Origin of the sequence: Microbacterium proteolyticum (assembly GCF_014192415.1) — a bacterium.
In the GTDB taxonomy this organism is placed as follows: Bacteria; Actinomycetota; Actinomycetes; order Actinomycetales; family Microbacteriaceae; genus Microbacterium; species Microbacterium proteolyticum.
On record NZ_JACHXY010000003.1, the window covers coordinates 577,307 to 690,682 of the forward strand.

Here is a 113,376-nt window from a genome sequence, read left to right on the forward strand (position 1 = left end):
GCCGCCTTCTCTCGCCCCGAGAAACGCTGCCCGCACGGAGAAACGCCTCGACGAGGCGTTCCTGGCTGCAGCAGGCGTTTCTCGCGAGAGGACCCGCTTCAGGCATCGATGTCGAGCACGACCTCGACCTCGTCGTCGACTGCGAGACCCTCGGCATCTTGCAGCGCCTTCTTGACCGGCACGATGTATCCGCCGTCTTTCGGCCAGAGCGCGGTCGTCACGGTCGTCGCACCGATGGTGACGGATGCCGGGACCATGCCCCAGCCGTACGTCACCACGGGCGCGATCTCGGCGATCATCGCCGCCTCGACCGGGGGCACGGTGACGAAGTGGAACGGCGCGGGACCGCGCCAGAACCAGATCTGGCCCGAGAACCGCAGTCGCATGGCTCAGCCCCCGGCGGCCAATTCCTTGGCACGGGTGAGGGCGGCCTCTGCGGCGACGGTGAACGTGTCGTCGAGGCACGCATCTTGCAGGACGGCGATCGCCCGCTCGGTCGTGCCCTTCGGGCTCGTGACGCGACGGCGGAGTTCGGCGGGGTCGACATCGGAGGCGGCCAGCAGGCTCGTCGCGCCGATGAAGGTCTGCTCGGCGAGCAGTCGCGCCTGGTCGTGGTCGAAGCCCATGCGCACGGCGGCCTTGGTGAATTCCTCGACCAGGAGGAAGACGTAGGCCGGGCCGGAACCGGAGATCGTGGAGAGCGCGTCGATCTGCGCCTCGGGCACCTCGACGACCGCCCCCACCGTCTCGAACAGGGCGCGCACGACCGCGACATCGTCGTCGGATGCCGCGGGACCCGCCGCGAGACCCGTGACGCCCTTGCCGACGAGCGACGGGGTGTTGGGCATCGACCGCAGCGTCGCGACGTCGTCGCCGAGATGGCGGGCGAAGGTCTCGAGCGTGACACCGGCAGCGAGGCTCACCACCACCGCGCCGGGTCGGAGGTGCGGGGCGATCTCGGTCAGCAGGTCGGGCACCATCGCGGGCTTGACGCCGACGAGCACGATGTCGGCGGATGCCACGGCGTGGGCGTTCCCGGCCGCCTGCGCTTCGAGGGCGACGCTCGTGACGCCCTCGAGGTCGGCGAGCTCCGCGGCCTTCGCGATCGAGCGGTTGGTCGCGATGACGCCACCACCGGTGAGCCCCGCGGCGACGAGACCGCGGAGGATGGCTCCCCCCATCGAGCCCGCGCCGATGATCGCGATCGGGGGCAGCGAGGTCGTGGTATCCGTCATGCCCTCAGTCTACGAACGACCCCCGACATCCGCCCGGCGGCGTCGTCCGGCGAAAGGCAGTCCGCGGGCACGAACGGGAGCGGCGGCGAGACGTGTTCCGGGCGCGCGTGGGGCGGTGGGGCGGCGCAAGGCTGAGTGCGGCCGCCAGGGGCGCGCGTTAGAGTCGGAACCGGTGTACGGGAGCACCGTTGAGCGACACGGAGGATCTGCCATGACACTCTTCGACGGCATCACCGCACGTCTGGTCGAGACGGACCGGCTCGGTGTCAACGTTCTCGAACGCGCCGGCGACGACCCCGACACGACCGCCGACCACACGGTCGTCTTCGTGCACGGCAACGTCTCCTCGTCGCTGTTCTGGCAGGAGATCATGCAAGACCTGCCGAGCGAGCTGCGTGTGCTCGCGGTGGATCTGCGCGGCTTCGGCCGCACCGAGCACACGCCGATCGACGCCACCCGCGGTGTCCGCGACTTCAGCGACGACCTCCACGCGACGTTGCAGGCCCTCGGAGTCTCCGAGGCGCATCTCGTCGGCTGGTCGATGGGCGGCGGTGTCGTGCTGCAGTACGCACTCGACCACCCGGTGCTCTCGCTCACGTTGCAGTCGCCGGTATCGCCGTACGGCTTCGGCGGCACCCGCCGCGACGGATCACGACTCTCCGACGAAGACGCCGGCACGGGCGCCGGCGCCGCCAATGTCGACTTCGTGCAGCGGCTCATCGATCACGACACCACGGCCGACGCCCCGACGTCTCCGCGCTCGGTCTTCCGTTCCGCGTACGTCGCACCGGGGTACACCGGCGAGCACGAGGACGTCTGGGTCGAGTCGATGCTGTCGACCTCGACGGCGGGCGGCAACTACCCCGGCGATGCCGTCGCCACGGCGACCTGGCCCGGGTTCGCCCCCGGCACGACGGGCGTGCTCAACACCCTGTCCCCGAAGTACTTCGACGTGTCCGGGATCGTCGACCTCGAGGCGAAGCCCCCGATCCTCTGGATCTACGGCACGGCGGATGCCATCGTCTCCGACGCGTCGTTCTCCGACCTGAACCACCTGGGCTCGCTCGGTATCGTGCCGGGCTGGCCCGGAGCCGATGTCGCCCCGGCCCAGCCCATGGTGACGCAGACGCGCGACGTGCTGGCGGCATACGCGGCCGCGGGCGGCGAGGTGACGGAGGTGCCCGTCGACGGCGCCGGACACTCCGTGCACCTCGAGCGGCCCGCGCAGTTCCGCCGGGCACTGCTCACCCACATCGGCTATGTCGGACGCCCCGCCGACCCCGCCCCGCCCACCGAGGCGATCATCCTGCGCTCCGCCGACTGACGCGGCGCCGACCCCCTCCCCCGGAGATCACCGTGGAGTACTGCCTGTTCACCGAGCCCCAGCAGGGGTTCTCGTACGACGACCAGCTCGCCTTCGCGCAGTCCGCCGAGCGGCACGGCCTCGACGGGTTCTTCCGTTCCGACCACTACCTCCGGATGGGCGAGGGCGACCCACGGCCCGGCCCGACCGACGCCTGGACGACGCTGGCCGGTCTCGCCCGGGAGACGTCACGCATCCGCCTCGGCACGCTGGTGTCGTCGGTGACCTACCGCCTGCCCGCGATCCTCGCGATCCAGGTCGCCCAGGTCGACGCGATGTCGGGCGGCCGCGTCGAGCTCGGACTCGGCACCGGCTGGTTCGAACGCGAGCACCTCGCGTACGGCATCCCGTTTCCTGCCAAGAGGTTCGATCTGCTCGAGGAGCAGCTCCAGGTCGTGACGGGGCTCTGGTCCACTCCGGATGCCGAGACCTACTCGTTCCACGGTCAGCACTATCGGTTGGATGAGGCGCCGGCGCTGCCGAATCCGGTGCAGTCTCCCCTGCCTGTGATCGTGGGTGGCGGCGGCCCGAAGCGCACCCCCGCGCTCGCCGCGCGCTACGCGACCGAGTTCAACATCGGCTTCGTCTCCGAAGACGTGGTGGCGGAGAAGTTCGCCGTCGTGCGAGCCGCGTGCGAGGCGATCGGCCGCGACCCGCAGACGCTGAAGCTCTCGGTCGCACTGCCCACGATCGTCGGCCGCGACGACGACGAGATCTCGCGTCGGGCCGAAGCGGTCGGGCAGTCCCGCGGGCAGTTCGACAACGGCGCGAACATCATCGGCACGCCCGAGCAGGTCGCCGAGAAGGTGCACCGGTTGCAGGCGCTCGGCGCCGAGCGTGTGTACTTCCAGCTGCTCGACCTGCGCGACATCGAGCACGCCGATCAGGTCGGCGCGGAGGTGCTGCCACTGCTCCCCCGCTGAGCACGGCTGGTCGAGGCCGCACCCGAACGCTGTCGGTCGGTGCGCGCGTCCTATCGACGCCCCGCGCGGACGACTCCGCGCTTCCCGTCGCTCCTTCTCACCGGCGGTCTTCGAAGAACGCGTGCAGCTGAGCGGCGGCCGTCCGCTCCTCGACTCCGCCGACGACCTCGACCCGGTGCGGCAGACGACGGTCGCGCAGGACGTCGTACATCGATCCGGCCGCCCCCGCCTTGGCATCCCAGGATCCGAACACCACGCGCGGCACTCGCGCTTGCAGGATCGCCCCGGCGCACATCACGCACGGCTCGAGCGTCACGACGAGCGTGCAGTCGGCGAGGTGCCACGACCCGGTCCGGGATGCCGCCTCACGCAACGCCACGATCTCGGCGTGCGCGGTGGGGTCGTTCGTGAGCTCGCGGAGATTTCGTCCCTCCCCCACGATCGACCCGTCGGCATCCAGGACGACGGCGCCCACGGGCACGTCACCGTCCACCGCCGCAGCCGCGGCGAGCGCGAACGCTCGGTGCATCGCGGCGAGGTCACGGGCAGTCGGGGTCACGGGGCTCCGGAAAAAGGGGACGAGGTCGCACGGGGGAAGCCGTTAGCCTTGAGCCTATGCGTGTCCACGTCGCCGACCACCCTCTCATCACCCACAAGCTGACGGTGCTGCGCGACGTGCAGACGTCGTCGCCGGTGTTCCGTCAGCTCACCGAGGAGCTCGTGACGCTGCTCGCGTACGAAGCGACTCGCAACGTGCGCGTCGAGCCGATCGAGATCCAAACCCCGGTGACCACCACCGAGGGGGTGAAGATCAGCGAGCCCCGCCCGATCGTCGTTCCGATCCTGCGCGCCGGTCTCGGCATGCTCGAGGGCATGGTGAAGCTCCTCCCCACCGCCGAGGTCGGATTCCTCGGCATGGTGCGCGACGAGCAGACGTTCGAGCCCACGACCTACGCCGAGCGTCTTCCCGACGACCTCAGCGACCGCCAGTGCTTCGTGCTCGACCCGATGCTGGCCACCGGAGGCTCGCTCGGCGCGGCCATCAACTTCCTCTTCGCCCGCGGGGCGCAGGACGTCACGGCGATCTGCCTGCTGGGTGCCCCTGAGGGCGTCGCCGCGATCGAGAAGCAGGTCGAGGGCCACGACGTCACGCTCGTGCTCGGTGCCGTCGACGAGCGTCTGAACGAGAAGGGCTACATCGTGCCCGGTCTCGGCGACGCCGGCGACCGCCTGTACGGCACCGCCTGATCCCCCGGCGACGTCCGGCCGGCGCGGGTGGCGCGCAGACGGGCCGGTCAGTCCGCTCCCGCGACCAGACGCGCGAACGCGCTCAGCCGCGCGACGCCCTCGGGTGTGCGCGGCAGGTCGTCGAGCAATGCCGGGGAGTAGACGACGTATGCGGCCTGCATCGCGCGTGAGATCGCGACGTTGATGCGGTTGCGCAGCAGGAGGAACTCCAGTCCGCGCGGCGCTTCGCGTCCTGATGACGCGGCCAGCGTGAGGATGGCCACCACGGCCTCCTTGCCCTGGAATCGATCGACCGTGCCGACGGGCACGTCGGCGAACCCCTGGGCGGCGAGCGCCTCTTCCACGGCCGACTGCTGAGCGTTGTACGGCGTGATGACGATGATGTCCTCGGCGCGAAGGGCACGGGGCCGCTGAACGGTGGCGCTGTCGCCCGCGCCACCCTCGGCGCCGATCCATTCACGCCCCACCAGCTGGGTGACGAGGCGCGCGACCTCGGCGGCCTCCTCGACCGAGCACGTGGAATTGCCCGTGTGACGCACCGGAACGACGTGGACGCCGGGTTCGACCCCCTCGAGCCGACGGAGAGCGGTGGACGGATGTGCGGCGAGACGGCCCTCGTACGACAGCTGCGACACCGGCCCGGCGACGGCGGGGTGCATGCGGCGGGTGCGCGCGAGGAAGTATCCGAGTTCAGGCGGGACCACCTCTGCGCCGTCGATGATCCACCCCAACGCCGAGGTGTCGACCGGCTCGGGGTGCGTGCCCTGGCTCACTTGCGGGAGCTGCTGAGGGTCGCCGAGCAGCAGCAGGCGCTGAGCCGCGAGCGAGACGGCGATGGTGGACGCCAGCGAGAACTGCCCCGCCTCGTCGATGACGAGAAGGTCGAGGCTGCCCCGAGGGATGCGCGCCTCGTGGCTGAAGTCCCACGCGGTGCCGCCCACGACGAATCCACCCGCGGCGTTCTCGGCGGTGAAGGCGGCCACACCGTTCTTGGGCAGCACCGTGAACGCGTGCGCGATGCTCGGGTCTTTGGGGGCCTTGCCGACGCGGGATGCCGGGACCCCCGCCGCGATGACCTGGTCGAGCATGTGCTCGATCGTCGCGTGCGACTGGGCGACGACGCCGATGCGGTACCCGCGCTCGGCCACGAGCCGGGCGATGACGTGCGAGCCGACGTACGTCTTACCGGTTCCGGGGGGACCCTGAACGGCCAGATAGCTGTGGTCGAGATCGGCCACACTGCGGGCGATCGCGGTGATCTCGTCGTCGCCCGAGGGGTCGCTCACGGCTGTGTCGGCCACGCGGCCGACCGCGAGGGCGGACACCGGTGCGAGGGCGCCGGAGAGGGTGCGCGGGGGGATGCGTCGGAGGATGTCGGCGGCAGGTCCGTGGGGGATGGTCGGCGCGGCGGTCAGCACGGAGTCGGCCCACGCGTCGATGGCTTTCTGTTGATTACCCGCGCGCGGAGGCGCCGCGGGCGTGAGCGCCAGTGGCAGCTCGTGCCACGTGACACCGTCGGCCGCGATCTCTTCGACGATCGCGCCATCGTCGAGCACCTCACGGACGGTCACGCGACGCGCTCCGTGAATCCATCGCGGACGGGTCTCGATCGGGAACGGGGCGGGCAGGTCGTAGACCGCGAACGGATCGGAATCCACGCTCAGGCGCGTGCCGGGGGCGGGCTCTCCCCGCAGCTCGACGAGTCGACGCTCGGAGCCGCGGCCCGACTCGGCGATGTGCCAGTCGGTCACGACCCGCGAGCGGGCGGGATCCACGACCACCACGTCGCGCGTCTCTTCCCAGACCGACACGGGCTCCCGCAGCCGGAGGAAGTGGGTCGCCCAATAGGTCTTCTCTTCGCGCGGGTAGTAGTCGATCGCCGCGGCGGCGAGGCGCAACGCCGTGGCATCGGGGGTGTCGAGACCGGGTGGCGTCGCGTCGGCGGCCCACCGCTGCAGAGCGGTCGCGCGGGGAGAGGGCTCGTAGGCCTGCTCGTCGGGCTCGGCGCCTCGTGCGGGAACGGCGCCGGACTCTCGCGCGCGGTCGACGAGCCAGTCACGCAGGCGGCGGGTGGAGACGCAGTCGTATCGGTTGTAGTCGGCGAGGTCGTCGAGCACCCTCTGAGCGGCCCCGGCGTCGCCGTCGGCGGCGAGCGCGCGCGCTTCGACGTACTTCACGATCGAGTCGTCGCCGCGCTGGACATCGCTCGTGCGGACCTCGTCGCCCATGTACAGCGGCTCGAGCTTCTTGATCGAATACGAGCGCGATCCCACGCGGAGCGCCCGCCTCACGACCGGGTAGAGGTCGACGAAGACGCCGTCGCGCAGGAGCCGGTCGACGTCGGCCTCGCGTACGCCGTACCGTGCGGCCATCGTCAGAAGGTGCGTCGGCTCGTAGGGGGCGTAGTGGTAGATGTGCATGTCGGGGTACTGCCGACGCCGCAGCGCCACGATGTCGAGGAACCTCTCGAGCGCGGCGCGCTCCTCGTCGAAGGTGTGGGCCCACAGGGCGCCGTAGGTCTCGCGCGTGTCGACCCAGCCGAACAGGTAGTCGATCCCCCAGTGCTCACCGACGCCCTCGGTATAGAGGGGGTCGCCCTCGAAATCGAAGAACAGGTCGCCGTGATCGGGGCGCGGCAGCACCCCGAGCGATTTCGGCGCGACGACCTCGAAGGTCGGGATCGCGTGCGCCGGGTCGTCCTCTGACGGCACGCCCGCAGGACTGTCGAGCTGCAGCCGCGCCTGCGTGCGAAGCGACGCGAACGTGTCGGCGCTCATGGCGGCGGGGGGCTCGGTGGCGACGGCGAGGGCGTCGATCGTGAGGATGCCACCCGCCCGCAGGCGATCGCGCTGCACGGGCCGCATACCCGCGACGAGCAGGAGGTCGCGGTGCCCGACGACCTCGATCTCGCAGGTCGCGCATCGTCCGCAGGCGACGACCCCGAGATCGCCGCGCGCATCACCCCACGCGATGACGGGTCCCGCGGTGCCGAGGCCCACCGCGCGATCGGCGATGAGGGCGCGGAGACGCTCGCGCCGCAGGCCGAACACGGGGAGCAGGTCGTCGACGCGGTGCGTGCTCGTGGAGCCGTCGCCGAGCAGCAGCTGCACCTCGGCGGACCGCGGTACTCCGAGCCGGTCGAGCTGGTCGACGTAGGCGGCGAGCTGCATCAGGGCCGTGACGCGGGCGCGACGGGCGAGTTTGGTGTCTTGCACGATCCACGGCCGTGTGCCGTCGGCGCGGGGCTCGGGCTCGCGCACGAGGAAGTCGGCGAAGCCGACGAACTCGTGGGTCGCGAAGGCCGCCTGATAGACGACCTCGGCCGCGGGGTCCGCGAGGGCAGCGTCGGTGAGCCGCACGGACTCGGCGAGGGCGTCGGCATCGGACGACCGGGCGGCGGGGATCTCGTGCACCGCTGCACCGAGGCGCGCGCGGTACTCGTCGAGGACGCGCAGTTCGTGCGCGGTTCCCAGACGCGCAGCACGTTCGAGCGTGGCGTCCGCCGGGTCGTCGACGGCGGCGATGCGCCCGAGCTTGGCGTCGATGGCGCGCAGCCACGCGAACTCGCACTCGGCCGCGGCCTTGAGGTCGCTGGCGCTCCAGACGATGCGCGCGTCGCGCTCGATGTACCGCATGACCTCAACGCTAACCGCGACCCCCGACATCGCCCGCCGGGCATCCACACCCCCTCCCGGCCGATCCGGCTGCCGCGGTGTCGGAGCGGCCTGCCAGACTGGAGCGGTGATCACCGATCTGCCGTTCGAGAGCGTCTACCGGCACGGGTTCGCGCGCGTGGCCGCGTGCACGATACCCGTCGCGGTCGCCGACCCCGCCACCAACGCCGACGCCGTGCTCGATTCCGCCCGCGCGTGCGATGCCGAGGGCGTCGCGGTCGCGGTGTTCCCCGAGCTCTGCCTCACCGGCTATGCGATCGACGACCTCGTCATGCAGGACCCCCTGCTCGACGCCGTCGAGGCGGCCCTGTCGCGCCTGGTCGCAGCGTCCGCGGATCTGCTTCCGGTGCTGCTGGTGGGCGCGCCGCTCCGGCACGGCAACAGGCTGTTTAACTGCGCCGTGGTCGTTCATCGCGGCCGCATCCTGGGCGTCGTACCCAAGGCCTACCTCCCGACCTACCGCGAGTTCTACGAACAGCGCTGGTACGCCCGCGGCGACGATCAGGCGGGGCAGCACATCCTCGTCGCCGGCCATACGGTGCCGTTCGGACCCGATCTGCTCTTCGACGCCGTCGACGTCCCCGGGCTCGCCCTGCACGCCGAGGTGTGCGAAGACGTCTGGGTGCCGATCCCGCCCTCTTCCGGCGCCGCCCTGGCGGGCGCGACCGTGCTCGCGAACCTGTCGGGCAGTCCCATCACGATCGGTCGCGCCGACGATCGCACCCTGCTCTCGCAGTCGCAGTCCCTGCGCTGCCTCGCGGCGTACGTGTACGCCGCCGCTGGACAGGGCGAGTCGACCAACGACGTCTCGTGGGACGGCCAGACCATGATCTACGAGGGCGGGCAGCTGCTCGCCACGACCGAGCGGTTCCCCGACGGTCCACGCCGCAGCGTGGCCGATGTCGACCTCGATCGCCTCCGGCAGGACCGTATCCGCCAGGGAACCTTCGACGACAACCGCCGTACCACGGCACCCGCGTTCCGCACGGTGCCGTTCGAGCTCGCGCCCCCCGTCGGCGATATCGGCCTGCGCCGAACGCTCGACCGCTTCCCCTTCGTCCCCGACGACCCCGCCCGGCTCGCGCAGGACTGCTACGAGGCGTTCAACATCCAGGTGTCGGGCCTCGTGCAGCGGCTCCGGGCCATCGGCGATCCGAAGCCCGTCCTCGGCGTCAGCGGCGGCCTCGACTCCACCCATGCGCTCCTGGTGATCGCCCGAGCGATGGACCGCATGGGGCGCCCCCGCAGCGACATCCTCACCTACACGCTCCCCGGCTTCGCCACCAGCGAGAAGACCAAGCGCAACGCGATCGCCCTCGCCGAGGCCGTCGGGGCCTCCATCGAAGAGATCGACATCCGTCCGGCGGCATCCGAGATGCTCGCCCGCATGGGGCACCCCTTCGCCTCGGGCGAGCCGGTGCATGACGTCACGTTCGAGAACGTGCAGGCGGGGCTGCGCACCGATTACCTCTTCCGGCTCGCCAACAAGAACGGCGGCATCGTCGTCGGCACGGGCGACCTGTCCGAGATCGCCCTGGGCTGGTCGACCTACGGCGTCGGCGACCAGATGAGCCACTACTCGGTGAACCCGGGCGTACCCAAGACCCTCATCCAGCACGTCATCCGGTGGGTCATCTCCGCGGGCGAGCTGAGTGCGGCCACCATCGAGGTGCTGCAGGCCGTGCTCGACACCGAGATCAGCCCCGAGCTGGTGCCCGCCGGTCAAGACGGACGCATGCAGTCGACCGAAGACCGCATCGGTCCCTACAACCTGCACGACTTCACGCTCTACCACGTGCTGCGCTTCGGCTTCCGTCCCTCGAAGATCGCCTTCCTCGCCGCCCACGCCTGGTCGGATCCGGATGCCGGGACCTGGCCCCCGGGTTACCCCAAGGGTGAACGACCGTCCTACGACCTCGTCACGGTGGCGAAGTGGCTCGAGGTGTTCCTGCAGCGGTTCTTCGGCTTCGCACAGTTCAAACGCACGGCGATCCCCAACGGACCGAAGGTCTCGCCGGCGGGTTCGCTGTCGCCACGCGGCGATTGGCGCGCGCCGTCCGACGGGAACGCCCGCGTGTGGCTCGCCGACCTGCGCGCAGCGGTACCGGAGGCGTTCGTGGAGTGAGCCGGCGCGACGGGGCCCTCAGCCGCCGTCTTACCAGCCCATCGAGCCCGGGACGCCCTTGAAGGGCCCCGCGAGGTCGCTCGTCACCCATCCGCCGTAGAAGCCGCCGGGCTGCGCCTCGACCGTCTCTCCCCCGAGGATGACGGCATCCATGGGGCCGGCATACACGGCGACACGGTCGTGCAGCACCTCGTACCCGGGCATCGGGCGGGGGTAGTTCCACGCAGCCCGCTCGGCGACCACTCCACCGCCGCCGTGCACGTCGAAGTACCGGGCCGCCCCCTTGAACTCGCAGAACGACGCGCCCTGTCCGAGCGTCAGTGCGACGGCGAAGGCGGCGATGGGCACGTAATACACCGGCGGGTGGCTCGTCTCGAGCACGCGGACGACGTCGTCGGTATCGACGATGCGCGTGCCGCCGAAGTCGATCTGCACCCGCCGTCTCTCGCGCTCCACGCGCGGCGGGCGGGGGTAGCCCCACACAGATTCCTGGCCGGGACGAACGGGGTCGGGAACGGGGCGCGCCATGCACCTACGCTACGCCGGGTCGGCGCCGCGGGGGTCGCCCGCTTCGTCATGAAAGGCGGATCACCTGGGGATGACCGCACGGGGGCCTCATGCGTATTCGATAACCTGGGGCGGAAGGGGGCACCGTGAACGAGCAGAGGATGACGACGGACAGTCGTCGATACCGCGTCTACCAGATCATCGGCATCGTGGTGGCCGTGTTGTTCCTGTCCCTCGGTGTCGCTGCTTTCCTAACGGGCGGCGGCCCCATCATCGCCGCCATCGCCGTCATTGGAGGTCTCGCCGTGCTGATCGTCTCAATCGTGATGATGGTGCGCACGTGAGCGCCCCGGGTGAAGACGGCGGCAAGAAGAAGTACCCGGCCGGAACGGTCGTCATCTGGATCGCCGGGGCCGGCATCGGGTTGTGGCTGCTGATCAGCGGACTCGTCGGCATCCTCTCCGGCGGGAGCTGACCCGGCGCCTCCGGGAATGCCATCGGGCGAGGGTCGTTGACACCAAGGTCACTGACCCCCTTCCGAAAGGACATCATGACGCGCATCGGACGCAGCGACCTCGACATCTTCCCCCTCTCGCTCGGCGGCAACGTCTTCGGCTGGACGGCCGATCGCGACACATCGTTCGCGGTCCTCGACGCCTTCCGCGACGGGGGCGGCAACTTCATCGACACCGCAGACGGCTACAGCGCCTGGGTCCCCGGCAACTCAGGCGGCGAGAGCGAGACCCTGATCGGTGAGTGGCTGTCTGCACGTAAGCCCTCCGACGTCGTCGTCGCGACGAAGGTGAGCACGCACCCCGACTTCCGTGGACTGTCCGCAGCGAACGTGCGAGCCGCCGCCGAGGCGTCGCTGAAGCGTCTGGGGGTTGAGACGATCGACCTGTACTACGCCCACTTCGATGACGCCGAGACTCCCCTGGAAGAGACCGTCACCGCCTTCGCCGATCTCGTCCGCGACGGGCTCGTGCGATACGTGGCCGTCTCGAACTACACCGCCGACCGCATCCGCGAATGGGTGTCGCTGGCCGAGGCCGCGGGCGCAGATCTTCCCGTCGCTGTGCAGCCGCATTACAACCTCGTGCACCGCACCGAGATCGAGCGGGAGATCGTGCCCGTCGCCCAGCAGTACAACATGTCGCTCGTGCCGTACTACGCGTTGGCGAGCGGATTCCTCACCGGCAAATACCGTTCGACGGATGCCGCGGGCGACTCGCCCCGAGCCGGGGGCGCCGCGAAGCTCGCCACCCCCGCGGGCCTCGCCCTGATCGACGAGCTCGAGGACGTCGGCGCCGCTCACGGCGCATCCATCGCCGCGACCGCACTGGCGTGGTTGCGTGCCCAGCCGACCGTGGCCGCGCCCATCGCGAGCGCATCCAAGGTCGAGCAGGTCGCGGATCTGCTGGCCAGCGCGTCCCTGCAGCTGTCGTCGGACGAGATCGACCGACTGTCGAAGGCGTCGGATCCGGCCCAGGCATGACGGTGCGGATCGGGCGCCGCTCCGGTGCCCGATCCGCCGGTCCGGCCCGAGACGGTGCGGGTTATCGTTGCCGGCAGGCGAGAATAGAGGGGTGAAGCTCCTCGTCGCCGCCCACGCGTCCGAACTCACCGCCTTCGAGGCGGACATCCCCGGTTTCGACGTCCTGCTCACCGGGGTGGGCAAGATCCCGGCCGCCTTCGCCCTCACCCGCGCACTGTGCCAAGGCGAGTACGACGAGATCGTCGTCGTCGGTACCGCCGGCGCGATCGACGACGCGGTCGAAGGCGGCATCTACGACATCGCCGCCGCCATCCAGCATGATGTGAAGGGGCTGGACGGCACCTTCGGCGAACACGTCTCCCTGCCGCCGCGCGTCGACACCGGTCACGACGGCCTCATCATCGCCACCGGCGACCACTTCGTCGACGATGCCGAGACCGTCGCCCTCATCCGCGGGCTCGGGGCCCGCCTCGTCGACATGGAGTCGTACGCGCTCATTTGGGTCGCGCAGCAGTTCGGCGTGCCCATCCGCGTTCTTCGTGCCGTCTCGGACCGCGCGCAGGACGGCGCCACCGAAGTATGGGATGTCGTGGTCGAGCGCTGCAGTCACCAGTTGCGCGCCGAACTGCGCACCCGCTACGGCGTCTGACCACGGGTTCACCACCTCGTCCGACCCCGCTCGACCGCAGCCCCGAGCAGCTCGCGCCGAGTACCGCTGCGCCGCCCGCGGTCAGGGGGTCTGCGACCCCGACTTCGCGCGCTTCGCCAGGTCGGCCACGCTCACGATGAGCGCGAGACCCAGGAAGACGCCGACGGTGATCATGCCGGACGCGTAGGCGTCGTGATAGAGCACGACCGTGTCATCCACCGTGTCCTGTTCGCGGTAGACGGTGGCGTAGAACAGCGCCAGGGCGATCGCCGTGCCGACGGCGGTGCCGATGCGTTGGCCGAGCTGACCGACGGAGCCGGCGACGCCGCCGCTGCGCACCGGGATGTCGGCGAGCGTGAGGGTCTGATTCGGCGAGATCACCAGCCCTCCCGCGAAGCCGCCGAACGTCATCACGGCAGCCATGGCCCACGGTGTCCATTCGGGAGCCGTGAACAACGCCACGAGCACGAGGCCCCCGGCGGTGGCGACCATGCCCAGGATCCCCCACAGCACGAGCGGGCGGCCGAGGCGGGTGACGAGGTTGCCGCCGATCCACGAGCTCCACGCCGAGGCGACCGCGAACCCGATCGTCACCATGCCGGCGAAGACCGGTTCGAGACCGAGACCGCCCTGAAGGAACAGCGTCCCCAGCAGGAACATCGCCGGTATCGCGGAGAAGTACGCCGTCGAGATGAGGACGCCGTTGCGGTACGACGCCAGCGAGAAGATCGAGAACGGCATGAGCGGCATCCGGCCCCGCTCCGCGTAGCGGCGCTCCCAGAACACGAAGACCGCAGCGAAGACCGCGGACGCCACCAGCAACCACCAGCGGTTCGGATTGTCACCAGGGCTGCCGGTCGTAAACAGGAACGGCCACATCAGCGCGAGGATCGTCGCCGCGAAGAGCACGATGCCCACCGGATCGAGATCGAGACGGCGATGCGACTTCGTTCGGGTGTCGGGGAGGAGCCAGGCGGCCAGAACGATGACGATGGCGACGAGGGGGATATTGATCCAGAAGATCAGACGCCATCCGTCGGTCTCTCCTCCCAGGGCGATGAGGAGACCGCCCAGGGTCGGTCCGAACGCCGTGGCGATGCCGATCGTCGCACCGAACAGACCGAAGGCGCGCCCGCGTTCTTTGCCCTGGAACAGCTGCTGCACCAAACCCAGCACCTGCGGCATCTGGATGCCCGCCGCCACGCCCTGCAGGAGGCGGGCGACCAGCAGCACGGTGGTGTTCGGTGCGAGGGCGCACGCCAGGCTCGTCACCAGGAACAGCGAGAGGCCGACGAGGAACAGCACGCGGCGCGATCGCAGGTCTCCCAGCCGCCCGGCCGGCACGAGCACCAAGCCGAACGTCAGGATGTATCCCGAGACGACGAGCTGCAGCTCGGTGGGCCCCGCGTTCAGCGCCGCCTCGATCGAGGGCAGCGCGACGTTGACCTTCGTCAAGTCGAGGATGGTCAGCGCCGCCACCGCGACGGCCACCCAGTATGCCCGCCACCGGTGCCGCGGCGACAGGTCGATGTCGCGTGTGATGGGCGCGGATTGTTTCGAGGAGGTGGGGGAATGATCAGACATCGTGAGGGAGGCTACTCCGGGCTTCCGACATCGCCTCCGGGCTTGCGCGTTCCGCGTCGCACCCCGTGGGCTGCCGCCCCGGGTCAGTCCACCTCGCGGCGGGCGAACACCGCACGCAGCACGAAGAAGACGATCAGCGCCACGATGGCCACCGCGATCAGCCGGAAGGCGAAGGCGATGAGTGAGAACAGGATGTTGACCAGCACCCACGCGATGATCACAGCGACGACGACCCCGACGATGGTCCACAGTGTGCTCTTTCGCATGCGACGAGCCTAGACGCGATGCCCCGGCCGGGCGTCAGGCGCGGGCGAGTACGACGTCTTGATGGATCACGCTCGGACCCCGCGGGGTCGCGGTGACGTGCAACTGCGCCGGCAGCTGGTCTCTCATCGAGGCCACGTGACTGATGACCCCCACCGTGCGGCCACCCTGTCGCAACTCGTCGAGTGTGCGCATGGCGAGGTCGAGGGTGTCGTCGTCGAGCGAACCGAAACCTTCGTCGATGAACAGCGTGTCGAGACGGAGTCCTCCGGCGCGGGCGGTGACGACCTCGGCCAGCCCGAGGGCGAGGGCGAGAGATGTGAGGAAGGTCTCACCGCCGGACAGCGACTGCGGCGGACGGCACTGACCGGTGAAGGCGTCCATGATCTCGAGGCCGAGGCCGCTGGAGGCGCCCCGGGCGGCGAGTGCGTCGGTGTGCTGCAGGCGATAGCGTCCGGCTGACATGTGCTCGAGGCGCAGATTGGCCGCGGTCACGATCTCTTCGAGCTCGGCTGCGAGAACGAACGTCTCGAGCGTCATTCGGCGCGTGTTGGGCGCCCGCCCGGCGACAGTGTCGGCCAGGCGGGCGACGACGGCGTGCTCGTCTGCCAGGCTCGCCACCGCGGCGTGGCCGGCGTCGGCGCGCTGAGCGAGGGATCGCAGCCGGTCGGCGCGCGCGCGAGCGCCTGCGTGGGAGGCGGCGATCATCTGTACGGCTTCGCGAGCCGACGCCACCTCGGCGATGGAGGGCGCCAGGTCGATCGGTTCGTCTCCGGCGTCGACGAGCAGGAGCTCGAGATCGAACAGTCGCTGCCGCGTCGCGGTGAGCGCGGCGTCGTACTCGGCCGCGGCGGTGTCGAGGCGCCGACGGTGCGCGGCCGACCGCAGAGCCGCGGTGACCGCGGCGACGTCGTCGAAGGGACTCTCGGCGACCAGAGCGGCGACGGCACTGTCGGCGTCGCGTCGAGTGTCACGCGCGGCGGCGGCTGCGGCCCGCGCCGCGATGAGTTCGCGTACCGCGTCTCGCCGCTTGTGAAGATCGTCCTGCCGGGCGGCGACCGTGTCGAAACCGCCGCGCGCGGCGTCGACCTCGCCACCGAGCGCTTCGGCACGCTGTTGCGCGAGGGCGAGGTCTTGCCGTGCGATGGCGAGCTCCGCCCCCAGGGTGTCGAGTCGACGGGTGATGGCCGCGTCGAGGTCGGCCGCGCGGGTGCGGTCGCCCCGGACCCGCTCGTACTCGTCGACGTCGGCCGTCGCGGTGACCAGGGCGTCGTCGGCCGTGGCGAGGCGCGCCCTCAGGACCTCGATGCTCTCACCGCCGGCGAGGGCCGCGGCGAGGGCGTGCGCATCACGGGCGACGCGCGCGGCGTCGGAGGCGAGCCGGTCGCCCTCGACGGCGGCGTTCTTGCGATCCTCCGCGGCGGCGAGGTCGGCATCGCTCACGGGGTCCTCGGAGCCGCGAGCGGGCTGCGGGTGCTCGCGCGCCCCGCACACCGCGCAGGGCTCGCCGTCGACCAGCTCGTGCGCCAGTTCGACTGCGGCCCCGGACAGTCGGCGGCGCAGGAGCGTCGTCCACGCGTCGATCGCCCGCTGCAGGTCGTCGGCCCGCACCAGCGAGGCGAGGTCGGCTTGGTCGCGCTGATCGAGCAGGCGGGCCGCCTCGCGAGCGGCGTCGAGACGACGGGACGTCTCGTCGCGAAGCGCGAGGGCGGCGTCACGTCGTGCATCGGCACCGGCCAGCTCGGCGAGGCGGTCGTCGAGGGCGCGAAGCAGGTCGGGAACCTCGAGGCGTTCGACGGCGAGCTTCTGCCGCTCGACGTCGACGGCATCGACGCGCGCCTGGAGGCGGTTCACGTCGCGGTCGAGATCGGTGAGTTCTCGCTCGACCTTCAGGGCGGCCTCGCCGCGCGACAGGAATGCGGTGAGCACGTCGTCGCGGGAACGCGGGTCGGCGTCGTCGGCGAGCACCTCGTCGACGGCGCGAACCCCGGCGTCGGCGTCGATGAGTCTCTCATCGGCGAGGCCGTACGCACGGCGGGCGGCCTCGGCGGTCTCGATTGCAGGGCGTAGCTCGTCGGCGTCGGCAGCGGCCGCGGCTTCACGGCGGATGGCGGCGATCGCGTCGGCGTCGGCCTCGAGGACCGCGAGCCTCTCGCGCTCGCCGAGCCGGTCGCGCTGCCGCTCGGCCAGCGAACGGGCCTCGCGCTCAGCGAGCAGAGCGGCGTCGAGTCGGGCGTCGACGACCTGGTTCTCACGCGCGAGGGTGTCGACTCGATAGTCGGCGCGCTCGACCGCGCGGACGACCAGCGCGAGCCGCTCGGAAACGGAGCGCCCAGCTTCCTCATCGTCGCCCGGGATCGAACTGTCGGGCTCTCGCTCGTCGAGCTCGTGGACCAGGCGCTCGGCCTCGTCGAGAAGGGTCGCCACCTCGACGCCCTCGGCGGCGAGACGCTCGCTCGCGCGCTTACGACGTTCGTCGAGGTCGGCGGCGTACTGCTCGAAGGACCGTGTGCCGAACAGGGTGCGCAGCAGGGTCAGCCGCTCGTCGTTCTTGGCGAGGAGGAAGCGTGCGAAGCGGTTCTGCGCCAGCAGGATGACCTGCAGGAACTGCTGCTGGGTGAGCCCGAGGATCTCGTCGAGGCGAGCCGCCACGTCGACCGGCCGCGCGGCGACCCCCGTCCAGCCCTCGGGTGCGAGTACTTCGAGCAGGGCGCGGTGCGGCTCTCTGGTCGTGCCGCCGCCCCGGCGCTTGGGCCGTTCGAACTCCGGCGATCGCGTGACGCGCCAGCGTTCGCCCTCGGCGCTGAACTCCAGCGTGACGCGCGTGGTGTCGTCGGGGTCGCAGTGATCGCTCCGCAGGCGCCGCTCCGCTCCGTCGTAGCGGGGAACGCCGCCGTAGAGGGCATAGCAGACACCGTCGAGCACGCTGGACTTGCCCGCCCCGGTGCGGCCGGTGATGAGGAAGATGCCGTCGTCTGCGAAGGCGTCGAAATCGACCTCTTGCGCCTCGAGGAACGGGCCGAACCCCTCGAGTTCGAGCCGGTGCAGCTTCATGCGCGCACCTCGGCCACCGTGCGGGCGGCGAGCACATCGCGGATGAGTTCGCGCTCGACCGCCGAAGCACCCTCGCCCTCGCGCACGTGCGCGAGGAACGCGTCGATCACCTCGGCGTCGTCTCGGGCCGCGCGCACGCGCCGCGCGTAGCCCGCGCCGTCATCGGCCGACGACGCGGACGGCAGGTGCACGACGGTCGCACACCACGGGAAGCGCGCCTGCAGACGACGCATCGGGTCGGGCTGGGGGGTGGGGTCGGTGTACTCCGCGCGCACCCACTGCCGGCTGTGATCGGCGAAGCGCTCATCGGTGAGCAGGTCGTCGAGCGGGCCCCGCAGGGTGACGAGCGGACGCGGCACCGGAAGGTCGAGCCACCGCACCGACGACAAGCCGGCCGCATCGAGCTCGACGAGCCACGACCCGCGCGGCTTGCCCGCTTCGCCGAAGCTGTAGTGCAGCGGCGCCCCCGCGTACCGCACGCGCTGGGACAGCTGCTGACGGCCATGGATGTGACCGAGGGCGACGTAATCGGGGCCATCGAACGCCGACAGCGGAACGACGTCGAGTCCGCCCTGCCGGATCTCGCGCTCGACGCCGGGCGTCGACTCGACACCGGCGGCGAAGCAGTGCGCCGCGACGATCGAGCGGCCCCCGCGCGCGGCCGCGTCGGCGCGCACGAGATCGAGGGCGTGGGTCATGGTCTGCGCCTGGCTTCGCAACTCGACTCCCGACCACAGGTGCCGCACGATGGCCGGCTCCAGGTAGGGGATGCCGTAGACGTGCACGGGACCGTGGTCATCGGCGAAGGTCACCGGCGTGCCGACCGCTGAGGGGTCTGTCAGGACCGTGATGTCGTCGCGGAGCAGGGCGGATTGGAAACCCAGACGGGCCGCGGAGTCGTGGTTGCCGCTGGTCACCACCACCCGGGCACCGGCGTCTGCGAGGGCGGCGAGGGTGCGCGAGAGCAGGGGGTAGCAGGCTGCCGACGGCGCGGCGGAATCGAAGACGTCGCCCGCCACGATGACCAGGTCGACCGCGTTCTCGCGCACCTGCTCGACCAACACGTCGAGCACGCCGGTCAGCGCGTCGAGGGTGGAGTGCCCGTGGAACGAGCGCCCGATGTGCCAGTCGGAGGTGTGCAGGATGCGCATGGATCCACGGTACGTCGCACCTCCGACATCGGCTCGCAGCAAACGCGCGGGCTCCCGCGCACCGGGCGCCGCACCCGCGTCGATCCCGGCACCGAGCGAGCGTACGGGCCCCGCGCGACCGCCGGACGCCCCGCCCCGCCTCACTGGCGGCGCGGGGCGTCTGCGGGGGTGATCAGCCGCCGGCGACCTCGGCCGCGAGGGCGCGGATGCGGTCGTCGCCGAGGTCGAGCCCGACCTCGGCGAATCGCTGGCGAAGCACGTCGGCGATGCGTTCCTCGCTCTTGTCGCCGACGTCGGCGCGGGTCTGGACGATCACTCCGCGGATGCGCGCCTCGTCGTCGGTGGGGTGCATGTCCATCGCCGGTTCGGACTGCTCACCCGGCTGCGGGGTCTTGCGGTCGCGGTGGACGGCGCCGCCGACCGAGTCGGCCGCGTCAGCACCTCCGTCGGGACCGGAGCTGGGCTCGGGGGCTCGGGTTGCATCCGACATGTCAGTCCTCCGTCGTCAGGTCGGGGTCGATGCCCTGGCTTGCGGCATCGCCCTCGATGGGGTCCGAGGGTGCGGCGTCGTTCAGGCGCGGAGATCCCTTGGCTTGGTCGTTTCGCTCGGCGGTTTCCCCGTCGGCTACAGCGCTGCTCTCCCACCCCCCGGGCGGGTCGGCGTCGATGACACCCTCGGGCAGATCGCGGTCGTCGTTCATGACTTCCCCTTTCGAGGTCTTCAGCTTCGTCGCGTCGGACGAACGACGGGCAGGGGTTGACGTCCGCGCACGCGCGCGTAAGCGATCAGACGTTCACGACGCCGGGCGCTGGTGCAGGATGCCGGCGCGTTCGGGGTGGGCGTCGAACCACTCCCCCACGTACCAGCACACCGGGATGACCTCGCGGTCACCGGCCCTGTCGATCGCGTCGACGGCGCGCTCGGTGACGATGGCGGCGTAGCCGTGTCCTCGAAACGTGGGAATCGTGAAGGCGCGGGTGAGGGCGATCGTGCGCCCGTCGTCGCGATAGTCGAGGACGGAGACGAGGTCGTCGCCGCGATGGAGGGTGAATCGGGACGCCGTCTTGTCGTCGGCGAAATGCAGATCGGACATGCGGAGAGGGTACGCCGGTCCTCGCCGCTGACGACGGGATGACACAGAATGCACGGCGGCACCGCAGGTTCACGGGCGGTGACTGAGCAGAATGCGCCAGACCTGGACCGTGGTCATGATTTGACCTGATCGGACGCCGTGGGTAATAATGCCGCCATGACTGACTTCGCGCGTCCTCTGTCCGCCCGGGAGGCGAACAGGACTGCCGGCATGATGATGCCCGGCCGCGCTGTCATGTGCTGTCGAATGTGCCGCTGACCGCGACCCTCGCCCGGACGACCTCTTGCTTCTGAACGCCGACGTCGTCCCCCGGTCGCCTGAGTTGCGCGTCGATCACGCGTACCCCGGCACCGCGCTCCGGCCCCTCGGCCCTCACCTCCCGACGAACCCCGCTCACGATGACGCCCGGGTTCACGCACCCAAGGATTCTTCCCCATGTCGCTCTCCGCAGTCCTCGACCGTCCCGTGACCGCCTCTGCCCACCCCGCCGCCGGTACGGCGTCCACCCCTCCGCCCGCCGCTCCCGAGGCCGCCGCCCCCGCGCCCGCACGCGCCGCCGCCTCCACCGCGCCCCGCGGGTTCGCGCTGTACGTCGGCATCGATGAAGAGAAGGCCGCCGCGGCCGGTGTGAGCCTGGGAACACTCGTCGAGGCGCTCCGCCGCACGCTCGGCGAGCTCGCCCCCGCCGCCGAGACCTACGCCACCGTCGCCCTGGCGCCGGTGGGATCGGGCGGTCGCGACGTGGACGTCGTGCGCCTCGCTCTGCACGAGCCGTCTGCCGTCGCCCGCACCAAAGACGAGCCCGCCGAGGAGGACCGCGCCGCCGGCGGTGTCGTCGTCGACATCTCGCGCAAGCGCGTGCTCATCGACGGGGAATCCGCCGCCTTCACGTTCAAAGAGTTCGAGTTGCTGCAGTACCTCGTGCTGCGCGAGGGGCGCACGATCGAGCGCACGGAGCTCGTGTCGTCGTTGTGGGAGGGCTCCACCGACGACGACGCCCCCGGAGAGCGCACCATCGACGTGCACGTTCGACGCCTCCGCGCGAAGCTCGGCGCCTACGAGGACATCGTCCGCACCGTGCGCGGCGTCGGCTACCGCTTCGACCGTCACGCAGACGTCTCGATCCGCTACGGTCACGGCACCCCTTCGCCCGACCGTTTCTGATCGCATCGCGCAGGCCTTCCTCTGCACACCGCGCAGGCGACCGGGGGGCGGCGACGCGGATTTCGGCCACGCAGAACCCGGATGCCGCGATGTCGGCGGTCCGACGTAAGGTGTCGCCATGAGATCGACCGGGGTCCGCACGCGCCAGGCGTCGCACGATCTCGTTGCGCCGGTCGAACGCCCTCTCGAGTCGGACTACCGACCCGCCCGACCCGTCGACATCGGGCGCGCCGTGTCGGCGCAACGCCACGGCACCAACGACCCCACCTTTCTCGCGACGGCTCCCCTCGGGGCGGGCGGTGTCGTCTGGCGTGTGAGCCGCACACCGCTGGGCGTCGCCACCCTCGCGCTCCGCCAACGGGTCGGCGGGAGCGTTCGCGCAGCCGCCTGGGGCCCCGGTGCACCCTGGGCTCTCGACCAGCTACCCGCACTGTGCGGCGCGCACGACGATCCCGACGGGTTCGACGCGTCGCGGCATCCGTCGGTCGCCGAGTGGCACCGTCGTCACCCCGACCTGCGCATCGGTCGCACCGACCTCGTCTTCGACGCCCTCGTCAGCGCCATCATGGAGCAGAAGGTCACGAGCATGCAGGCGTTCTCGGCCTGGCGCAGCATCGTCACCTGGTACGGCGAGCGCGCGCCGGGGCCTACGCCCCGTCCGATGTTCGCCCCGCCCGACATCGACGGGTGGCGCCATGTGCCGTCGTGGGCGTGGCATCGTGCCGGACTCGAGCCTCCGCAGTCGCGCACCATCGTCGAGAGTGCGCGTCGCGGCACAGCGATCGTCCGTGCCGCGACCGCGGCCGCCGACGGCGAGAGTCGCGATCGCGTCTTCATCAGCCTTCGCGGCGTGGGCATCTGGACGAGCGCCGAGACCCGCATCCGCGCTTTCGGTGATCCGGATGCCGTGAGCACGGGCGACTACCACCTCGCCCACCAGGTCGGTTTCGCTCTGACGGGCCACCGCACCGACGACGACGGCATGCTCGAGCTGCTCGAACCGTTCGCCGGCCACCGTCAGCGGGTGATCCGACTCATCTACGTCGGGTCGTCGCTCGAGCCGCGCCGCGGACCGCGACTCAGTCCCGAAGACCACCGCGACCGCTGACCCGTCGCTGCATGGGTGCGCCGCGACACGTGACGTGGACGGGACGCGGCGCACGCCGGACCGGTGGGGGGTCGCGCCGTAGGCTGGGGCGCATGACGCAGACGGGAACCGGTTGGCCGCGCGGACGCCCCTACTGGGTGCTGGGCAGCGTGCTCCTGTTCGGGCTGGGCATCCTGTTCGGCCTGGTGTGGCAGAACGTGTGGCTGGGCGTCGTCATCGCCGCGGCGGTGTCGGTCGGGTGGCTCATCGCCTACGAATCCAGCCGCGGCCGCAACGTCGGTGTGAACGACGAAGACAACGGCATCCAGCTCTGAGATCTCACCGGTAGTAGACCGCCAGCGGGTACGGCCCGTCGCGGCGCACCTGGACAGGCGTGCCGAACACCTCCTCGAGGGTCGACGACGTCATGAGGTCGTCCGGCGTCCCGACGTGCACGATCCGCCCCTCGGAGAGGGCGACGATGCGATCGGCGTAGGCAGCCGCGAAGTTGATGTCGTGCACCACGACGACGATCGTCTTGCCGAGTTCGTCGGCTGCGCGACGGAGCTGGCCCATCATCGCCACCGCGTGCTTCATGTCGAGGTTGTTCAGCGGCTCGTCGAGCAGGATGTAGTCGGTGTCCTGCGCGAGCACCATGGCCACGTACGCGCGCTGGCGCTGCCCGCCCGAGAGCTGGTCGAGGTAGCGCCCCGACAGCTCGGTCATGTCGAGGAAAGCGATGGCCTCGTCGATCTTCGAGTGATCGTCGGCGGTCAGACGCCCCTGCGAGTGGGGGAAGCGCCCGAAGCCGACGAGCTCGCGCACGGTCAGGCGCGTGACGAAGTGATTCTCTTGCCGCAGGATCGACACGATCTTGGCGAGCGCCTTTCCGGGCGTGGCCGTCACGTCATGGCCTGCGACGGTGACGCGGCCGCCGGTGGCCGTCGTCAGGCGCCCGACGATCGTCAGCAGGGTCGATTTGCCCGCGCCGTTCGGACCCACCAGGGCGGTGACTCCCCCCGCGGGGATGTCGAGGGTCACGGGACCGAGCACGGTCATGTCGCCATAGGTCATGGTGACGTCGGTGAGCGAGATCACGGGACGCGCCGTCCCGGTGAGCGGGTGAGCATCAGAGACTCCCCTTCCGGAGGAGATAGACGAGGAAGAACACGCCGCCGACGAACTCGATGATGATCGAGAGCATGCCGGCCGCGTAGAAAACGTGCCGCAGGACGAAGTACCCGCCCAGCAGCGTGGCCATGCCCAGCAACACGGCGAAGGGCAACACCACGCGATGCTGCGACGACCCCGAGAGCTGGTAAGCGAGGGTGGCGACGATGAAGCCGAAGAACGTCATCGGCCCGACCATGGTGGTCGACACCGAGATCAGCACGGCCACGAGCACGAGCATCCCGATCACCTCGCGCCGATAGGACAGCCCCAGATTGACGGAGGCCTCACGGCCGAGCGCGAGCACGTCCAGGCGGTGCCGCGTGCGCCAGACGAGAGCGAGCACCGCGGCGACCACCAGCGCCGCCCACGGGAGGTACTCGGCATCCGAGTTCGAGAGGTTGCCGAACAGGCGGGCCGAGAGGATGTCGAAGTCGCTCGGGGTGAGCAGCCGCTGCATGACGGTCGACAGCGAGCCGAACCCCACGCCCAGCACGACCCCCACCAACAGCATGATGTGGAGGTTCCCGCGGCGGCCGGCGAAGAGCCAGCCGTACAGCAGCGTCGCGAAGCCCACCATCAGCACGCTCTGTACGGCGACCTTCAGCAGCCCGTCGGTCGCCGACAGGGCGGCGCTGCCGAAGAAGAACACCATCGCGGTCTGCATCACGACGTACAGCGCGTCGAAGCCCATGATCGACGGGGTCAGGATGCGATTCGCCGTCGCCGTATGGAACAGCACCGTCGCGACCGCCTGGCAGCAGGCGACGAGGGCGATCGTCGCGACGCTCACCACGCGCAGGTTCACCGCCAGCCAGAAGGCCCGCGAGCCGGGCTCCCCCGGGACGTTCCACGTCAGCACGCCGGTTGCGGCGACCGCCACGATCAGGATCAGGACGCCGAAGCGCAGGGCGATCCGCGGACGGCGGGCCGCGAGAGCCGGGGCCGACCGGGTCAGGGTGTCAGCCACGGGCGCGCATCCTCAGCAGAAGGGTGATGAACACCGCGGAGCCGACGACCCCGAGGATCATCGAGACGGGGACCTCGAACGGCATCCGGATGACGCGTCCGACGATGTCGCAGACGACGACGATCGCCACGCCCCCGACGCACACCCAGGGCAGGTTCGCGCGGGCGTTGTCGCCGCGCCACATCGATACGAGGTTCGGCACCACCAGACCCAGGAACGGCAGGAAGCCGACGACGACGGTGGTGACGCCGGTGGCGACCGCGACGAGCCCCGTACCGATGAGCAGGACGCGGGTGTGGTCGAGGCCGACCGAGGTGGCGATGTCGCGACCCAGACCGGCGACGGTGATGCGGTCGGCGTAGAGGAACACCAGCAGCACCACGATCGCGACGACCCAGAGCACTTCGTAGCGTCCGCGGACGATGGAGGTGAAGCTGCCCATGAACCACGTGCCGAGCATCTGCAGCGAGTTCGTCGACACCGCCAGATAGGTCGTGAAGGCCGAGACCACCGCCCCGAGCATGATGCCGATGAGCGGCACGACGAGCGAGGAGCGCAGGGAGATGCGCTGCAGGATGCCGATGAAGATCATGGTCCCGACGAAGGCGGCGAGGGATGCCACGATCATCCGGACGGGGAGGGGCGAGGCCGGTGCGATCAGCACCGTGACGAGCAGGCCGAGCGCCGCCCACTCGGACGTTCCCGTGGTGGAGGGCTCGACGAAACGGTTCTGCGTGAGCAGCTGCATGATGAGGCCCGAGACGGCCATCGCACAGCCGGCGAGGACGAGCGCGAGAGTGCGGGGCACGCGCGAGATCCAGAACATCTCGCCCCCGAAGTCGTCGGCGGTCAGATCGTAGGCGCCGACGAACAGCGACACGACGACGAGCGCGGCGACCCCGGCGATCGCCGCGGGCAGTGCGAGAGGTCGAAGGGTGGTCGAGGTCATGGCATCCCTCCCTCCTCACCGCGCGTGAGGGGTCGTTCCTCGTCGCCTAGGAGCGGCCCGGGCGACGAAACCCGACCCCTCACGCGAGCGGGCCGGGGGCGGGTCAGGAGGCGAATGCCTCGGCGGCGGAGCGGTAGAGCGTCGTGTACGCCTGGATGCCCTCATCGAGGTAGAAGCTGCCGTCGAGGTAGACGATCTGCCCCTTCTGCACGGCGGGGACGTTCTTCAGCGCTTCGGCGTTCTCGACGAGCTCCTTGGCTGAGACGTAGCCGTCCTCGCCGAACATCGCGTCGCGGTCGAGGACGAAGAGCCACTCGGGGTTCGCCGCGGCGATCGCCTCGACGCTGATGTCGTCGCCGTGCGAGGCGTCTTCGGCGGACCGCTCCAGGGCGGGGGTGAGCCCCAGGGTGGGGAAGAGCACACCGACACCACGACCCTCACCGGGAGCGGCGTACGCGATCTTGCCGCCCGAGGTGATGAGACCCATGACGCTCTGGGACGGGTCGTAGGCCGCCTTGGCCTCGGCGATCGCGTCATCGAGGTCGGCCGAGAGCTGCGCCGCCTCGTCGTTCTTGTCGAAGACCTGACCCAGGATCGTGGTCTGGCGTTTCAGCTCCGAGGCGTGGTCCTCACCGTCGCGGGGGCTGGTTTCGATGGTCGCCGGCTGGATCTCCTTCAGCTGGTCGTAGATGTCGCGGAACCGGTAACCGCCGACGATGAGATCGGGCTCCGCGGCGAGGATGTTCTCGATGTCGGGCTCGCGGTGCAGGCCCGCGTCGAGCACCTCGTCGCCACCCGAGAGCGAGGGCCAGAGGTCGTACATGAGGGGCTTCGGGGCGGCGACCAGGGTCACACCCCATTCGCTGAGCGTCTCGAAGGTCGTGTTGTCGAGGGCGACGACGCGCTCGGGCGCCACCGGGACCTCGATCGAGCCGTGGTTGTCTTCGACCGTCACGGTGGTCGCGGCGGCGGCGTCATCTGCGGGCGCAGCGGCTCCCGAGGAGCAGCCGACGAGGGCGAGAGCGGCCACCAGGGATGCGGCGGCGAGGGGACGGAACAGGCGGGGCGTCATGCGAATCTCTCCAGTGCTGTGTGTGGGTCGAACCGCTACCTGCGGGGGGTGGCGGACGATTCGTTAGGTTAGCCTTACCTTCATGCGAATGTCGAACCAGCGCGTCTCCGCCCGCCTCGAACCCCGCCGCCACGACCTCGTCTTCCGTTCGGCGATCCTCGCGCGACGGACGCACGTGACGCCGTCGTACGTGCGCCTGCGTCTCGAGGGACCCGAGTTGCGCGGCTTCGACTCCCCCGGCGCCGACGACCACATCCGCATCTTCTTCCCGTCAGGCGCCGCCGACGACCTCCGCTCCGCGCCGAGCCGCGAGTACACCCCGGTGACCTGGGATGCCATGGACGGCTGGCTCGACGTCGACGTCGCGCTGCACGGGGCCGGCGTCGGCAGCCGGTGGGCCGAGACGTCCGCCATCGGCGCACCCGTGGGCGTCGGCGGTCCCCGCGGCTCGATGGTGCTGGTGGGACGCCCCGACGCGTGGCTGCTCGCCGGCGACGAGACGGCGGTGCCCGCGATCCGCCGGTTCGCCGCGCAGATGGACGACGACGCCATCGGTCGCATCGCCGTCGAGGTGCCGGATGCCGCGCACGACCTCCCCGTCGCCGCTCCGCCGGGCGTCGAGGTGGTTCAGCTGCATCGGGGTCGGCGCCCCGCGGGGGAAGAACTCGGCGACTGGCTCGACTCCCTCGACGTCGAGGAGCGTCCCGATGGGTGCGTCTTCGGCTTCGTCGCCGCCGAGCAGTCCGTGGTGCGTGCGGGGCGCGCGCTGCTGCGGGACCGGTGGGCGGGCGACCCCGCCGCCACGGTGGTGAAGGGCTACTGGAAGCGCGGCGTCACGGAGTACCACGTGCCGCACTAAGTGCGCTCGATCGACACCTCGTCGTCGTCACGCGACACGTAGAGCGCGCACGTGGTGTCGTAGTAGTCGCGTGTCTCGCCTGCGGGACGCAGACCGATCCGCTCGGCGACGGCTCCGGACGCCGCGTTCGCCGGGTTCGTGACCGCCACGATTCGACGGATGCCGTGATCCCGAGCAATCGCGATGAGCGCGGCCGCCGCCTCTGTCGCGTGGCCCTCGCCCCGCGCATCGGGGTGGAAGTGCCACCCGATCTCGACATCGTCGGGACGCCCCTCGGAGACCCCGGCCGACCACGGGATGCGCTTGAGAAGCACCGACCCGAGTAGCCTTCCGCCGGGAGTCGCGACCGCGCGCACTCCGAGGACGCCGTCGGCCAGGCCCGCCCAGCGATCGAGCAGGGTGTCGACCTCGGCCGCGTCGACCATCACCCGCCCGTCGCCCAGGTAGCGACGCACCTCGGGGCGGCGGTACATGTCGAACAGGAACGCTCGATCGGCGTCGTCGCGCGTCCATTCGCGGAGGACGAGACGCTCCGTGACGAGGCGTGTGCGCCGCATCGGAACGTGCGGAATGCCGTCTTCGGCGAAGGGCGGCCCGGATACGACGAAGCCGAAGCGCCCGTACCAGCCGGCGAGGTGCGCCTGCGCGTCGAGCAGGATCGGGATGCCGGGCGCCTCGGCATCGAGAACCTCGACGGCCGCGCGCATGAGATCGGCGGCGATACCGCGGCCCCGCGCATCGGGGGCGGTGGCGACGCGCCCGATGCGCGTGTTCTGCGCCTCGCGAAGGATGCGCAACGTGGCCAGCACATCGTCGCCCTCGACAGCCCACATGAGCTCAGCGCCGGACTCGATGTCGCGGCCGTCGATCTCGGGGTAAGCGGCCTCTTGCTCGACGACGAACACGGTGACCCTCAGCCACAGCAGGCGGTAGAGAGTGAGGGGGTCGATCGCGGCGACGGGCGCCCGATGCAGGGTGACGGCCATCTTTCGACCGTACCCCGCGGCTCCGACATCTCTCCTCCGCGGGCCGGGTGGAGGTTCGACCCGACGTGGGATGCCGCCTCCCCCGTCCGGCATCGACACACGGCGACGGATGGATCGATGTCGCAGGGCGCGCTACTGTCCGGATATGTCATTCCAGTCGTATCTCGACAACATCGAAGCCAAGACCGGCCTGACTCCGCGGCAGTTCATCACGCTCGCCGAAGAGCGAGGATTCGGCGCAGGCACCAAGGCGACCCCCATCCTGCAGTGGCTGAAAGACGACTACGCCCTCGGTCGCGGCCACGGTATGGCGCTCGTGCACGTGATCACGAAGGGTGCGCAGATCAGCGCCGCGCACGTGGGTCGCGGCGGGCCGCACGGCGACGCCAGCGATGAGCTCTGGCTCGACGGCGCGGCGTCCAACCCGCACTCTTCCCCGACGCCGGATTAGCCTTCGGACCGAACACCATCACTGGGACGACCTCCGAACCCGCGGCCCGCCGCTCACATGCCACTCATCGCAGCGTGTCCGCCGTCGACCGCGGCAGCCAGCGGCGCGGGTGGCATGCACGATGGGCGCGTCAAGGCTCTGATCGACTCACCCGCACCCATCGCGAACGTCAAAGCCTGTTGGTGCAGCCAGAAGGCCAACCGATTCCAGCGTGAGGGGTCAGACGGTAAGGCAGAGCTCGGGGCAGGCAGGTTCTCACTCCGTGGACGCTGGGCTGGGCGTCGAGCACACCTCGGCAGCGCCGACGGCAGCCGCCTCGAAGTCAGCAACCGCGGCGCGAAGCGCGTCGGCGTCGATTTCTGCAGGCGAAGTGGCGGTCTCTGTCGCGGCGATGAGCGCTCCCATGGCGTCGACGAACTCACCGCCTGCAGCGTGAATCCCTGGTGCCCAACCGTCGCGCGTCGCACTGAAATCTGCTTGAGCAGCCTTGAGCTGCATGATCGCGGCCGCCGGGTCATGGTCGACTGACGCGAAGGCATTCACCACGCCGGTCGACGCGGTTGAGAGCGCCGAGCCCATTTCGATGCACGAGTCCTGCGGGGTCGCGGAGGCGCATCCCGACAGCGAAGCCAACCCCACGAACACGGTCGCGACAGTCCCCGTCACGCGGTGACATCTCATTTGATGATTCCTTCCGCTCGCAGCCGCCCGAGGGCCGCCATGTCTGCGTCGAAACGATGCGTCGACCGATCCGCGACGAGAATCAAGTCGGACCATCCCATGTCCAGTGCGTGGTCGATCTGCACGGTGAACAACGTTCCCTCGACCAACGCGCGCCATCGCCCGTCGGTAAGGTCGGCGCGACGAACAACCGCCTGGGTCTCGGGGTCGATACGCACCCGATCCGCCGCATAACCTCGGATGTCGACCGCGCCTCGCGCCTCGGCGATATCGAGGCTCCACTCCGGCGACGACGCGTCGATGGATGTCAAGGCGTTCCTGTAGGACTCCTTGAGTGGTTGGTATGACGACGCCGCGCCAATGACCAGTACGCCCACATCGCCCGTGATCTTCACTCGTTCGAACTCGTTGGCGATGAAGAACCGCGAATCCATGTCGCCCCGGATGCCGTTCACCGTCACATCACGCACGACCGCGCCGATCAGAAAAGAACGCCTAAGCCTCAACCGCGTGATCTCGCACTGCTCGATGACAGGTCGCAGCTCGTCGGGCGGGCCGAGCACCGTGCCACAGTCATCGAGCACCAGCCCATCGAGAATGACACCTCGGACCGCCTCACCCCGAGCAAGTCGTCGCCCGGACAATCTCTTCACCATGTCACCCTCCGAACGTCCACATCACGCAGCCCAAGGTACGTCGCGAGTTATCCGCGAGCCCCCCAGGCCCCGAACGGGTGAAACGCATTCATCTGCTGGATGAAACAGTGAGGAGACTCGTTCAGCCGCCGGACGGACCGAAACGCCTCGAGGCGGCCACCTGCTCCCCCACGCGGCGCAGGGCGAGGATCAGCGGCTCCACGAGCGCGGTGCCGAGGACGACGTAGCGTACGGCATCCTCGATCGACCTGTCGGGCGTCGCCGCGAGTTCCGCCTCGGCGATGGCGGAGAGGTGGACGAGATACGCGTCCATGACCCGTTCCGGGACGGTGAACCCCGCCCGGTCCAGCGCGGCCAGAGCGTGGGCCACTGCGGCGACCTGGTCGGGGAAGCACTTCTCGGCGTCACCGCCCATGCGCTCTAGCAGCGCGGTCGCCGCTGACAGGTCGATGTCGGCCGCGACGACCGGGGTGACGGCCGCGTTGGCGGCACCGAGAAGGTCGTAGGGATTCGCGGGAGGCTCCTCCAGCACGCCGACCACCTTGCGGACGCCCGCGATGCCGACGCCCGCGTCGACCAGAGCGCGGATGACTCCCAGACGCTGCACGTGTGCGACACCGTACGACGCCTGGGTGGGGGACGTCCGCTCCCCCTCGGGCAGGAGCTTCTCGCGCAGGTAGTACTTGATCGTGGCGACCGGCACGCCGGCTTGCGTCGACAGTTCTGAGATCCGCACGATCACCCCTTGACTCGATAGCTCTACTATCCAACACTGGATAGCAACACTATCGAGTGAGGACATGCCATGGCATCCATCAATCCGGGTCGGATGACCCATCGCTACGACGGCGAACTCGTCGTGTTCCACATCGGGATGACCGTCAACCGCTGGTGGCGGTTCGACCAGTGGATGCCGATCTTCGGCGACATGCCGAAGATGATGCGCGAGCTGATGACCGACCCCGATTCGGGTCTGCTCGGCTCCACCATGCTGCTCGGGGCACGCGGGCCCTACCTCGTGCAGTACTGGTCGTCGCTCGACAAGCTCTACGCCTACGCCTCGGCGCCGCAGCAAGAGCACCGGCCGGCGTGGACGCGCTTCAACAAACGCGCGAGGAAAACACCCGGTGCGGTCGGGATCTGGCACGAGACCTACGTCGTCGACCGGGCCGAGACCATCTACGTCGCGACGCCGCCGATGGGCCTGCCCAGGGCGACCGAGACCGTGCCCATCGCATCGCGCCACGACCGGGCGCGAGCACGGGTGGCCGATGGCCGGACCCACGGCGACGCGGCACGTGACTGAGGGCCAGACTGGGGGCATGGCCTCGATCCTCACCACCGCTCCCGAGCTGCACGCCGCCCTCGCCGCGGGGGCGTTCCCCGACGGCGGGCCCGTGCGGGTGCTCGACGTCCGCTGGCGGCTCGACCGGCCCGATGGCCTCCCCGCGTACCGCGAAGGGCACATTCCCGGCGCGCAGTACGTCGACCTCGACCATGACCTCGCCGCGCACGGCGACCCGACCGACGGGCGGCATCCGATCCCGCCCATCGAGACCCTGCAGGCCGCCGCACGGCGATGGGGCATCGACGCGGGTGACACGGTGGTCGTCTACGACGATCTGAAGAACATGTCGAGCGCGCGGGCCTGGTGGCTGCTGCGCCACGCGGGCGTCGACGACGCGCGCCTGCTCGACGGATCGCTGCGCGCATGGACCGATGCCGGCTTCGACCTGGAGGACGGAGATGCCGAGACGCCCGCGCCGGGCTCGGTTTCGCTGTCCTACGGGGCGCTGCCGGTGCTCGAGCTCGACGCCGTCGGGGGGTTCGCCGAACGCAATCTGCTGTTGGACGCCCGCGCGGGCGAGCGCTACCGAGGCGAGGTCGAGCCGATGGACCCCCGCGCGGGGCACGTGCCGGGCGCCGTGAGCGCGCCGACGACCGAGAACGTCGACACTCACGGACGGTTCCGCTCAGCCGACGAGCTGCGGTCGCGGTTCCGGATGCTGGGAGCCGAGGACGGCGTGACGGTCGGTGTGTACTGCGGTTCCGGCGTCACGGCGGCGCACCAGGCGGTGGCGCTCACCCTCGCGGGCTACGAACCACGTGTGTTCCCCGGGTCGTGGAGCCAGTGGTCGAACCATCCCGAGCTTCCCGTGGCGACGGGGCCCGAGCCCCGCTAAGCCCACAGGTCGCTGACGGGGACCACCCTGCCCAGGACGTTCTGCGCAGCGCGGTGACCCGAGAGCATCGCGCCGGGAACGGTCGCGGGGTCATCGCCCCACGTCGCCTCACCCGCCAGATGCAGCACGCCGCCCACCGGCTCCGCGAGGTCATCGTGATCGGCGCCGACCGAGCCCGGCAGCATGTACGCGTAGGAGCCGCGCGAGAACGGGTCGTCCTGCCAGCGCGTCACGATCGCGCTGGTGGGTTCGGGGACGGCATCCCCGTAGAGCCGTCGCAGCTGCGTGAGGGTGGATGCCACGATCTCGCCATCGCTCCACGCGCGCGTGGCCACCGCCGCGGGCCCGGCCGCGAAGGTCAGCAGCGCCGGTTCGTCGTGCAGGCGCCCGAGGTCGTACCAGGAGTGCCACCACTGCCCTTCGTCGCCCAGCTGACGGATGCCGTAGACATCGGCATCCCAGAACCGTTCGGCGAATCGCAGCACGACCTTCTCGAATGCGTTCATCCGCAGCAGCCCGAGCGCGCGGCCGTGCCGTTCGGGCAGCGCGGGCTCGATGACGATGTCACCGGCGTTCAGGACGCCGACGGGCACGGTCACGACGGCGTCGGCGGAGCGGAAGGCGCCGCGGTCGGTGTCGACCTCCACCCCCGTCGCCGACCATCGCACGACCGACGCAACGTGCGAGAGGCGGACGTCGAGCCCCTCGGCGAGATGCCGTGCGAGCTCGTCGTACCCCTGCGGGAAGACCACCTCGTCGCCGTTCACGGTGTCGTCGTCCAGGCCGTGGGCCCCGAGGCCGTCCATTCCGACGCCGTACTGCTCCTGGGCACGCCGGTCGTTGTACTCGCGGACGCGCTCCTTCCGCTCCGCGTCCCACTCCTGCATTCGCAGGGCCGCCTCCACGACATCCGCGTACGTCGCGTCGACCGGGGCATCGGCGATGACGTCGACCAGCGTCTTGTTGAGCGCGCGCACGTCATCGGCGTACTGCCGCACGGCGGGGGCGTCGAGCCGCTGTCCCGCCGCGTCGAAATAGGTCAGCGGACGACTGTCGGGCTGGTAGCCGCCGACCGTGAACTCCACCATCGGCATCTCGAAGGCTCGCGCCGCTGCGGCGACCGGGCTGTCGATGATGCCGTGGATCCACGAGGCTCCGCGGTCGGTGACGTGTCCGTCGGCGCGGTCGGTGAAGACGCGGCCTCCCACACGGTCGCGCGCTTCCAGCACGACGACGCGGCGTCCCGCACGAGCGAGCAGCCGGGCGGCGGCGAGGCCCGCCACCCCTGCGCCCACGACGATGGTGTCGACGGTCTCCATGTGTCCTCCGGGCTGTCGGTTCCCGCGACGCTACTGCGGTCGCGGGGGTGGCGGCATCCGCCGCTCCGGAGAACCGACGACGCCCGAGTGGACGACGCGTACAGAGGCGAGCCCACGGGGATCAGCTGCGGCGCGGTCTGACCGCTCAGGCCTCGGGGAACAGCGCGGCGAGGGTGGTGGGCACACCGTGCTCGGTGTTCGAGGGGGCGCGGTGGCGTGCGCGGGCGACGACCTCCGGGTGGGCGTTGGCCATGGCGAACGACCAGTCGGCGGCATCCATCATCTCGAGATCGTTGAGGTAGTCGCCGAACGCCGCCGTCTGAGCGGGAGTGACCGCGAGGGCGGCCTGGAGCCGGCGGAGGGCCGCGCCCTTGTCGACGCCGGGGTTCATGATGTCGACCCAGTGCGCCGACGAGACCACCACCCGATGCGTCGCCGCGATGTCGTCGAGTGCACGCCCCACGCTGTGCGCGGCCATGGCGAAGTCGTAGACGGCGATCTTGAGCACGTCGTCGTCGACGGCGAGGAGGTCGTCGACCTCCTCGAGCGCGGCGTAATACGTCGACGCCTGGACCCGGAACGCGTCGTCGGTGCGCTCGATGTAGGCGGAACGCTTGCCGCACACGACGACACCGAGGTCATACCCCTCGGCCGCGAGTGACCGCAGTCGGCGGACCGCGCGTTCGACGACCTGCGCGTCGAGGGCGTCGGACGCCACCTCGACCCCGGCGCGCACGACGTACGCTCCGTTCTCGGCGATGAAGGTCATGGCATCCGCCGCCTCGCCGAACGTGGCACGCAAAGTCGCGAGCTGCCTGCCGGATGCCGGGACGAAGGCGACTCCGCGATCCGCGAGTCGAGGCAGAAGCTCCCACAACGGTTCGGGGACGTTTCCGTCTCCGTCGAGCAGCGTGCCGTCCATATCGACGGCGACCAGGCGGATGTCGTGGGTCACGGCATTCATCCTTTCAGGCACGGAATGCGGCGTGAAAACCCCTCAACCCCTGGGAGGTCCCGGAAAGACGCGCGGGTGCATGCGACTATGAGAAAGACGATCGCCCGATCGCGCCGACCAATGGAGAGCGGATGCCCCCCATCTGGAGACGAATCGTTCCCCGCAGCGTGCGCTTGCGCAGCCGGCTGCGGCTGAAGAACGGCCGCTGGCGTCTCGCGACGCCGGACCGCGTCCTGCTCGAAGACGTCATCGTGCCCGAGTTCCTCGGCAAGGACGACATCCGGCGGATGCTCGACGTCGGGGTCGCCTGGTACACCCGCACCTACCCGCGGCTCTACCGGGGGATCGAATACCACTCGATCGACGTCGACCCCGCAATGCAGCGGATCGCCGGACGCCATCATCACACCCTCTCGATGACCGATCTCGCGACGGTCTACCCCGCCGACACCTTCGATCTGGTCGTGTGCAACGGCGTGTTCGGGTGGGGGCTGAACACCGCCGACGAGGTCGCGCGCGGCCTCGAAGCGTGCGCGAACGTGCTGCGGCCGGGCGGGTGGCTCGTGGTGGGCTGGAACGACATGGAGGGGCGACGCATCCCCGACCTCGACGCGCTCGCCGCCGTCCGCTTCGAGCGTGCCGTGCTCCCCGCGGCGCGTGCCGACCACGTGGTGACGTCGACCCCCTACGCCCACCGATACGACTTCTTCACCCGCCGGTGAACGCGTCGGCGCCGATGATCGCGGGGATCTGGGCTCACTACGACGACGATCTGCTCTTCGCCGTTCCGACGATCGATGAGGCGATCCTCGCCGGTCACGGTGTTCGGCAGCTCTTCCTGACCGCCTCCGATGCCGGCAGCGGCATGTCGCCGTACGTCGACGCGCGCGAGACGGGCATCCGCGCCGCCTACGACGTCATGCGCGGGTCGGCGACGGCGTGGTCGGATCGACGGACGGTGCTGTCCAACGGCGTCGCCGTGACGACGACCTCGCCGGATGACGACCCCCGGATCTCGCTGTCATTCCTGCGTCTGCCGGATGGCGGGCTCACCGGCGGCGGCTGGTACGCGACCGGTTATCGGACAATCACCAAACTCCTCCGCGGAGAGGTCTCGTCGCTGACGACGCTCGACACCGGCCAGGACCTCACGGTGGCGAAGCTCATCACTACCATCGCCGCGTTCGTCGCCGATGCGGGAGCGACGGCGGTGCTCACGATCGTGCCCGATTTCGCGGAGGCCAGCGAGGGCGACCACCCCGATCACTCCGGCGCGGGCCGGCTCGTCGCCGCAGCGGTCGACACGGGACTCCTCGACGGCTCGATCGTCCGTTACGCCGTGGGTTACCCGGGCCACACGTGGCCGGCGAACCTCGACGATGGAGCGGTCGCTCGCAAGCTCGCCGTCTTCGCCGCCTATGGCGCGCACGATGCGGTCCTCCGCCGCGATACGGAGGCCTACCTCGCCCTCCCCGGTGTCCGCGATTGGCTGCGGCGCGAACACCTCATCGACGACCACGACATCGTTCGGGCTTCTGAGCCGCACTCCGACCCCTCTGGAGGCGACGGCGCCGCGGCGCGTCATGCGACGGTGGCCGGCGACGCGTGATCTCACGGCATGCGCGACATGTCCGGAAGCTCTAAATAACGAAAAGATCACGGACACCTCTTCCGCTCCGTTACCTCACCGTTATAGAGTGCATGCACGGTAGTTGTTTTGCTGTGGCACCTACGGACATGTGATTGCAGGACACTCTGGTGCAGGACCGGGCCGGTCGGGATCCCCGACCGGCCCGTCTTCGTCTGTACGACGCCGCCTCACGGCGCGAGGATGGACACGTGAAGGACGCAGAGCTCACCGAACCCGACGGCCGTATCGTGCTCGTGCGGCACGGCGAGACGCAATGGAGCCGATCCGGGCGGCACACCGGCCTCACCGACATTCCGCTGACCGAGACGGGCGCCTACAAGGCCGAGCTCGCCGGCACCCTGCTGGCGACACGGCGCTACGACCTCGTGCTCTCGAGTCCACTTCGTCGCGCCGTCGAAACGGCCGCCCGCGCCGGATACCCGGACGCTCGGCCGGAACCGCGGCTGGTGGAGTGGGACTACGGCGCGTACGAGGGCCTGACGACACCCGAGATCATCGAACGTCTCGGCCACGCGTGGACGGTGTGGGACGGAACACCTCCCGGCGAGACACCCGGTGAGACGGTCGCCCAGGTCACGGCCCGGGCCGAGTCGCTGCTCGACGAACTCCGCCCGCGGGCGAGGGCCGGGGAGCAGATCCTGCTGTTCTCGCACGGGCACTTCCTCCGTGCGCTCGCCGGCACGTGGCTCGGCCTCACCGCCGCGGGCGGCCGGTACTTCGTCCTGGGCACGTCCGCGGTGAGCGAGCTGGGCTTCGAGCACGGCACCGAGGTGCTCACGCAGTGGAACCACGTACGCGGGCGGTGACGGTGCGGCTTCGATGGGCCGTGACGGAGCCAGCGGAACACCCCGTGGAGATCGGTCACGAAAATGTAACGGCGACCTCTTCCCTTCCGTTACCCCACCGTTATAGAGTGCTCGCACGGTAGTTGTTTTGCTGTGGCAGCTACCGACATGTGATTGCAGGACACTCTTGGTGCAGGGACAAGGGCCGGTCGGAAGCCTCTCCGACCGGCCCTTACTCTGTGCGGCGCCCGCATCACGTCATACCTCACCCGGCGCAAGGGGCGAAACGTCCCGGCGGAACGGGCGCGGTCGGCTCTACGCTGAAGGGATGACCGATCGACGCCTCGCCGTGCAGGCATGGGAGAGCCTCTTCCGCGCGCAGCACGAGGTGTTCGAGGACATCCGGAGCGACTTCGACAGCACCGACCTGACGCAGGCGGAGTACGACGTGCTGCTCACCGTCACGCGGGCGCCGCAGATGACGGCCCGCCTGCGCGACGTCACCGGCAACATGCTCATCAGCCAGCCCAGCGTCTCGCGCCTGGTGGAGCGGATGGTGACGCGAGGGCTGCTGACCAAGTGCGCCGACCCGGAAGACGGTCGCGGCTCGCTCGTGACCGCGACCGAGAACGGTGCCGTGGTGTTCCGGCGCCTGGCCGCCGCGCACGGTCGCTCGATCGCCGAGCGCATGGCGCGCCTCGACAACGACGAGCTCGCTCAACTGCACGCCCTCACCGCGAAGCTGCGCGACGGGGACTGACCGCACCACCGGCCGTTCGCGACCGGACGTCGCGGGTCGCGACTCGCCCCGTGGCAGCGAAACCGCATCCGTTCGCCGAGCCCGCATGCCCTGACCCGCGATCCGATGCGGTCTCGCGAAACCCCTGCGGCTTTGCCGGATCCGGTCGGGAACCTCGCCTCAGCACTCGATGACGTTGACCGCGAGGCCGCCCTCGCTGGTCTCCTTGTACTTCGTCGACATGTCGATGCCCGTCTGACGCATCGTCTCGACGACCGCGTCGAGCGACACGTAGTGACTGCCGTCGCCGCGCAGGGCGAGGCGCGCGGCGGTCACGGCCGTGGACGCGGCGATCGCGTTGCGCTCGATGCACGGGATCTGCACGAGCCCCCCGACCGGGTCGCACGTGAGGCCCAGATGATGCTCCATCGCGATCTCGGCCGCGTTCTCGATCTGCCGATTCGTGCCGCCCATGACGGCGGTGAGGCCGCCCGCCGCCATCGCGCACGCGGAGCCGACCTCGGCCTGGCATCCGCCCTCCGCCCCCGAGATCGACGCATTGGCCTTGAAAAGCGAGCCCAGCGCCGTCGCCGTCAGCAGGAAACGGCGGATGCCCCGTCGGCGGTTCGCCTCGGCGACGTCGCCCTCATCCCATTCCGACACCTCGTTGCGGGTGACCGCGTGTCCGTCGTAGCCGAGCAACGCGCTGCCGACGAGTTCGCCGTGCGGTGTCACGGCATTGCCGATGCCGAGGCCGGAATCGGCGAGGAAACGCCACCAGTACATCGCCACGGCCGGCAAGATGCCCGCCGCTCCGTTCGTCGGTGCGGTGACGACGCGCCCGCCCGCCGCGTTCTCTTCGTTCACGGCGAGGGCGAAGGCGCCGAGCCACTCCCCCGGGAGTTCTCGGTGCCCCTCGGCCTCGATGGCATCGAGCTGACCGCGGATGACGGCGGCCCGCCGCTTGACCTTCAGGATGCCGGGCAGCACGCCGTCGTTCTGCAGCCCCGCGTTGACGCAGGCCGCCATCGCGTCCCAGATGCGGTCGAGGCCGGCGACGATGTCTTCGTCGGAGCGCAGCGCCTCTTCGTTGAGCCGCGCAGCCTCGGCGATCGTGATGCCGCGCTCGTCGCACAGGGCGATGAGGGTGGCCGCGTCGTCGAACGCGAGGGGCATCGGTGCCGAAGACACCCGCGCCGGCTCGCCGTCGCGTCGGATGAAGCCTCCGCCGACGGAGTAGTAGGTGTCGTCGGCGACGACCACGCCGTCGGCGTCGCGCGCGACGAGGGTCATCGCGTTGGGGTGACCGGGCAGCCGCGTTCGGGGCTCGAGCGAGATGTCGGCCTTCGCGAACGGGATCTCGTGCGCGCCGGCCAGCGAGAGGCGGCGCCCATCGGGCCAGTCCGACCACGCCCGTCGCACGGCATCCGGATCGACCGTCTCGGGATCGAGACCTTGCAACCCCGCGACGACCGCGTCGGGGGTGCCATGGCCGATACCGGTTGCGCCGAGCGAGCCGTAGAGGGCACAGGAGACGGATGCCACCCGCTCGAGGGCGTCGTCGGCCCGCAGCCGGGTGACGAAATCGACAGCGGCCTTCATGGGGCCGACGGTGTGGGAGCTCGAGGGTCCGATCCCGATGGAGAACAGCTCGAACGCGGAGGTGTATGCGCTCATCCCGCCAGCGTACGTCGCCGTCCCGACACCGGCCCGTCACCTCCGCGCCACGCCCGGGATGCGTGACGTTCGGGGCCGATTAGACGTCCCCCACGGTCCCGGCTATGCTGGACCACGGCCTGCGCGCCGTTTCGCGCGGAGGCCCTGCGCCCGTAGCTCAATGGATAGAGCATCTGACTACGGATCAGAAGGTTAGGGGTTCGAGTCCCTTCGGGCGCACACTGTGTTGAGACAGTGATCAGTCCCGGCCGTGAGGAAACTCCGGCCGGGACTTTTTTCGTTCCCGGGGGTAAGGACGCGCGCGGCGCGGGCACCGACCCCGGCGCCCGTTCATCGACTCAGCTCGAGGCCGACGCCTCGCCGCGATGGGCGGCATCCATCTCCGCGGAGTGAAGGTGCAGGATCGCCAGCGACTCGCGGAGCGAGCCGAGCGGCGCCTCGATGTCGTCGTAGTGGTGCACGAAGCCGTTGGCATCTCGCGCGCTCACCGACACCAGCGCATAACCGGGACGCGGTACCCGCGCCTTTCGACCGAACCGTCGCTCCGCCATGGCATCCACCTTCCCTCGCGGCCGAGATTACCGCGGCCGGGGCGTGACCACGGTCAGCGCGCGGCCGACTTCTTCTTCTTGCCGTTCTTGCCGCCGCCCGTCGTGGGCGGAGGGGTCGCATCCGATGCCGACTCGTCTGCGACGGCCTTGTCTTTCGCCCGTCGTTTCGCCTGCGAGGCAAGACGGGCGAGATCGACCATGCGCAGGGCATCCATGCGGGCTTTGCGCATCTGGGCGTACTCTGGATCGGCGTCCGCCGTCATGCCCTCGACATCGAGCCGCTGACTCAGGTTCGCCTCGACGTCGCCCCAGGCCGCGATCCGCGCGTCGGCGACGAGACTCGCCACCCGCTCCGGATCACCCGCGAACGTGCGCAGTTCTTTCGCGACTCCCCGTGACTGCTTCGCGCGCCGTCGGAGATTACGGGTGTCGCGGTCGCGATAGTCGTGGGTGCCCGAGGAGTCGGAGAACCGCCCCCACGCGCGCTTGCGCTGGTGCGTCACCCGGTCGGCAGCCTGGTCCTGCTCGTCGGCGAGCGAGCTGAGGACGGCGCGGGCGAACTCGGCGAAAACGTCGCCGTCGAACTGTCCGCCCCGGGCGATCGTCTCGACGAGGATGCGATTGCGCACAGCGAGTCGCGCCGCCGCCGTCGCAATCGACAGCCCCTCGGCAATGGCCTCATTCGTACGCCCCACGGAACCTCCTGCCCCAGGCTATCGTCCGCGGGGGCGCCGCACTCAGGACAGCTTCTCGACAACGGACGCGATACGTCGCGCGCGGGTGTCCGCTGCCTTCGCGGACTCGACGCCGGTCACGTGCGCCTTCCGAGCGCTCGGCGACAGGGCGTCGAACGACGCGCGTGCACCGGACTCGGCCAGCGCCGCGGCGAGATCGTCGGGGACCTCGATCGTCCGCGGCGTCGTGTCGAGCGTCAGCGTCACGGTGATGGCATCCCCACCGGACAATCCCGTGGCGGCCCGCTTGTCGGACGAGAACGGAATGAGGAAACGCCCGCCCATCACCCCTATCGTGCTGGCGTAGACGAAGCCGTTGACGTCGACCACGACGGCCGCGCGCTTTCCGCCGCCCAACTCGTCGACGACCGCAGGCGGCACCTCGATGCCGGTGTTGTTCCCCATCTGCGAGAGGGGCGTTTCGAAGCGCATGCCGCACAGTGTGCCAGAGCCTCCCGTCGGCGGCGCGGAAACGTCCGCACCCGCGTCGGACAATCCGCTCCCCCTCAGGCTCCGAAGACCACGTAGCGGCGGTGCGGAATGCATGAGCCGCCGGTGGGGGCGCACCGACGACTGGCTGAGAACATGACGGAATCCGTACGACTGCACGTCTCCGATGGCGTGGCCCGGGTCACCCTGAACCGACCCGATGACGGCAACGCGATCAACCTCGAGCTCGCGCGAGCTCTTCGTCGCGTCGTGGAGCGTATCGCCGTGATCTCACCGCGCGTCGTGGTGCTCAGCGGCGACGGGGGCACGTTCAGCTCCGGCGGCGACGTGGTCGAGATGGCCGCGGCCGACGACCTCGGCGACTACGTGTACGAACTCGCGACGACATTCCACGGCGCGCTCGCGAGCCTGTCCGACATCGACGCGGTCATCATCGCGGCGGTAGACGGTGTCGCGGCGGGCGGCGGGCTCGGGCTCGCACTCTGCGCCGATGTGGTCCTCGCCTCCGAACGCGCCCTGTTCCTCACCGCATACGAGGCCATCGGGCTGAGCCCCGACAGCGGTGCGTCCTACCTCCTCCCCCGGGTCATCGGCGCATCCCGTGCGCGCGCCATGAGCGCGGTCGGCCTTCGACTGGATGCCGCGGCGGCCCAGGAGATCGGTCTGGTCCACGCCGTGACGCCGTCGGCCGACCTCGACGACGCCGTGTGGGCGATGGCCACGCGGCTCGCCGCACGTCCGCAGACTCACATGGCCGCATCACGCGCCCTGTTCCGCGGCGCGGACCCGCAGGAGTTCCGTCGCCACCTCGAGGCGGAGGCGCAGGCGATCCGCGCCGCAGCCGCGTCGCCCGACGCCGCGCGCCTCATCCGCGAGCACGCCATCCGCGCCGAGCGCAGCGCCGCCGCCCTCCGGCGTCGCGCCGAACGGGCCCGCGCGGCGTAGATGAACGTCGTGCGGAGCGCAATCCCCCCGCACCCCCGACGACGACCTCGTAGCTTCGGATCCGTTGCGGAGGGCCTCGGAGAGTACTCGGGGGCCTTCTGTCGTTTTCCGGGCCTTATCCGAAGACCGATGTCGGGCGCGAGGGCCAATCCGAACCGTGGTGTTCCTCCGAAGATGTGGTGAGGCGACCGGACGGTCGCTGCCAACACTCTGGGAGATTCATCATGAGTTCATCACCCAATCGCCTCGTGGCCACCGCCTTCGGCGCTGTCTACCTGCTCGTCGGACTGCTCGGCTTCGCCGTCACCGGCGGCGTCGGTTTCATCGCCACCGAGGGTGGCCTGCTGCTCGGCATCTTCGAGGTCAACCCGCTGCACAACATCGCGCACCTCCTGATCGGTGGCGCGCTGCTGGTCGCCGGCCTTGCGAACGCCCGCGCCGCGAAGGGTGTCAACACCACCGTCGGCGCCGTCTACCTGCTGCTCGGTGTCGTCGGCTTCTTCCTCACCGGAACGGCGGCGAACATCCTCGCCCTGAACGTGCCCGACCACTTCCTGCACCTCGGCAGCGCCGTCGTGCTGCTGGGTGTCGGCCTCGGCACCGAGCGCAGCATCCCTCGCACCGCGGCGGTGTGAGATGACCGCCGCGACCTTCACGCGGTCGTGGCCCTCCGTGTCCGCATGGGGGGCCGGCCTCATCGTCGCCGCCCTCGGTGCGGGCGCGATCGTCCGCCCCGGCTCCGAGGCCGTCACCGTCGTCCTCGGAGCCGGGGCGGTGGTCCTCGGACTCGCCGCCCTGGCCTGGGGAGGTGCGGTCCTGGCCGCCGGTCGCGTGCTCGTGCCGCGAGCCGCCCTGGGCGGATCGCTCACGGCACTGGTGCTGACCGCGGCGCTCGTCTTCGCCGACCCGGCGCACACCAGCATCCTGGGCGCCGCCGCGGCATCCGTGCTCTTCGTCGTCGTCGGCGGGACCGCGGCCGGCCACCTCCGGCGGGCCCGTCGCGACGGCGGTGTCGTCGACCGGACGGCGCAGCCGATGAGCGTCATCGGCCTGCTCGTGGCCGCCGCCGTCATCGCCGTCGTCGTCACGCCGGCCCTCGGGGCGACTCAGAACGCCGTGCTGCTGCGTGACGACGGCACCGTTCCGGTCATCACCCACGAGGGTCACTGATCCGGAGCCCGCCCGCTCACACGGTGGCAGGCTGGAAGGGTGACACACGCCCCCTCCTCCCCCACCCCCGACTGGATCCAGTCGCTCCGCGGGAAGATCCTGGTCGCCCTCGCGGGTGACCCGACCGGCATGGCCCCCTATGTGCGCGACATCGCCGAAGGCGATGACGCGGGGTACTTCGTCGAGAACGGCCCCGCGTGGACGGTGCACGCCGGAATGGGCACGCTGGTGGCCGGCATCCGGGCCCTTCTGCTGCAGGCGTTGCACCCGGGGGCCCTCGCGGGGGTGCACGACTGGTCGCGCTACCGCGAAGACCCGATCGGCCGTCTCACCGGCACGGTGCGGTGGGTGATCACGCTGACGTACGGCTCGAAGACCCAGGCGGATGCCGAGACCCGCCGCGTCGGACGCTTCCATCAGCGGGTGAAGGGCGAGTACCGCGCGGGCGACGGCGCCGAACGCACCTACACGGCGGAAGCGACGGACCTCGTCCGGTGGGTGCATCTCGCCTTCACCGACGCCTTCCTCGCCGGCCACGAGGCGTCGAAGAAGCAGATTCCCGGCGGACCCGACGCCTACGTCGCGGACTGGGCGACGGCCGGTCGCTTGATGCGCGTCGTCGACCCGCCCCTCACCCGGGACGCGCTGCGCGGCGAGATCGACGGCTTCTACGCGCGCGGGGAGCTGCGCGGCGGCGAGCGCGTCGACGAGGTCGTGCGGTTCTTGCGAAAGCCACCGTTCCCCGGCGTCATGGGTGTGGCCTATCGCGTGCTGTTCGCGGCGGCCGTGGCGACCATCCCCCGCCGCTACCGCAAGATGCTGGGCGTGCGGCGGTGGCCGCTGCCCGTGTTGACGGTGACGCGGGTGATCCTGCGCATCACCGAGCGCGCTCTCGGGTCAGGACCGCGCGCACAGGACATGGCGTACGCGCGTCTGCGGAGGCTGGAGCGGGAGGCGGCGTGAGCGAGGATCCGCGTCAGGCGGCCGAGCAGTACCGCCTCGATCGCCGGCTGCGGGAGGCGGGGCTCGCCCCGTCGCCCGACGAGCGGGCGGCGAACGAGGCTGAGCGTGAGACGGCGTCAGGGCCGGCGCGGGGATCGACGTCGGCCGAACGCGCGGCATACGTCGAGACCGCGATCCAGCAGGCCATCCGCCGCGGCGAGTTCGACGATCTGCCCGGGGCGGGCAAGCCCCTCCCCGACCTCGGGGGCGGGCATGACCCGGATTGGTGGATCCGCCGAAAGATCGAGACGGAGAAGCTCACCGGGCTCGGGCCACCGGCCCTCACCCTGCGTGTCGAGCACGCCGAGATGGCGGAGCGATTGGATGCCATCGCGCGCGAGCCCGAGGTGCGCGAAGCCGTGGAGGACTTCAACCGTCGGGTGATCGACGCGCGGCGGCAGCTGCTCGGCGGACCGCCGGTGGTGACACCCACGGTCGACGTGGAGGCCGAGGTGGCGGCGTGGACTGCGCGGCGGCGGGCGCGCGAGGTGGCGGCGACGGTGGAGACTCCCGTGCGGAAGCGGCGGTGGTTCGGGCGGCGGTGACGCCCGGTCCTTCGGCGGACTCGGACGCCCGGGCTCAGAGGGCGGCCAGCGCCTCCGCGCGCTCCACCAGGGCGCGAGCCCGGGCGAGGGTCGGAGCGTAGGAACCGTCGACCGGACCGTCGGGGGTCGCCGACAGCAGCGACCTCGCGGCCTCCACCTCGGCGGGCGACGGCGTGAAGCCCGTGTGCGCGCCGGCGACGGCGGCATCCCGCAATGCCAGCGTGCCGGTGAACCCCATGGCGACCGCGTGCAGCGCGGCATCCCGGGCCTGCTCGATCGGACCGCACGGGCCGTCGATGGGTCCCGCGATCCCCGCGGCGGCCGAGGCCACCACGAGCTGCGCGCGCGGCCACGACAGCGCGATGCGGTCGGCCGCCATGCCCGTGTCGCGCCGGAAGTCTCCCGTACCGAACGCAAGGCGACGGGTGGCGGGGTGTGCGGCGATCGCCGGGGCAGCGAGGAGTGCTGCGGCCGACTCGACCATCGCCACGATCGGGGTGCCGCCCGGGAGGGAGTCCGCCACGTGGGCGACATCGTCGGGGCCGGCGCACATCGCCAGGACGACGCCCGCGAGGCGCTCGTCGAGGTCGCGGCAGAGTTTCAGGTCGTCGTCTCCGTCGCGGGTGCCGGCGGCGCTGATCCGCAGCCAGACCGGGGCGTCGGCCGCGGCGCGACGCGCCCGCTCGCGTCCCTCGGCCTTGCGGCCGGCGGGGAGCCCGTCTTCGAGGTCGAGCACGAGGACGTCGGCGGTGGTCTCGAGGCCACCCGCGAGGGGCGAGCGCAGCATCCACGTGCGGGCGAGGTCCACACGCGCAGGGGCGGGGGCGGCCGAAGCCGCCCCCGCCGGGGTGTGCGCAATGGTCACGAACGGCTCCGAGCCACAGCCTCCGCCTCCGCCTTGGCGCGGAAGGCGTCGAGCGTGTCGGTGTCGACCGTGGCGGGGCCGGTGCCGGCCTCGGCCGAGGCCTGCTGCTTGGCATCCGCCGACGTGTTGACCGACCCGTGGTCGTCGCCGGTGAGCAGGTTCTCGTCGAACGGGATCCGGCCGGCGAGCACCTCGCCGACGCGCTCGCGGTCGTACTGCTTGGTCCAGGCGCCGATCAGCATGGTGGCCACCGCGTTGCCGGTGAAGTTGGTGACGGCGCGGGCCTCGGACATGAAGCGGTCGATACCGACGATGACGCCGACGCCGTTGACCAGGTCGGGGCGGTATGCCGAGAGACCACCGGCGAGTGTCGCCAGGCCCGCACCGGTGACACCGGCCGCACCCTTGGAGGCGATGATCATGAAGACCATGAGGCCGATCTGCTCGGGGATCGACATCGGGGCGCCCATCGCCGAAGCGATGAACAGCGACGCCATGGTCAGGTAGATCGCGGTGCCGTCGAGGTTGAAGGAGTAACCGGTCGGGACGGTGATGCCCACGACGGGCTTCGAGACACCGAGGTGCTCCATCTTGGCGATGAGGCGGGGAAGCGCAGCCTCGGACGACGAGGTGCCGACGATGAGGAGGTACTCGCGGCCCAGGTACTTCATGAGCGCGAAGATGTTGACGCGGGTCACGGCGTACAGCAGCGTGCCGAGAACACCGACGATGAACACGAAGCACGTGAGGTAGAACGCACCCATCAGGATGCCGAGGCTGATGACGGCGGCGAAGCCGGTCTTGCCGACGACGGCGGCGATCGCGCCGAACGCACCGAGCGGGGCGAGCCAGAGGATCATGCCCAGGATGCGGAAGACGAGCACCTGGAAGTTGCGGATGGCGTCGACCATCTTCGCGCCGCGCTCGCCCATGCGCTGCAGGGCGAAGCCGACGAGCAGGGCGATGAACAGCACCTGGAGGATGCTGCCGCCGGTGAAGGCAGAGAAGAACGTCGTCGGGATGATGCCCAGGATGAAGTCCTGCGTGGTGGTGGGCTCGGCCGCCGCCTCGTAGGTGGCGCCGGCGATGTTGAGGCCCTCACCGGGGTGGATGATGTTGCCGACGATGAGGCCGATGATCAGCGCGAACGACGACATGATCAGGAAGTAGACCATCGCCAGGCCACCGATCTTGCCGACCGTGGAGGCTTTGGCGATCGATCCGATGCCGACGACGATCGTGCAGAAGATCACCGGGGCGATCATCATCTTGATCAGGCTGACGAAGCCCTTGCCGATCGGTTCGAGCGTCGTCGCGAACGCGGGGGCTACGAGGCCCACGACGATGCCGCCGACGACGGCGATGATCACCGAGATGTAGAGCCAGTGGTTCGGGTCGATCTTCTTGCGAGGCCGACCGTCGCGAGTGGTGCGGAGTGAAAGAGCCATCAGCGCCTATCTCCTCTTTCTAACGTCATTGTTAATTCCGGCGGGAGCGCCGGGTGGGTGAGATGTCTTTTGTCTCCGGCGGGGCCGCCGGTGGATGTCATGACTGTGGTCGACGGCGAGCTCCACGACGATTTGTGGTCGTATTGTTCACGGCATGGACGCGAAAGGGCGAAGGATGCGACTGAGCGTGGGTGGGCGTCTGGCTCTCGTGTCGCTCGGCGTCGTCGTGCTCGTCGCCGGGGTGCTCGCCGCGCTCCTGTCCGTGCAGTTGAGCGACTCCGGGCAGCGCGAGGCCGCGCAAGTGACCCGGTCGGTGGCCGAGACGTTCGCACACGAGGCGGAGATCGCCACCCTCGCCGCCGCCCGCGACTCCGACCGCCTGCAGCCGATGGTCGAGCAGATCCTCCCGGACGCCGACCTCTCGTTCGTCACGATCATGACGCCCGACGGCACCCGTCTCACTCACCGCAATCGCTCCGAGATCGGCCTGCCGTACCAGGGTTCGCGGGCCGAGGCCCTCGCGGGCGAGAGCTTCACCGAGGTCTACGTGGGAACGCTCGGACCCTCGGTGCGCACCATCGTGCCCATCCGCGAGGGCGGCGACGAGGCCGGACCGATCGTCGGCCTCGTGGCCGTGGGCGTCACGCTCGGCGCCGTGCAGCAGGACCTCGCCGCCCGTGTGCCCCTGATCGTCGCGGCATCCGCGGCCATCGTCGGCTTCGGAGTGCTGGGGGCCCTCTTCGTGCGACGCAGCGCCCGGCGGGTGACCGGGTCGTACACGCCTCGCGAGCTGGCTCGCCTCGTCGAGAGCTACGAGACCGTTCTGCACTCGCTGCGCGAAGGACTCGTGGTCACCGACCGCGACGGACGCATCGTGCTCTACAACGACGAGGCCGCCGACCTGCTGGGGCTTCCGCCGGCGATCACCGGTCAGGTCTCGCTCGACCCCCACGACGTCGACATGGACGCAGACCTGGCGGACGCCATCGCCGGTGGTCGCCGCCTGGTCGAGGAGACCATCGTGAACGGAGACCGCGTGCTGCTGGTCAACCAGGAGGAAGCGAGGGACCTCGCCGGCCGGCGCGCGCCGGAGCGCGGACGCGTGATGACCCTGCGCGACCGATCCGAGCTGCAGGCCCTGCTCGGCGAGCTGGAGGGCGTGCGCACGCTCAGCGACACCCTGCGCTCGCAGACGCACGAGCACGGCAACCGCCTGCACGCGCTGTTGGCCCTGCTCGAGCTCGGGCGCATCGACGAAGCACGGCGCCTCATCGTGGCATCCACCGAGGACCGTCAAGAACTCGCCGACCGCCTCGTCTCGGACGACGACGACGCCGTCATCGTCGCCCTGCTGCTCGGCAAGCTCGACGAGGCCGCCGAGCGGGGCGTGCGCCTCGACCTCCACGTCGCCGAACCCGCCCCCCACGTGCCACTGGCGGCTCCGGAGGCGGTGACGGTGGTCGGCAACCTCGTCGACAACGCCCTGGACGCCGCGGCGGCGGGCGCCGACCCCCGCTGGGTGAGGGTCTCCCTCGCCGAACGCGAGGGAGACGCCGTGCTCGAGGTCTCCGACAGCGGGGCGGGGTTCGACCCGGCGCTGCGGGACCCCTTCGCCTACGGCGCCTCGACCAAGCCCGCGCACATGCCGGGCGGGCGCGGCGTCGGCCTCGCGCTCGTGCGCGACATCGTGGCCGCGCGCGGAGGGACGCTGCAGCTCGCGGCCGAACCGACGACGGTGAGGGTGTTCCTGCCCGTGGTGTCCGATCAGGTGCCGGCATGATCCGCGTGCTGGTCGTCGACGACGACGCCCTGGCGCTCGAACTGCATTCCGCCTACGTCGCGCGCGTACCCGGCTTCGAGGTCGTGGGACAGGCGTCGGGTGCCCGTGCGGCGCTGACGGCGCTGGCCGATTCCGAGCGCCGCATCGACCTGGTGCTGCTGGACATGACCATGCCCGACGGCACCGGTCTCGACGTCGCCCGGCGCGCACGGGCGCTGGGCTCGCGCGTCGACATCATCGCCGTCACGGCGGTGCGGGATGCCGCGACCGTGCGCGCCGCGGTCTCGATCGGCGTCGTGCAATACCTGATCAAGCCGTTCGCGTTCGGGGCGTTCCGCGAGCGTCTGGAGGCGTACCGCGCCTACGTCGAGGGCCTTGATCGCGCCGCCGGCGAGGCGACGCAGTCCGAGGTCGACGCGCTGCTCGGGTCTCTCCGGACGGTCGCGCCGCCGGCCATGCCGAAGGGACTCAGCGACGAGACGCTGCAGTCCGTGGCCGAGCACGTGCGCACGGCATCCGGAGCCGTCTCCTCGACCGAGGTCGGTGAGAGCGAGGGGATGTCGCGGGTCACCGCCCGTCGGTATCTGGAGCACCTCGCCGACGTCGGGCGCGTGCGCCGCGAGCCGCGCTACGGCGGGCAGGGAAGGCCCGAGATCACGTACGCGTGGGTGCGGGGCTGACCGGCGTCTGCCGCGTTATCGCCCGAGAGGTCGCGGCAGATCGGTGAGTGTCCGAAACACGCGGGCGATCTCGAAGTCCGCCCGGGTGTTCCGGACGCCCAACGTGCCGCGCGGGGGCCCGCAGCCGGTCAGAGGCCGAAGGCGGCGCGGACGCCGTCGTTCACCACGACGCCCGCGCGCACGTTCAGGCCCTTGGCGAGGGCGGGGTCGGCGGATGCCGCGGCCTCCCACCCGGCGTCGGCGATGCGCGTGATGTACGGCAGCGTCGCATTCGAGAGTGCCCGGGTGGAGGTGTGCGGAACGGCGCCGGGCATGTTCGCCACGCAGTAGTAGAGCGCGTCGTGCACGCGGAAGGTCGGGGCGTCGTGGGTGGTGGGGCGGGAGCCCTCGAAGCAGCCGCCCTGGTCGATCGCGATGTCGACGAGTACGGCCCCCGGCTTCATCGCGCGGACCATCTCGTCGGTGACGAGCTTGGGGGCCGCCGCTCCGGGGATCAGGACGGAACCGATCACGAGATCGGCGTCGGCGAGCTGTTCGGCGATCTCGAGGCGGGTCGACGCGCGCGTCTCGATCGCTCCGCCGAAACGCTCCTCGATCTGCCGGAGCTTGGGCAGCGAGATGTCGACGACCGTGACGCGGGCGCCGAGTCCCAGGGCGTTCGCCGCCGCGTGCTCACCCGCGACGCCGCCACCGATGACGACGACCTTGGCGCGCGGCGTACCGGGCACGCCTCCCGGCAGCAGACCCCGCCCGCCCGACGCACGCAGCAGATGATGGGCGCCCTCGATGATCGACAGGCGTCCGGCGACCTCGCTCATCGGGGCGAGAAGAGGAAGCGCCCGGTCGGGCGTCTGCACGGTTTCGTAGGCCACGGCCGTGGTTCCCGCGGCCATCAGAGCGTCGGTCAACGGCCGGTCGGCGGCGAGGTGCAGGTAGGTGAAGAGGGTGAGGTCGCGGCGGAGGAAGCCGTACTCGGGGGCGATGGGCTCCTTCACCTTGACCAGCAGCTCGGCGCGCGCCCAGGTCTCGTCGGCGGTGGCGACGACCTCGGCTCCGGCGGCACGGTACTGCTCGTCGCGGAACCCGCTGCCCTCGCCGGCACCGGCCTGCACGAGCACCTCGTGACCGCGGTGCACGAGCGAATCGACCCCGGCGGGCGTCATCGCGACGCGGTTCTCGTTGTTCTTGATCTCGGTCGGCACGGAGACGCGCATGGGTTCCTCCTCGAGCGGATGAGCGTTGCCGAGAGAATCGCAGAAAGTCGTGTTTCCGTGGTGTTTCCCCGTGGATTCTTCGACCACGCCGCTTACGTCGGCGATATCGTCGGTCGTCGGGCTTCTCCAGCGCCCGGCGGAACGAAGGATCTACGATGCCCGATGACGACCTGCACCCGCTCGACGCGCGCATCATCGCGTTGCTCTCGGACGACGCCCGCATGACGAACGCCGCGCTCGCCGAGGCCCTGGGGGTCGCGGCATCCACCGCTCACGTGCGCGTGCGCGCCCTCGTGGACCGGGGCCTCATCACCGGGTTCCATGCGGCCGTCGACCAGAGCCGCCTGGGACGCGGGCTGCAGGCGATCGTGGGGGTGACCCTGCGTCCCGGCCAGCGGCAGGAGAGCATCCGCGCCTTCGCGCACGACGTACGCCGGCATCCCGACGTCATCCAACTGTTCTTCCTCGGCGGGGCCGACGACTTCCTCGTGCACATCGCCGTCGACGACTCCTCGGCCGTGCGCCGCTTCGTCGTCGACCATCTCTCCGCGCGCCACAGCGTGGCATCCACGCGCACGAGCATCATCTTCGAGTACCACCGCAACGCGGTCGCGGCGGACTTCGACTGAACCGTACGCGGCCGTCGCCGGCGCGGGGCGCCACAACGCAGGAAGATTCCGCCTTCGGCGCGGAACGGGTGCAAAGCGACGGGCCGTGGTGCCGGGAAGTCCTGCGTTGTGTCCGAGAGGACGACGGCATCGGCACGCCGAGCGCGGCACCGGTCACCGGCGGCATGGCGACACAACGCAGGAGATCCGGCCGCGTGACCGTGCGGGCACGGGCTCGGCCGGCACCGGCAGCACGGAATTCCTGCGTTGTGCATCCTGGCGACGCAGGCCCGTGCCACGGAGGCCACGCGGAACGGGGGTCAGCGGAGAGCGGTGCCACGGAGGCCACGCGGGACGGGGGTCAGCGGAGAGCTGCGGCGATCGCGGCGATGTCGGCGGGGGTGGAGCGGCAGCAGCCGCCGACCAGCCGTGCGCCCGCCGCGACCCACGCCGGGGCGGCCTCGGCCAGCGGGGCGGCGGCGCCGTGCCAGGTGCGGGTGGCGGCGTCCCACCGCTCACCCGTGTTCGGGTAAGCGACCGAGGGGATGCCGGGCACCTCGGCGAGCGCCGACAGCACCGTCGCGGGCGCGCAGCAGTTGACGCCCACCGCGATCACCCCGGGAACGGATGCCGCGACGCGCAGGGCCGCGGCACGCGAGCCGGGAGCGGTGAACCCCGTGCTGTCAGCGGACAGACTCACGAACGCGGGGACCCCGAGGTCGTCGAGCTCCAGCGCCAGCGCCTCGACCTCGAGCGGCGAGGGGATCGTCTCGACGGCGAGGAGGTCTGCCCCGGCGGCGGCCAGAACGTGCAGCCGGCGGCGGTGCGCCTCACGCAGCTGCTCGACCGTCCATCCGTAGTCACCGGTGTACTCGCTGCCGTCGGCGCGGAGGGCGCCGATCGGACCCACGGATGCCGCGACCACGACGTCGGCGGCCTCTCGCGCGAGCGACACCGAGCGCGTCAGGAGCGCTTCGACGTCGGCATCCGGGATCCGCCCGTCGAAACCCAGCTGGTAAGAGGCCGTGATGACGACCTCGGCCCCCGCATCGGCGAACGCGGCGTGGGCCGCGCGGATCTCGTCGGGGTCGTCGCGCAGCACCCGCGCCGACCACAGTGACGAGGTCACGTCATTGCCGCGGGCCTCGAGCAGGGTGCCGAGTCCACCGTCGAGCACGACCGGGTGTCGCGCGAGGGAGTCGGCGAGGTCGATCACGCCTCGTGCGTCTCGCCGGCGGCGAGCACGCGCAGGGCACTCGCCAGCAGGGCCTGGTCGCCGCGGCTGACGTCGCGCAGAGCGTCGGCCTCGAGGCGCACGAGCTCGGTCATCGCGGCATCCACCCGTTTGACGCCCTCGGGGGTGATCGCGACGAGGATCGCGCGGCCGTCCGACGGATTGGGGCGACGGTGCACGAGACCGCGCTCGGCGAGCTTGTCGAGGCGGTTGGTCATGGCCGCGCTGCCGATCATCGTGGCCGCGATCAGACGCGTCGCGCTGAGCTCGGTGCCCGCGCGGCGGAGGACGGCGAGCACGTCGAACTCCCACACGGCGATGCCGGCGCTCGCGAAGGCCTTGGCGCGCAGCTTCGACAGGTGGAAGGCCGCGCGGCGCAGGCGCGACATCACGTCGAGGGGCGTCAGATCGACCTCGGGCAGCAGCTGCGACCAGGCGTCGATGAGGAGGTCGACCTCGTCGTCTTTGCTGCTCGCGGTAGGCATTCTTCGACGGTACCGGAGCCGCGGGGTCTCGGGGCGCATGCCCGGCCGCCCACCCCGCCGAGTGGCGACGACACGTCGCCCGGCCGACCGCGCGGACGCCGTGGCGGGGGCGGCGAACGTGCCCGGCGCGCGCCACACCTCACCGTGCGCCCCCGGGCGGAGCCGACATCCGGCGGAGCGTCCGAGGTCTCCGGAGGTCACCGGATGCCGGCACCCCGGCGCGGCGCCGGCTCAGCGTCCGCGCGGCGGCGCTGTCGTCCCCCGCGCGACGAGACGGGTGGGCAGTTTGATGTGCGTCTCGGGCAGGTCCTCGCCGGAAAGGAGGGCGAGCACCATCCGCACGGCCTCGGCTCCGAGGCGCTTCATCGGCTGGCGCACCGTCGTGAGCCCGGGTTGGGCGCGTGCCGCCTCGGGTACGTCGTCGAAGCCGACCACCGACAGATCGTCCGGTACGCGCAGCCCCCGCCCGCGGGCGACATCCACGATGGACAGCGCCGAGAGGTCGTTCGCCGCGAACACCGCGGTCGGCGGGTCGGCGAGCGCCAACATCCCGTCGGCGGCCTCGCGCGCCACGTCCTGCTCGTAGCGACCGACGCCGACGAGGGACGCATCGAACGGGATGCCGGCGGCCGCCAGTCCCGCGCGATAGCCCGAGGCCCGCGCCACCGCCGAATGCAGGTCGGGGCGTCCGGCGATGAAGCCGATGCGGCGGTGACCGAGCTGCACGAGATGGTGGACCGCCTGCTGAGCGCCGGTGTAGCTGTCGGACTCGACGGTGGGCACGTCGCCGCGGCCCGTGTGCGGGTCGATCGCGACGATCGGCACCTCCCCGGCGACGTTGACGACGGTGGGCGTCACGATGATGGCCGCGTCGATCAGGGTGCCGCTCAACCGACTGAGCGAGCGTCGCTCCCACCCTTCGCCGTCTCGACGTGCACCGGTGTAGGCGAGCAGGTCGTACCCGGTGCCGGACAGCGCTCCCCCGACGCCCTTGAGGATCTCGGCCGAGAACGGCTCGATGTCGGCCACCAGCACCCCGATCACGCCGGTGCGCCGGGACCGCATGCTGCTGGCGACGAGGCTGGATTCGTAGCCGAGCGACCGCACGGCATCCAGGACCTTCTCCACCGTCGCGGGCGCGACCCCGTAGCGGCCGTTCACCGCCTTCGACACCGTGGCGACCGAGACACCGGCCGCGGCGGCGACGTCGTGGATGGTCGATCGTCGCGTCATGGAACCCGACCCTAGCGTGGAAAACATTTTCGAAAACGTTTGACGACCCTCTCGCGCCGGGTCACACTGCTCAGACCCGGGGACACGGCACCGCCCCGCGAGACGGCACCGCCGCCGCTCACCACCGACGCTCCCCCGCGGACGCACCTCGACGAAGAGAAACGGGAATCACATGAAAACGCGCACGATCCTCGCCGGAACGGCCCTCGCCGTCGCCAGCACCCTCACCCTCGCCGGCTGCGCCGGTGGCGGAAGCGGCCAGAACGCCGACGGCTCGGTCACTCTGACGCTCTGGCACAACTCCACCACCGGCGACGGCAAGCAGTACTGGGAAGACACCGCGGCCGCCTTCGAAGAAGCGAACCCCGGCGTCACGATCGAGATCCAGGCTCTGCAGAACGAGGAGTTGGACGGCAAACTCCAGACCGCCCTGAACTCCGGGGACGCCCCCGACCTGTTCCTGGCGCGGGGCGGCGGCAAGCTCGCCGACATGGTCGAGGCAGGTCAGGCCATGGACCTCACCGACAAGATCTCGCCCGAGACGAAGACGGTGCTCGGCGCCTCGCTCGGCGCGTTCGAGGTCGACGGCAAGAACTACGGCATGCCCGTCGCCGTGCTCCCCTCGGGGATCTTCACTTCCCAGGACCTGCTGACCGCCGCCGGTGTCACCGCGGCTCCCGCGACCATCTCCGACCTCGAAGCGGCGAACACGAAGATCCGCGCGACCGGCGTGGCCCCCATCGCCGTGGGCGCCAAGGACGCGTGGCCCGCTGCGCAGTGGTACTACAACTTCGCTTTGCGCGCGTGTGCCAAGGACGTCCTGGATGCCGCGGCCGAGACCCGCAGCTTCGACGACCCCTGCTGGCTCGACGCAGGCGAGAACCTGCAGTCGTTCCTCGCGACGCAGCCGTTCAACGAAGGCTTCCTCACCACCGCCGCCCAGCAGGGCGCCGGTTCGTCGGCCGGCCTGCTCGCCAATCACCAGGCGGCGATGGAGCTGATGGGCGCGTGGAACCCCGGCGTGATCGCCTCGCTCACCCCCGACGAGCAGCCGCTCGCCGACCTCGGCTGGTTCCCGTTCCCCGAGGTCCCCGGCGGTGACGGCGAAGAGGGCGCGATCATGGGCGGCGTCGACGGGTACTCGTGCTGGGTCAACGCTCCGGCGCAGTGCACCGACTTCTTGAACTTCGTGGTCAACCAGGAGAACCAGGAGCGCTACGCCGACGCCTTCCAGACGATCCCCGCCTCGAGCGAGGCGACCGGTGCCGTCACCACGCCCGCCCTGCAGTCGGCGTTGCAGGCCTACACCGACGCGCCCTACGTCTCGGTGTGGCTGGACACCCTCTACGGCCAGAACATCGGCAATGCGCTCAACGTCGCCGTAGTCGACATGTTCGCCGGCAAGGGCAGCCCGCAGGACATCGTCGACGGCGTCAACGCGGCCGCCGCCCGCTCCTGAGGACACCGCACATGACCAGTCAACTCGCCTCCCAGGCGACAACGGCCGGGGTGGACCGCCCGGTCGGGGACGACGCCGCTCGCGTCGCCTCGGCCGGGCGGCCGCCCGTGCGGCGGCGCCGTGAGAACTGGCGTATCCGCGGCGAACTCGCGATCCTGCTGGGGCCTGCCCTCGTCGTCTTCGTCTCGTTCGTCATCCTGCCGGTCGCGCTCGCCGCCTACTACGGCTTCTACAGCTGGTCGGGCTTCGGCACACCGGTCGACTTCGTCGGCATCCGCAACTACGTCACGATCCTCACCGACCCCGCCTTCCATGAGGCGCTCGGCCACAACGCGTTCATCGTCGTCGGCTCGCTCGTGCTCCAGGGGCCCCTCGCCCTCGGGCTCGCGCTGCTGCTGAACCGCAAGATGCGCGCGCAGTCGCTCATCCGCGTGCTGATCTTCGTGCCCTACGTCATCTCCGAGGTCGTCGTCGGTCTCGGCTGGGGCCTCCTGCTCCAGTCCGGCGGAGCGCTCAACGGGGCGCTGGAGAAGATCGGTCTCGGCTCCCTCCGCGCCGACTGGATCTCCGACCCCGCCCTGGCGATCTGGACGCTGCTGATCATCATCACGTGGAAGTACATCGGCTTCGCCGTCATCCTCTTCCTCGCCGGCCTCCAGGGAATCCCCGAGGAGCTCAGCGAAGCGGCCGCGATCGACGGCGCCTCCTACTGGCAGATCCAGCGGCACATCGTGCTGCCGCTCATGGGACCGACCATCCGCATCTGGGCGTTCCTGTCGATCATCGGCTCGCTGCAGCTGTTCGACCTCGTCTGGATCATCTGGGGGCAGTACGTCGCCTCGACCGCCGGCACCTCGACGATGGCCACGTACATGGTCGCGAACGGCCGCAACGCCGGCAGCTTCGGCTACGGCAGCGCCGTGGCCGTGGTCATGTTCCTCATCTCGCTCGCCGTCGCCCTCGTCTACCAGCGCTTCGTGCTGCGGCGAGACACGGCCGGCGCCCTCACGGGAGGCTCGAAATGACCGCAACCGCCACGCTCATCGCACCGAAGGCGCCGCGCCGGCGTCCTGCCGGGGCGAGTCGCCGCTCGTCCGTGGTCGTCGGCTTCGTCGCCCTGCTGCTGATCGGCATGATGCTCGCGCCGGTCGTCTACATCATCCTCGGCGGGTTCCGCTCCAACGCCGAGATCACCGTCGACCCCGCGGGCCTACCGACCGTGTGGAACTGGCAGAACTACGCCGACGTCCTCGCCAGCGGCGTCTTCTGGGGCCAGGTCGGCAACTCCGCGATCGCCGCCGTCGCGACGACCCTGTTCGTCGTGGCGCTGGGGATGATGGCGGCGTACGCCCTGGCCCGCTACCGGTTCCGCGGACGCGGCGCCCTGTACGCGCTGTTCACGGCGGGCCTGATGTTCCCGATGACCGTCGCCATCACGCCGCTGTACATCCTGGTGCGCAACCTCGGACTGACGAACTCGCTGGCGGGCGTCATCGTGCCGCAGATCGCCTTCGCGCTGCCGCTGACGATCATCATCCTGTCGCCGTTCCTGGCCGCCATCCCGCAGGAGCTGCAGGAAGCGGCATCCATCGACGGCCTCGGCCGCCTCGGGTTCTTCTGGCGCATGGTGCTGCCGCTCGCCGTGCCCGCGGTCGTGACGGTCGGCATCCTGGCCTTCGTCAACAGCTGGAACTCGTACATGCTGCCGCTGTTCATCCTCAACAACGAAGCCGCGTACACGCTGCCGCTGGGTACACAGGCCTTCGCGTCGCAGTACTCCGTCGACACCGCGCGCGTGCTCGCATTCACCTCGCTGTCCATGATCCCCGCTCTGCTGTTCTTCAGCGTGTTCGAGCGGCGCATCGTCGGCGGCCTCACCGGCGCCGTGAAGGGCTGATCGACCATGACCATGAACGACACCGCCGTCGGTGCTGCCCTCACCCCCGGGGTCTCCCCCCGGGTGCAGGCGCTCGTCGCCGAGATGACCCTCGACGAGAAGCTGGCGCAGCTCGTCGGCTACTGGGTCGATCAGGGCGACGAGGTCGTCGCGCCCCTCTCGGGCGAGAAGGTCACCACCACCGCCTACACGGATGCCACGGTGCACGGCCTCGGCCATCTCACCCGCGTCTACGGCACGCGACCCGTCGACCCGGTCGAGCGCGCGGAGTGGCTGTGGGGCGAGCAGCGACGCCTGCAGACCGAGACCCGTCTCGGCATCCCCGCTCTCGTCCACGAGGAGTGCTTGACGGGCTTCGCCGCCTGGCAGGCGGCGACGTTCCCCACACCTCTCGCCTGGGGCGCGTCGTTCGACCCGGATGCCGTGGAACTCATGGCATCCGCCATCGGCCGCTCCATGCGCGAGGTCGGCGTGCATCAGGGACTCGCGCCGGTGCTCGATGTCGTGCGCGACGCACGGTGGGGCCGCGTCGACGAATGCATCGCCGAGGATCCGTACGTCGTCGGAACGATCGGCACCGCGTACGTGCGCGGCCTGCAGGCGGCGGGCGTGCACGCGACGCTCAAGCACTTCGTGGGGTACTCCGCCTCGCGTGCCGGACGCAACCACGCCCCCGTCTCGGCGGGCCGACGCGAGATGCAGGACGTCTTCTTGCCGCCGTTCGAGATGGCCGTGCGCGACGGCGGGGTCCGCAGCATCATGAACTCGTACGCGGAGATCGACGGGGTGCCCGTGGCGTCGGACCCGGAGCTGCTGACCGACCTCCTCCGCCGCCGCTGGGGTTTCGACGGCACCGTCGTGTCCGACTACTTCGCCGTGGAGTTCTTGCGCTCGATGCACGGCGTCGCCGGCTCCCTCGGCGAAGCGGCGCAACTCGCACTGGAGGCGGGGATCGACGTGGAACTGCCCGGACCCGACGCATATCCGCACCTGGCCGAGCGGGTGGCATCCGGAGCCCTCCCCGAAGCCGTGGTCGATCGCGCCGTCGCCCGCGTGCTCGCCGAGAAGGAGGAGCTCGGTCTGCTCGACGCAGACTTCTCGCAGCCCCCGACCTCGATCGACCTCGACGACGCCGAGCACCGGTCGCTGGCCCGCCGCCTCGCGGAGGAGTCGGTCGTGCTGCTGCGCAACGACGGCGTCCTGCCCCTCGCCCCGGGGCGTCGGATCGCGGTCATCGGACCCAACGCCGACAGCACCGACGCGCTGATGGGCTGCTACTCGTTCGCCAATCACGTGCTCGCACATCACCCGGGGGTACCGCTGGGCTTGTCGATGCCGACCGTGCGCGACGCCCTGACGGCGCGCTTCGGCGACGCGTCGTACGCCCTCGGCTGCGAGGTGGAGGATGCGGACCTCTCGGGCATGGACGCCGCGGTGGCGGCGGCCCGCGAGGCCGAGGTCGCGATCGTCGTCGTCGGCGACCGCGCCGGGCTCTTCGGCCGCGGCACCGTCGGCGAGGGCAACGACGCCGACTCCCTCGATCTGCCCGGCGTACAGCGTCAGCTCGTCGAGGCGGTCGTCGCGACCGGCACCCCGGTGGTGCTGGTGCTGCTGACCGGGCGTCCGTACGCCCTGAGCTGGGCGCTCGACACCGCCGACGGTCCCGCCGCGGTGCTGCAGGCGTTCTTCCCCGGTGAGGAGGGGGCGCCCGCGCTCGCATCCCTCATCGCGGGGGATGCCACGCCCTCGGGCCGTCTGCCCGTCTCGCTCCCCCGCTCCGCCGGGTCGCAGCCGTACTCTTACCTGCACCCGCTGCTGGGCGGGCCCTCGGGCGTGACGAGCACCGACCCGACGCCCGTACGGCCGTTCGGCTTCGGGCTGTCGTACACGACGTTCGCCCGCGAAGAGCTGCGGGTGGACGGGGTGGGCGCCGGCGAGTCGGCATCCGTCGCCGAGGTCCGCGCGGGTGACGCGTTCACCGTGACCGCCCGCGTGACGAACACGGGAGCCGTGCGCGGAGCCGACGTGGTGCAGGTCTACGCGCACCGCGCCGTGGCGAGCGTCACGCGGCCCGTCGCCGCGCTCGCGGCGTACGCACGCGTCGAGCTCGAGCCCGGCGAGACCGCGGAGGTGCGTCTCACCGTTCCCGCGTCACGCCTGGCGTACACCGATCGCGCGATGCGTCGCGTCGTCGAGCCGGGCGAGGTCGAACTGCGGCTCGGGTCCTCGTGCGCGTCGGTGGATGCCGCTGTGCCGCTGCGGATCACCGGCCCGGTGTACGAGCTGAGCGTGAGCGATGCGCGCGTGGTCGACGTGGAGGTGCGGCGGGGCTGAGGCGGCGCGGCGTATGCACGCGAGGCCGCGACGCCGGCAGAGCGCGACGGCGCGGTGACCACCCGCCCCATCCGCGTTAGCGTTGACAGACGCCATCGCCGCCGCGGAAGGACCCGATGACACTTCAAGACGAGACCGCTCCCCCGGCCGCGGACGCCGGCGCCTCCACGCCGGCCGGCGAGAACCCCGGCGCCCGCGGCACCGTCCAGAACCCGGCATCCCGTGTCTTCCCCGATCGCGACGACGCCCGCGCCGATCCGTGGTCGATCGATCTGGAGCGCATCCAGTTCTCGCCGTATTTCTCACGGCTCTCGGCCGTGACGCAGGTGGTGTCGCCCTCGATCGGCGGGGCGCCCGTGCACAACCGCCTCACCCACACGCTCAAGGTCAGCGCGATCGCGCGGGTCGTCGCCCTGCAGCTCAACACCCGGTCGCGCCGCGCGGGGGAAGGCGAGGTGTGCAACGCCACCGTCGTCGAGGCCGCCGCCTACGCGCACGACCTGGGGCACCCGCCCTTCGGTCACCTCGGCGAGTCGACGCTCGACCGTCTCGCCCGCACCGAGCTGGGCCTCGCCGACGGGTTCGAAGGCAACGCACAGACGTACCGCATCCTCACCGCGCTCGACGTGGTCGAGAACGCGCCGCGCGGGCTCAACCTCACCGCCGCGGTGCGCTCGGCATCGGCGAAATATCCGTGGGCACCGTCGGTCGAGGCGACCGAGATCGAGCGGATCGGCGCGCCCCGTGGCATCCGTCGTTCCTCCGACGGCGCGTATAGCGTGCACAAGTACTCGGCGTACGACCTGGATCTCGCCGACCTCGCCGAGGCCCGGCAGGGGGTGGATGCCGAGCCCCTGCGCCAGAGCATCGAGGGCGCCGTGATGGACCTCGCCGACGACATCGCCTACTCGGTGCACGACGTCGACGATTTCTACCGCGCCGGCATCTTGGATCACGCGCCCATCGCGGCGGAGTTCCGCGGCTGGCTCGACGACGTGCTCGAATGGCGCTCGCGCGACGACGCCGAGGTGCGCGCCGAGCTCGCCCCCGGCGCGGGCCTGGAGCGCCTGCGCCGCAAGATGCGCCGCGACGACCCGTGGATCGCCGACGACGAAGCCTTCCTCGACGCCGTCAGCGACGTGGATGCCGAGATGGTCACCGACCTGCTCGCCCGACCCTTCGACGGCTCCCTCACGGCCGAACGCCGGCTCGCAGGTTTCACCGACCGGTGGATCCGGCGGTTCCAGGAGTCGGCGCGGCTGCGGCCGCTCGACACCCCGCGCGCCGGTCCCGTGGTGCTGTCACCGTGGGCGTGGCACCACGTGGAGGTGCTGAAGTTCGTCCACAAGCGTTTCGTGCTGAGCCGCCCCGACCTCGCGATCCAGCAGCGCGGCATGAGCCGCATCCTCGCCCGCTCGGTGCGCGCCCTCGACGAGTGGCTCGACGACGACCGCGATCGCGCGCGCACCCCGCGGCGCTTGCGCGAGCTCATCGCCCTCGCCCGCGAGCAGTACGCCGCCCTGCCCGCCGGACGGCGGCCGTCGGATGCCGAGGCCGAGACGCTCGCCCGCTCCCGCGGAATCGTCGACTACGTGGCATCCCTCACCGATGCGCAGGCGTTGGCGCTGTCGGAGGCGATCTCGGGGCGCGCGGACCGGCTGTGGGCGCTGGGCCAGCGGTTGTGAGTTCGCCCGTCCGCGACCCGAGGGAGCACCCGCTCAGGGGATCAGACGCGCGGCGCGGTACCGTTCGAACAGGCGCGTGAACGAGTCGCGCGTGCGGTGATGTTCGACGAAGCCGGCGAGACGACTCTTCGACATATCGGTCATCACCTCGATGTCGCGGCCGAGATCGGCATCCGTATGCCACCACGAGGCGACACGCGTGATGTCGGGCTCGATGAGTCCGTGCTGTTCGACGATCGCGGCCCATACCGGTGCCGCGTCGGCCATCTGCTGCTCGAACGGTCGAGGTGAGGTGTCGAAGCCCTCGGCCTCCACACCGAGGTCGGCCGCGATGCGCGGCCACATCCACCGCCAGCGGAACACGTCGCCGTTGGCCGTGTTGAAGGCCTGATCGGCACCCTCGGGGTGAGTGCTCGCCCACACCATCTGGTTCGCGAGCAGGTCGGCGTCGGTCACATCGGTGAGGCCGTTCCACTGCGTCTCACTCCCGGGGAAGATGAACGACCGACCGGTGTGACGGCTGATGGCCGCGGCGACGGCGATCGTGAGGCCCATGTTCATCGCATTCCCGACCGCGTGGCCCAACACCGTGTGCGAGCGGTGGACCGACCACCTGAAGCCCTGCCGTTCGGCGGCCGCGAAGACTTCGTCCTCCTGGGCGTAATAGAAGTTGTCGACATCGAGTCGAGGCTCGTCCTCGTGGAACGGGGTGTCGGGCATCTCTCCCTGTCCGTATGCCTCGAAGGGGCCGAGGTAATGCTTCAATCCCGTCATCAGCGCGACGTGGCGCACCGGAGCGTCGGCCAGCGCCGCCAGGAGGTCGCGCACCATGCCGCCGTTGACGGCGATGTTCTCGGCCTCGGTGTCCTGCCGCGACCAGGCGGTGAAGAACACGTGGGTGATCGGGATGCCTCGCAGGGCGCGGTGCAACGCCTCGGGCGAACGCAGATCGGCTGATCGCCAGGTCACACCGGGACGCTCCGCGCCGGGCCGCCGGGACAGGGCCGTCACCGCCCACCCGTCGTCGGAGAGACGGTCGAGGAGGGCACCGCCGGCGATACCGGTCGCGCCGACCACGAGGGCGTGTGAGGAATCAGTCAAGAGCGTTCTTCCGATCGAATCGAGTGGATCCGGGGGAACGAGCGATGCTCGCGCAGTATTCCCCGACACGGCGGGACGCGTCTGCGATCGGCGGATGCTGCGCGACATGGACCCGCTCCCCGCGCGGTCCCCGGCGCACCCTAGCGGGGCTGCCGGGATGTGTAGGACGACGTCGGCTCGGCGGATCGCCGGCATCCCCCACACCCGGGCCCTTCGCCCCGACATTGGCACGAAAGCCGGATGCCCCGGCCCCTCTCTAACGGGGCCGGGGCATCCGGGCGGGTCATTCGAAGTTGCGGTGGCGCGCGACGAGATCGTCGAACTTCGCCCCCGTGCGACGAACGAGCATGAGGTACAGCACGTCCCAGAAAATCCAGAGCGACTGCTCGAAGAGGCTCCCCATCGCCTGGATCGTCGGCACGAGAGCGCTCGGGTCGTCGGCGCCGTAGGTGTGAGCCGGGACGGTCAGCACGATGTCGGCGAGCTGCGCGGTGGGACCGTCGGGCACGGCCGTGGCCACCAGGAGAGTCGCACCCGTCTTCTTCACCTGCTCGGCGATGTAATGCAGGTGCGGGATGTTCGCCGGACCCGAGGGCATGATGAACAGGTCGTCGGCGGTGACGGCGGGCGTGGTGTCGTCCCAACCCCAGTGCACGGTCTTGCCGAAGTGGGTCAAGCGCATCGCGAACGCCTTCGACCCGAGACCCTCACGGCCGATACCGAGGACGAAGATGCGCTGGTGCTTCTCGAGCGCGTCGAGCGCGGCGTCGATCTGATCGAGGGGGACCCGGCGGAACACCTCCCCCAACTCGTCGACGACGGTGGAACTGATCTCACGGAAATCCGACATGGATGGTCCTTTCTGCGCCGGACGGGCTCAGTGGGTGGAGGTACGGCCGCCCCAGCGCCCGATCAGCAGCGCGAGGAGGATGACCGCGCCGTAGACGGCGTTGATCCAGAAGGTGGGGACGCCCGCGAGCGTCAGCACGTTGGTCAGGGTACCCAGCAGCAGCACGCCCAGAAGCGCCCCGACGATCCGGCCCTGCCCGCCGTTGAGCTGCACGCCGCCGATGACGGCGGCCGCCAGGGCACTGAAGATGAGGTTGTCGCCCATACCGCTCGTGACCGAGGCGAGACGACCCGCGAGCATCATGCCGGCGAAGGCGGCGAGGGCGCTGGCCACGACGAAGGCCGTGATGAGGACGGCGTCCACGCGGATGCCGGCGGCGCGGGCGGCGTCGGCGTTGCCACCGATGGCGTACAGCGCCCGGCCCCAGGCCGTGTAGCGCAGCACGAGGCCGGCCACGAGGAACAGGATGCCGGTGATCCAGATGGCGGCGGGGATGCCGGCCCACCGGGCCGAACCGACGTAGCGGAAGGCCTCGGGGAGTCCGGCCAGGGTCTTGCCCTGGCTGATACCGAGGGTGATGCCACGCAACAGGATGAGCATCGCGAGGGTGACGATGAATGGATCGAGTTTGACCTTCACGACTAGGAAGCCGTTGATCAACCCGATGATTACACCGATGGCGAGGGTCGCCAGGATCGCGACGCCCGGGCCGACCTCCGACCCCAGTCCCCCCATCACCGCGGGCACCATGAGCCACGCCGCGACCATGGGTGCCAGTCCCACCGTGGACTCGAGCGAGATGTCGAGCTTGCCGGTGATGAGGATGAAGGTCAGGCCGATCACGACGATGCCCAGTTCGGCCGACTGGCGCAGGATCAGGGTGAGGTTCGCCGCCGAGAGGAACGCGGGGCTGACGATCGCGCCGACGATCGCGACGATGATGAGCCCGGGGAGGACGCTCAGTTCGCGCACGTTCTTCACGACGGTGCGCACGACCGGGTTGGGGGTGCTGACGGGGGTTCTGACGACGGTGGTTCGCACGGTGTTCACTCCAGGCCTTCGATGGCTCGAACGATGTCTTCTTCGGTGGGATCGGCGAGCTCGGACGAGATCCGTCCCTCGCGCATGATGAGGACGCGGGGGCTGACGAGCAGTTCCTCCACGTCATCGGAGATGAGGATCACGGCGACGCCGTCGGCGAGCGCCCGCAGCATCAGGCCGTAGATCGCGTCCTTGGCGGCGATGTCGACGCCCGCGGTGGGCGAGATGAGCACGAGCACTCGTGGGCTGCGCGCGAGCGCCCGGGCCAGCACGACCTTCTGCTGGTTGCCGCCGCTCAGGCCGGACACGGCGAGCTTCGGGTTCGGCGGCACGAGGGCGACGTCGGCGATGAGGGTGCGCGACATCTCGGTCTGACGGTGCGGCGAGAAGAATCCCCGCGGGGCCAGCTGGTCCATGACGCCCATGGTCATGTTCTCGGCGACGCTCAGTTGGGGGACGTACCCGTCGCGGTGACGGTCGGCCGGGACGAATCCGACGCCCGCGCGCTGGCTCGCCTTGACGTCGCCGGTGCGGATCGCGGCACCGGCTACGACGACCTCGCCCGAACCGAGAGCGCGGAGCCCGGCGATCGCCTCACCCACGGAGTACTTGCCCGATCCGCCGACGCCACCGATGGCGACGAGCTCGCCCGGTGCGACCGAAAGGGTCACGTCGGTGAAGGCGCCCTCGCGATCGGTCGCCCCGCGCAGCTCCACCGCCGTGCCCGCCTCACCGGTGGGGGCGGTGTTCTCGGCGCGGTGGCGACGTTGCTCCTGTCCGGCCAGGAGAGCGTCGACGAGGTCGTCGGAGCGGATGTCGTCGCCCGTTCGCGACCACAGCAGCCGGCCGTCGCGCAGCACCGTGGCCGAGTCGCAGATCGCCGTGACCTCGCGGAGGAAGTGCGACACGAACACGAACGTCACGCCGGCCTGCTGCAGCTCCTGCACCTTGTCGAACAGGCGACGGATGGCTCCGCCCTCGAGCTGAACGGTGGGCTCGTCGAGCAGGACGATCCGCGTGCCCGCTTCGAGCGCCTTGGCGATCGTGAGCATCTGCCGCTCCTCGATCGGGGCGTCGGCGAGCAGCATCTTGGGGTCGAGCCGGATGTTCCACTCGTCGAGGATGCGCTCCGCCTCCGACTGCATCCGCCCCCACGACACTCGCGCCCCCGCGGTGGGCAACCGCCCGGCGAAGAGGTTCTCGGCGATGGTCAGGTTGGCGAACACCGAGGGACGCTGGTACACGCAGGCGACGCGCTGCTGCCAGGCCTTCGGGTCGGATGCCGGGGGTGCGGCCTCGCCGAAGAACGACACCGTCCCGGCATCCGGCGTCTCCAGGCCCGTAATCATCCGCAGCAGCGTGGACTTGCCCGCGCCGTTGCGCCCGATCAGGCCGTGGACCTGGCCGGGGAGGATCGAGACGGAGACGTCTTGCAGCGCCTTCGTCGCACCGTAGGTCTTGCTGACGCCGTCGATCTGGATGGCGGGCACGGTGGTCGATGGGGTGGTCATGACGTCTCCGTCTCGCAGGGGTGGTGGCCGATTACTTGGTGGCGCCGAAGGCGTCGAGGGCGAACTGCTTGTTGCCCCAGAGCTCCGGGTCCTCCACGTTGTCCTTGGTCACGACGGGGGTGGGCAGCAGGTCGACGAGGTTGCCGTTGCGCTCCTCGATGGTGCTGCCGTGGTCGGTCTCGCCCGCCTCGAAGGTCTCGCCCTTGATGGCACGGGTGAGGTACTCGACGCCGTAGTCGATGTAGTCGGTCATGGGCTGGGCCACGGCGGCATCGAGCCATCCGTCGCGGATCGCGGTCATGGCCATGGGGCTCGCGTCGACCGAGACCTGCACGATGTGGCCCGACTCGCCGGCCGCGACGAGTTTGCCCGCCGACTTGAGCGTGTCGAGGATCGTCGGGAAGAAGGTCGCGTCGCTCTGGTTGTAGATGCCCGCGACGTTGCCGTACTGGTTCAGGGCCGTCTCGATGCCGGATGCCGCCTTCGCCGGGTCCCACTCGGTCGCCACGTTGACGAGCTTGACGCCCGGGTAGTTCGCGGCCATGCAGTCGTTGAAGCCGTTCGTGCGGTCGCGACCGTTCGAGGTGACGGGGTCGCCGTCGAGCGTGATGACGACGGCGTCGGCGGCGACGCGCTTGCCCATCTCCTCGCACGCGAGCGCGCCCATCTTGACGTTGTCGGCGCGCACGATCATCGCGATCTTGCCCGAGGCGGGCGCCTCGTCGATCGCGACGATCGGGACGCTGGAGTCGTTGGCGTACTCGATGGCGGGCACGATCGCGTCGGCATCGCCCACGGAGATCACCAGGCCCTTGGCGCCCTTGTTGATGAGCGTCTGGATGTCGGTGATCTGCTGCGCGGCGTCGCGGTCGGCGTTGGTGGCCGGGATCGTGGCGTATCCGAGCTCCGCGAAGCGCTCCATCGAGCCGACGTTCTCGGCATTCTGGAACGGGTCGGTGTGGGGCTGCGAGTAGCTCAGCGGGGTGTCGGCAGGGTCGCCGGACCCGCCGGCGTCCGTGGTCGAGGTGCCTCCCGCGCACCCGGCGAGCAGCAGCGCGCCGGCGCCGAGGAGGGCGAGTCCGGTGATGGGTGAAGTTCGCATGCGTACTTCCTCTCTGAAGTGCAGAAGCCTCTGGATTGATGGCGGTGTCGCTGTACAGGACCGAAGCCCTGCCCGTATCGTACGTGTTGTACGTACAGAATGTACAGCGTCATCCGGAAGATGCAAAGGACGACTCGCGCGGGGGTTCGCGGGATCGGGTATCCGCACCGTCTGTACAGTCGGAACCAAACGTACGACGAAGGCGCGATGATGCGCACGACGACGAGGGGGATCACGTGGCGCACACGATCGAACGGGCCTCGCCCGTGCCGTATTACGAGCAGCTCTACGACATCCTGCGCGAGCGCATCGCCCAGGGCGACATCGCGGAGGAGGAACGCCTGCCGAGCGAGCTCGAGCTCTGCCGGGATTTCGGCCTGTCACGCGCCACCGTGCGTCAGACCCTCACGAAGCTCGAGAACGACGGCTACGCCCACCGCATCCCCCGCCGCGGCGTGTTCGCGAGCGTCCCCGACCAGACAGCCGGGTGGACGATCCAGGAAGGCTTCCTCGAGTCGCAGCTGCGCCACGGGCGCACGGGCATCACCACCACGGTCGTCGGTACGGGCTACATCTCGCCGGACGCCCACGTGGCCGACGCCCTGCGGGTAGGACCCGACACGCAGGTCTTCGCCCTCGAACGCGTAAGGGCCCTCGACGGCCGCACCGCGATGTTCAGCACCAACTGGTTCCCCCGCGATGTCGCGAAGACCCTCGAGAGCGATCCGGGGGTCCTCGACGGCTCGGCCTCGCTCAACAGCCACTTACGGACGGCCGGGTTCATCAGCAGCGGCGCGCAGCGGGTCATCCACGCCCTCGCCGCCCCCGCCGAGGTCGCGGCGCACATGGGGATCGAGAGCGGCCATCCCGTCCTGCGCGTACGTTCGACGTCGTGGGCCGCCGACGGCGTGCGCTTCGACTACTACGAGACGTGGGTGCTCACCGACGTCATCCCGCTCGAGGTGAGCGTCTCGGCCAGCTGACGCTCAGCCCAGCATCCCGGTCGCGAAACCGCCCAGCGCGTCGACCGGATCCGGATGCCACCCGCGCGCGGTCGCGGCCAACAGCGCCGCGCCCACCGCCGTCACCTCCGGTTCGAGCACCGGCACCGCCGGCATGCCGTTGACCGCGGACTTCAACGCGATCCACCCCGGCGAGCGCACCCACCCCCCGGCCATCCGCACCGCGGCGATCCCGCCCACGTCGCGCCGCACCGCGTGGATGGCCTCGCGCCCGGCGACCGCGAGAGCCCCGAGCACGGCCGACGCCCGCACCCGGGGGTCGGCCGGCACGTCGCCCGCGTAGGACGGCTCGCCCCCGCCTCGCTCGCCAGGCGTGAACCACCCCGAATCCCACAGCGGCAGCGGAGCATCCCTGCCGATCAGCAGGTGCCGGATGGCACGGGCCACCTCGGGGTCGCGCGAGGCCCACTGCACGTTCCGGGCCAGCTCCTCCACGCGCAGCAGGGTACTGCCCGTCGAACGGATGCCGGGGGCGACGTCCACGTGGTCGCCGCCGCGCCTGCGGGGCACGGCCGATTGCGCCACGACGACCTCGGCGGTGCCCATGGAGTCGAGCACCGCCCCCGGCACCATGAGCTGGACGCCCCAGCCACCGATGGGGTGATCGTGGCCGCCGACGACGGCGATCGCATCCGTGGCGATCACCCCGGCCTCCGCCCACACGCCCGAGGTGATCTCGCCGATGATCTCGCCCGTCGACAGGACGGGCGGCAGCAGTGACGCGTCCCCGAGCGTGAGGGTCACGCGCTCATCGACCCATCGCCGATCGACGCTGCGCCAGGCGGCGGTCCGGGGCGCGAGCGTGTCGCTGAGGAAGGGGCGCCCCGTCCACGTCACGGCGGGCAGGTCGGTGAGGGCGACCCACGCGGACGCCCTGCCGGCCCCCGGCTGAGACCGGGCCCAGCGCCACCCCACGAGTGTGCGCACGGCATCGGTGTCGACGTCGAAGCGCTCGTCGTCGCGCAGGTGGGGCCGGAGGCGCCGGAACTCGTCGCGACGTCGCGGATCGAACCACGCCAGCGCCCGGGTCAGCGGGCGCAGCTCGTCGTCCACGAGCACGCCGTCCTCCCCGATGCCGGCGACGCACAGTGCGTGGATGACGCGACTGTCGCCGCACACCTCGACGACCATGTCCTCGATGGCTGCGACCAGGGCGGCGGCGTCGACGGCCAGATCGGCACCCGCGCGCCGCGTGGGTCGACTCGCGCGGGCGACCACGGCGCCCTCGGCGGTGAGGGCGACGACCTTCGTGTTCGTACTGCCGACATCGACGCCGACGGCGACAGGCAGACGCGCACTGAGGGTCACCGTCGAGTCCTCCCGGGAAGTCGAGGGCGGCCGACGCCCTCGAGATCGACCCTATCGGCGACGGTCAGACGTGAGCGGGCGCCGGCTGCCTCCCGACGACGTAGCCGAGGGCGATCTGCGCCTCGTGATGCTGGCGCACGATCTGCGGGGCGGGCGGCGCGGGTGACATCGCGACGATCTCGGCGGGCCACTCCGGGAATACGCCCGTCAGGGCCGCCGCGGCTTGCATCGCGGCGCCTTTCGCCACGTATTCATCGGGGGCGGGGACCGCCAGAGGGAGGTCGACGAGCTCGGCAAGCACGCGCTGGACAGCAGGGTTCTTCGCGGCCCCGCCGATCACGAGGAGGCGACGCGATCGCACCCCGCACGCGGCGAGCGCGTCGAGCATCGCGACCTGGCTCGCAACCGTCCCCTCCACGATCGCCCGCGCGAGGTTGGCGCGCGTGAAGTTGCGCAGGCTCGCGCCGAGGACGGCCCCGCGCGCGTGCGGGAGGTCCGGCGTCCGCTCCCCCTCGAAGTAGGGCAGCACCGTCAGCCCCTCTGCGCCGGGCTGCGCGGACAGCGCCAGCGCGGCCAGCTCGTCGTGCGAGCATCCGAGCACTTCAGCCCCCACCTGCAGATTGCGCGCGGCGTTCAGCGTCGCCACGATCGGCAGGTGGTCGCCGGTCGCATCGGCGTAGCTGCACACGTACCCGGCGTAGTCGTGCACGGGGGCGGCGGTGCGCGCGTAGACCACGCCCGAGGTCCCCAGGCTCAGTACCGCGTCGCCCTCCGCGAGACCGAGGGCGAGGGCCGCTGCGGCATTGTCACCGCTGCCGACGCCGATCGGAATGCCGGGTGGGATGCCGGGGAGGCCGTCCGCCGTGACCCCGGCACGGTCGAGCGGGCCGAGGACCTCGGGCAGCACGACCGCATGCCCGAAGGCATGGAGCAGCAGATCGCGGGTGTACTCCCCCGTCTCCCCCGACCAGTACCCGGTGCCCGAGGCCTCCGAGCGGTCGGTCACCAGCTCGTCGACCCCGCCCGTCCCGGGACCGAAGCCGCGGAGCCGCCAGGTGAGCCAATCGTGCACCACGGCGATCGCGGCGGTGCGGGCCGCGGCATCCGGCTCTTCGTCGCGCAGCCACCGGGCCTTCACGACCGTGTCGGAGAGGGTGAGTGGCAGGCCCGTCCGGCGGATCCACGTGTCTCGACCGAGCTCGGCGTTGAGGGCGAGCATGTGCGGGTGCGAGCCGAGGTCGTTCCACAGCGGCGAGGAGGCCACCGGGGCGCCGGAGACGTCGAGGAAGATCGGCGTGTGCTGCTGGCCACTGACCGAGACGGCGAGCACGTCGTCGATCCCCCCGGCCGCATCCACCGCGGCGAGGAGCGCTGTCCACCACACCTCGGGATCGACGATCGTCTCGGGAGGATGGGGGGCCGACCCCTCTCGGACGCACGCACCGGTGTCGAGATCGCGCACCGTCACCTTGCAACTCTGCGTGGACGAGTCGATTCCCGCGACGAGCCTCATCGCTGCGCCTTTCGTTCGGTGGTCGGATCGGTGGCGCTCATGACGGCATCCGTTTCAGGTGGTCCCACCGGGCGGCCGTGCGCTCTCCCCAGGCGGCGATCAGGGCGGTGCGCCGCGGGTCGGGCTGCACGTCGTGCGGACGCGACGCGCTCCACGGGAGGCGGACGCCGTGGGCGAGCGCCTGCGCGCCGCGCGAGACGATCTCGGGGAACCCGGCGGCGCTGACCGGCACCCCGAGGGCATCGGCCTTCAGCTGCAACCAGAGCGGGTTGGCGCTCGCGGGGCCGATGACCTTGACCCGGTCCAGGGGGCGATCGAACAGGGCCCAGGTGTCGACGAATTCCCGCACCATCCCGAGGAAGCAGGCGAGCACGAGCTCGAGCGAGGTGGTGTCGGTCTGGATGCCGGCGATCGCGCCGCGCGCGCTCGCATCCTTCTCGGGGGGAGGGCCGCCGCGGAACCGCGGGAGCACGAGGGGAAGGCGGTCCAGGTCGACGTCTCCCGCGAGCCAGGCACGATGGGCATCGGCGACGAGCGCGACGAGGTCCGCCGCCTCCCTGTCGAGCAGCGTCCGCAGCGTGGCGAAGGCGGAGCCGCCGGTGGGGATCGAGGCGAAGAGCGTGTAGCGCTCACCGTCGCACGCGAGCCCTCCGGCCACCCTGGTCGCCGCCGTCGCGGCATCGCGTCGGGGGCGGTCGAGGAGCGTCAGGATCCCCTCGGTGGTCCCGGTCGAGTCGAGCATCTCCCCCGGCTGCAGGTCGGCGCCCACGCCGCCGACCATGTGGTCATGGCCGGCCACGTGCACGGTGACCTCGTCGAGGCCCCACTCCCGCGCGGTCTCGGGGTCCATCGCGACGCCCTGCGCGGCGGGGCGGAGGATCGGGAAGACCCCGGGATCGACACGCAGGAGGGCGCACACCTCGCGCGACCAGCGGCGGGTGCCGAGGTCGAGGGCCATCGTGCGGCTCGCGAGCGATGGCTCCGCCCACCGGCGGCCCGTCAGCCGCGCCGCCACGTACTCCGAGACGTTCAGCCAGAGCGCCTGATCCGTGTCGCCGTCGGCGTGCCCGAGGGCCCACGCGACCTTGGACAGCGCGTAGTTCGCGTTGACCGGCAGACCGGTCACCGCGTAAACACGCGCGCGATCGTCGTCGCTCAAGGGCGCGAGCAGCCCGGCGCCGCGATGATCGTGCCACAGGATCATCGGCGACATGAGGGTGAGGTCGGGCGCGACGAGGCCGCCGGACTCCCCCACTCCGGCGATGGCGACCCGCTGCACGGAACGACGGGTCGCGGCATCCAGTCCGTCGACGAAGCCGCGGATCTCGGCGAGGAGGACCGCGACGTCGTAGACCGCACCGACGCCGTCGGTCATCGTCGGGGTGTCGGCGCGGTGCGCGGCCAGCAGGGAACCGTCGCCGTCGAACGCGCACAGCTTGATGCTGGTCGTGCCGATGTCGACCGTGATCGTGGGGGTCATGCGCGTCACACGGAGGGGTTGAGCACGCGGATGCGTCGCTCCACGACCTCGGCGATCGCGGACACGGCGTCGAGGGACACCCGGATGAGGGAATTCTCGTTCGGGTTGGCCGCATATGCCTCGCCGAAACTGCGGATCATCGCGTTGCGCAGATCGCTGGCGACGTTGACCTTGACGACGCCGAACGCCGCGAGACGACCGAGCTGCTCCTCGGGGAGCCCGGAGCCGCCGTGGATGACGAGCGGCACCGCGCTGGCCGCGCGCACGCGCTCGAGCAGATCGAAGTCGATGCGGGCGTTCGGTGCGTAGCCGTGCACGTTGCCCACCGATACGGCGAGCATGTCGCAGCCGACGGCGGTCACGAAGTCGGCGACCTGCGCGGGGTCGGTCGTGCTGGCGTACTCGGGTGCGACGTCGTCCTCTTTGCCGCCGATGCTGCCGAGCTCCGCTTCGAGCGCGATGGCGCTCCCGCACATCTCACGCGCCCTCGCCGAGGTGGCCACGTTCTCCTCGAACGACTCCTCGGACGCGTCGATCATGATGGATGTGAAGTCGGCGGCCAGGGCCGATTCGACGGCGTCGAGCGACTTGCCGTGGTCGAGGTGCAGCGCGACGGGGACCGCGGTCTCGGCGAGACGCCGCGCGACCATGTCGAAGATGTACTCGTAGCCGGAGAGGGCGACGTTGGTCGGCGCGACCTGGATGAACGTCGGCACCCCCACTCGCTCGACGGCGTCGATGATGCCCATCGTCGTTTCGATGTTGGTGGTGTTGAACGCTCCGGCGACCAACCCTCGATCCGTGCATTCCCGGATGACATCGTGTCCGCTGACCAAAGGCATGGGTGTTCCTCCCGCGTGCTGTGACGGAGGCCGCGCGCTCGTGCACGCCGGATCGCTCCGCCCGCGAGACCTCCCGCGGCGATGTCAGCCTAATGCGTAACGTACGTATCGTCTAGTCTGTACGTACAACCCGATCGCAACATGCCGGACCGCGCCCGTTCGCCGACGCCGCGGACGAGTGACGCCGCAGACATGCGGTCTCGGCAGGGGTGGGCGCACGCGCGGGCGTCGGCGCGGGTGCGGACCTCGTACCACGATCGACACGCGGGAACGCGGGATGCCTCTCGGTGCGGACGCAGGACCCGCACCGAGAGGCGGTGGGCTCAGCCCGGATGCCCCTCGGTGCGGGCGCGGGACCCGCACCGAGAGGCGGTGGGCTCAGCCGCAGGAGTGCGCCGGGTAGGCGGCATCCAGCTGAGACTGCACCTCCTGCCCGGCGACCGTCGCCGTCGCGGTGACCGCGACCGCACCGGCGCTCAGGTTCGCCTGACGGGTGGTGAAGACGTGCGAGGCGGTCTTCCCGGCGGCGACCGAGGCGATCGACTTCGCGCCGAACGACGACGACAGGTCGGCCGCGATGGCCGTCTCGTCGTTGTTCGTCACCTGCACCGCGACATACGCCTTACCGGCGATGCACCGCACCGACGCCGTCGCCGCGACGTCGAGCGACGGAGCCGCCTCCGCCTCGGAGAACGCGTAGGTGTCGACCTCGAACAGGTCGCCGGTCGGTCCGCTGAACGTGAAGTACACGTCCTGCGTTCCGGTGGCACCCGTCAGGTCGGTCGAGAGCTCGGTCCACTGACCGGCGGCGCCGGTCACGTCGATCGTCCCGAGGATCTCGCCCGTCGCGCTGCCCGCTCGCACGTCGATCTTTCCGCCGGACTGCAGCGGCTTCACCTTCGCGGTGACGGTGACGGTGGCGGCGCCGTTCTCGCCGAACGCCACCGACGACAGACCCGTCCAGTCCCCGTTGTCGATGTCCTTCACGACGAGGTTCGGGGCCGAGTCACCGAACTCAGTCGATCCGCCGTCGATCTTCGCCGTCGCGATGCCCTTGGTCCAGCCGAGGGTCTCCGCCTCGAACGTGCGGAACGGGGTGAAGTCGCGCACCTGCTCGACTCCCGCGTAGTCGCCGACGACCTGGTTGACGGTCCCGTCCTCCTTGAAGGTCAGTTCCTGCAGGTGAGCGCTGCGGTACCCCTGAGTGGTGTTGCCGTTGATGCGCTTGTTGAGGGTCGGTGCGTGGTACGAGAAGTAGAACTTCCCCTCGTATTCGAACGCCGACTGGTGATTGTTGCCGCCGGTGCCCGCTCCGAAGAACTGCGACTGGTTCGGGAACATCACGCCGGCGTAGGCCTCTTTGGGCCACGACATCGGGTCGTCCGAGATCATGTAGCCGATCTCGCCGCCGCCCGGGTAGCCGGGTACGCGGGGCTGGTTACCGCCGAAGTCGTTGCCGCCGAAGTGCGACGAGTACGACAGGTAGTACTTCTCGCCGCGCTTGAACACCTGAGCCGCTTCGAACGCGACCGGGGCGTCGACGACGGCCGCGGTGCCCGTGGTCGAGATCATGTCGTCGCCGAGTTCGATGACGCGGATGTTCTTCGGGTTGTTGAAGCGCTCCTCCGCCGGGAAGCTGGTCGAGGCCGGACCTCCGCCGAAGAACAGATACTGCTTGCCGTCGTCGTCCACGAGCGGTGCCGGGTCGAACAGCCAGTTCACGCCCTGGGCGCCCGGGGTGCTGCTGTTGATGAGCGTGCTCGTTCGCTCGCTCGTCCACGGACCCAGCGGGGAGTCGCCGGTCACGACGTTGCTGGAGCCACCCCCGTTGGCGTAGTAGAGGAAGAACTTCTCCTTGCCGTCGACGACCTTGCTCTCGATGCCGGGAGCCCACGAGTTGCCTGTGAAGGGGGCGATGCCGTTCGGGCCCGCCACCTGGATCTCGCCGTGGTCGACCCAGTTCACCAGGTCGTCCGATGAGATCAGCGTGAGCTGGTTGATCGCGCCGTAGTTGATCTGCGGCGAGACACCGGTGTTCGAGTCGGGCGCGTACCCCTGCGTGTCGTTGGTCATGTACATGTACACGCGACCGTCGTGCACGAAGCCGTACCCGTCGGCGCCGAACTTGTGACCCATCAGGGGGTTGTGCTCGCCGGGCAGCTTGCCGACGACCTCGATGGTCTTGGACGGCGGTGCGGGCGGCGCCGCGCCGACGAGCGAGACGTCGTCGACGGTGAAGTCGAGGAGGTGCGTCGCCGGTGCGGCCGCGGCGTTCTCGGCCGACGTCCACGGGGTCTCGATGAACAGGCGGGTGGTGGCGACACTCTGGGTTGCGGGAATGGTGAAGGTGGAGTTGACGTAGCCCCACTCGCCCCGCGCCGGGGTGGCGCTGCCGAGGTTGGTGTACGTGCCGCCGCCGTAGTGCATCGTGACGAAGAACTGCTTCGTCGCGGGGCTGGCGGGGTTGTCGTATTTCACCCGGGCCTTGACCGTATACGTCTGGCCCGCCTGGAGCTTGCCGGAGAGGTCCTGCATCGGGCCCGAGCCGGTCGTCTTGCGCTCCGTCGCGCGGATCGCCTGCGATCCCGAGAAGGCGTCGGTGGTGGAAGCCAGGGCGGCTCCGTCGGCGGCGTTGCCGTTGTTCGAGAACCACGACGTCGTGCCGTCCTCGAAGCCGCCGTTGACGACGAGTTCTTCCTGTGCGGCGTTGGCGGGGGTGGTGACGGCGAAGCCCGCCGCCAGCAGCACCCCGGCTGCGGCCAGTGCGAGCACCCGGAACGGGGTGCGTCGCGTCTGTGTTCGTTGCACGTTCTCTCTCCTTCGATGGTGTGGGGAGTTCGTCGACTCCGAAGAGTCGTGTGTCGCGCGGGGCCGGAGAAGCCCGACCCCGGACGACGTCGTGGGGAGCGGCGGATCGCCGCTCGTCAGCCGCGGGCCCGCGCCTCCCCCGGCGTGCGGATCGGGGTCGTGACCGGAGCCCCGTGGACGGTGCTCCGGGCGAGGGAGGAGCCCACGCCGGCCGACGGTGCGGTGAGACGCATCGTGACGGCACGGGCGGCGAGGTCGCCGGCGGCGACCGTCACGGGTGCCGCTGCGAACACGGCTCCCGCCTGCGCGGTCACCAGCGCTTTCCCCGCGAGGCAGCGCGACCAGGTCGCGAGCGTGATCGGGGCGAGACGGATCTTCATGTCGCGGCTCCTTTGCCGGAAAGAAAACGCTCCCCGCGGAGCAGAGCACTCGCGGGGTGGGGGATGGTGTGAGCGCTAACTGAGGCGAAGTTACCGCTCACGGAAGCAACTCACAACGGGCTCATAGGTAGGAACGACGAACAAACTCGCTCACCGTACCGATCGTGTCGTTTTTCGGCCCGCCCCCTGTCGTCGCCAGGGCGCGGTCCAGAGCAAGCCTGCGACCTGCGGCGCGTCGCACGGGAGACGACGTCGTCTCCGCCGCCCGTGCAGGCGACCCCGCGGCCCGACGAGGGCGCCGGCGGTGCCGACGACGACGTGACACGGGAGGGTCACGCGCGCAGGCCGATGCGAGTCGCGGGACGGGCACGCGACATCGCGGCTCGAACCGCGCGGCGGAGGCGTCACGAGCGGCACGCGACACCGCGGCTCGGACCGCGCGGCGGAGGCGTGACTCGCGGGGCGCGACGGCGCAACGCGCCTCCCCGACCCCGAGCTGAGACCGTCGGCATCCCCCTTACAAGATGCCGACGGCCCAGGTCTACTCTGCCGCACGCAGCGCTGCGACGACGTCGTAGCGCTCTCGAATGGCGGGGCGATGGTCAGGCTCGACGGCGCGCGTGGTGGCGACCGTCCAGTCGACCGGGCCGCCTACCAGCACGGCCGCCGCCTGCCGCGCCGCCCCGAGGGCGACGTACTCGCCCGCGGCCGGAACGACGATCTCGGCGTCGAACACCTGCGCGGCGATGCGCGCGACACCCTCGTTGGCGGCCGCACCCCCGACCAGCAGGATGCGCCGCACCTCGACGCCCTGCGCCCGGATCGCGTCGAGACCGACGGCCAGGCCGCTGAGCATCCCCTCGATCGCGGCGCGGGCGAGATTCGGACGGTTCGTGGATGCCAGGGTCAGCCCGGTCAGCGACGCCTGCGCATGCGGGAGGTTGGGGGTCCGCTCCCCCTCGAACCACGGCACGAGGACGACACCGCCGGAACCGGGCTCGGCCTCCAGGGCGAGCGCACCGAGGTCATCGTGCGAAACGCCGAGGAGGTCGGCGACGGCGTCGAGCACGCGGGCGGCGTTGAGCGTGGCGACCAGCGGCAGGAACCTCCCGGTCGCGTCGGCGAACCCCGCGACCGTGCCGGTGGTGTCGCGCGTGGGCGCGTCGGCGACCGCGAAGACCGTGCCCGAGGTGCCGAGCGAGACGACGACGTCGCCCACGCCGGCACCGAGCCCGAGGGCGGCACCGGCGTTGTCTCCGGCACCCGGACCCACGAGGGCACCGCCGGGGAGGGTCCCCGCACGCTCCCACGGCCCGATGACGCGGGGCAGCACCGCGTCGTGCCCGAGCGCGTGGCGGAACAGGTCGAGGTCGTACCCGTCGGCGCCCCAGTAGGCCGTTCCCGACGCATCCGAGCGATCGGTGACGAGCTCCCCGAGCACGGCGTTGCCGGGCCCGAAGCCGCGGAGGCGCCATGTGAGCCAGTCGTGCGGCAGCGCGACGGCGGCGACGCGTGCGGCGTTGTCGGGTTCAGCGTCGCGCAGCCATCGGAGTTTGGTCCCCGTGAACGAGGCGACCGGTACCGCGCCGGTGCGCTCCGCGTAGGAGTCGGCACCCACCTCGTCGATCAGATCGCGCGCCGCCTGCGCCGATCGCGTGTCGTTCCACAGCAGCGCATCGCGGATGACGCCTCCCTCGGCATCCAGCACGACCATGCCGTGCTGTTGACCTGCGATCGAAACCGCCGCGACGTCGTCGAGGCCGCCCGCTTGCGCGATGGCATCCTGCAGCGCGCGCCACCATGCCTCGGGATCGACCGCGGTGCCGGAGGGATGCGACGCGCGCCCCTCGCGCACCACGCGCCCGGTCTCGGCGTCGGCCACGACGACCTTGCACGATTGCGTCGACGAATCGACTCCCATGACGAGCGCCATGCTCTGACTCCTTCTGTGTGCGCCGCGCCGGTGCGGCATCCCGTTCAGTGTCCAAGACACGCCGTCTCACACGGGGGCGATGCGGCGCGTCTTGGACACTCGACGGAGGGGAGGGGGGCCCGGATGCCGTGGCATCCGGGCCCCGCGAGACTCAGCGCGCGCCGAGCAGGTGCTCGGTGGCGAGCTGCTGCAGGCGCACGAAGCCGAAGCCCTTGCCGCCGAGGTAGGCGTCGGTGTCGAAGTCCTCGTAGGCGGAGCGGTCGGCGAGGAAGTCGTCGTACGTCTCGCCCTCGTTCAGCGTCGGCTGCGCGAGTTCGGCGACCTTCGCGGCCTCGAGCGCCTCCTGCACCTCGGGGTCGGCGCGGAAGGCCGCGGCGCGCTCCTTGAGCAGCAGGTAGGTGTTCATGTTGGCCGAGACGGAGTCCCAGACGCCCGTCTCGTCCTCGGTGCGCGAGGGCTTGTAGTCGAAGTGACGGGGGCCGTCGTAGGCGGGGACACCGCCGGGGCCGCCGTTCTCGAGCAGGTCGACGAGGGCGAACGCGTTGTGCAGGTCGCCGTGGCCGAACACCAGGTCTTGGTCGTACTTGATGCCGCGCTGGCCGTTGAGATCGATGTGGAAGAGCTTGCCGTGGTACAGCGCCTGGGCGATTCCCGCGGCGAAGTTCAGGCCCGCCATCTGCTCGTGGCCGACCTCGGGGTTCAGGCCCACGAGTTCGGGGCGCTCGAGCGAGTCGATGAAGGCGATCGCGTGGCCGAGGGTCGGCAGCAGGATGTCTCCGCGGGGCTCGTTGGGCTTCGGCTCGATGGCGAAGCGGATGTCGTAGCCCTTGTCGGTGACGTAGTCGCCGAGCAGGTTGACGGCCTCGCGGTAGCGCTCGAGCGCCTGACGGATGTCTTTCGCGGAGTCGTATTCGGCGCCCTCGCGGCCGCCCCACATGACGAACGTCTTCGCCCCCAGCTCGGCGGCGAGGTCGAGGTTGCGCAGCACCTTGCGGAGGGCGAAGCGGCGCACCTGGCGATCGTTGGAGGTGAACCCGCCGTCCTTGAACACGGGGGCCGAGAAGAGGTTGGTGGTGACCATCGGCGTGATGATGCCGGTGTCCTGCATCGCCCCTTTGAGACGGTCGATCTGCGTTTGACGCTCGGCGTCGCTCGAGCCGAACGCGAAGAGGTCGTCATCGTGGAAGGTGAGACCGTATGCGCCGAGCTCGGCGAGCTTCTCGACGACGTGCACGACGTCGAGGGGCTCACGCGTCGGTCCGCCGAACGGATCGGTGCCGTTGTATCCGACGGTCCAAAGACCGAACGAGAACTTGTCATCGCGGGTGGGGGTGGGCATTCCTGCTCCTTCGCATGGAGACGCGCGGGTGTGCGGCGACGCACTGAGTTTGTTGGTTCTCACAACATATACCCCGGATGCCGCAGCGTCCAGCCCCGGCCTCAGACGGCGAGCGCGCCGTCCACGACCGCGAAGACCTCGGGGTCCCACGTGAGCGCGCGCTCCCACGGCAGCCCGAACGCCTCGGCGAAGAAAATGCTGTGCACGTGATCGGAGAACGAGTGCCGATCGACGGTCGGCAGCACCGCGGCGGGAACCTCGTCGGCGCGTCCGCTGCTCAACGACACGAGACCGTCGTGCGGCCACAGCTGCGCCGGCTCGGTCGCCGCCGCGAAGTACCCCCCGCCGATCGCGGTCACCGGGATGCCGTCGAGCACCCCCGCCTGGGCGTCGTTCCAACCGCGGAGGTACCGACGCGACACCTCGTCGGCAGCCCCCTGGGAGTTCGCCTGGGCGTACGGACGCGCCTCGGTGAAGATCTGCAGAGTCGCCGCGTCACCGTGCGCATCGCCCTCGGACACCTCACCGTCGAGGAAGTCGCCGAGCACCGATCCGTCCCACGGCGTGCCGAGCGTCACGAGACGTCCGACCCGGGGGCCGTCGTCGCCGAGCTCCCGGATCGCGGCACGCGAGAACAGTCCGCCCATCGAGTGACCCACGAGGTCGACGCTGCGCACGCCCTCGTGCGCAGCGAGGCGCCGCAAGAACCCGGCGAGAGCGACCCCGGCGTCGTCGATGCGGCCGACGGCGTTGATCGTGACCTCGGCCGGGAGCACGACGGAGACGTCGGCGAAGCCCTGCCATCCGGCATCCTCCTCCACCTCTCCTCCGCCGATGCGGGCCGGTGCGGTGAATACCCGAACGCCACGGGCGAGGAGGTGCGCACGGAGGGCGGTCATCGTGTTGCCCGCCGGGAGGCCGGACGCCGCTGCGCGCTCCGGGTCGGTGTACGGGGTGACGGCGGCTCCGCCGGAGACGAGGACGACAGCATCGGTCATGTCGCTCAGATTAGCGACCCGCGCCACAGCGCGACGCCGCCCCCGGCCGTCTCGCGTCAGCGCGGCAGCGCGTCCTCGATCGCGGCGACGACCTCGGGATCGTCGGGCTGCGTGCGGGGGCTGAAGCGCGTGACGCGACCGTCGGGAGCCACGACGAACTTCTCGAAGTTCCACGAGATGCGGCCGGTCTTGCCCTCGGCATCCGGAGTCTGCGTCAGCTCTTTGTAGAGCGGGTGGGCGTTTCGCCCGTTGACCTTGACCTTCTCGGTCATCGGGAACGTCACGCCCCACGTCGACGAGCAGTACTCGGCGATCTTCTCGCTGTCGCTGAGCTCTTGCAGGAACTGGTTGCTCGGGAAGCCGATCACGGTGAACCCGCGGTCGGCGTAGCGCTTGTGCAGCTCTTCGAGGGTCTCGTACTGCCCCGAGAGCCCGCAGCGCGAGGCCACGTTCACCACGAGCGCGGCCTTACCCTCGGTCAGCGCGCCGAAGGTGGTCTCTTCGCCCTGGAGAGTGGTGACGGGGATGCCGGAAAGGTCCATGTGGCAATCCTGGCACCGTCGGCGCCGCGCGGGGTGGGATGGCGCGTCCGTCCATCGCCGATAAACGCCTCCCGCGGGAAGAAACGCGTCGACAGGGCGTTTCTTCCCGCGGAACGCGTTTCTGAGGGGCTGACGACGCGAGTGCGAACCGGCGTAGCGCGTCGATGGGAGGGCGCGTGGCACAGTTGTCGCATGAGCACCGCGGGGAGTCGGGGCGACGGCATGCGCCGCGCCAACCTCGCACTCGTGCTCCGCACCGTGCATCGGGAGGGCCCGCGCTCCCGCGCAGCCCTCACCGAGGCGACGGGTTTGAACCGCTCGACGATCGCCGACCTCGTGGGCGAACTGCAGCGCGCGGGCCTCGTGATCGAGCGGGCGTCCGAGGCCCTCGGCCGCGTCGGTCGCCCCTCCCCCATCGTCGTGCCCGACCCCCGGGTGATCGCGGTGGCGGTCAACCCCGAAGTCGACGCGCTCGACATCGGCGCGGTGGCCCTCGACGGCACGATCATGGCGCGCACGCGCCTCGAGCAGACCTCCCTGCTGACTCCCGAGCGTACGGCCCAACTGGTCGAGGCGACCCTCGCCGAGTGGCGGCGCGGACCGCTCATCGACAGCCGGATCGTCGGCGTGGGCGTGGCCGTACCGGGCCCCGTGCGGGCGTCCGACGGGCTCGTCCGCGAGGCACCGCACCTGCAGTGGCGTGACGCTCCGCTCTCTGGTCTGATGACGGATGCCACGGCCCTCCCCGCCCACGTCGGCAACGACGCGACCCTCGGCGCGGTGGCCGAGCATCTGTTCGGCGCGGCGCGCGGCGCGCACGACATCGTCTACCTCAACGGCGGCGCGAGCGGCATCGGCGGAGCGGTGATCGCCGGCGGCATCCCTCTCGGTGGCGCCGGCGGCTACGCCGGGGAGTTCGGGCAGAACCGCCCCGGCATCGTCGACGCGTCAGACCGGCGCGCTAGCGGCGGTGTGCTCGAAGACGAGGTGAGCCGCGCGCTGCTGCTGTCGGCGGTGGGACTCGACGGCGGCGACGATGCGGCCCTGGCCGCCGCCCTGGCATCCACGGCCGACCCCGAGGCGCACGCCGAGGTCGATCGGCAGCGGAGGATCCTCGCGACGGCGCTGGCGAACGCGGCGAACGTGCTCAACCCGGCGGTCATCGTGCTGGGTGGCTTCCTCGCCGTGCTCGCCGCCCGCGACCTCGACGGCCTCGACACCGCCGTCCGCGCGCAGACGGTGCCGGCCTGCGCCGACGGTCTTCGCCTGGCCGTCGCCGAACTGGGCGAGGACCGCCTGCTCGTCGGCGCCGCCGAGGCGGTGTTCGAGGCGCAGCTCTTCGCGGCTCGCTGACGCGCGGCCCTGATGTCGGCGGGTCGGTGCAGGATGGGAGGCGTGATCCACAGACGCGACGCCGGAGCCACCTGGTCGGGCAATCACCGCTATCGCGCCACCGAGGTGCTGCTGCCGGGCGATCTCGACGAGCTCGCCGAGGTGGTGGCATCCGCTTCCACCCTGCGCGTCCAGGCCACTCGGCACACGTTCAACGACGTCGCCGACGCCGACAGGGCTCTCGTCTCGCTCGAGCGCCTGCCGACGCGCGTCGAGGTGATCGGCGATCGCGTCCGCGTCGAGGGCCTCGTCACCTTCGCCCAGCTCGCACCCGTGATCGAGGCCGAGGGGCGCGGGCTGCACAACCTGGGCTCGCTCCCCCACATCTCGGTCGCCGGTGCCGCCGCGACGGGCACGCACGGCTCCGGGGTGCGAAACGGCAACCTGTCGAGCGCGGTGCGGGCCCTCGACGTCATGGATGCCGACGGGCGCACGCACCACGTCGACCAGGCCCACGCCTGGTTCCCGGCCGCGGCGATCGGGATCGGCGCGTTCGGCGTCGTCACCGCCGTCGAGCTGCAGACCGAACCCACCTACGAGGTGACGCAGCAGGCGTACACCGGCGTCGCGTGGGACGACATCGCGGGGGATCCCGAGCGGGTGTTCGGCGGCTCACGCAGCGTCAGCGTGTTCACCACGTGGGGCGACCCCGCCCACGACCTGGTGTGGGCCAAGAGCGACGACGGCGCACCCGACTGGGTCGAAGAGCTGGGCGGGCGTCCCGTCGGCGACGACATCCATCTGGGGCGCATCCGCACCGTCGACAACACCACCCCGCGCGGCACGCCCGGGCCGTGGCACACGCGCCTGCCGCACTTCCGTGCCGACGCCCTGCCGAGCGACGGCGACGAGATCCAGTCCGAGTACTTCGTGCCGTTCGCCTCAGCGCGAGATGCCCTGGCCGCGGTGAAAGCCGTCGCCCCCGCGTTCGACGCGCAGCTGCTGGTGACCGAGTTGCGCACCGTCGCCGCAGACGAGCTCTGGCTGAGCCCGGCCTACCAGCGCGACGTGCTGGCGATCCACTTCACCTGGCGCAATCACACCGACGAGGTGCTCGCGGTGCTGCCGCACATCGAGGCGGCGCTGGCCCCGTTCGACGTGCGGCCCCACTGGGGCAAGGCCTTCACCATGCCCGGCGAGGCCGTGCGCGCGACGCTCACCCGCGCCGACGACTTCCTCGCTGCCGCACGCGAGGCCGACCCGCGCGGCGTCTTCCGCAACGACTTCTTGCGGCGGACGCTCGGGCTCTAGCGCGGGCGCCTGCGTGAGTCCGCCGATCCGGCCGGCGACGGCTGCGCACCCGACGGCGCGCAACCTCAGCCGCCCGGCCCCGGATACCACTGAGGCTCCGCACATGACGGAGGTTGCGCCGCAACGGCTCGATCCCTCGAAACCCCGCTGAGCGAGGTGCACCCTTTTGGACCCGGATGTGTCGAGGACGAAACACACCTCACCGCGAAACGGCGCCGCCCACCGCGGCGCCGCCCCGCGGCATCCGAGATCAGCGGCTCGAGTAGCCGCCGTCGATGGGGAGCGAGACGCCCGAGATCATGCCCGCGCCGTCGCTGAGCAGGAACACGATCGGGGCGGCGATGTCGTTCTCGGTCGCCCACTTGTGCAGGGGCATCGCGTCGAGGAAGGGTCCCTCGATGTCGGGGCGACCCCAGTACCACGCCGACATGGGCGTCATCACGACCGTCGGGTTCACGCTGTTGACGCGGATGCCGTAACCGCCGAGCTCGAGCGCCGACACGCGCGTGATGTTGTCGAGCGCCGCCTTCGACGAGCCGTACGAGATGTGGCCGGAGAGGGCGACCAGACTGGCCTGGCTCGACACATTGACGATCGCACCGCCCTTCCCGACGCGGATCATCTCGCGCGAGGCGTACTTGGTGACCAGGAGCGACCCGCGGGCATTGATGCTCATGACCCGGTCGAAGACGTCGATGTCGGTGTCCATGGGGGTCGCGATCTCGCCGCCCCACCCGCCGCAGTTGACGACCCCGTAGAGGTCGCGCCCCTCGATCGCCGAGCGGATCTCTTCCTCGGATTCGAGGTCGAAGACGAGGGGCTCGGCTCCCGTCTCGGCGGCGATCGCCTCGACGCTGTCGGCCGTGCGGCCCGCGGCGAGCACGGTCGCGCCCGCGGCGACGAGGTGGCGGACGGTCGCGCCGCCGATGCCGCCGCCGGCGCCGGTGACAAGGATGGTGCGGTCGGTGAATTCGGTCATGGGTGGGCTCTTTCGCGGGTCCGGGAGGCGAGGACGACGGCGGTGTCGTCGCGGCCCATGATAACCACAGAATCACGCGGATGACTTCGGTGTCATGACGAATTGATCACGGGTGTTGACACCGGTGACATGGTGGCCGTACCGTAACCGGAGTTCGACCGGTGAACCCCACCGCAAACCGCTTCGCCGACGCAGCACTCCCGATGTGCGGCGCCGCCCGGAAGGACCCACAGAGCCGTGACCCACACTTCGGAGACCGCCGCGACCCCGGCTGCCGCGCCCGTGCGCATCGACGACCTCGTCGATCGTGCCCGCACGCTCGCCGCGGCCGGCGAGCGTCGGGTGCTGGGTATCGCCGGTACCCCCGGGGCGGGCAAGTCCACCGTCAGTGACGCGTTGCTCGAAGCCCTCGGCGACGCCGCGATCCTCGTCGGCATGGACGGCTTCCACCTCGCCAACGAGGAGCTCGTACGCCTCGGTCGGAGGGAGCGCAAAGGCGCCCCCGACACGTTCGACGTCGCGGGCTACATCGCCCTCCTCGACCGCATCCGTGCCGGTCACGCGGTCTATGCCCCTCGCTTCGACCGCAGCCTCGAGGAGTCCATCGGCTCGGCGGTGCTCGTGCCCGCCGACGTGCCCCTCGTCATCACCGAGGGCAACTACCTGCTGCACGACCGGTTCGGGTGGGATGCCGTGGCATCCCGCCTCGACGAGGTCTGGTTCCTGGATGTCGACGCCGCGGAGCGTCGCGAGCGGCTCGTGACACGCCGCCTCTCCCACGACCACCCCCACGACGAGGCCGTCGCATGGGTTCGCGACGTCGACGAGGCCAACGCCGCCATCGTCGAGCGCGGACGCCACCGCGCCCACCTCGTCGTCACCGTCTCCGAGGCCCCCGCCGGGGCCCTCGGCCACCACGAAGGAGCTGCTTCATGAGCACCACCACGACCGTGCCCGTGCTGCAGGCGCGGGGTCTGTCCCGTCAATTCGGTCATGTCCGCGCCCTCAACAACGTCGATTTCGAGGTCTATCCCGGGGAGGTCACCGCCCTGATCGGTGACAACGGTGCCGGGAAGTCGACGCTCGTGAAGGCCCTGTCGGGAAACCTCGCCATCGACGAGGGCGAGATCCTCTTCGACGGCACCCCGATCGAGATGTCCAACCCGCAGGTCGCCTCCGCCCTCGGCATCGAAACGGTGTACCAGGACCTCGCCCTCGCCCCCCACCTGGACCCGGTGCAGAACATGTACCTGGGCCGCGAGATCCGCCGCCCCGGACTCGCCGGGGCGCTGGGGTTCATGAAGACCAAAGACATGGCCGTCGCCTCCCGCGCCGCGTTCGACGAACTCGGCGCCACCGTCCGCTCCCTCACCTCCCCCGTGGGGGAGATGTCCGGCGGGCAGCGTCAAGCGATCGCCATCGCCCGCGCCGTGCACTGGGCCGGACGCCTCGTCTTCCTCGACGAACCCACCGCCGCCCTGGGCGTGCGCCAGACCAAGAACGTCCTCGAAACGATCCGCCGCGTCCGCGACAAAGGCATCGCCGTGGTGCTCATCTCCCACTCCATGCCCCACGTGATGGACGTATGCGACCGCATCCAAGTCCTGCGCCTGGGCACCCGCGTGGCCAACATCGACGCGAAGAACACCTCCATGGAAGAACTCGTCGGGCTCATGACCGGCGCCGTCACGAAGGACGACCAGAAATGAGCCTCACCAGCCCTCCGACCGAGACGGTCGCCATCGGCACCCTCGACAACCAGAAGGCGAACCCTGTCGCGGCAGTGCTGCGCACTCAGGCGTTCCAGATCTTGCTGGTGCTGCTGGCCATCATCATCGTCTTCAGCATCCTCGCGCCGGAGTCGTTCGCCCAGTGGTCGAACTTCCGCCTGATCATCCAGAACGCCTCGATCCTCGCCGTGCTCGCGGTCGGCATGACCTACGTCATCATCACCGCCGGCATCGACCTGTCGGTCGGCTCGGTGCTCGTGTTCTCGGGCGTCGTCTCCGCACTCGTCATGCGAGCTCTCGGCGGAGAAGGCTGGGGTGTCGCGACGGTCGGAATCATCGTCGCCGTGCTGAGCGGTGTCTGCTGGGGCCTGCTCAACGGCTTCCTGATCGCGAAGGCGAAGATCCCGCCGCTCATCGTCACCCTCGGTTCGCTCGGCATGGCGCTGGGTCTCGCGCAGATCCTCACCGGCGGTGTCGATGTGCGCGACGTGCCCACCGTGCTGACGGTCTCGATCGGCTACGGCAACGTGTTCGGATCCGTGCCGATCATCAGCGTCATCGCCCTGGTCGTGGTCATCATCGGCGCCATCGTGCTGCACTTCACCCGCTTCGGTCTGTACACCCTCGCCGTCGGATCGAGCGAGATCGCGGCCCGTCGGGTCGGCGTCAAGGTCGACGCGCAGCTGATCAAGATCTACACGATCTCCGGTGCACTGGCCGGGCTCGGCGGCATCCTGTCGCTCTCGCAGTTCTCCACGACCGCCATCGCGGGACAGACTCAGACCAACCTCAACGTCATCGCCGCGGTCGTCATCGGCGGCACCTCGCTGTTCGGCGGCGTCGGCACGATCATGGGCACCGTCGTCGGTCTGTTCATCCCCGCGGTGCTGCAGAACGGCTTCGTCATCACCGGCGTGCAGCCGTTCTGGCAGCAGGTCGCCGTCGGCGCCGTGCTGATCACCGCCGTGTACGTCGACCAGGTCCGCCGCACCGCCGCGACCCGCGGTAACACCCAAAGCCTCTGGCGCAAGTTCATCAGCGGAGGACGTCGCGGCTGAGCCGTGGCGGCATCCCTTCCTCTCCCACCCTTACCAACCCGACACAAGAACGGTGATCACAATGAAGTGGAACAACAAGGCGACCGCACTGACGGTCTTCGGCATGGCAGCGACCCTGACACTCGCGGGCTGCTCGGGCGGTGCAGCCTCGGGCGGCGCGTCCGGCGGCGCCGAGGACGGGTACAAGATCGCGTTCGTGCAGGGCGTCGCCGGAGATGAGTTCTACATCTCCATGCAGTGCGGCATCCAGGACGAAGCCGCCAAGGAAGGCGCCACCGTCACCACCCAGGGCCCCGAGAAGTTCGACCCGACCCTGCAGAAGCCGATCGTCGACGCGATCGTCGCCTCTCAGCCCGACGCTCTGCTGATCGCCCCCACCGACGTGTCGGCCATGCAGGCGCCGATCGCGGCTGCGGAGGCGGCGGGGATCAAGGTCGTCCTCGTCGACACGACGCTGGAGGATCCTTCGGGTGCGGTGTCGCAGATCTCGTCCGACAACGAAGGCGGCGGAGCGGCCGCGTTCGAAGCCATCCAGGAAGCCAACCCGAACGGCGGCAAGGTCCTCGTCGTGTCCACCGACCCGGGTGTCTCCACCACCGACGCCCGCGCACAGGGCTTCGAAGACGCCGTCGCCAAGGACTCGAAGTTCGAATCCGTTGGGGTGCAGTACTCGCACAACGAGCCCTCCACCGCCGCGGAGATCGTCACCGCCGCGCTGCAGAAGGACCCCGACATCGTCGGCATCTTCGCCGCCAACCTGTTCGCCGCCGAAGGCTCCGCCACCGGCGTCCAGCAGGCCGGCAAGCAGGGCTCGGTCACCATCGTCGGTTTCGACGCCGGCCCCGCCCAGGTGAAGGCCCTCGAAGCCGGCACCGTCCAAGCCCTCGTCGCCCAGGAGCCCGCCACCATCGGCTCCGACGGTGTCAAGCAGGCCATCGCCGCGCTCAAGGGCGAAGCCACCGAGGAGAAGATCCAGACCGGATTCACCATCCTCACCAAAGACAACATCGCCACCGACGGCGCCGACGCCGTCTACAAATCCAGCTGCTGACCCCCCGGATGCCGGGACCTCGCGCCCTCGCGCCGGGTCCCGGCATCCACCCTCCCCGCGTGAGTCGCCCGACTTGGCCGCTTCGGTCCGCCTCGAAGCGACACACTGCGGCAACTCACGCGCACCGCACCCCCGGATGCCGGGACCTCAAGCACGACGCCGAGGTCCCGGCATCCACCCTCCCCGCGTGAATTGCCCGACTTGGCCGCTTCGGTCCGCCTCGAAGCGACACACTGCGCCAACTCACGCCTCGAAACCACGGAGCCCCGCATGACCGATCTCACCGCCGACGCCCTTCCCTCGCTCGCGGCGAACGTCTCCGTGCCGACCTACGACCGTTCCGCCGTGCGGGCGCGGATCGTGCACTTCGGCGTCGGCGGGTTCCACCGCGCGCACGAGGCGATGTATCTCGACCGCCTGCTCGAGGCCGGTCACACCGAGTGGGGCCTGTGCGGCGTCGGCGTGCTCTCGTTCGACGCCCCGATGCGCGATGCCCTTGCCGCGCAAGACGACCTCTACACGCTCGTGACCACCGCCCCCGACGGCTCCTCCACAGCCCGCGTGGTCGGCTCGATCGTTCAGTACCTCTTCGCCCCCGACGACCCCGAAGCCGTCGTTCGAAAGCTCGCCGATCCCGACACGGCCATCGTCTCGCTCACCATCACCGAGGGCGGCTACGGCATCGACGACGCGACGGGCACCTACACGCCCCGCGACGAATTGACCCTCGCCGATCTCGACGGTTCCGCTCCCCCGCGCAGCGTCATGGGTCTGCTGACCGAGGCCCTCCGTCGACGCCGGGATGCCGGCATCCCCGCCTTCACCGTCATGTCGTGCGACAACATCCAGGGCAACGGCCACGTCGCCCGCGCGGCGCTGCTCGGGTTCGCAGAGCATCGCGACTCCGAGCTCGCCGCCTGGATCGCCGAGAACGTGTCGTTCCCGAACTCCATGGTCGATCGCATCACCCCGGTCACCACCGACGAGACACGTGCCGCGATCGTCGAGGAGTTCGGCATCCGGGATCGCTGGCCCGTGCGCTCCGAATCGTTCGAGCAGTGGGTGCTCGAAGACGCCTTCCCCGCGGGTCGGCCCCCGTTCGACGAGGTCGGCGTACAACTCGTCGTCGACGTCGAGCCGTACGAGCTGATGAAACTCCGCCTGCTCAACGCCTCGCACCAGGCGATGAGCTACCTCGGGATCCTCTCCGGCGCCGAGTACGTGCACGAGGTGTGCACCGACCCGCTGTTCGTGTCGTTCCTGCAGGGGTACATGCACCACGAGGCCATCCCCACCCTTCGCCCGGTGCCGGGCATCGACCTCGACGCCTACTGCGACCAGCTCATCGAGCGGTTCGGCAGCGAGGCCATCCGCGACACGCTCGCGCGACAGGTCGTCGACGGCTCCGACCGGCTGCCGAAGTTCCTGTTGCCGGTCGTGCGCGAGCAGCTCGCCGCCGGCGGACGCATCGACCACGCCGCCCTCGTCCTCGCCGGCTGGAGCGTCTTCCTCGAGGGGCGGACCGAGTCGGGTGAACCGACACCCGCGGTCGACAGCCGCCTCGACGAGCTGCGCAGGATCGTCGCCGCGGACCCCGCGTCACTGCTCGACTATGCGCCCGTCTTCGGCGACCTCGGGCAGAACGTGCGTCTGCGCGAGGCCTTCCTCGCCGCGCGCGCTTCGTTGACCGGGCACGGGGCACGCGGGGCGATGGCCCAGGTCGTCGGCGCCTGACCGCGGTCGGTGGGCGGGCCTCGGTCCCTTCCGCCCGCTCAGGAACGGCGCCGAACGCCCGAGTGACTGCGCCCCGCACCCACTTACGGGCTCGAGAACCTCACGGCACGCGGGGGCGACCGCGACCAGCGGATGCGAGACGGACTCAGGAACCCGCGACGCCGGCTCGACCATCGTGCGCGTTCGCCCGCGGCGACAGCACGCGCAGGAACCCCGCGATGGCGTCGTGGAAACGCTCGGGTTCCTGGTTGGCCTCGTTGCAGTGACCGCTCGCGTCGAAGGCGATCAGCTCGGCATCCGGATGCCGTTCGACGTACGCCTCCGACCCCGAGAACGGCACCACGGGGTCGACGCGACTGTGCAGGATCAGCGTCGGGATGCGCGGCCCGGGGCGGTGACCGCCCACCCAGGTGAGCGCGCGGGCGTCGACGGTCTCGATGAGGCCGAGCGCACGGGCGCCGATCGGGCTGCCCAGCACGCGCATCGACGCGGCCGCGATCGAGCGCGGGAGGTGGGCTCCGGCGACGGCGTTCTCGACGACCCGCGTCCAATCCAGCGCCGGGGCGACCAGCACGAGTCCGGTCACCGTGCCGCGGTGGGGTGACTCCTCGAGCGCGAGCATCGCGATCGTCCCGCCCATCGACCACGCCACCAAGACGATCTCGCGGGCACCGCTCGAGATCGCGTAGGCGATCGCGTCGTCCACGTCGCGCCACTCGCGCGTGCCGAGGCTCGAGGGAAGGGTGTCGGCGGGCGCGCACTCCTCGTCGCCCGCGTACGACACCACGAGCGACATCCACCCGGCATCCGTCGTCGCCGGTGCCGAACGGAGGGCACCGTTGCGACTGGAGCGCAGACCGTGCACGTGGATCGTCCACCGTCCGTCGGCCGCTCCCCGATCGCCGATCTCCCACGCCGCGGCGGTTCCGCCGCGACGAAGCGGAACGGCGACATGGCGGGTGGGGCCGACGTCTTCGGGGGCGTCGATGTTCTGCGACGTCCACGCCGCCACCGCATCGCCGTCGCCGAGCCCCTCGGGCCGGGCGAGGATCGTGCGGACGACCCTGTCGCGATCGACCCGCACGATGTCGCCCACCATCAGGTGCGAACCGTCGTCGAGGCGCAGCCCGTACGTGCCGGGTTCACGACTGTCGGCGGTCGCGGGCACCGACACCGTGTCGCCCTCGATGGTGACCGGTGCGAAGACCTTCGGCGCGCGCGGAGCGACGAGTCGGCGGGCGACGTACCCGGCGAGGGCGGTGTGGGCGGCGAGGACCGTGCCCGCGGCGACGGCGGTCCCGACGGCGATGGATCGGATCATGCGCGAACTCCCGTGGGCTGTCGAGTGAGGTGGGCGTCGACGTCGTCGAGCAGTGCACGCTGTTCGGCGGTCAACGGCGATGACGTGGCGATCGCGGCGTCTTCGACGGCGACCCGCAGCGCGTGGAGCCTGCTGTCGACGGGGGCGTCGGACGACACGGTGGCCAGGCGCTGCACGCCTCGTTGGCGCGCCAGATCGCCCAGACGTCGCAGCAGTCTCTCGCCCCGGCGACGGATGCACGTCGCCGCGCGCGACGCCCGCAGCATCCCCACGACGAAGGCCACGACACCGGGGTAGAACAGGGGGTCGAAGAGGGCGCCCACCACGTCGTTCGACTGGAAGAACCGGGTCATCGTGAGATCGACGATCTCACTGACGCAGCCGAGGACGATACCGACGGCGCCCGCGCGGAAGAACGGCCGCACACCGGGGAGCGACCCCTTCGCCGAGCGGAAGAGGAGTGCCCCCACCAGCGCGATCCCCGCCATGTGCACGACGCCGTAGAGCCACGCGCCCGTCGAGGTGACCGCCGCGTTCTCGACGAAGTGGAACGACGACGACCCGCGCTCGGGCATGGCGACGAAGAAGACGACGGCGAACAGGATGCCGAGGAACGCGGGGAAGCTCCACCGCAGCGTGTGCACCCGCGCGGTGACGGGGGCGGTGCCCGCCTGGATGCCGAGCCACAGCGACACCATCGTGAGGACGTTCTGCACGAGCTTGAGCACGTTCGTCCCGCCGAGCAGCGCATCGAGCGCGGGGAGCGGGATGATCGTCCCCTGCGTGAGCAGTGCGATCACGCCGACCAGCGCCCCCAGCCAGCCGATCCGCGCCCGCGGGAACCGCCATGCCGCGCGCGCCCGACCGACGACGACCGCCAGGAGCCCGGCGAGCGCCACGTCGATCAGGACGACGGTCACCACGATGACTCGGCGATGCGCGGGGTGCCGTAGAGCACGCGGGCGATGACGTGCGCGACGTGCTCGGCGACCAGTTCGGCCTCGAACTCGGGAGTGGTCAAAGTGGGGTCGTCGTGGGGCGACACCGAGGACCGCTCGTGCAGCGCGCCGCTGCAGTGCTCGTCGTCGAGCAGGTGACCGAGCTCATGGGACGCGGCGAACTGGCGGTAGAGCGCCGGATCCGACGCCCGGACGTGGATGCTGCCCTCGCGCCGATCGGCGAAGACGGTGAGGAAGCCGGTGAGCGTGCCCCACCCCCGGGTGTCGGTCTCTTCCACCACGCGGAGGCGGATGTCCACGGCCTTCTCGACCGCGCGGACGATGTCGGCGAAGTCCATGCCGCCCGTGATGCCGGCACGCTCGACGGCGCGATCCGTGCGCGCGCGCACGCGCCGCATCATCTCGCCCGCTTCCCCTCCGCCGTTCATCGCGTGGGCGGCCCGCTGCGCAGCGACTGAGCGATGGCCCGCAGGGCATCGGGAGACATCTGCCCGAGGGCCCGGAACTGGATGCTGCTGGCGCCCGCGGCCCGCATGGCCTCGCGCAGTTCGAGCTCCGCCTCGGTGCGGTCGGTCACGGTCTCGTCGGTGTAGTCGGTGAGGTACTCGGTGGGGACGTCGGCCCAGTGCGTGATGAGGCGCAGCACCTCTTCATCGAGGACCACGGTGTGCGAGGCGGCGGCGAGCAGCGTCCGGGCGTTGTCGGACAGCAGCGGGTCGATCTCTTCGAGGTGACGCACCAGCTCGTCTTCGGTGGAGGCCTGGCTCTCGATCAGACGGCGGACGCGGGTGACGAGCGGACCCGCGGGCACGCGCATCTCGATGCGCGTCGTCGTCTCGGGGCTCGCGACCTCTTCGGGCGTGACCCCGAGGGCGGCGGCGAGGGCTTCGATGTCGTTCGTGTTGTACGGCAGCGAGAATCCGGCTCGCGACTGGTAGTAGCTCTTCGTCATTCCGGCGCGACTGAGCAGCTCGCCGACGGTGAGCCCGTTCGCTCTCCGCAGGCGGTCCACATTCGCCACCACTCGACGGGAGTACCGGGAGGGTGGTCCGACAGCGCCGCGACCCACGTGACGATCGTAGACGACCGGGACACGCCCGATGGTTGTAATTACAAGCAGAGCACGGGTGCTATTTACGGAGTGCTGTGATTGTATGGAACGAGCCCGCGAGCGAGTGGGTCGGGGGGACCCGCCGCTCGCGCGGGCCGGACGCACAGCCGACCGGCCCACCTCCGCGGCGGGCGCGGCGTCATCGGGGGGCGTCGCGCTCGCTCGCTCACCCGCCGCGCCCGCCGCAGAGGCTCAGGCGATCCGCCGCTCTCCCGGCCGGATGACCCGCCACCACCGGTGCCCGTACCCGTCGAGCGACACGTCGAAGCCGCCGCGCTCGAGCGTCTCGGCGCCGGAGTCGTCGTCGAGGAGGTTCACGACGCTCCAGCCCCCGGCATCCGCACCCTCGATCTCGAGGCGGAACGTGCGACCGTCGGGTGCGAAGTTGTGCGCCGCCACGAACATGCCGAGCTCGCTCGTCACCGAGTGCGCCAGCACGCACGTGTGCGGTTGATCCAGGATGCCGAGCTCCCCCCACCCGATCTCGGGCGAGGCGCGGTAGTGCCGCACGAGGTTCTGGACGAATCGCAGCATCGAGCCGGGATCGTGCCGCTGCTGCGCCACGTTGACGTGCTGCGGACCGAAGCCGCCGGGCACGATGTCGGCGATGAGCTCGTCGGCGGGTGAGAAGCCGGCGTCGTCTGCTCCGGTCCACTGCATGGGGGTGCGCACCGCAGCCCTGCTGCCCTCGATCGTGGGGTTCTCGCCCATGCCGATCTCTTCGCCGTAGTAGAGCACAGGCGATCCCGGCAGCGAGAACATGAGGCTGTAGACCATGCGGATGCGACGCGGATCGCCCTCGAGCATCGACGGCAGGCGTCGCGTGATGCCGCGCCCGTGGATGCGCTGACCCTCCTCGGGGGCGAAGGCGGAGAAGACCTCGTCGCGCTCGGCCGGGCTGAGCTGGTCGAGGGTCAGCTCGTCGTGATTGCGCACGAAGTTGCCCCACTGATTGCCGCGGGCGATCGCGGGCCGCGACTCGATCGCCTCGCGCAAGGGCGTGGCATCCTGTCTCGCGAGGGCCAGGTACAGACGCTGGTTGGCGACGAAGTCGAACTGCATCGTCAACTCGTCGCCGTCGGCGTCGCCGAAGAAACGCATCTGCTCGTCGTACGGCAGGTTGACCTCGCCGAGCATCATCGCGTGTCCGCGGCGGCGCGAGACGTATCCGCGCAGCTCCCGCAGGAACTCGTGCTCGGGGCCGTCGTCGCCGTCGATGACGAACGGCACGGCATCCACCCGGAAACCGTCGATGCCGAGCTCGAGCCAGAAGCCGATCGCCTTCGCGATCTCTTCGCGCACCTCGGGGTGGTCGGTGGCGAGGTCGGGCTGGTGCCGGTAGAACGAGTGCTTGTAGTACTGACCCGCTGTCTCGTCGAAGAACCAGACACCGTCTTCGACGTCGGGGAACATGCTGGCGGGGGCATCCGCCGGCACGTCGTCGCGCCACTGGTAGAAGTGCCGGTAGCGGCTGTCGGGGCTCGTGCGGGCCTCCTGGAACCACGGATGCTGGTCGGAGGTGTGGTTCACGACGAGGTCGACGATCACGCGCATGCCGCGATCGTGCGCGGTACGCAGCACCTCCACCATGTCGCCCAACGAACCGTAGCGGGGGTCGACGCCGTAGTAGTCCTCGATGTCGTAGCCGTTGTCGCGCTGGGGCGAGGGGTAGAACGGGGCCAGCCACAGGCAGGTCACGCCGAGCTCGGCGAGGTGGTCGAGTCGCTGCGCGAGACCGCGCAGGTCGCCCACGCCGTCGCCGTCGGCGTCGAGGTACGTCTTGACGTCGAGGTTGTAGAAGACCGCGGTCTTCCACCACAGATCGCTCGTGTCGGTGAGTCTCATGCCGTCACCCCCGTCCGGGCGTCGGTGCGGCGCGGAGCATGCGGGAAGGTCGTCATCGGAGCCCTCTTCTCGGGAGCGGTGGCGTCGGTCCCCTCCGTTCTATCCGGCGCTCCTGATCACCGGCGGGCTCTTGCCCCGGGTCCGGTGATGTGCGTCGGTCGGTGGCGCCTGCCCGGCAACCGGGCGCGACAGCCGACACAGGCACGCCGCAGCGTCAGAGGCGGCAGGATTCCCGCTCGACCAGCGACACGTCGATGACCGTGACCTCATCGAGCCCGAGACCCGCGTCGGGCTGGAGGCGCGCGAAGACCCGCTCGGCGGCGAGCGCGCCGATGCGGCGGGGGTCCTGGTCGATCACCGTCACGGCAGGCGTGAGGGTGTCGGCCATGGGGAAATCGCCGAAGCCGACGAAGGGCAGCGGGTTGGCGCGCAGCACGTGCGCGAGCGCCATCGACGAGCGGGCGTTCGCCGAGAAGATCGCGGTGGGCGGCTCGTCGAGCGCGCGGAGCCTCTCGAGAGCGGATGCCGCGGTCTCGCGGTCGGACACCTGCGAGGCCACGAGACGCTCGTCGATCTCGACCCCGGCCTCGCGCAGCGCCCGGCGCCACCCCTCGACGCGTTTGGTCTCGGTGGAGAGGTGGACCATGTCGCCGAGGTAGGCGATGCGACGGTGCCCGTGCGAGAGCAGGTGGGCGGTGGCGAGGTGGGCTCCGGCCTCGTCGTTCTCGGTGAAGGTGTCGGTCATCAGACCCGCGGGGGCGCGGTCGACGAAGACGATCGGGGTGTGCCCGCGCCACCGCTCGAGCCACGAGTGGTCGGTGCCGACCGGGGCGATGACGAGTCCGGTGAGCTGACGACCCAGCAGCGATTCGAGGGCGGGGCGCTCGTCCGACGGGTCTTCGCCCAGGCTCGTGACGAGCGTGGAGAGCCCGTGCCGACGGGCGGTGTCTTCGACCGCGCGCGCGATGGCGGCGAAGAAGGGGTCGACGACGTCGGGGACGGCCACGCCGATGACCGAGGCTCGTCCCGCGCGGAAGGTGGTGGCCAGGGCGTTGGGCACGTAATTGAGATCGCGCATCGCGGCCTCGACGAGCGCCCGGGTGTCGGGCAGCACGTGGGGGTCGTCGTTGAAGACCCTCGAGACGGTCTTGGTGCTCACACCCGCGCGCTGGGCGACGTCGCGCATCGTGGTCACGAGGCACCTCCGGAATGTGGGCGAGTGGCGGCTTCGACGTGCAACCCTATCGGGCGGTCACCGTCGACCCGTGCCGGGCCGGCGAGGGCCGACACCGCTCCCCGCCGGGCGGAGGGGGTGCCCGTCCACCCGACACCGTGGCATCCATTTCCCGCCTGCACGCGCGGGATCCTCGACCGACGGGAGTCGGGCGCGGTCATGGACGCTTCCGGTGCCGGGCGGTCGGACGCATGTCAGCGACCGTCGACGGCGTCGGCGAGCTCGCGCAGGCGCGGCAGGGCGCGGCCGGAGAGCAGCTCCTCGCGGCGACCGGCGTCGATCGAAAGGCTGTCCTTCCACAGCGACCGGCCGGCCATCGCGCCCGAGGCGCCGTTCGCGACGGCGGTGCGCACCTGCTCGATGAAGGTCTCGTGGTCGACACCGGCCGACAGCACGGCCCACGGCACGCCCTGGGCGACCTCGGTGACGCGGGCGCTGGCCTCGGCCGAGCCCGGGTACTGGAGCTTCAGGATCTTCGAACCGCACGCGACGGCCAGCGCGGCACCGTCGACGACGAGGTCGGCGAAGTTCGCCTTGTAGTCCTCGTCGCTCTCGTCCTCCAGCTGGTAGGTGAGCAGCTCGACGATGAGCAGCAGCCCCTCGGCCTCGCAGGCGGCGACGAGGTCGCGGATCTCCTGCGCGACGCGGGAGTCGGCATCCTGCTTGTCGGGGCGCGTGTAGTAGAGCATCTTCGCGACGGTGCCGCCCATGTCGCGCACGGTGCGCGGGGTGACACCCGGCACGAAGCGCGTGTACTTCAGGCCGTCGACGGTCTCGAATCCCGAGGCGTCGAGGCCCACGACGAGTCCGGTGTCGCGGTCGAGAACACCGTCGTCGACGATCTGCGGCAGCGCGACCTCGGGGTCGAGCAGGATCGCGGGGGCGTGGTTGGCGAGGTGACGCACGAGGTCGGCCTTCACCGCGGCGAGCTCTTCGCGCGAGATGGCGTCGGAGCCGTTGGGGGCGTCCTTGATCGCGGCCTTCATGCCGTTGCGCTGGTCGGCGGCGACGATGAGCATGTGTCCGTCGGGGGTGCTGATCGACTGGAGCGCGCGGCGCTCGAGCGTGGTGAGTTCGTTCATGATCTCTCTTCTCTGGGGTTCTCTCCCGCGCCCGGTTGCGGGCGGGATGCGGTGGGGGCGGTGGTCAGGAGGGGACGGATGCCGTGACGAGCCGCCGTGCCATGTCGGCGGCTCCGAATGCGACGTCCTGCTCGCGGGTGGACAGGGACGCATCGGGCAGCACCTCGGCGCGGGCGCGGCGGACGCTGGCCATCCCCGCCCACCCGCCGGTGAGGGTGGAGCGGGTCGCGGGCGCGATCTCGCGGTCCATCGCGGCGATGAGGGCGGCCACCTCGTCGTTGCTGTGCCGCAGCACCGCGCCGAAGATCTCGGCCGGTGAGGCTTCGGTGTGCAGCGTCAGCCGCAGCACCCCGTCGTCGTTGCGGGCACCGGTGACCTCGATGGCACCGGCCGGCAGCTCGCCCTCGTAGGGCAGGGCCATGACCGCGGCATCCAGCGCGTCACGACCGGCACGGTCGCTGATCCCTGCGGCGTGCAGCGCACGTCGCAGGAGGAGCCCGGTCTTGACCCCGGCGACGAGCACGTGCTGGCCGGGTACGACGTGGCGCACCTCGTTGATGAGCGCGTCGGCCAGACGCCGGCGGGCGGCGAAGCCCAGCGGCGCATCGAGCACGCGCAGCAGCACCTCGGCGGTGCCGAGCGAGACGTGGTAGCTCCCGGCATCCAGGGTTCCGTTGGCTTGCGCGGCGACGAGGTGGTCGTGCCCCGCGACGGTGAGGGCGGCGCCCGCGACACGCGGTCCGAAGGCATCGGATGCCGCACCCCAGGGCAGGCCGCCACCGCGGAGCGGCGGAAGCAGGGCGTCGTCGACACCGAGCGCGTCGAGCATGGCGGGCCAGGCTGCGCCGGAGTCCTGGTCGATGAGCCCGGTGCGCGAGGCGAGGGAGAGTTCGAGGGCGACGTCGCCTCCGAGGGCTGCGACGACGAACTCGGGCAGGTCGAGCCAGCGGAGTCCGGCGAGGTCGGTGCCCTGGTCGCGCAGCCAGGCGAGCTTGGCGACGCTGACCTGCGCGCCCAGCGGCAGCCCGGTGCGGCCGGCGAACTCCTCGCGCACCGCCTCCGGGAACGCCGCGATCTGTTCGAGACCGCGCGGGTCGAACCACGCGAAACCCGGGCCCGCGGCGGCGCCGTCGGCGTCGATCAGGATGCCGGTCTCGCCCATGCCGGCGACGGCAAGAGAGATGAGCGGCTCGGTGGTCCGGGACGCGAGCTCGGCGTCGACGAGGTCGATGAGGGCGCGCACCGAGGTCAACAGGTCGCCGGCGTCGATATCGGTGGTGCCGCCCTCGCCGACGCGCCACGGCGTGGGCACCTGCGCACCGGCCATCTCACGTCCGGCGTCGTCGATGACGAGCATCTTGATGGCGGTGCTGCCGAGGTCGAGCCCGCCGTGCAAGCGGGATGCCGCGGAGCCCGAGGTCGCCCCCGCCCCGCCGAGCCGTGACGTGGTCGCGGCGTTCGACCCCGAGGGGTCCGCCAACGCATCGGCCAGGATCATGTCACCGGTGTCTTGCATGCGCGGCCGTCCTTTCCGGAACTTCTCTCAGTCCCGGAATTCCCAGCATGACACCGGTGACTTGCTACGTCTATGGTGGGGGTATGCCGACGCCGTGTCAAATGCCCGAATCCCTCGCCGTCGTCGTCGCCGGAACCGCCGGCAGCGGCAAGAGCACGCTCGGTCGGGCGATCGCCACGAGCCTCGGTGCACCCCTGGTCGACCTCGACAGCGTGACCACGCCGCTGCTCGACGCCCTGCCCGACGGCGTACTGGGCGAGCACTGGCTCACCTCTCCGCACGCCCCCGCGATCCGCGCCGGGCGCTATGCCGCCCTGCGCGCCACCGCCGCCGACGCCCTCTCCACCGCGGGACGCGTGGTGGTCGTGGCCCCGTTCACCGCCGAGCTCGCGGGCGGTGCCGAGTGGGACGCCCTGCGCGAGGCGATCGCCCCCGCCGAGCCCCGCGTCGTGCACGTCGACGGAGATCCCGCCGTGCTGGCATCCCGTCGCTCGTCACGCGGCGCCTCGCGCGACGCGCACCGTCCCGACACCGCGCCCGTCGCCCCGGCGATCGCCGTGACCGCCGTCGACGCCGAGCTGTCGACGGCGCAGCAGCTGGCCCGTGTGTTGCCGGCGCTGGGGATCCGGCGGCCGGTCGACGCGGACGCCGAGATCTTCGGGCGCGAGTTCGACGCCGTGCTCTTCGACCTCGACGGCACGCTGGTCGACTCCACGGCATCCGTCGTGCGCTCCTGGCGGCGGTTCGCCGAGCACTTCGAGGTGTCGATGGAAGCTCTGCACGCCAACCACGGCCAGCCCGCGCGCACGCTCGTGGGTCACCTGCTACCCGCCGACCGGCACGCCGAGGCGCTCGCGCACGTCACCGACCTCGAGGTGACGGATGCCGTGGATCTCGATCCCATCCGCGGAGCCGCCGCCTTCTTCGCGTCGGTGCCCGCCGCACGCCGGGCGATCGTGACGTCGGGCTCGGTGCCGATCGCGAACGCCCGCCTCGCCGCGGCCGGCTACGACCGTCCCGACGTGTTCGTCACCGTCGACGACGTCGAGAACGGCAAACCCCACCCGGAGCCGTTCCTGCTCGCCGCAGCCCGCTTGGGCGTCGACCCGGGGCGCTGCCTCGTGGTCGAAGACGCCCCCGCCGGCATCGCCGCCGCCCGCGCCGCGGGATGCGCCGTGCTCGCCCTGACCGGCACGACCGCCGAAGAGCAACTCACCGCGGACCTCGTGGTCGACGGATTGGACGCCGTACTGCTCGAGGTCACGGCATCCGGGGCGCTGCGGTTGGTGCCGGCCCGCTCCTGACGACGGGGCGTCGCCGACCCGGCCGAACCAGGCCCCCAGGCGGTGCCCGCGGCTTCCCGATCGGCGGGCGTCTCCGCGGCGGTACCGACGACGTAGAGGAGAACGAACGTCGATATGACGACACCTTTCACGTGGTTCTCGAGCGGGGTGACGGGTTAGGGGCGTGGGAGGGCTTTCATGGAGTTGTTGCGGGGGTCGTGGGTCAGTTCGGCAAGGCCGAGGGCTTCGAGGAGTGGTGGCAGGTACATGCCGAACCGGCCGCGGTACCCGTTCCGGAGCCCGTACCACCCGCCCCTCGGGTTGTCGTCCGCTCGCCCGAACCACTCGACGGTGCCCGGCTGGGCGGGTTTCTTCTCGTCTGCCGCACCGAGAAGCACCCATCCGTCGTGTTCGAGCAGCCAGGCGTGGAGGTCGTCGATGGCGGTCGCGTCGTACTTCAGGGTCGTCGAGCCGACCTGGCACACCAGGACCGGGGGCGTCACCGTGTCGTCAACGAACATCGTGTAGGCCGACGTTCCCGGTGCGGTGGCCAACTGCCACGGGTCCTCGGGGGTTCCTGTTCCGGAGGTCATCAGAGGTGCACCTTTCTGCTCGGCCGGTGGTTCAGCAGACCATCAGCCATGACGCACATCCCCGGAAACGGGGCGACGGAGAAGACCTTCCAGACAGGTCACCGTGCTGGGTCGTGCCGTTGCGGCGAACTTTCCTCTCTCACCGAGCGCCTGTCAAGGGACGTCTCTCACACCGCAGATCGGCACGGGCGGTCATCCCCGTGCAGCAGGTCAACGAGGCCTTCGACGAGATGGTCGCCAACGACATCCGCTTCCGCTTCGTGATCGACAACAGCACCCTGGATGCCGACCGCGACAGCGCCGCGGAGCTGCCCGCGTCGCAGTGAGTGACGAGAGGGGACGCGTCCGCCGGACGCGTCCCCTCAGCGCGTCGCCTTCTCCAACAGCTCCAGCACGTGCACGTACGACTCCCCCGTCGCCTTCGTCATGCCGAGTTCGCACGTGCGGTTGCACGACGCGAAGGCATCCGCGCCCCACTCGGCGACCTCGGACGCCTCGGGAGCGGTCGCGGCCTCCGTGAGCTCGGGGTGCAGCATGCCCCGGTCGCCCGCGTACGCGCAGCACCCCCACGAGTCGGGCACTCGCACCTCGGTCGCGACCGCCTCGCCCAGCGCGCGCAGGGCCGGATCGATCCCCAGCTGCGTCGACGAGCACGTCGGGTGCAGGGCCAGCAGGTCGGCGACCGGCGTCGGGGTGAGACGGGGAAGGAGAATGGATGCCGCGAACGCCACGGCATCCACCACCTCCACGCCCTCGTCGCGCAGCGTTGCGGCGAACCCTTCGGTGCAGCTCGACGCATCGCACACCACCGGCAGCGCGCCCTCGCGGGAGGCCGCCCGCACGGCGGCTCTCACGCGGGCGGACATCGTCGCGTGCCCCTTCGCGTAGCCCTTCGACGACCAGGGGGTGCCGCAGCACAGCGCATCGATGCCGTCGGGCACCACCGCCGAGACGCCCGCCCGTTCCAGCAGGCGGGTGAACGCCGCGGTCGCGCCGATGCCGCCCTCCGGACCGAACATGCTCCCCACGCACGCGGGGAGGAACACCGCGACGGGCTCCACACCCGCCGCGCCGACCCGAGACCCCAGCGACCGCCGCGATGTCCCACCCGCGGGCAGCTCCGCCGAGTACCGCGGCACGGTGTCGGTCCCCAGCACCGTGCGGGCGGCATCGGTGATCGTCCGCACGGCGGGTGTCGGCAGGGCGGAGGCGACGGTCAGCGCCGCGGATCCCGCCCGGGTCACCGCGCCCCACCCGGTCGCCGCCGCCGACCATCCCGCGGCGAGCACGGGATTGGCGTCCTCCCGCCGGAAGCGCTTCATGAGCGTTCCGGTGTTGATGAGCACGGGGCACGCCGTCTGGCACATGCCGTCGACGGCACAGGTCTGCACCCCGTCGTAGTCGTAATCGTCCTGCAGCGCGGTGACGAGCGCTCCGTCACCGCTCTCTCGGGCAGCGGTGACCGCCCGCCGCACGACGATCCGCTGCCGCGGGGTCAGCGTCAGCGAGCGGCTCGGACACACCGGCTCGCAGTAGCCGCACTCCACGCAGCGGTCGGCCTCGGGCTCGATCGACACCGGCGCCTTGAGGTGGCGCATGTGCGCCCCGGGGTCGTCGTCGATGATCACCCCCGGGTTCAGGATGCCGCTCGGGTCGAGCAGACGCTTGAGCTCGACCATCACGTCGTACAGCTCGTCGCCGTACTGTCGGCGCACGTACGGTGCCATCGCCCGCCCCGTGCCGTGTTCGGCCTTCAGGTTGCCGCCCGCCGCCAGCACGAGGTCGACCATCGCGTCGGTGAAGCCCTCGAAGCGCCCGAGCGCCTTCGCCCCCTCGAAGCGGTCGGTGAGCATGAAGTGGATGTTGCCGTCCTTGGCGTGACCGAAGATCACGCTGTCGTCGTAACCGAACCGCGCGAACAGCTCCTGCAGGCCCGCGCACGTGTCGGCGAGACGCGCGACGGGCACGACCACGTCTTCGAGCAGCGCCGTCGTGCCGCTCGGCCGTGCACCGGCGACCGAGGCGTAGAGGCCCTTGCGGAAGGTCCAGGCGGCGGCACGCTCGGCGGGGTCGCTCGAGAACACGGCGGGGGTGCGCAGATCTTCGCCACCCAGCACGCGCGAGCCGCTGTCGGCCAGAGAGCGCAGGGTGTCGAGATCGTCCGCGTGGTACTCCACGAGCAGCGCCGCCTGCGTCGTCGCCTCGAAGCCGTGGATAGCGGCGGGGGTGCCGGCCAGACGCTGTCCGACGCGGAGCGAGGTGGCATCCATCAGCTCCAGCGTCGCCGCCCCCGTCGACACCAGGGCGGGCAACGACCGGGTGGCCGCGTCCAGCGTGGGGAAGACCGCGAGCGTCGTCGCGATGGCCGGGCGGATCGGCACCGTGCGGAACGTCGCCTCGGCGACGAACGCGAGCGTCCCCTCCGACCCCACCGCGAGGTGCGCGAGCAGAGCCGCCGGGGTGTCGAAGTCGAGGAACGCGTTCAGGGCGTACCCCATGGTGTTCTTCATCGCGAACTGCCGCTCGATGAGCGCGACGCTCGCGGCATCCGCGACCACGCGCTCGCGCAGGCTCATCAGTCCGTCGACCAGCGCGGGTTCGCGCGCCCGAAGCACCGCATCGGCATCGGGCGCCGCCGTGTCCACGACGGTTCCGGATGCCAGCACCAGTACGAGCCCCTCGAGGGTGCGGTACGAGTTCTCGACCGTGCCGCACGCCATGCCGCTGGAGTTGTTCGCCACGACTCCCCCGATCGTGCACGCGGCCTCGCTCGCCGGGTCGGGTCCGAGACGGTGCCCGTGCCGCCGCAGTCGCGCATTGACCTGGCGCACCGTGGCCCCGGGCTGAGAGCGCACGCGGCGTCCGCCGTCGAGCACGTCGATGCGTCCGAAGCCCTGCCGCACGTCGACGAGGAGTCCCGCCCCCGACGACTGCCCCGACAGGCTCGTCCCACCCGAGCGGAATGTGACAGGGGTACCGGATGCCGTGGCCCCCCGCAGGATCGCGCCGACCTCGCGCGCGTCGGCGGCGATCACCACGGCATCCGGGGTGAGGAGGTAATGCGAGGCGTCGTTGGCATAGGCGACGCGGTCGATCGCGCGGGTGCGGATGCGCGCGACGTCGGCGACGGCCGCGGCGATCTCCGGGGCGATCTCGGCGGCTGCCAGGGTCATACGTCGTCCTTCGATGTGTGCGGGCGGCGGGAGTGCGGACCGGCGGCGTCGCGCCCGTCGCCGGTGCCGCGTACGACCGCGCTCATGCCCGCGCCTCCTCGGTCAGCGCGCGCGAGAGATCGGGAGACGTCTCGACCACGGCCCGGATGCCGAGCGGCGGCCCCGCGACGATCGTCGACGCGTGCGCGACCGCGTGCGCCCCCCATTCGGCGGCCGAGGCGGCGGCGACGGCGAGCGGGTCGGCACCCCCGGCCGTGGCGGCCGGCGTCCGCGTGAGCCCGAGGAGGAACCCCGCGAGGGCCGCATCCCCCGCCCCCGCGGTGTTGGCGACGAAGGGGGCATCGGCGCGCGCGAAGACCGCGCGGTCGGCCGTGACCGCGATGAGGCCGTCGGCACCGAGGCTGGCCAGCACGGTCGTCACCCCGCGCGACACGATCTGTCGCGCCGCGGTGACCACATCGCCGAGGATGTGGAGCGGACGCCCCACCGCCGCCGACAGTTCCTCGGCGTTGGGGGTCAGCAGGTCGACGCCGATGGGGTCGGCGAGCAGCGCGTCGAGGGCTGCCCCGCTGGTGTCCACCGCGATGCGCGCCCCGTGTTCCCGCGCCACGGCGCGGACCGCGGCGAGATCGACGAGCTCACCGGCACCGGCGAGTTCGGGCAGGCTGCCCGAAACGACGAGCCACGGCTCGGGGCGAGCGGCGAGTTCCGCGCTCAACGCCGAGACCGCAGCATCCCAGGCCTCCGGCGACAGCGGCGGGGTGGGCGCGTTGACCTTGGTGGTGGCGCCGTCGGCGTCGATGATCGACGTGTTCACGCGGGTCGCCCCCGGCACCTCGACGATGCGCAGCAGGGGGGCGGTCAGCCCGCACCGGGCGAAGCGCACGTCATCGGCACCGAGCACGACCACCGCGGCGGTGTCCGCGCCGCCGGCGGCGAGGGCCGCCGAGACGTTGACGCCCTTGCCGCTCACCTCGCGCGTGTAGCTCTCGGCCCGGGTGAACGACCCGCGGCGCAGCGCTCCGATGCGGTAGGTGGCGTCGATCGCCCCTGCCGCGGTGAGGGTGACGATGCCGGTCATGCGCCGCGTCCGGTGATGACGTCGAGCAGTCGATGCACTTCGCCCGCGACCGCCGTGCGACCCGGCGCGAGCCAGCGGCGGGGGTCGATGGCATCCGGATCCCGTTCGAGCTCGCCGCGCACCGCCGCCGTCAGCACGGTGTTCAGGTGCGTGCCAATGTTGATCTTGCGCATACCCGCGCGGACGGCCCCGTCGATGCCCGCGTCGGCGACCCCGCTCGAGCCGTGCAGCACCAGCGGCACCGGCAGCGCGGCGGCGAGCTCGGCGATGAGGTGCTCGTCGAGCCGGGCACTGCGCTCGCGCATCGCGTGCTCGCTGCCGACGGCGACGGCCAGGGCGTCGACCCCCGTGGCATCGACGAAGCGCGCGGCCTCGGCGACGTCGGTGCGCACGCCGGGAGAGTGGGCGCCCTTCCCGCCGATCTCGCCGAGCTCGGCCTCGATCCAGCCGCCGGCGGCGTGCACGCGGGTGGCGACGGCGGCGGTGCGCTCGAGGTTCTCGGCGTCGTCGAGGTGGGCCGCGTCGAACATGACGGAACGGATGCCGACGGCCAGCGCCTCATCGACGAGCGCTTCCTCGGTCGCGTGGTCGAGGTGCACGACGACGGGCACCCGTGCGCCCTCGGCGAGGTGCAGCGCGGCGGCGGCGGCGGGCGCCAGGCCCCCGTGGAACGCGATGGCGTTCTGCGACAGCTGGAGGATGACCCCGCTGCTCGCGGCTTCCGCGCCGGCGACGATCGCCTCGGCGACCTCGAGGGTGATGAAGTTGAAGGCCCCGACCGCGCGGTGCGCGGCGAGCAGTTCGGGCATGTCGGCCAGCGGCACGGAGGTCCTTTCGAGGCGCGCGTGAGTTGGCGCAGTGTGTCGCTTCGAGGCGGACCGAAGCGGCCAAGTCGGGCAATTCACGCGGGGAGGGAGGGTGGATGCCGGGACCTGGCGCGAGCGCGCGAGGTCCCGGCATCCGGGGGTGCGGTGCGCGTGAGTTGCCGCAGTGTGTCGCTTCGAGGCGGACCGAAGCGGCGATGTGGGGCAATTCACGCGGGGAGGGGGTGGATGCCGGGACCCGGCGCGAGCGCGCAGGTCCCGGCATCCGGGGGGTCAGCAGCTGGACTTGTAGACGGCGTCGGCGCCGTCGGTGGCGATGTTGTCTTTGGTGAGGATGGTGAATCCGGTCTGGATCTTCTCCTCGGTGGCTTCGCCCTTGAGCGCGGCGATGGCCTGCTTGACACCGTCGGAGCCGATGGTGGCGGGCTCCTGGGCGACGAGGGCTTGGACGGTGCCGGCTTCGAGGGCCTTCACCTGGGCGGGGCCGGCGTCGAAACCGACGATGGTGACCGAGCCCTGCTTGCCGGCCTGCTGGACGCCGGTGGCGGAGCCTTCGGCGGCGAACAGGTTGGCGGCGAAGATGCCGACGATGTCGGGGTCCTTCTGCAGCGCGGCGGTGACGATCTCCGCGGCGGTGGAGGGCTCGTTGTGGGAGTACTGCACCCCCACCGACTCGAACTTCGAGTCCTTGGCGACGGCGTCTTCGAAGCCCTTCGCCCGCGCATCCGTGGTCGAGATGCCGGGGTCGACCGAGACGACGAGGACCTTGCCGCCGTTGGGGTTGGCCTCTTGAATCGCCTCGAACGCGGCCGCTCCGCCGCCTTCGTTGTCGGACGAGATCTGCGACACCGCACCCGAAGGATCCTCCAGCGTCGTGTCGACGAGGACGACCTTGATCCCCGCCGCCTCCGCAGCCGCGATCGGCGCCTGCATGGCCGACACGTCGGTGGGGGCGATCAGCAGAGCGTCGGGCTGAGAGGCGACGATCGCGTCGACGATCGGCTTCTGCAGGGTCGGGTCGAACTTCTCGGGGCCCTGGGTGGTGACGGTGGCGCCTTCCTTGGCGGCTTCGTCCTGGATGCCGCACTGCATGGAGATGTAGAACTCATCTCCGGCGACGCCCTGCACGAACGCGATCTTGTAGCCGCCATCCGAACCGCCCGAGGCGGATCCCGATGACGAGCCGCCGGAGCACCCGGCGAGGACGAGGGTGGCTGCGGCGCCGAGGGTGGCGAACGCGAGAACCTTGCTGTTCCACTGCATTGTGATGACCGTTCTCTCTTGGTGTGGTGTCGGATGCCGTGGCGTCAGCCCCGACGTCCTCCACTGACGAACTTGCGCCAGAGGCTTTGGGTGTTACCGCGGGTCGCCGCGGTGCGGCGGACCTGGTCGACGTATACGGCCGTGATCAGCACCGCGCCGACGGCGACCTGCTGCCAGAACGGCTGCACGCCGGTGATGACGAAGCCGTTCTGCAGCACCGCCGGGATGAACAGACCGACGACGGTGCCGAAGATGGTGCCGACGCCCCCGAAGAGCGAGGTGCCGCCGATGACCACGGCCGCGATCACGTTGAGGTTGGTCTGCGACTGGCCGGCGATCGCCGTGGTCGAGAACTGCGAGAGGGCCAGGATGCCGGCGAGCCCGGCGAGCGCCCCCGACAGCGTGTAGACCGAGATGAGGTGGCGGTCGACCTTCACGCCCACGCGACGAGCGGCCAGCTCGCTGGAGCCGACGGCGTAGGTGTAGAGGCCGAACTTCGTGAAGTGCAACACGATCGCCCCGATCACGACCACCACGAGGGCGATGACGCTGATGATCGGCAACGAGCCGAAGACGTTGCCGTACCCGATCGAGACCGTCAGCACGGTGGGCACGTCGCGCACGTCGACGCCGCCGGTGAGGATCTGCGCGAGACCGAGGGCCATACCGAGCGAGCCCAGCGTCACGATCAGCGGCGGGATCTTCGCCTTGGCGATGAGGAAGCCGTTCAAGAGCCCCCAGCACACGCCGCTGAGGATCGAGACCAGGATGCCGATGGTCGCGACACCCCAGCCCTCGCCGCCGAGCGCGCGCATGACCAGGGCCGAGACGACGCCCGAGAACACCAGGACCGAGCCGATCGAGAGGTCGATGCCCGAGGTGATGATGATGTACGTCATGCCGACGCCGAGCACCGCGAGGATAGAGGCGTTCTGGATGATGAGGCGGAAGTTCGACCACTGGGCGAACGAGTCCGGGGCCAGCGCGCTGAAGATCAGCACGATGACGATGAGGATGATGAGGATCTGGAAGGCCTGCGCCTTCAGGAGCCCCATGAAGAAGTTGGGCTTCGAATCGTCGAACGTCCCGATCGCGACGGTCTCGGTGGGAGGGGTCCTGACGCTCATTTCTGGTCGTCCTTCGTGACGGCGCCGGTCATGAGCCCGACGAGTTCTTCCATGGAGGTGTTCTTCGCGTCGATGTTGGCCACGCGGGTGCCCAGGCGCAGGACTTGGATGCGGTCGCATACGTCCATCACGTGGGGCATGGAGTGGGAGATGAGCACCACGGCGATGCCTTTGTCGCGGACGCGGCGGATCGTTTCGAGGACGTTCTTGGTCTGACGCACGCCCAGGGCGGCGGTGGGTTCGTCGAGGAACACCAGGCGTCCGGCCCAGTGCACGGCGCGGGCGATGGCGATCGCTTGACGCTGCCCGCCGGACATCTCCCCCACGGGGGAGGTGAGGGAGCGGACGGTGGCGCCGAGTTCGTCGAACGCGGCGCGGGAGGCGACGGCCATGTCTTTGGTCTTCATGAACCCCAGCGCCCCGGCGAGTCCGGGGCGGCGGATCTCGCGGCCCAGGTACATGTTCTGCACCGGGTCCAGGTGGGGGGCGAGGGCGAGGTCCTGGTACACCGTTTCGATGCCGAGGGCGGAGGCGACCTGCGGGTTGGACATCTCGATCGGGGTGCCGTCGAAGAGGATCTCGCCCTCGTCGATGGCGAGGTTTCCCGACAGGGCCTTCACCAGCGTCGACTTCCCGGCACCGTTGTCACCGATCAGGGCGGTGACCTCCCCGGGATAGACCTCAAAATCGACGTTGTTGAGGGCCCGGACATGACCGAACTGACGCGACAAGCCGCGCGCCTGCAGCACCGGGACGGCGGTGGTGACTGACGACATCGTCAGCTCCTTTCGTTGGTGACAAGGGATCCCTCGTCGGCGACGAGAGAGGAAGAGAGGAACGACTCCGCGACGATCTCGAAGGAGTCCGTCGACACCGCGAACGCGGCGAACAGGGCGGCGCCGTAAGCGGTGCCCTCGTCGTGGGTCGAGACCGTGAGATCCGGCAGCAGAGCGGAACGGGAACGGACGACGGAGGCCATGGTCGACCACCCGCCGGTGAGCACCGTCGAGGTGGGAGGAGCGACCTCGCGGTCCATGACGGCCATGCATTCGGCGAGCATGTCGTTGCCGTGCCGCAGGCTCGCCGCGAACAGCTCGGCCGGGCTGAGCCCGTCGCTCTGCGCGACGATCTTCAGCACGCCGTCGTCGTTGCGCGCGCCCGAGACCTCGAGGCCGCCGTCGGCGAGGGTGCCGTCGACGGGCAGCGCCATGGCCGCCTCGTCGATGTGCGCCCGGCCCGTGGCATCCGTTATTCCGAGGAGCTGCAGCACGCGCCGCATGAGCAGTCCCGACTTCGTCCCCGCCAGCAGCACGTACTTGCCCGGGATGACGTGGCGGACGCAGTTGATGCCCGCGAGGGCGAGACGCTCGCGTGCCGCGAACGGCAGGGTGTCGTCGAGCACGCGGACGAGCGCCTCGGCCGTTCCCATCGAGTCGTAGAGCTGGCCGGTGTGGGTGGCGCCGACCGCGACGGCCGACACGAGGTGGTCGTGACCTGCCACGGTCAGGGCCGCGCCGCGGAAGCCCGCGGGCATGGCCTCGTCGCTCAGCACACCGACGGCCTCCCCCGCACTCACCCGCGCTCCGAGGATCGTCTCGTCCACGCCGAGCACGTCGAGGGCTGCGCCCCACGGGGTGCTGTCGTCCTGGTCGAGCAGGCCGGTGCGCGAGGCGAGCGAGTACTCCGCCACGCGCGGGCCGCCGAGTGCGTGCACCACGTACTCGGGCACGTTGAGGAAGGTGGTGCCCGACAGCACGATCCCGCTGTCCCGCAGGTGCAGCAGTTTGGCGATGGATGCCAGGGGCCCCACCGGCAGCCCGGTGCGGCCGAGGAACTCGGCGCGGAACGCCGCGGGCGTCGCCATGATCTGCGCCGCCCCCCGGGGGTCGAACCACGCCATCAGCGGCGCGAGCGCCCTGCCCTCGGCATCCAGCAGCACTCCGGCCTCGGCCATGCCCGAGACGGCGAGCGCGACGATGCGGTATCCCGCGTCGAGGCGCACGTCGGCTTCGGCGGCGAGGTCGCGCACGACGGCGATCGCCTCGTCGGCCGTCATCTCCGCCCGGCCGTGGTCGAGGTTGGTCCACGGCGAGCGCCGGCTCACCACGAGCACCTGGCGTCCCTCGGGCGTCGCGACCAGCAGCTTGGTGCTGGTCGAGCCCATGTCGATTCCGACGACGTAGTCGGTCACCGAACGTCACCACCGTTCAGGGTGCCGGGCCAGCCGGCTCCGGGGGCGCCGACGAGGATCTCGGCGCCGCCGGTCAGGCGCCACGCGCCGAAGGCGTGCGGCACGGCGTAGACCTGTCCGCGCTCGACGTCGACGGTCCCGGCGTCCGACACCAGGGCCCCCGCGCCCTCGCGCACCAGGACGACGGCGAAACCCGCGTCGCGCGGAACGGTGTCGCCCGCAGCGTCGAAGAGGCGGAAGTACGGGTCTGCCGCGTCCGGCATGAGCGAGCGGAAGGCGGGGCCCGCCGGTGTCGTGCCGACCGCGCTGATCAGTGCATCGAGCGCGTCGGCATCCAGCTTCTCGGTCGAGACGGCGGGCATCACGGTGTCGAAGCCCAGGTCGAGGTGCGATTCCTCGCGGGTGGACGTCGTGACCGACCACTCCAGCAGGATCGAGAAGTCGGTGGGCTCCTGCACCTCGGCGACGAAGATGCCGCCGTCGATCGCGTGCACCGTTCCGGCGGGCACGAGCACGCCCATACCGGGCCGCACCACGACGTGGTTCATGTGCGCGAGCATCCACTCGCTGTCCTGAGCGTCGCGGCGGCGGTCGAGTTCGTCGCGGTCGACGGCTTGGTTCCAGCCGACGTGCACGGCGCAGTCGTCCTCGGTCTCGAGCACGTACCAGGCCTCGGTCTTGCCGTACGGGCAGCCGAGGTGGGCGCTCGCGAAGCCGCGGTCGGGGTGCACGTGCACGGGGAGGCGCTGGCGCGCGTCGAGGAGTTTGACCAGGATGCCGAGATCCGCGGCATCCCTCCCGCCTCGGGCTCCCACCCACGCGGCGCGGTCGGCCGTGACGAGGTCGCGAAGGAAAGCTCCGTCGTCCGTGACCGCCAGACCGATCTCGTCGGATCCGAAGCGCGACACGGTCGAGCCGAGCCACTCCTCGGGCTGCCGGTCGGTCTCGGGCACGATGCCACGGAGCGCGGCGATGCGGTCGCCGCCGCGGTAGAAGTGCTGCACGGGATTGGGGGGCAGCAGGACGGGCTTCATGACGGGGCTCCGATCGGGGCTGCGGCCGGAACGGCGGCTGCGCCGCCCGGCTCGGCGTGGACGAGGGTGAGCATGCTCGCGACGAGGGCTGCGGCGGGCTCGACGAGGGCGGAGGGGAGCGCGGTCGACGACGGCGCAGCATCGGAGGGCTGCAACGGAATCCGACCGGACTCGACGCCGCGTTCGAATCCATTGCGCGGCTCCGATTCCGCGGGCACCGCACCCGCCGGGGCGACCTCACCCGATCCGCGCGGTACGAGACGCGTCGGCACGACGATGCGGGCGGGCCCCTCGTCGGGCCGTTCGGCGCGCTCCCGCAGCAGACGGAACGCGGCCGTGGCGAGCAGCCGCGGGTCGTGGTCGACGAAGGTGATGCCGGGGTCGAGCACCTCGGCGAGGGTGAAATCGCCGAACGAGATGAGCGCCGGCATCCGCAGTCCCCTCGCCCGGATGGCGCGGACGGTACCGATGGCGGCGAGGCTCGTCGCGCACAGCAGCGCGGTGGGGGCGTCCTCGCGCTCGAGCAGTCGGGAGGCCTCGGCGGCTTCCCCGCGCCCGAAACGTTCGTGGGTGACGACCAGCGTGGGATCGAAGGGCAGACCCGCGGCCGCGAGGGCCGAGCGGTAGCCGGCCAGCCGGTCGCTGACGGTGGGGTAGGGCACGTCCTCGCCCATGAAGGCCACGCGTCGGTGTCCGCGCGCGATCAGCGCGGCGGTGGCCTCGACGGCCGCACCG

At 70.7% G+C, this 113,376-nt stretch carries 108 protein-coding genes and 1 tRNA gene (1 of these 109 running past the window's edge); 43 read left to right on the forward strand and 66 right to left on the reverse strand.

Annotation, left to right across the window (positions count from 1 at the left end; translation table 11 throughout):
- Nucleotides 1-98 precede the first annotated feature (98 nt).
- Together FHS07_RS14840 and proC are read right to left on the reverse strand one after the other, a co-directional pair.
- A complete protein-coding gene (locus tag FHS07_RS14840; RefSeq protein ID WP_183420657.1) occupies nt 99-386 on the reverse strand; it encodes a DUF1905 domain-containing protein in 288 nt (95 codons plus the stop codon).
- Nucleotides 387-389: 3 nt separating this feature from the next.
- Nucleotides 390-1,235 carry a pyrroline-5-carboxylate reductase gene (gene proC, locus FHS07_RS14845; RefSeq protein ID WP_183420658.1) on the reverse strand — a complete coding sequence of 282 codons (846 nt, stop codon included), beginning with the start codon at nt 1,233-1,235 and terminating at the stop codon, nt 390-392.
- A gap of 211 nt (nt 1,236-1,446) precedes the next feature.
- On the opposite strand from proC, the gene FHS07_RS14850 reads away from it, so the two are divergent.
- Nucleotides 1,447-2,559 carry an alpha/beta hydrolase gene (locus FHS07_RS14850; protein WP_183420659.1) on the forward strand — a complete coding sequence of 371 codons (1,113 nt, stop codon included), beginning with the start codon at nt 1,447-1,449 and terminating at the stop codon, nt 2,557-2,559.
- A gap of 32 nt (nt 2,560-2,591) precedes the next feature.
- Nucleotides 2,592-3,521: a TIGR03560 family F420-dependent LLM class oxidoreductase gene (locus FHS07_RS14855; RefSeq protein ID WP_183420660.1), complete on the forward strand. Its 930-nt coding sequence runs from the start codon at nt 2,592-2,594 to the stop codon at nt 3,519-3,521.
- A gap of 97 nt (nt 3,522-3,618) precedes the next feature.
- On the opposite strand, the gene tadA is transcribed toward FHS07_RS14855, so the two are convergent.
- On the reverse strand, nt 3,619-4,050 hold the full coding sequence (tadA, locus tag FHS07_RS14860; RefSeq protein ID WP_183420809.1) for a tRNA adenosine(34) deaminase TadA: 432 nt from the start codon (nt 4,048-4,050) through the stop codon (nt 3,619-3,621).
- Between the two features lie 86 nt (nt 4,051-4,136).
- Between tadA and upp the strand changes: the two genes are divergently transcribed.
- Nucleotides 4,137-4,769: a uracil phosphoribosyltransferase gene (upp, locus tag FHS07_RS14865; protein ID WP_183420661.1), complete on the forward strand. Its 633-nt coding sequence runs from the start codon at nt 4,137-4,139 to the stop codon at nt 4,767-4,769.
- 47 nt (nt 4,770-4,816) lie between these two features.
- Here the strand turns inward: upp and FHS07_RS14870 are convergent, their stop codons facing one another.
- Nucleotides 4,817-8,404, reverse strand: a complete 3,588-nt coding sequence (locus tag FHS07_RS14870) for a TM0106 family RecB-like putative nuclease (protein ID WP_183420662.1) — start codon at nt 8,402-8,404, stop codon at nt 4,817-4,819.
- A gap of 106 nt (nt 8,405-8,510) precedes the next feature.
- On the opposite strand from FHS07_RS14870, the gene FHS07_RS14875 reads away from it, so the two are divergent.
- Nucleotides 8,511-10,568 carry an NAD(+) synthase gene (locus FHS07_RS14875; RefSeq protein ID WP_183420663.1) on the forward strand — a complete coding sequence of 686 codons (2,058 nt, stop codon included), beginning with the start codon at nt 8,511-8,513 and terminating at the stop codon, nt 10,566-10,568.
- Nucleotides 10,569-10,598: 30 nt separating this feature from the next.
- Here FHS07_RS14875 and FHS07_RS14880 read toward each other — a convergent pair whose 3' ends face one another.
- Complete coding sequence (locus FHS07_RS14880; protein WP_183420664.1) at nt 10,599-11,096, reverse strand: DUF427 domain-containing protein; 498 nt, start codon at nt 11,094-11,096, stop codon at nt 10,599-10,601.
- 140 nt (nt 11,097-11,236) lie between these two features.
- On the opposite strand from FHS07_RS14880, the gene FHS07_RS14885 reads away from it, so the two are divergent.
- The 4 genes from FHS07_RS14885 (at nt 11,237) to FHS07_RS14895 (ending at nt 13,219) form a co-directional block, all read left to right on the forward strand.
- Nucleotides 11,237-11,419, forward strand: coding sequence for a hypothetical protein (locus FHS07_RS14885; protein WP_183420665.1), 183 nt, complete (start codon nt 11,237-11,239; stop codon nt 11,417-11,419).
- On the forward strand, nt 11,416-11,550 hold the full coding sequence (locus FHS07_RS16725) for a hypothetical protein (protein WP_281369423.1): 135 nt from the start codon (nt 11,416-11,418) through the stop codon (nt 11,548-11,550). The genes FHS07_RS14885 and FHS07_RS16725 overlap by 4 nt, the downstream gene beginning before the upstream one ends.
- A 75-nt stretch (nt 11,551-11,625) precedes the next feature.
- Nucleotides 11,626-12,570: an aldo/keto reductase gene (locus FHS07_RS14890; RefSeq protein ID WP_183420666.1), complete on the forward strand. Its 945-nt coding sequence runs from the start codon at nt 11,626-11,628 to the stop codon at nt 12,568-12,570.
- A 91-nt stretch (nt 12,571-12,661) separates the two neighbouring features.
- Nucleotides 12,662-13,219: a phosphorylase family protein gene (locus tag FHS07_RS14895; RefSeq protein WP_183420667.1), complete on the forward strand. Its 558-nt coding sequence runs from the start codon at nt 12,662-12,664 to the stop codon at nt 13,217-13,219.
- Nucleotides 13,220-13,300: 81 nt separating this feature from the next.
- On the opposite strand, the gene FHS07_RS14900 is transcribed toward FHS07_RS14895, so the two are convergent.
- The 7 genes from FHS07_RS14900 to FHS07_RS14930 form a co-directional block, all read right to left on the reverse strand.
- Complete coding sequence (locus tag FHS07_RS14900; protein WP_246383609.1) at nt 13,301-14,803, reverse strand: MFS transporter; 1,503 nt, start codon at nt 14,801-14,803, stop codon at nt 13,301-13,303.
- 83 nt (nt 14,804-14,886) lie between these two features.
- Nucleotides 14,887-15,069, reverse strand: a complete 183-nt coding sequence (locus FHS07_RS14905) for a hypothetical protein (protein ID WP_183420668.1) — start codon at nt 15,067-15,069, stop codon at nt 14,887-14,889.
- 34 nt (nt 15,070-15,103) lie between these two features.
- Complete coding sequence (locus FHS07_RS14910) at nt 15,104-18,121, reverse strand: AAA family ATPase (RefSeq protein WP_183420669.1); 3,018 nt, start codon at nt 18,119-18,121, stop codon at nt 15,104-15,106.
- A complete protein-coding gene (locus tag FHS07_RS14915) occupies nt 18,118-19,272 on the reverse strand; it encodes an exonuclease SbcCD subunit D (protein ID WP_183420670.1) in 1,155 nt (384 codons plus the stop codon). The genes FHS07_RS14910 and FHS07_RS14915 overlap by 4 nt, the downstream gene beginning before the upstream one ends.
- Nucleotides 19,273-19,444: 172 nt before the next feature.
- Nucleotides 19,445-19,762 (reverse strand): hypothetical protein, encoded by a 318-nt coding sequence (locus FHS07_RS14920; RefSeq protein WP_183420671.1) that lies wholly within the window; start codon nt 19,760-19,762, stop codon nt 19,445-19,447.
- 1 nt (nt 19,763) lies between these two features.
- Complete coding sequence (locus FHS07_RS14925; RefSeq protein ID WP_183420672.1) at nt 19,764-19,973, reverse strand: hypothetical protein; 210 nt, start codon at nt 19,971-19,973, stop codon at nt 19,764-19,766.
- Nucleotides 19,974-20,066: 93 nt separating this feature from the next.
- The gene (locus tag FHS07_RS14930; RefSeq protein ID WP_183420673.1) at nt 20,067-20,366 is read right to left on the reverse strand and encodes a GNAT family N-acetyltransferase; all 300 of its coding nucleotides are present in this window, start codon (nt 20,364-20,366) and stop codon (nt 20,067-20,069) included.
- A gap of 435 nt (nt 20,367-20,801) precedes the next feature.
- On the opposite strand from FHS07_RS14930, the gene FHS07_RS14935 reads away from it, so the two are divergent.
- The 3 genes from FHS07_RS14935 to FHS07_RS14945 all read left to right on the forward strand — a co-directional run bounded on the left by FHS07_RS14935 (nt 20,802) and on the right by FHS07_RS14945 (nt 22,952).
- Nucleotides 20,802-21,530 (forward strand): winged helix-turn-helix domain-containing protein, encoded by a 729-nt coding sequence (locus FHS07_RS14935; protein WP_183420674.1) that lies wholly within the window; start codon nt 20,802-20,804, stop codon nt 21,528-21,530.
- A gap of 118 nt (nt 21,531-21,648) precedes the next feature.
- Complete coding sequence (locus tag FHS07_RS14940; RefSeq protein ID WP_183420675.1) at nt 21,649-22,638, forward strand: DNA-3-methyladenine glycosylase family protein; 990 nt, start codon at nt 21,649-21,651, stop codon at nt 22,636-22,638.
- 92 nt (nt 22,639-22,730) lie between these two features.
- Entirely contained in the window at nt 22,731-22,952 is a 222-nt protein-coding gene (locus FHS07_RS14945; RefSeq protein ID WP_183420676.1) for a hypothetical protein, read from the forward strand.
- A gap of 4 nt (nt 22,953-22,956) precedes the next feature.
- Here the strand turns inward: FHS07_RS14945 and FHS07_RS14950 are convergent, their stop codons facing one another.
- The 4 genes from FHS07_RS14950 to FHS07_RS14965 form a co-directional block, all read right to left on the reverse strand.
- Nucleotides 22,957-23,715, reverse strand: a complete 759-nt coding sequence (locus FHS07_RS14950; protein WP_183420677.1) for an ATP-binding cassette domain-containing protein — start codon at nt 23,713-23,715, stop codon at nt 22,957-22,959.
- Between the two features lie 31 nt (nt 23,716-23,746).
- Nucleotides 23,747-24,757, reverse strand: a complete 1,011-nt coding sequence (locus FHS07_RS14955) for an iron chelate uptake ABC transporter family permease subunit (RefSeq protein ID WP_183420678.1) — start codon at nt 24,755-24,757, stop codon at nt 23,747-23,749.
- The gene (locus tag FHS07_RS14960; protein ID WP_183420679.1) at nt 24,750-25,706 is read right to left on the reverse strand and encodes an ABC transporter permease; all 957 of its coding nucleotides are present in this window, start codon (nt 25,704-25,706) and stop codon (nt 24,750-24,752) included. The genes FHS07_RS14955 and FHS07_RS14960 overlap by 8 nt, the downstream gene beginning before the upstream one ends.
- Before the next feature lie 103 nt (nt 25,707-25,809).
- Nucleotides 25,810-26,778: a siderophore ABC transporter substrate-binding protein gene (locus FHS07_RS14965; RefSeq protein WP_183420680.1), complete on the reverse strand. Its 969-nt coding sequence runs from the start codon at nt 26,776-26,778 to the stop codon at nt 25,810-25,812.
- 82 nt (nt 26,779-26,860) lie between these two features.
- On the opposite strand from FHS07_RS14965, the gene FHS07_RS14970 reads away from it, so the two are divergent.
- Nucleotides 26,861-27,637 (forward strand): siderophore-interacting protein, encoded by a 777-nt coding sequence (locus FHS07_RS14970; RefSeq protein ID WP_183420681.1) that lies wholly within the window; start codon nt 26,861-26,863, stop codon nt 27,635-27,637.
- On the opposite strand, the gene FHS07_RS16560 is transcribed toward FHS07_RS14970, so the two are convergent.
- A complete protein-coding gene (locus FHS07_RS16560; protein WP_246383611.1) occupies nt 27,634-28,623 on the reverse strand; it encodes a GNAT family N-acetyltransferase in 990 nt (329 codons plus the stop codon). The two genes, FHS07_RS14970 and FHS07_RS16560, sit on opposite strands and share 4 nt — an antisense overlap.
- Before the next feature lie 145 nt (nt 28,624-28,768).
- Here FHS07_RS16560 and FHS07_RS14985 point away from each other — a divergent pair, with 145 nt between their 5' ends.
- Nucleotides 28,769-29,074 (forward strand): DUF4287 domain-containing protein, encoded by a 306-nt coding sequence (locus FHS07_RS14985; RefSeq protein WP_183420682.1) that lies wholly within the window; start codon nt 28,769-28,771, stop codon nt 29,072-29,074.
- Nucleotides 29,075-29,329: 255 nt separating this feature from the next.
- Here the strand turns inward: FHS07_RS14985 and FHS07_RS14990 are convergent, their stop codons facing one another.
- From FHS07_RS14990 to FHS07_RS15000, 3 genes are all read right to left on the reverse strand, one after another.
- Nucleotides 29,330-29,740, reverse strand: coding sequence for a hypothetical protein (locus FHS07_RS14990; RefSeq protein WP_183420683.1), 411 nt, complete (start codon nt 29,738-29,740; stop codon nt 29,330-29,332).
- 11 nt (nt 29,741-29,751) lie between these two features.
- Nucleotides 29,752-30,411, reverse strand: coding sequence for a hypothetical protein (locus FHS07_RS14995; protein ID WP_183420684.1), 660 nt, complete (start codon nt 30,409-30,411; stop codon nt 29,752-29,754).
- Between the two features lie 121 nt (nt 30,412-30,532).
- On the reverse strand, nt 30,533-31,147 hold the full coding sequence (locus tag FHS07_RS15000) for a MerR family transcriptional regulator (protein WP_183420685.1): 615 nt from the start codon (nt 31,145-31,147) through the stop codon (nt 30,533-30,535).
- A gap of 69 nt (nt 31,148-31,216) precedes the next feature.
- On the opposite strand from FHS07_RS15000, the gene FHS07_RS15005 reads away from it, so the two are divergent.
- Both FHS07_RS15005 and FHS07_RS15010 read left to right on the forward strand, forming a co-directional pair.
- Nucleotides 31,217-31,717 carry a DUF4188 domain-containing protein gene (locus tag FHS07_RS15005; RefSeq protein ID WP_183420686.1) on the forward strand — a complete coding sequence of 167 codons (501 nt, stop codon included), beginning with the start codon at nt 31,217-31,219 and terminating at the stop codon, nt 31,715-31,717.
- Between the two features lie 16 nt (nt 31,718-31,733).
- A complete protein-coding gene (locus FHS07_RS15010) occupies nt 31,734-32,594 on the forward strand; it encodes a sulfurtransferase (RefSeq protein ID WP_183420687.1) in 861 nt (286 codons plus the stop codon).
- On the opposite strand, the gene FHS07_RS15015 is transcribed toward FHS07_RS15010, so the two are convergent.
- Nucleotides 32,591-33,913 carry a flavin monoamine oxidase family protein gene (locus FHS07_RS15015; protein WP_183420688.1) on the reverse strand — a complete coding sequence of 441 codons (1,323 nt, stop codon included), beginning with the start codon at nt 33,911-33,913 and terminating at the stop codon, nt 32,591-32,593. The genes FHS07_RS15010 and FHS07_RS15015 overlap by 4 nt on opposite strands.
- Before the next feature lie 145 nt (nt 33,914-34,058).
- Complete coding sequence (locus FHS07_RS15020) at nt 34,059-34,877, reverse strand: Cof-type HAD-IIB family hydrolase (protein WP_183420689.1); 819 nt, start codon at nt 34,875-34,877, stop codon at nt 34,059-34,061.
- Nucleotides 34,878-34,999: 122 nt separating this feature from the next.
- Here FHS07_RS15020 and FHS07_RS15025 point away from each other — a divergent pair, with 122 nt between their 5' ends.
- The 4 genes from FHS07_RS15025 to FHS07_RS15040 all read left to right on the forward strand — a co-directional run bounded on the left by FHS07_RS15025 (nt 35,000) and on the right by FHS07_RS15040 (nt 38,064).
- The gene (locus tag FHS07_RS15025) at nt 35,000-35,590 is read left to right on the forward strand and encodes a class I SAM-dependent methyltransferase (protein WP_183420690.1); all 591 of its coding nucleotides are present in this window, start codon (nt 35,000-35,002) and stop codon (nt 35,588-35,590) included.
- 14 nt (nt 35,591-35,604) lie between these two features.
- Complete coding sequence (locus FHS07_RS15030) at nt 35,605-36,477, forward strand: PIG-L family deacetylase (RefSeq protein ID WP_183420691.1); 873 nt, start codon at nt 35,605-35,607, stop codon at nt 36,475-36,477.
- A gap of 230 nt (nt 36,478-36,707) precedes the next feature.
- Complete coding sequence (locus FHS07_RS15035) at nt 36,708-37,325, forward strand: histidine phosphatase family protein (protein WP_183420692.1); 618 nt, start codon at nt 36,708-36,710, stop codon at nt 37,323-37,325.
- A gap of 307 nt (nt 37,326-37,632) precedes the next feature.
- Nucleotides 37,633-38,064, forward strand: a complete 432-nt coding sequence (locus tag FHS07_RS15040) for a MarR family winged helix-turn-helix transcriptional regulator (RefSeq protein WP_183420693.1) — start codon at nt 37,633-37,635, stop codon at nt 38,062-38,064.
- A 159-nt stretch (nt 38,065-38,223) separates the two neighbouring features.
- On the opposite strand, the gene FHS07_RS15045 is transcribed toward FHS07_RS15040, so the two are convergent.
- Nucleotides 38,224-39,720, reverse strand: coding sequence for an L-serine ammonia-lyase, iron-sulfur-dependent, subunit alpha (locus FHS07_RS15045; protein WP_183420694.1), 1,497 nt, complete (start codon nt 39,718-39,720; stop codon nt 38,224-38,226).
- A 146-nt stretch (nt 39,721-39,866) separates the two neighbouring features.
- Here FHS07_RS15045 and FHS07_RS15050 point away from each other — a divergent pair.
- A tRNA-Arg gene (locus tag FHS07_RS15050) sits at nt 39,867-39,939 on the forward strand.
- Nucleotides 39,940-40,058: 119 nt separating this feature from the next.
- Here FHS07_RS15050 and FHS07_RS15055 read toward each other — a convergent pair.
- Genes FHS07_RS15055 through FHS07_RS15065 form a run of 3 tightly spaced genes read right to left on the reverse strand, consistent with a single transcriptional unit; the run spans nt 40,059 to nt 41,437 of the window.
- Nucleotides 40,059-40,271: a hypothetical protein gene (locus FHS07_RS15055; protein WP_183420695.1), complete on the reverse strand. Its 213-nt coding sequence runs from the start codon at nt 40,269-40,271 to the stop codon at nt 40,059-40,061.
- 53 nt (nt 40,272-40,324) lie between these two features.
- Nucleotides 40,325-40,966: an asparagine synthase gene (locus FHS07_RS15060; RefSeq protein WP_343054733.1), complete on the reverse strand. Its 642-nt coding sequence runs from the start codon at nt 40,964-40,966 to the stop codon at nt 40,325-40,327.
- Between the two features lie 42 nt (nt 40,967-41,008).
- Nucleotides 41,009-41,437, reverse strand: coding sequence for a YdeI/OmpD-associated family protein (locus tag FHS07_RS15065; RefSeq protein ID WP_183420696.1), 429 nt, complete (start codon nt 41,435-41,437; stop codon nt 41,009-41,011).
- A 153-nt stretch (nt 41,438-41,590) separates the two neighbouring features.
- Here FHS07_RS15065 and FHS07_RS15070 point away from each other — a divergent pair, with 153 nt between their 5' ends.
- The 5 genes from FHS07_RS15070 (at nt 41,591) to FHS07_RS15090 (ending at nt 45,117) form a co-directional block, all read left to right on the forward strand.
- Entirely contained in the window at nt 41,591-42,400 is an 810-nt protein-coding gene (locus tag FHS07_RS15070) for an enoyl-CoA hydratase/isomerase family protein (RefSeq protein ID WP_183420697.1), read from the forward strand.
- Between the two features lie 224 nt (nt 42,401-42,624).
- Nucleotides 42,625-43,035, forward strand: a complete 411-nt coding sequence (locus FHS07_RS15075; RefSeq protein WP_183420698.1) for a DUF4383 domain-containing protein — start codon at nt 42,625-42,627, stop codon at nt 43,033-43,035.
- 1 nt (nt 43,036) lies between these two features.
- A complete protein-coding gene (locus tag FHS07_RS15080) occupies nt 43,037-43,570 on the forward strand; it encodes a hypothetical protein (protein ID WP_183420699.1) in 534 nt (177 codons plus the stop codon).
- Nucleotides 43,571-43,699: 129 nt separating this feature from the next.
- A complete protein-coding gene (locus tag FHS07_RS15085) occupies nt 43,700-44,533 on the forward strand; it encodes an oxygenase MpaB family protein (RefSeq protein WP_183420812.1) in 834 nt (277 codons plus the stop codon).
- The gene (locus FHS07_RS15090) at nt 44,530-45,117 is read left to right on the forward strand and encodes a DnaJ family domain-containing protein (protein WP_183420700.1); all 588 of its coding nucleotides are present in this window, start codon (nt 44,530-44,532) and stop codon (nt 45,115-45,117) included. Before FHS07_RS15085 ends, FHS07_RS15090 begins: the two co-directional genes overlap by 4 nt.
- A 34-nt stretch (nt 45,118-45,151) precedes the next feature.
- Here the strand turns inward: FHS07_RS15090 and FHS07_RS15095 are convergent, their stop codons facing one another.
- Nucleotides 45,152-45,982, reverse strand: a complete 831-nt coding sequence (locus tag FHS07_RS15095) for an aldolase/citrate lyase family protein (RefSeq protein WP_183420701.1) — start codon at nt 45,980-45,982, stop codon at nt 45,152-45,154.
- The gene (locus FHS07_RS15100; RefSeq protein ID WP_183420702.1) at nt 45,979-47,430 is read right to left on the reverse strand and encodes a cation:dicarboxylate symporter family transporter; all 1,452 of its coding nucleotides are present in this window, start codon (nt 47,428-47,430) and stop codon (nt 45,979-45,981) included. The genes FHS07_RS15095 and FHS07_RS15100 overlap by 4 nt, the downstream gene beginning before the upstream one ends.
- 175 nt (nt 47,431-47,605) lie before the next feature.
- Here FHS07_RS15100 and FHS07_RS15105 point away from each other — a divergent pair, with 175 nt between their 5' ends.
- Nucleotides 47,606-49,210, forward strand: coding sequence for a sensor histidine kinase (locus FHS07_RS15105; RefSeq protein WP_183420703.1), 1,605 nt, complete (start codon nt 47,606-47,608; stop codon nt 49,208-49,210).
- Nucleotides 49,207-49,890 carry a response regulator gene (locus FHS07_RS15110; RefSeq protein ID WP_183420704.1) on the forward strand — a complete coding sequence of 228 codons (684 nt, stop codon included), beginning with the start codon at nt 49,207-49,209 and terminating at the stop codon, nt 49,888-49,890. The genes FHS07_RS15105 and FHS07_RS15110 overlap by 4 nt, the downstream gene beginning before the upstream one ends.
- 128 nt (nt 49,891-50,018) lie before the next feature.
- On the opposite strand, the gene ald is transcribed toward FHS07_RS15110, so the two are convergent.
- Nucleotides 50,019-51,104, reverse strand: a complete 1,086-nt coding sequence (gene ald / locus FHS07_RS15115; RefSeq protein WP_183420705.1) for an alanine dehydrogenase — start codon at nt 51,102-51,104, stop codon at nt 50,019-50,021.
- Between the two features lie 155 nt (nt 51,105-51,259).
- On the opposite strand from ald, the gene FHS07_RS15120 reads away from it, so the two are divergent.
- Nucleotides 51,260-51,733, forward strand: a complete 474-nt coding sequence (locus tag FHS07_RS15120) for an Lrp/AsnC family transcriptional regulator (RefSeq protein WP_183420706.1) — start codon at nt 51,260-51,262, stop codon at nt 51,731-51,733.
- Nucleotides 51,734-52,073: 340 nt separating this feature from the next.
- On the opposite strand, the gene mmuM is transcribed toward FHS07_RS15120, so the two are convergent.
- The 3 genes from mmuM to FHS07_RS15135 all read right to left on the reverse strand — a co-directional run bounded on the left by mmuM (nt 52,074) and on the right by FHS07_RS15135 (nt 54,664).
- Nucleotides 52,074-52,928: a homocysteine S-methyltransferase gene (gene mmuM / locus FHS07_RS15125; RefSeq protein ID WP_183420707.1), complete on the reverse strand. Its 855-nt coding sequence runs from the start codon at nt 52,926-52,928 to the stop codon at nt 52,074-52,076.
- A complete protein-coding gene (locus FHS07_RS15130; RefSeq protein ID WP_183420708.1) occupies nt 52,925-53,431 on the reverse strand; it encodes a MarR family winged helix-turn-helix transcriptional regulator in 507 nt (168 codons plus the stop codon). Before FHS07_RS15130 ends, mmuM begins: the two co-directional genes overlap by 4 nt.
- A gap of 231 nt (nt 53,432-53,662) precedes the next feature.
- Entirely contained in the window at nt 53,663-54,664 is a 1,002-nt protein-coding gene (locus tag FHS07_RS15135) for a LacI family DNA-binding transcriptional regulator (protein WP_183420709.1), read from the reverse strand.
- Nucleotides 54,665-54,836: 172 nt separating this feature from the next.
- On the opposite strand from FHS07_RS15135, the gene FHS07_RS15140 reads away from it, so the two are divergent.
- From FHS07_RS15140 to FHS07_RS15160, 5 genes are all read left to right on the forward strand, one after another.
- Nucleotides 54,837-56,123: an ABC transporter substrate-binding protein gene (locus FHS07_RS15140; protein WP_183420710.1), complete on the forward strand. Its 1,287-nt coding sequence runs from the start codon at nt 54,837-54,839 to the stop codon at nt 56,121-56,123.
- Between the two features lie 11 nt (nt 56,124-56,134).
- Nucleotides 56,135-57,148, forward strand: a complete 1,014-nt coding sequence (locus tag FHS07_RS15145) for a carbohydrate ABC transporter permease (protein ID WP_246383613.1) — start codon at nt 56,135-56,137, stop codon at nt 57,146-57,148.
- Nucleotides 57,145-58,020, forward strand: coding sequence for a carbohydrate ABC transporter permease (locus FHS07_RS15150; RefSeq protein WP_183420711.1), 876 nt, complete (start codon nt 57,145-57,147; stop codon nt 58,018-58,020). Before FHS07_RS15145 ends, FHS07_RS15150 begins: the two co-directional genes overlap by 4 nt.
- 6 nt (nt 58,021-58,026) lie before the next feature.
- On the forward strand, nt 58,027-60,354 hold the full coding sequence (locus FHS07_RS15155) for a beta-xylosidase/alpha-l-arabinosidase (protein WP_183420712.1): 2,328 nt from the start codon (nt 58,027-58,029) through the stop codon (nt 60,352-60,354).
- Nucleotides 60,355-60,470: 116 nt separating this feature from the next.
- Nucleotides 60,471-62,039, forward strand: a complete 1,569-nt coding sequence (locus tag FHS07_RS15160; RefSeq protein ID WP_221189511.1) for a deoxyguanosinetriphosphate triphosphohydrolase family protein — start codon at nt 60,471-60,473, stop codon at nt 62,037-62,039.
- A gap of 33 nt (nt 62,040-62,072) precedes the next feature.
- On the opposite strand, the gene FHS07_RS15165 is transcribed toward FHS07_RS15160, so the two are convergent.
- The 5 genes from FHS07_RS15165 to FHS07_RS15185 form a co-directional block, all read right to left on the reverse strand.
- The gene (locus FHS07_RS15165; RefSeq protein ID WP_246383615.1) at nt 62,073-63,140 is read right to left on the reverse strand and encodes an SDR family oxidoreductase; all 1,068 of its coding nucleotides are present in this window, start codon (nt 63,138-63,140) and stop codon (nt 62,073-62,075) included.
- Between the two features lie 283 nt (nt 63,141-63,423).
- The gene (locus FHS07_RS15170) at nt 63,424-63,990 is read right to left on the reverse strand and encodes an SIS domain-containing protein (protein WP_183420714.1); all 567 of its coding nucleotides are present in this window, start codon (nt 63,988-63,990) and stop codon (nt 63,424-63,426) included.
- A 27-nt stretch (nt 63,991-64,017) separates the two neighbouring features.
- Nucleotides 64,018-65,040, reverse strand: coding sequence for an ABC transporter permease subunit (locus FHS07_RS15175; protein ID WP_183420715.1), 1,023 nt, complete (start codon nt 65,038-65,040; stop codon nt 64,018-64,020).
- Nucleotides 65,037-66,542: a sugar ABC transporter ATP-binding protein gene (locus FHS07_RS15180; protein WP_183420716.1), complete on the reverse strand. Its 1,506-nt coding sequence runs from the start codon at nt 66,540-66,542 to the stop codon at nt 65,037-65,039. The genes FHS07_RS15175 and FHS07_RS15180 overlap by 4 nt, the downstream gene beginning before the upstream one ends.
- 31 nt (nt 66,543-66,573) lie before the next feature.
- A complete protein-coding gene (locus FHS07_RS15185) occupies nt 66,574-67,644 on the reverse strand; it encodes a sugar ABC transporter substrate-binding protein (RefSeq protein ID WP_183420717.1) in 1,071 nt (356 codons plus the stop codon).
- Between the two features lie 236 nt (nt 67,645-67,880).
- Here FHS07_RS15185 and FHS07_RS15190 point away from each other — a divergent pair, with 236 nt between their 5' ends.
- Nucleotides 67,881-68,627, forward strand: coding sequence for a UTRA domain-containing protein (locus FHS07_RS15190; RefSeq protein WP_183420718.1), 747 nt, complete (start codon nt 67,881-67,883; stop codon nt 68,625-68,627).
- A gap of 3 nt (nt 68,628-68,630) precedes the next feature.
- Here the strand turns inward: FHS07_RS15190 and FHS07_RS15195 are convergent, their stop codons facing one another.
- The 10 genes from FHS07_RS15195 to FHS07_RS15240 all read right to left on the reverse strand — a co-directional run bounded on the left by FHS07_RS15195 (nt 68,631) and on the right by FHS07_RS15240 (nt 81,809).
- Nucleotides 68,631-69,974 carry an FGGY family carbohydrate kinase gene (locus FHS07_RS15195; protein ID WP_183420719.1) on the reverse strand — a complete coding sequence of 448 codons (1,344 nt, stop codon included), beginning with the start codon at nt 69,972-69,974 and terminating at the stop codon, nt 68,631-68,633.
- Nucleotides 69,975-70,038: 64 nt separating this feature from the next.
- Nucleotides 70,039-71,487 carry an FGGY-family carbohydrate kinase gene (locus tag FHS07_RS15200; RefSeq protein ID WP_183420720.1) on the reverse strand — a complete coding sequence of 483 codons (1,449 nt, stop codon included), beginning with the start codon at nt 71,485-71,487 and terminating at the stop codon, nt 70,039-70,041.
- A gap of 37 nt (nt 71,488-71,524) precedes the next feature.
- Nucleotides 71,525-72,967, reverse strand: coding sequence for an FGGY-family carbohydrate kinase (locus tag FHS07_RS15205; RefSeq protein WP_183420721.1), 1,443 nt, complete (start codon nt 72,965-72,967; stop codon nt 71,525-71,527).
- A 5-nt stretch (nt 72,968-72,972) separates the two neighbouring features.
- Nucleotides 72,973-73,809: a class II fructose-bisphosphate aldolase gene (locus FHS07_RS15210; protein WP_183420722.1), complete on the reverse strand. Its 837-nt coding sequence runs from the start codon at nt 73,807-73,809 to the stop codon at nt 72,973-72,975.
- A gap of 378 nt (nt 73,810-74,187) precedes the next feature.
- Nucleotides 74,188-76,617 (reverse strand): family 43 glycosylhydrolase, encoded by a 2,430-nt coding sequence (locus tag FHS07_RS15215; RefSeq protein WP_183420723.1) that lies wholly within the window; start codon nt 76,615-76,617, stop codon nt 74,188-74,190.
- A gap of 116 nt (nt 76,618-76,733) precedes the next feature.
- Nucleotides 76,734-76,997 (reverse strand): hypothetical protein, encoded by a 264-nt coding sequence (locus FHS07_RS15220; RefSeq protein ID WP_183420724.1) that lies wholly within the window; start codon nt 76,995-76,997, stop codon nt 76,734-76,736.
- A 541-nt stretch (nt 76,998-77,538) separates the two neighbouring features.
- On the reverse strand, nt 77,539-78,930 hold the full coding sequence (gene xylB, locus FHS07_RS15225; protein WP_183420725.1) for a xylulokinase: 1,392 nt from the start codon (nt 78,928-78,930) through the stop codon (nt 77,539-77,541).
- Nucleotides 78,931-79,081: 151 nt separating this feature from the next.
- Nucleotides 79,082-80,269, reverse strand: a complete 1,188-nt coding sequence (xylA, locus tag FHS07_RS15230) for a xylose isomerase (protein ID WP_183420726.1) — start codon at nt 80,267-80,269, stop codon at nt 79,082-79,084.
- Between the two features lie 101 nt (nt 80,270-80,370).
- Nucleotides 80,371-81,267, reverse strand: coding sequence for an esterase/lipase family protein (locus FHS07_RS15235; RefSeq protein ID WP_183420727.1), 897 nt, complete (start codon nt 81,265-81,267; stop codon nt 80,371-80,373).
- Nucleotides 81,268-81,323: 56 nt separating this feature from the next.
- Nucleotides 81,324-81,809, reverse strand: a complete 486-nt coding sequence (locus FHS07_RS15240) for a glutathione peroxidase (RefSeq protein WP_183420728.1) — start codon at nt 81,807-81,809, stop codon at nt 81,324-81,326.
- A 192-nt stretch (nt 81,810-82,001) separates the two neighbouring features.
- On the opposite strand from FHS07_RS15240, the gene FHS07_RS15245 reads away from it, so the two are divergent.
- Both FHS07_RS15245 and FHS07_RS15250 read left to right on the forward strand, forming a co-directional pair.
- A complete protein-coding gene (locus tag FHS07_RS15245; protein ID WP_183420729.1) occupies nt 82,002-83,162 on the forward strand; it encodes an ROK family transcriptional regulator in 1,161 nt (386 codons plus the stop codon).
- 42 nt (nt 83,163-83,204) lie between these two features.
- On the forward strand, nt 83,205-84,452 hold the full coding sequence (locus tag FHS07_RS15250) for a D-arabinono-1,4-lactone oxidase (RefSeq protein ID WP_183420730.1): 1,248 nt from the start codon (nt 83,205-83,207) through the stop codon (nt 84,450-84,452).
- Nucleotides 84,453-84,702: 250 nt separating this feature from the next.
- On the opposite strand, the gene FHS07_RS15255 is transcribed toward FHS07_RS15250, so the two are convergent.
- On the reverse strand, nt 84,703-85,431 hold the full coding sequence (locus FHS07_RS15255) for an SDR family oxidoreductase (RefSeq protein ID WP_183420731.1): 729 nt from the start codon (nt 85,429-85,431) through the stop codon (nt 84,703-84,705).
- A 237-nt stretch (nt 85,432-85,668) separates the two neighbouring features.
- On the opposite strand from FHS07_RS15255, the gene FHS07_RS15260 reads away from it, so the two are divergent.
- The 5 genes from FHS07_RS15260 (at nt 85,669) to FHS07_RS15280 (ending at nt 91,004) form a co-directional block, all read left to right on the forward strand.
- Nucleotides 85,669-86,367, forward strand: a complete 699-nt coding sequence (locus FHS07_RS15260) for a nucleoside/nucleotide kinase family protein (RefSeq protein ID WP_343054735.1) — start codon at nt 85,669-85,671, stop codon at nt 86,365-86,367.
- Nucleotides 86,364-87,140, forward strand: coding sequence for an ATP-binding cassette domain-containing protein (locus tag FHS07_RS15265; RefSeq protein WP_183420732.1), 777 nt, complete (start codon nt 86,364-86,366; stop codon nt 87,138-87,140). Before FHS07_RS15260 ends, FHS07_RS15265 begins: the two co-directional genes overlap by 4 nt.
- Nucleotides 87,137-88,219, forward strand: a complete 1,083-nt coding sequence (locus FHS07_RS15270; RefSeq protein ID WP_183420733.1) for an ABC transporter permease — start codon at nt 87,137-87,139, stop codon at nt 88,217-88,219. Before FHS07_RS15265 ends, FHS07_RS15270 begins: the two co-directional genes overlap by 4 nt.
- 61 nt (nt 88,220-88,280) lie before the next feature.
- The gene (locus FHS07_RS15275; RefSeq protein ID WP_183420734.1) at nt 88,281-89,270 is read left to right on the forward strand and encodes an ABC transporter substrate-binding protein; all 990 of its coding nucleotides are present in this window, start codon (nt 88,281-88,283) and stop codon (nt 89,268-89,270) included.
- A 270-nt stretch (nt 89,271-89,540) separates the two neighbouring features.
- On the forward strand, nt 89,541-91,004 hold the full coding sequence (locus FHS07_RS15280; protein WP_183420735.1) for a mannitol dehydrogenase family protein: 1,464 nt from the start codon (nt 89,541-89,543) through the stop codon (nt 91,002-91,004).
- Nucleotides 91,005-91,149: 145 nt separating this feature from the next.
- Here the strand turns inward: FHS07_RS15280 and FHS07_RS15285 are convergent, their stop codons facing one another.
- The 8 genes from FHS07_RS15285 to FHS07_RS15320 all read right to left on the reverse strand — a co-directional run bounded on the left by FHS07_RS15285 (nt 91,150) and on the right by FHS07_RS15320 (nt 100,072).
- Complete coding sequence (locus FHS07_RS15285) at nt 91,150-92,325, reverse strand: alpha/beta hydrolase (protein WP_183420736.1); 1,176 nt, start codon at nt 92,323-92,325, stop codon at nt 91,150-91,152.
- On the reverse strand, nt 92,322-93,245 hold the full coding sequence (locus FHS07_RS15290; RefSeq protein WP_183420737.1) for a hypothetical protein: 924 nt from the start codon (nt 93,243-93,245) through the stop codon (nt 92,322-92,324). Before FHS07_RS15290 ends, FHS07_RS15285 begins: the two co-directional genes overlap by 4 nt.
- Nucleotides 93,242-93,673: a hypothetical protein gene (locus FHS07_RS15295; RefSeq protein WP_183420738.1), complete on the reverse strand. Its 432-nt coding sequence runs from the start codon at nt 93,671-93,673 to the stop codon at nt 93,242-93,244. The genes FHS07_RS15290 and FHS07_RS15295 overlap by 4 nt, the downstream gene beginning before the upstream one ends.
- 35 nt (nt 93,674-93,708) lie before the next feature.
- Nucleotides 93,709-94,305, reverse strand: a complete 597-nt coding sequence (locus tag FHS07_RS15300) for a helix-turn-helix domain-containing protein (RefSeq protein WP_183420739.1) — start codon at nt 94,303-94,305, stop codon at nt 93,709-93,711.
- Nucleotides 94,306-94,587: 282 nt separating this feature from the next.
- Nucleotides 94,588-96,240: an alpha-amylase family protein gene (locus tag FHS07_RS15305; RefSeq protein ID WP_183420740.1), complete on the reverse strand. Its 1,653-nt coding sequence runs from the start codon at nt 96,238-96,240 to the stop codon at nt 94,588-94,590.
- Nucleotides 96,241-96,454: 214 nt separating this feature from the next.
- Complete coding sequence (locus FHS07_RS15310; RefSeq protein ID WP_246383696.1) at nt 96,455-97,426, reverse strand: LacI family DNA-binding transcriptional regulator; 972 nt, start codon at nt 97,424-97,426, stop codon at nt 96,455-96,457.
- 242 nt (nt 97,427-97,668) lie between these two features.
- A complete protein-coding gene (locus tag FHS07_RS15315) occupies nt 97,669-98,556 on the reverse strand; it encodes a tagatose-bisphosphate aldolase (RefSeq protein ID WP_183420742.1) in 888 nt (295 codons plus the stop codon).
- 64 nt (nt 98,557-98,620) lie between these two features.
- A complete protein-coding gene (locus tag FHS07_RS15320) occupies nt 98,621-100,072 on the reverse strand; it encodes an FGGY family carbohydrate kinase (protein ID WP_221189512.1) in 1,452 nt (483 codons plus the stop codon).
- A 101-nt stretch (nt 100,073-100,173) separates the two neighbouring features.
- Here FHS07_RS15320 and FHS07_RS15325 point away from each other — a divergent pair, with 101 nt between their 5' ends.
- Nucleotides 100,174-101,376 (forward strand): HAD-IA family hydrolase, encoded by a 1,203-nt coding sequence (locus FHS07_RS15325; protein ID WP_183420743.1) that lies wholly within the window; start codon nt 100,174-100,176, stop codon nt 101,374-101,376.
- A 155-nt stretch (nt 101,377-101,531) separates the two neighbouring features.
- Here the strand turns inward: FHS07_RS15325 and FHS07_RS15330 are convergent, their stop codons facing one another.
- Nucleotides 101,532-101,948, reverse strand: a complete 417-nt coding sequence (locus FHS07_RS15330) for a DUF6855 family protein (protein WP_183420744.1) — start codon at nt 101,946-101,948, stop codon at nt 101,532-101,534.
- A 200-nt stretch (nt 101,949-102,148) separates the two neighbouring features.
- Between FHS07_RS15330 and FHS07_RS16730 the strand changes: the two genes are divergently transcribed.
- A complete protein-coding gene (locus FHS07_RS16730) occupies nt 102,149-102,274 on the forward strand; it encodes a hypothetical protein (RefSeq protein ID WP_281369424.1) in 126 nt (41 codons plus the stop codon).
- A 36-nt stretch (nt 102,275-102,310) separates the two neighbouring features.
- Here the strand turns inward: FHS07_RS16730 and FHS07_RS15335 are convergent, their stop codons facing one another.
- The 9 genes from FHS07_RS15335 to FHS07_RS15375 form a co-directional block, all read right to left on the reverse strand.
- Nucleotides 102,311-105,121: an FAD-binding and (Fe-S)-binding domain-containing protein gene (locus FHS07_RS15335; protein WP_183420745.1), complete on the reverse strand. Its 2,811-nt coding sequence runs from the start codon at nt 105,119-105,121 to the stop codon at nt 102,311-102,313.
- Nucleotides 105,122-105,203: 82 nt separating this feature from the next.
- Complete coding sequence (locus FHS07_RS15340; protein WP_183420746.1) at nt 105,204-106,202, reverse strand: 1-phosphofructokinase family hexose kinase; 999 nt, start codon at nt 106,200-106,202, stop codon at nt 105,204-105,206.
- Nucleotides 106,199-107,026, reverse strand: a complete 828-nt coding sequence (locus FHS07_RS15345) for a class II fructose-bisphosphate aldolase (protein WP_343054736.1) — start codon at nt 107,024-107,026, stop codon at nt 106,199-106,201. The genes FHS07_RS15340 and FHS07_RS15345 overlap by 4 nt, the downstream gene beginning before the upstream one ends.
- Nucleotides 107,027-107,299: 273 nt before the next feature.
- Nucleotides 107,300-108,289, reverse strand: a complete 990-nt coding sequence (locus FHS07_RS15350; protein ID WP_183420747.1) for an ABC transporter substrate-binding protein — start codon at nt 108,287-108,289, stop codon at nt 107,300-107,302.
- A 44-nt stretch (nt 108,290-108,333) separates the two neighbouring features.
- The gene (locus FHS07_RS15355) at nt 108,334-109,416 is read right to left on the reverse strand and encodes an ABC transporter permease (protein ID WP_183420748.1); all 1,083 of its coding nucleotides are present in this window, start codon (nt 109,414-109,416) and stop codon (nt 108,334-108,336) included.
- Entirely contained in the window at nt 109,413-110,192 is a 780-nt protein-coding gene (locus tag FHS07_RS15360) for an ATP-binding cassette domain-containing protein (RefSeq protein WP_183420749.1), read from the reverse strand. Before FHS07_RS15360 ends, FHS07_RS15355 begins: the two co-directional genes overlap by 4 nt.
- Before the next feature lie 2 nt (nt 110,193-110,194).
- Nucleotides 110,195-111,607 carry an FGGY family carbohydrate kinase gene (locus tag FHS07_RS15365; RefSeq protein ID WP_221189513.1) on the reverse strand — a complete coding sequence of 471 codons (1,413 nt, stop codon included), beginning with the start codon at nt 111,605-111,607 and terminating at the stop codon, nt 110,195-110,197.
- Nucleotides 111,604-112,641, reverse strand: a complete 1,038-nt coding sequence (locus FHS07_RS15370) for a class I mannose-6-phosphate isomerase (RefSeq protein WP_183420750.1) — start codon at nt 112,639-112,641, stop codon at nt 111,604-111,606. The genes FHS07_RS15365 and FHS07_RS15370 overlap by 4 nt, the downstream gene beginning before the upstream one ends.
- Nucleotides 112,638-113,376 carry the 3' portion of a LacI family DNA-binding transcriptional regulator gene (locus tag FHS07_RS15375; protein ID WP_183420751.1) on the reverse strand. Its footprint extends 521 nt past the window's final position, so 739 of the gene's 1,260 nt are visible here — the last part of the coding sequence; its start codon lies off the right edge, out of view; the stop codon is at nt 112,638-112,640. The genes FHS07_RS15370 and FHS07_RS15375 overlap by 4 nt, the downstream gene beginning before the upstream one ends.

Bases quoted from the DNA above. Each gene is read 5' to 3' on its own strand.
- FHS07_RS14840 (WP_183420657.1), bottom strand. From the start codon at position 386: ATGCGACTGCGGTTCTCGGGCCAGATCTGGTTCTGGCGCGGTCCCGCG.
- proC (WP_183420658.1), bottom strand. From the start codon at position 1,235: ATGACGGATACCACGACCTCGCTGCCCCCGATCGCGATCATCGGCGCG.
- FHS07_RS14850 (WP_183420659.1), top strand. From the start codon at position 1,447: ATGACACTCTTCGACGGCATCACCGCACGTCTGGTCGAGACGGACCGG.
- tadA (WP_183420809.1), bottom strand. From the start codon at position 4,050: ATGCACCGAGCGTTCGCGCTCGCCGCGGCTGCGGCGGTGGACGGTGAC.
- upp (WP_183420661.1), top strand. From the start codon at position 4,137: ATGCGTGTCCACGTCGCCGACCACCCTCTCATCACCCACAAGCTGACG.
- FHS07_RS14870 (WP_183420662.1), bottom strand. From the start codon at position 8,404: ATGCGGTACATCGAGCGCGACGCGCGCATCGTCTGGAGCGCCAGCGAC.
- FHS07_RS14880 (WP_183420664.1), bottom strand. From the start codon at position 11,096: ATGGCGCGCCCCGTTCCCGACCCCGTTCGTCCCGGCCAGGAATCTGTG.
- FHS07_RS14885 (WP_183420665.1), top strand. From the start codon at position 11,237: ATGACGACGGACAGTCGTCGATACCGCGTCTACCAGATCATCGGCATC.
- FHS07_RS14890 (WP_183420666.1), top strand. From the start codon at position 11,626: ATGACGCGCATCGGACGCAGCGACCTCGACATCTTCCCCCTCTCGCTC.
- FHS07_RS14900 (WP_246383609.1), bottom strand. From the start codon at position 14,803: ATGTCTGATCATTCCCCCACCTCCTCGAAACAATCCGCGCCCATCACA.
- FHS07_RS14905 (WP_183420668.1), bottom strand. From the start codon at position 15,069: ATGCGAAAGAGCACACTGTGGACCATCGTCGGGGTCGTCGTCGCTGTG.
- FHS07_RS14910 (WP_183420669.1), bottom strand. From the start codon at position 18,121: ATGAAGCTGCACCGGCTCGAACTCGAGGGGTTCGGCCCGTTCCTCGAG.
- FHS07_RS14915 (WP_183420670.1), bottom strand. From the start codon at position 19,272: ATGCGCATCCTGCACACCTCCGACTGGCACATCGGGCGCTCGTTCCAC.
- FHS07_RS14920 (WP_183420671.1), bottom strand. From the start codon at position 19,762: ATGTCGGATGCAACCCGAGCCCCCGAGCCCAGCTCCGGTCCCGACGGA.
- FHS07_RS14925 (WP_183420672.1), bottom strand. From the start codon at position 19,973: ATGAACGACGACCGCGATCTGCCCGAGGGTGTCATCGACGCCGACCCG.
- FHS07_RS14930 (WP_183420673.1), bottom strand. From the start codon at position 20,366: ATGTCCGATCTGCATTTCGCCGACGACAAGACGGCGTCCCGATTCACC.
- FHS07_RS14935 (WP_183420674.1), top strand. From the start codon at position 20,802: ATGTCGCTCTCCGCAGTCCTCGACCGTCCCGTGACCGCCTCTGCCCAC.
- FHS07_RS14940 (WP_183420675.1), top strand. From the start codon at position 21,649: ATGAGATCGACCGGGGTCCGCACGCGCCAGGCGTCGCACGATCTCGTT.
- FHS07_RS14945 (WP_183420676.1), top strand. From the start codon at position 22,731: ATGACGCAGACGGGAACCGGTTGGCCGCGCGGACGCCCCTACTGGGTG.
- FHS07_RS14960 (WP_183420679.1), bottom strand. From the start codon at position 25,706: ATGACCTCGACCACCCTTCGACCTCTCGCACTGCCCGCGGCGATCGCC.
- FHS07_RS14965 (WP_183420680.1), bottom strand. From the start codon at position 26,778: ATGACGCCCCGCCTGTTCCGTCCCCTCGCCGCCGCATCCCTGGTGGCC.
- FHS07_RS14970 (WP_183420681.1), top strand. From the start codon at position 26,861: ATGCGAATGTCGAACCAGCGCGTCTCCGCCCGCCTCGAACCCCGCCGC.
- FHS07_RS16560 (WP_246383611.1), bottom strand. From the start codon at position 28,623: ATGGCCGTCACCCTGCATCGGGCGCCCGTCGCCGCGATCGACCCCCTC.
- FHS07_RS14985 (WP_183420682.1), top strand. From the start codon at position 28,769: ATGTCATTCCAGTCGTATCTCGACAACATCGAAGCCAAGACCGGCCTG.
- FHS07_RS14995 (WP_183420684.1), bottom strand. From the start codon at position 30,411: ATGGTGAAGAGATTGTCCGGGCGACGACTTGCTCGGGGTGAGGCGGTC.
- FHS07_RS15005 (WP_183420686.1), top strand. From the start codon at position 31,217: ATGGCATCCATCAATCCGGGTCGGATGACCCATCGCTACGACGGCGAA.
- FHS07_RS15010 (WP_183420687.1), top strand. From the start codon at position 31,734: ATGGCCTCGATCCTCACCACCGCTCCCGAGCTGCACGCCGCCCTCGCC.
- FHS07_RS15015 (WP_183420688.1), bottom strand. From the start codon at position 33,913: ATGGAGACCGTCGACACCATCGTCGTGGGCGCAGGGGTGGCGGGCCTC.
- FHS07_RS15020 (WP_183420689.1), bottom strand. From the start codon at position 34,877: ATGAATGCCGTGACCCACGACATCCGCCTGGTCGCCGTCGATATGGAC.
- FHS07_RS15025 (WP_183420690.1), top strand. From the start codon at position 35,000: ATGCCCCCCATCTGGAGACGAATCGTTCCCCGCAGCGTGCGCTTGCGC.
- FHS07_RS15030 (WP_183420691.1), top strand. From the start codon at position 35,605: ATGATCGCGGGGATCTGGGCTCACTACGACGACGATCTGCTCTTCGCC.
- FHS07_RS15040 (WP_183420693.1), top strand. From the start codon at position 37,633: ATGACCGATCGACGCCTCGCCGTGCAGGCATGGGAGAGCCTCTTCCGC.
- FHS07_RS15045 (WP_183420694.1), bottom strand. From the start codon at position 39,720: ATGAGCGCATACACCTCCGCGTTCGAGCTGTTCTCCATCGGGATCGGA.
- FHS07_RS15055 (WP_183420695.1), bottom strand. From the start codon at position 40,271: ATGGCGGAGCGACGGTTCGGTCGAAAGGCGCGGGTACCGCGTCCCGGT.
- FHS07_RS15065 (WP_183420696.1), bottom strand. From the start codon at position 41,437: ATGCGCTTCGAAACGCCCCTCTCGCAGATGGGGAACAACACCGGCATC.
- FHS07_RS15070 (WP_183420697.1), top strand. From the start codon at position 41,591: ATGACGGAATCCGTACGACTGCACGTCTCCGATGGCGTGGCCCGGGTC.
- FHS07_RS15075 (WP_183420698.1), top strand. From the start codon at position 42,625: ATGAGTTCATCACCCAATCGCCTCGTGGCCACCGCCTTCGGCGCTGTC.
- FHS07_RS15080 (WP_183420699.1), top strand. From the start codon at position 43,037: ATGACCGCCGCGACCTTCACGCGGTCGTGGCCCTCCGTGTCCGCATGG.
- FHS07_RS15085 (WP_183420812.1), top strand. From the start codon at position 43,700: ATGGCCCCCTATGTGCGCGACATCGCCGAAGGCGATGACGCGGGGTAC.
- FHS07_RS15100 (WP_183420702.1), bottom strand. From the start codon at position 47,430: ATGGCTCTTTCACTCCGCACCACTCGCGACGGTCGGCCTCGCAAGAAG.
- FHS07_RS15105 (WP_183420703.1), top strand. From the start codon at position 47,606: ATGCGACTGAGCGTGGGTGGGCGTCTGGCTCTCGTGTCGCTCGGCGTC.
- FHS07_RS15110 (WP_183420704.1), top strand. From the start codon at position 49,207: ATGATCCGCGTGCTGGTCGTCGACGACGACGCCCTGGCGCTCGAACTG.
- ald (WP_183420705.1), bottom strand. From the start codon at position 51,104: ATGCGCGTCTCCGTGCCGACCGAGATCAAGAACAACGAGAACCGCGTC.
- FHS07_RS15120 (WP_183420706.1), top strand. From the start codon at position 51,260: ATGCCCGATGACGACCTGCACCCGCTCGACGCGCGCATCATCGCGTTG.
- FHS07_RS15130 (WP_183420708.1), bottom strand. From the start codon at position 53,431: ATGCCTACCGCGAGCAGCAAAGACGACGAGGTCGACCTCCTCATCGAC.
- FHS07_RS15135 (WP_183420709.1), bottom strand. From the start codon at position 54,664: ATGACGCGACGATCGACCATCCACGACGTCGCCGCCGCGGCCGGTGTC.
- FHS07_RS15140 (WP_183420710.1), top strand. From the start codon at position 54,837: ATGAAAACGCGCACGATCCTCGCCGGAACGGCCCTCGCCGTCGCCAGC.
- FHS07_RS15145 (WP_246383613.1), top strand. From the start codon at position 56,135: ATGACCAGTCAACTCGCCTCCCAGGCGACAACGGCCGGGGTGGACCGC.
- FHS07_RS15150 (WP_183420711.1), top strand. From the start codon at position 57,145: ATGACCGCAACCGCCACGCTCATCGCACCGAAGGCGCCGCGCCGGCGT.
- FHS07_RS15155 (WP_183420712.1), top strand. From the start codon at position 58,027: ATGACCATGAACGACACCGCCGTCGGTGCTGCCCTCACCCCCGGGGTC.
- FHS07_RS15160 (WP_221189511.1), top strand. From the start codon at position 60,471: ATGACACTTCAAGACGAGACCGCTCCCCCGGCCGCGGACGCCGGCGCC.
- FHS07_RS15170 (WP_183420714.1), bottom strand. From the start codon at position 63,990: ATGTCGGATTTCCGTGAGATCAGTTCCACCGTCGTCGACGAGTTGGGG.
- FHS07_RS15180 (WP_183420716.1), bottom strand. From the start codon at position 66,542: ATGACCACCCCATCGACCACCGTGCCCGCCATCCAGATCGACGGCGTC.
- FHS07_RS15185 (WP_183420717.1), bottom strand. From the start codon at position 67,644: ATGCGAACTTCACCCATCACCGGACTCGCCCTCCTCGGCGCCGGCGCG.
- FHS07_RS15200 (WP_183420720.1), bottom strand. From the start codon at position 71,487: ATGAGGCTCGTCGCGGGAATCGACTCGTCCACGCAGAGTTGCAAGGTG.
- FHS07_RS15205 (WP_183420721.1), bottom strand. From the start codon at position 72,967: ATGACCCCCACGATCACGGTCGACATCGGCACGACCAGCATCAAGCTG.
- FHS07_RS15210 (WP_183420722.1), bottom strand. From the start codon at position 73,809: ATGCCTTTGGTCAGCGGACACGATGTCATCCGGGAATGCACGGATCGA.
- FHS07_RS15220 (WP_183420724.1), bottom strand. From the start codon at position 76,997: ATGAAGATCCGTCTCGCCCCGATCACGCTCGCGACCTGGTCGCGCTGC.
- xylB (WP_183420725.1), bottom strand. From the start codon at position 78,930: ATGGCGCTCGTCATGGGAGTCGATTCGTCGACGCAATCGTGCAAGGTC.
- xylA (WP_183420726.1), bottom strand. From the start codon at position 80,269: ATGCCCACCCCCACCCGCGATGACAAGTTCTCGTTCGGTCTTTGGACC.
- FHS07_RS15235 (WP_183420727.1), bottom strand. From the start codon at position 81,267: ATGACCGATGCTGTCGTCCTCGTCTCCGGCGGAGCCGCCGTCACCCCG.
- FHS07_RS15240 (WP_183420728.1), bottom strand. From the start codon at position 81,809: ATGGACCTTTCCGGCATCCCCGTCACCACTCTCCAGGGCGAAGAGACC.
- FHS07_RS15245 (WP_183420729.1), top strand. From the start codon at position 82,002: ATGAGCACCGCGGGGAGTCGGGGCGACGGCATGCGCCGCGCCAACCTC.
- FHS07_RS15255 (WP_183420731.1), bottom strand. From the start codon at position 85,431: ATGACCGAATTCACCGACCGCACCATCCTTGTCACCGGCGCCGGCGGC.
- FHS07_RS15265 (WP_183420732.1), top strand. From the start codon at position 86,364: ATGAGCACCACCACGACCGTGCCCGTGCTGCAGGCGCGGGGTCTGTCC.
- FHS07_RS15270 (WP_183420733.1), top strand. From the start codon at position 87,137: ATGAGCCTCACCAGCCCTCCGACCGAGACGGTCGCCATCGGCACCCTC.
- FHS07_RS15275 (WP_183420734.1), top strand. From the start codon at position 88,281: ATGAAGTGGAACAACAAGGCGACCGCACTGACGGTCTTCGGCATGGCA.
- FHS07_RS15280 (WP_183420735.1), top strand. From the start codon at position 89,541: ATGACCGATCTCACCGCCGACGCCCTTCCCTCGCTCGCGGCGAACGTC.
- FHS07_RS15285 (WP_183420736.1), bottom strand. From the start codon at position 92,325: ATGATCCGATCCATCGCCGTCGGGACCGCCGTCGCCGCGGGCACGGTC.
- FHS07_RS15305 (WP_183420740.1), bottom strand. From the start codon at position 96,240: ATGAGACTCACCGACACGAGCGATCTGTGGTGGAAGACCGCGGTCTTC.
- FHS07_RS15310 (WP_246383696.1), bottom strand. From the start codon at position 97,426: ATGCGCGACGTCGCCCAGCGCGCGGGTGTGAGCACCAAGACCGTCTCG.
- FHS07_RS15315 (WP_183420742.1), bottom strand. From the start codon at position 98,556: ATGAACGAACTCACCACGCTCGAGCGCCGCGCGCTCCAGTCGATCAGC.
- FHS07_RS15320 (WP_221189512.1), bottom strand. From the start codon at position 100,072: ATGCAAGACACCGGTGACATGATCCTGGCCGATGCGTTGGCGGACCCC.
- FHS07_RS15325 (WP_183420743.1), top strand. From the start codon at position 100,174: ATGCCCGAATCCCTCGCCGTCGTCGTCGCCGGAACCGCCGGCAGCGGC.
- FHS07_RS15330 (WP_183420744.1), bottom strand. From the start codon at position 101,948: ATGACCTCCGGAACAGGAACCCCCGAGGACCCGTGGCAGTTGGCCACC.
- FHS07_RS15335 (WP_183420745.1), bottom strand. From the start codon at position 105,121: ATGACCCTGGCAGCCGCCGAGATCGCCCCGGAGATCGCCGCGGCCGTC.
- FHS07_RS15340 (WP_183420746.1), bottom strand. From the start codon at position 106,202: ATGACCGGCATCGTCACCCTCACCGCGGCAGGGGCGATCGACGCCACC.
- FHS07_RS15350 (WP_183420747.1), bottom strand. From the start codon at position 108,289: ATGCAGTGGAACAGCAAGGTTCTCGCGTTCGCCACCCTCGGCGCCGCA.
- FHS07_RS15355 (WP_183420748.1), bottom strand. From the start codon at position 109,416: ATGAGCGTCAGGACCCCTCCCACCGAGACCGTCGCGATCGGGACGTTC.
- FHS07_RS15360 (WP_183420749.1), bottom strand. From the start codon at position 110,192: ATGTCGTCAGTCACCACCGCCGTCCCGGTGCTGCAGGCGCGCGGCTTG.
- FHS07_RS15370 (WP_183420750.1), bottom strand. From the start codon at position 112,641: ATGAAGCCCGTCCTGCTGCCCCCCAATCCCGTGCAGCACTTCTACCGC.